Origin of the sequence: Alteromonas lipotrueae, assembly GCF_019249255.1 — a bacterium.
Taxonomy (GTDB): domain Bacteria; phylum Pseudomonadota; class Gammaproteobacteria; order Enterobacterales; family Alteromonadaceae; genus Alteromonas; species Alteromonas lipotrueae.
In genome coordinates this window covers 115,343-230,685 of record NZ_JAESDJ010000004.1, presented here as the reverse complement: position 1 = coordinate 230,685, position 115,343 = coordinate 115,343, and the positions used below count along the sequence as shown (strand labels likewise).

Sequence of the window (115,343 nt, the reverse complement as noted above, 5' to 3'; positions counted from 1 at the left end):
AAGCCAGGCCAATGGCGAAACCTTACTGAAAAAGAGCTTAATCAGCTAAATAACGCCGTACAACAATCGTCTAAAACAGCAGGGTAGGCGATGCTAATAGAGGGAGCCAGTATAGAAACACAATAGTTACTGGCACCTTCTTAGCTTTGTAATAGCAAATTTTCCGCCGTGTGAAGTGCCTAGTAATCCTTGGAAATACAAACTTCGACAGGCGATTACGTTTATCTTTAAAACAGCGAGTAGGTAAGGGGAAATCATATATAACAGGATGTTAGGTATTCCCTTTAATCAAATACAGAATGTCAATAATTGCTGACTTTAACAATAGACCTACACAAGACAACAAGCTCTTGAAGGCCATAATAACCAAAGCAATACCAACCAATGAATCTACAGGCATAAAAGTAAACATATAAATAGCTTGCCCAAGCATAATGCCTATAAAAATGCTTTCATAAGAAACATGCCTATCTAATAGCACTAAAAATCCTGCTAATAGTAGTGCGCCAGTGTAATAAAAAGTCTCTGTGTCCCAAGGTTCAATCTCACCGGTAATATAGGGTGAAAAAAACAAAATAGCAGCACCTAACAAGGTTGATATAGACAAACTAAAAAGAAACTGTCTCATTGGTTTTTTCCCTATTAGCCATTATTTGAGTAAATGGCTTTTACTATTTTTTCGTGAGATTAACTTCGATAACCAACAGCATTATTAAAGTAATAAAAGTATAATCCGAAAGGTAAATAGGCTAAATAGGCTAATGAAAAAAGCTATTAATACCCCATACACAGTACCAAACTTACCAAAGAAGAAGGTTGCCCTCCTAGAATTAGCGTTTACTAAAGCTAAGGACGATGGGATTAATAGAGTGGCAGAATACCCAAATAAAGGAACATTAATAAACACTAAGCCTACCGAACTTGCGGCAGGTTCAGTTGATGCGGGGGTTATGATAAACATCGGCCAATATGAAATAGCTAAAGCAAACAGTGCGCAAATCAAGCCTAAAATTATATCTTCCTGTAAAACTTCTTGCCTAGCATGGGGCCTAGTTAACACCCAAAACACTACTTTTAAAAAAGAGCAAAGTGTCTTGTAAATACGATTATGTATCGTTATTTCGCCTCGCACAAAAGGGTTCAGCTAAAAAGAACGAAACACCTTAAGACGATGAGTTTCTGTATGCACTTGGTGATTGTTGATAAGTGCGTAAAAAGTGTTTTCTAAAGTGCTGACTATTCGCATACCCCAAATCCTGAGCAATGGTTTCAACATTAGCTTGAGTCTCTTTTAGTTTGGTTGCGGCCAGCTCCATTCGATGTTGATGTAAGTAATTCATCGGCGTGTTATCTAGTATGTTGTTAAATCGTTTGGCGAACGCTGTCCGCGACAATCCTGCTTCTTTGGCCATCAATTCCACACTCCACTTTTTTTGTGGCGTTTTATGTAACGCAATTAATAGCGGTTGCAAATAGGGGTCTTTAATGGCGGCCAGTAATCCCGATGAATAGTGTGTTTGAGCGACATGGGCGCGTAACTGGCTGACTAAAAGCGCTTCACTGATATGGTTTCTAATCGCATATTCTCCCGGTTGCATATTGGTTTTTTCTTGAGCAATGGCGTAGAGGGCAGAACGAATCAAATGAAACTCTTGGCATTCATGTTTACGTAATACTAAAAAATGTGGCAAGGCATTGAATAAACTACTTCGGCTTTGTTCCTCGATTTCAAACACTAAACTCAGCAAGCGAGTTTTTTCACCACTGCCTCCCCAATGAGTTTCGTAATAGGCACCAGGTGGATGTTGCTCAAACCCAATAAAGCGTTCCTCATCTGAGTTCCAGACGTCAGCCACAGGATGAATCTCTACTTGGTGATCAGAACTGAGTGACATAGGCCCACCACGGGGAAAGATAAAAGAATCGCCTGCGTGAAGTTCAATTGGATCTTCTCCCTCTGGTGTTATCCAGCAACTGTTTTCAATCACATTAAAGCTGAAGCCGTAGTCAAAACCCTGTGAGCTAAACCCCCAAGGGGCGCTTAAGTGATAGGTTCCGATCAACATATTTTTTATTTTTAGGGAAAGTAACGTTTCGCTTAAGAGGTCCATAGTCCTTCCTTATGTACGATTTGATCTAAAAAAGGTGTATTTCGCACTTATTGGTGTTTTTCAGAAAGGATAGACTATAACCCAATCTATAAAAAAAAATAATAGGAGTGAGTGAGATGAGTCATTATGACGTTGTTGTAATGGGCGCCGGCCACAATGGTTTGGTTGCTGCTGCCTACATGGCGAAAGCCGGCAAAAAAGTAATTGTCTTGGAGCGGCAGCCTTTTTACGGTGGTGGTGTCACAACAAGAGAGTTGATGACCCCTGGTTATTTTAATGACGAGCATTCCGCAACGCACGTTATGATTTTAGCGAACCCTTTAATACAAAATGACGAACTGGGTTTGCAGTCTAAGTTTGGTTTGAGTTATGACTACATGGATCGCAGTGTCGTGAGTGTGTGGGATGATGGCACTGTTCTCGTTTCATGGAAAGATCTTGATCGGACCTGTGAAGAGTTTGCGAAAGTTTCTCCTCGTGATGCCGAAGTGTATCGACAGTTTGTTCAAGCGGGGCAGAAAGTTTTGCCCATGATGATGACAGGACTTGCTATTCCGCCAACGCCATTAGGTGCGTTTGTCGCCATGATGGATCAATCCGAACAGGGACGTTTTATGTTTGATATGATGCAGCGTAGCGCTCGCGACATAATCGAAGAAACATTTGAAAATGAGCTGGTTAAATTGCATTTGCTTCGTGCCGTCGCTGAAGCCTTGATTAATCCTGACGATTTAGGTACAGGCATTGCGGCTTTCATGTCTAACGCCATGCTTCATACCTATGGTGGTGGTGTCCCAAAAGGTGGATCTGGAAAACTTTCTGAATCCTTAGTTAAATGTATTGAGCATTATGGTGGGGAAGTGCGGTGTGATGCTGAAGTGGCACGCGTCATCGTCTCTTCTGGAAAAGCGACAGGACTTGAACTAACAAACGGAGAAACCTTTATGGCGAAAGACGGCGTGATTGGCGCAATCCATCCGCACGTTTTGGATAAGTTCGTTGAGGGGGTTCCAGAGCCTGTTGTTAAGCGTGCAAAGCGCGTTACGACCACTGAAATATCGGTCAATATGATTCACCTAAATTTGAAAAAGCAAGCGAGCCTGAAGGTCGGCAAAGAGTATCACTCACATGCGGTAGAACTGATGGACTTTTATACGGTTCGCGACATGTGCATGGAGTTTGATAAAATTCGACGCGGAGTACCGTCATCTCGTTTGATTGGTGGGTTTGATGTTACTCACACAGATCCATCCAGAGCGCCGGCGGGCAGCGGTGTGTTTTACGGTGTACATCTAGTGCCTGCCAAACTGCATGAAGGCGGATTAGAAGGGTGGGATGAGAGCAAAGAAGCCATTGCTGATGAAGCTTTAGCACAATATCGTAAGTTTTATGACGGCATTGACGATGACAATATTATAGCGCGTCATATTGGTTCGCCAATGGACCATCAACGTTATAGCCCGAACAGCTTTCTGAATGGCGATATTCATGGTGCGGCAAATCCCTTTTATCAAAGTATGGGCCATAGACCGACCCCTGACCTTGGCGATTTCCGAGTCCCTGAAGTAGAAAGCTTGTATCTAGTGGGCCCCGCTATGCACCCAGGTGGTGGCGTGACAGGCGGAGGCCGTGCAACTGCCATTCAAATGATGGACGACCTTGGTATTGACTACGATAAAGTATTCAATGAGGAAGTGCGATGAGCCGTTCCGACAAGAAAAAACAGATGATGGTATACGATGGTCAAGGTAAGGAGCTGATGACCATCCGAGCGCTGGAGCAAGATGGTGACGATCTGGTCATAACGGGAAAGATATTTGGATCGATGCCAATGAAAGCGCGACTTAAGCCTGAAGAAGCCAGAGCTGCTCTTAAGTTGCTTAATTTCAAAACGATATTATTCGTACTGACCATTTTATTTCGTCGTTCGAAATCGTAACCAATTAAACGTCCTGTCGTGAGAGTAACGATGGTTTTATGTTGCTACTCTCAATGTTGGACGTTTCAATTTGGACGCTCGCCATCTATTCAATTTTCCTGAGAATCCGTTATTTTCAGGAATGTCACTGCAAATACTTATCCTGTTTAATAACAAAAAAGCCATTCCAACGGAATGGCTTTTTAGACTTTGATTATTCGCTAATTGTTAGCGGTTAAAGCCTTGTCTAATTCCGCCTCATAACAAGCATCAACCAAGATAAAGACAATTCGGCACATCTTGTTGGATTTATTCGCCCAAGCATGATTTGTCCCTCGTTGTATGACCACACTGCCAGGCTTTAGCTGTGCCTCTCCATCGTCCACAATGAGGGTCAGCTCTCCTTCTATGACGATGCCGTAATCGATGGATTCTGTCCTGTGCATTAGGGGGTGTGGTGAATTTTCTTTTACCGTTGAAAATTCACTACTACCAATGCTCGAAAAGACCCCCTCCATTTTGTCTTTACCCTGAGTTAAAAACTCTTCTGTATCTGGCGGGATATCGACAAAACGAATACGTGTCCCATTCTTTGGCGGCGATAAAACAACTGGCCCTAAAGTTGGGTCTTGCTCATCAAAATTAATGACGCTTGGTGTTTCCGTAGTGTTCCATATCTCATGAAATTTTGTCCCTGGAATGGCGTCGAAATCCATCGTAGTGGGTATTGGGCCATTTTCGACAATAATGGCATTACCCTCTTCATCATGACCCGTTATAACACGATGAGTTGTTGGAAGAGTCATACGGCTTCACTCCTATAGTACAGCAGGTTAAAAAAAGAAGGTTCATTAAATAGGTTGAGACAGAGCGATTAAAGATTCACGCATAATGGCGGAATGTTCTTCTTTATCACCACCATGAATCTCGATGTCACAGAGGCGAGCCGAGTTTTCAACAACCATTCTGCAGCGTTCCCAACGACGTTCGTGGAATCTTACAAACGCGCTGTCTAGATCCTCATTTCCGGCTAACTCATCTGCTAAAACGATGGCACTTTCAATGCCAATACCAGCGCCTGAGGCTAGGTGAGGAGTGGTGGCGGCGACGGTATCACCGATTAAAACAAGGTGACCACGGTTCCAAGGCATTTTGACTAAGATATTCATCAGAGGGCGGTAGTCAATACTGGCTCGTTCATCATAAGCACGAGGAATCAAGGCTTGAACAATGGGATCGGAAAATTCCGACATTAACTCGGCAAACAGTGTTGGCCAGGTAGATTTATCAATGTGTTCTTTGTTTGGACGATCTTCTGTGATGAACATATACATGAGCGAATCAGAAACAGGATTAACCCCCAGTTTTAGGTGTTGACCCAACCACATATGAACACGGTCAATTTCTTCTGGGCGAGGCATAATGGCACGCCATACACCTTGACCGACATATTCAGGATTTGGCACCTCTGGGAAAAATTCTTGGCGTAATTTTGAGTGAATACCGTCCGCACCGATGACGAGATCATATTGTCCTGTCGTACCATCAGTGAACGTCACTTCCGCCCCATTTTCTGCCTGAGTAATGCTGTTATAGGTACAACCCAAACGCACGTTAACGCCTGCTTCAAGTGTTGCATTGGACATAATGCGTGCCAAGGTCGGTCTAAAAATACCACCACAACCGCCTACGCTCGAACCGACTGGGCTTGGCGTTGGTAGATTGGTTAACAGCTGACCATTACTTAAATACATGCCGATGGTATCGGTTACACACCCTTGCTTAACGACTTCCTCATAAAGACCGAGGATCTCTAAAGCTCGCATGGAGACACCATTAATAGTAATACCAGCACCCAGTTCACACCAATCTGGGTCAATCTCGACCAAGTCGACATCGATTCCGTTGTAAGATAGCCTGATTGCCGCGGCCATTCCCGAGAAACCACCACCGATCACCAAAACTTTATTTACCGCTGACATATCATGACTCCTTATTGTTTAGGTCTAAAAATGAAACAATGCCTTCAGAACTGACGAAGAGTTCAACTTTTTCTAATGTCTTAGCAAGACAGGGACCTTGAGTACAAAGCCCTGTGGTAGGGTCAAACAATGCACCGTGAGCAAAGCAGGTAAGGTGCGTTTTCTGAGTATTCAGATACTGATCCTTACGCCATGCCATCGGCGCTCCCTGCACATGCGGACACGCATTTTTCCAACCGTAAAGCTCACCGTTTTTTTTCACGATAAAAATGGCATCCTGCCCATTTTCGTTTTCTAGAAAACCTTTTGTGCTGTCATTCTCTAGGTCATCAACATGACATAGAGGAGAGAACTTATTCATAATGATGTTGATAGGGGCCGGTTGCTTATATCAGACAGCGTCTTTTCTGATGACGCGTCTGCTATCGATTCAGCTTTCGTTGTTTGAGGTGGCGTCACATCTTGATCACGAGCCTCACTTACCTCCTGCTGGTTTGCATTGGCATAACTGGGCTTTAATAAAAAGTGTGCTAACGCAGGCAGCAAAATAAGCGCTCCTAACATGTTCCATAAGAACATGAAGGCCAGCAATAACCCCATATCGGCTTGGAATTTAATGGGACTAAGTACCCAAGTAATAACACCAATCGATAAGGTTATGCCTGTGAGCATGACCACTTTTCCAGTGAAATTAAGTGCTCTTAAGTAAGCCTTTGATAGGCTTGAACCTCGACGTAACTCCACCAGAGTAATGGATAAAATATACAAGGAGTAATCGATGCCAATACCTACTCCAAGGGCGATAACTGGCAAGGTAGCGACTTTTACGCCCATCTCAAGTTGAACCATTAGCGCTTCAGCTAACACTGAGGTCAGCATTAACGGAAGCACCGCCACCACGACGGCGCGCCATGAGCGAAAGGTAATAAAGGAGAGAATGATGACCGCCCCATAAACAAGGAAGAGCATGTCATACCAAGCTTCTTTAACCGTTATGTTGGTTGCTGCCTGAATACCAGCACTGCCTGCCGCTAATAGAAATTGGACATCATCAGTATTATTCTGCGCAGCGAATTGTTCGACGTGGGACACAATCCGGCTTAAGGTGTCAGCCTTGTGATCTTCAAGATAGGTATAAATAGTCAGTAAATTACAACTGTTGTTGTACAGCCCTCGGGGCGCACCAGCAGTGATATAATTTAACATTCTTTGGTTTTTTAAAAATTCATACCATTTTGGGTTGCCTTCGTTTAATCCAGCTAACACTCTGCGGGACAATAAGGGGAGTGAATTGGTGGATTCTACGCCCAGTAATTGGCGTAACTGCCATTCTAGCGCATCAATTTTATTCAGTGTTTGATACTGAGAACATTGACCATCCGGGGTTTTGACCATAATGGCTAATACATCACTTGAAGCGCCATAATGCTTATTCATGAAGGCAACGTCTTGATTGTATCGACTGTCTTTACGTAACTCTGGTGCGCCTTGGTCCAAATCCCCAACCTTTAAATAAGTACTGTGATAATAGCCGCCTGCCGCTAATATAAATCCACAAGTTAAGGCCGCGGTGGCCCATTTTCGTTGAGTAAATTTATCCAAAAGACGCCAAAACATGGGCGCTTTTTTGCTTTCATCGGACGTTATATCGTTAACGACACTGCGTTGTGCCGCCGAAGTGCTGACACCCACATAGGAAAGCAGGATAGGAAGTAGAATTAAATTGGTGAAGATCAGTACCGCCACACCTATGGAAGCGGCGATGGCCAGTTCTTGGATGACTTTGATATCAATCACTAATAGCACTGCAAAACCTACCGCATCAGCAAGTAAGGCGGTAAGACCCGCTAGAAACAGTCGTCTAAAGGTAAATCGAGCAGCGACAAGTTTGTCAAAACCTCGCCCTACATCCTGCATAATGCCATTCATTTTCTGCGCCCCGTGGCTCATACCGATCGCAAAGACTAAAAAAGGCACTAGGATGGAATAGGGATTAAGGTCATAACCTAGCGTTGGCAATATGCCCAACTGCCATACCACAGCCAATAAAGAAGCAAACACCACTAAGCCAGTGGAGCGAACGCAGCGGGTGTACCAAAAGACCATTAATGTTGCGATGACCACAGCAACAACGAAAAACCAAATAACGGTTTGCACTCCCGCAATGAGGTCCCCCATCACTTTTGTGAAGCCCGTTATGTGAATGTCTAATCCTTTTTCTTGATACTTAGCACGTAGCTTCTCTAATTTTTCAGAGTAGCTTGCATAATCAAGAGGCTTGCCTGTTGCGTCTTGATTTAACAGCGGCATATAAATCACAGTCGATTCTTCGTCTGAGGCGATGAGTTGGCCTATTTGCCCAGAGCGAGCAACATTCGCTTTAAGCTGTTGTAGGCTTTCAGGAGAACCGTCGTACCCTTCTGGAATAACTGGGCCGCCTTCTAAGCCTTCTTCGGTGATACCGATCCAGCGAGTAGAAGGTGTCCAAAGGGATTTCATTTGGACACGATCCACGCCTGGCATAAGGAAGACTTCATCGCTTAGTTGACGCAAGAGTTGAAGATAGTGGGCATCATAAATACTGCCACCAGGGTTGGCGACGGCAATTCTAAGCGCGTTGCCTAGCCCGGTCAGTTCTGTCTCATAATTAAGGTAATTTTTGATATAGCTTTGTTCTGTCGGAAGTGTTTTTTCAAAGCTTGCATTAATGGTCAGTTTGCTCGATTGCCAAACAAGAATGACCGACAAAACGGTAAAAATCATCAACACAATCAATCTATGATTAAACAGTATTCTCTCAATCAGTTGCCCAGAGTTTGGGTCGAAAGGCGCTTTTTTAGTGTCGGAAACAGGGACTTCATACTTCATTTTGAGTTTCCTATGTGCACTGGAATGGAACCTTTGATACTAAGAGCAAGCAGATTACCTTTAGAGGTTTCTATTAGATGAGTTAGTGGCGGAAGTGGTTTGTGATTAATAGGAAGCAACTGGTCGTTTGCTAATGACAGTATCATGCCGGCTTGAGTTGACATAAACAGCTGTCCAGTTTTACTGATCAGCGAGGCGGTAATAGACGCAGGTAGCTGATCATTGATTTTTTCCCAAGAAGAACCCTTGTCATGAGAAACAAAAGCATTGCCTCGAAGGCCTGCAACAATCAAATCGTTATTTGGGAGTAACTCAGCAGTGAAAAAACTGCCTTCATATGGCGACTCTAGTGTCTTAAAGGTTTGTCCATTGTCCACGGATAATGCAATGAAGCCTTGTTCCCCCGCGATTAATACTTGATTGCCTTGTTTTCTGACGGCATAAAGGTGGTAACCGAAAAAGTTTTCGATGCGCCCCATCCAAGATTGCCACGTTTTTCCTGCGTCTTTTGTTTCAATGGCAAGGCCATAAGCACCGACGACCACCAAATGTTTTGGACCCAGTTGTAAAAGGTCCAAAAAGGGTTTGTCTGGGCCATCTGTCACGAAACGCTGCATCTCTTGAATCGTTTGCTTATCGCCGTCATCGATGGCTTCCGTGAGTAACTGCTTTGCTAAGGCTTGGCCATCTAACTTAACTTGCCAACTGTCACCACCATTGCTTGTTCCTAAGACAATGCCGCTGTGCCCAATCGCGTAACCGTTATTCTTATCGCTGAAGGCTATGCCAGTTAAGGTCACACTCACTGGAGAGGGGACCTGTTGCCAGCTTTCACCATTATCGTTAGAGCGGAGAATTAAGCCTCTTTCACCCACGGTAAAAAGAGAAGCGCCCGCGTAGGCGGCACCTAATAGAACAGAATGATCACCTAAATCGGATTGGGTCGCAGCGCGCTCCATTGCATCCTTTGTTGCCGCTTGGCTTTTGCTGATAGAGAAAATAAGTAAAAGCAGTAGTGCGATAGGATAGAAGCCTAATTTTCCACCTTGTCCCTTCATACTGTAGGCTCCGATTTAACCATTAGAGGAGCTTGGTGAAAAACACGCATAAAGCAAAACACAGAGAGACTGCCAAAACACAGTGCCGCAATACCGATACCATGATAGCCGGCAAGCTTGACAATGGTGCCGCCGAGAACCGGGCCGATTGCGGCGCCTATCATTAGTACTGCAGGTGTGGCGGCTAAAGCACGTCCAGAAGTATCCAATTTAGCTAACAAACCAAATACAAAGGTATGGGTAAACATGATGAGTGAGACAAAGACGATAGACGCGGCACCGAATAACACTAATGACGACGAATTCATAATAATATTGGCTAAGATCACCTGTATGACAGGGCCAAGGAAAAGTACTAAACGAGTCGAGATACGTTTTTCTGAGATACCAGCCATGACAGTAGCAAAAAGGTTAAATAGGGAAAGCGCCACTAGAATGAAGGTGATTTCTTGTGCGCTGAAGCCTCTCTCATTGGCAACACGTTCCATAAAGCTAAAGGTCATGGCCTGTGTCACCACCATTAAGCTAATGCCTATCATGCCGTACCAAACATTAGTGGGGATTTTTTTATGAGTTACGGTTTCGCTTTTCTCTAACTCTTGCTTGTCAAAATTGACTCTAGGGAAGGCTAGGGCACAGATTAAAGCGGCTAAGACCATTACTCCCGCAAAGATAATAAACAAGGAATGGCCACCTTTTAGCTGGATGATGTTTGGTGTAACGGCCATAAATGCCAAGCCTAACAAGCCGGATGCGAACCCAGTCATAGCGTATAATCTATGAGGGTTTTCTGCCCGTGCAACGGTGCCATGGGTCATGCTAAGCGCTGAACTTGCACAAGCACCGGCAATCAAGTGCAGTATGGCTAAATGCAAAAAGCCGGAAGTCTGTGAGGCAATAAAAAAACACACCCCCGCGGACAGATAACCAACCGTAGTCACCAGTTTGTGATTCATTTTTTTGAAACGCGGTGCAATTGATAGGCTTGCGCAAACAGCACCGATAAGAAAGAGAGTCACTAACGCGCCAGCTTGCTGAGCGTCATAATGATAAGCCGCTACTAACACGCCTATCCAGAGGGGTAACGCAACCAAATCAAGCATGCCTGCGCAGTTCGACGCCATGATAGCGACATTACCTTTTAAACCAAATCGCTGACTCATAACACGTCTCCTAAGTGGAAAATAATAGGTCGGCAAATTCTGGCTTTTACATTGCCAAAGCGTATCTGGTTTGTGATTCTTAGTATCAACATATTTTATCACCCACGTTATTTATTTTTATTCTGTGGTCGCGAAGGCTAAAGGCCGTTGTTATAGGCCGACCCCCTTGTTATTAAACAAGGGGGAATGGTGCTTCGTACCACGCTTTGTTAGGGAAGAACGACCCTTTTCTCTCGATCCTTTATTCATAATCACCGTTGTGGGGTGTGTCTGCCCCAGGCGCCCATTTCTCTCGATTTCGCATCAAAAAAGCCTGTGAAGCATCTGCTCCCATCGGTGAAACACGAGGCGTCCAATTTTTGTCGTGAAGATCCATGTCGGCGTCCATTTCAATATGGCAAGCAAACGGGCTGTTGAAATACCAGAACCAGTTTGAACCTAAAATATGACGACCTGGTCCCCAAAAGGCTTGATAACCTTTTTTGATAAAGCGCTCCCCATTTTGTATCAACTCAGTCGGGCCACTAAAATGGAAGGTAAAATGCTCAACACCTTGCATGAACGGCGGTGCACCAATTAAAAAATGAGTATGATGTTCTAAACTGCCGCTCGGTTGTAAAAACGGTCCTATGTCTTCAAAACGATCGGTACAGCGAAAGCCCAGTCGTTCAACATAAAAGGCTTCTGCTTTTTTAACATCTGGCACAAAATACACAATGTGAGACAGGCTTATCGGACGAATTTGTTCCGCATCGACGTCGACGCCCAGTTGGTTAACCGGTCTTTGAAATGGCGAGCCTGGAAGGTTTGAAATTTCGCCCACTAGGTTAATCTGCTTTTTCTTAGAGATTTGAAAGCCAATGGCGAAACCTGAGTCATCATGAGATTCGATAGACCCATCTGCTAAAGTTTCGACTGCACGGTCTTTACTGAGCTCAGCATACAGGTCGTCAAGACTTTGTTGGTCAGCGACGCCCATGACTGTTTTTCGCATCATACAGCCATTACCAACACTGGCTGGCAGACTCGGATCCTCTGTTTTAGCCAGAACAACGCCCGTGCCATCCAGCGCCTCAAAGCGCCCACCCTCATCAGTAACATCGACTGGAATGAGACCATAATCGGTTAAAAAGATGGCACAAGAAGGGATATCGTCTACCCCAAAAATAATGGTTTCTAAACCTACAACTTTCATATCTCTTTCCTCTAGTAAGTGGTTATGCTGTATGACCACCAAGCGTTTCTGCCACCCAGTCGACTAAGTAGGCACCTGCATTGGCTGAGTTATCAAAGCTAGAGTGCTGTACACCACCTTCTCGAACAGTGAAAATTTTAAGTTCACGTTTAGGGCTATTGACGAGCTGCTCATAGGTTCGGTGCGCCCATTTAAGAGGGATCTGAGAATCTTTTTCACCATGGGTGACGAGGAATGGCACCTTGATTTGATCGAGTACACCATCAAGGTGGACGTTTTCAGAGATTTGCATAAATTCGTCCATGTCTTTTGCACCCCACACCCAACGTACATGATCCCAATAGTGCGGAACGGGAAAGTCACCTTCTTTTTCTAAGCGACGTTTTTGTACATCACGCCAATCATGGTTAGCTCCCCATACAAGGCCACAGGCAAATCTAGGTTCAAAAGCAACGGCTCTTGGGCAGTAATAACCACCGAGGGAAACCCCTTGTAAACCAATTCTTTTGGCATCAATGTCGTCACGTGTTTCTAACCAGTCGACAATTCGACTGGCCCAATGTTCACTGTCATAGCGGGCAGTAAATCCTTGTAGGCGTATGGCTTCGCCTGTACCTGGTTGGTCAACAATGAGAGAGGAAATGCCACGTTTTGCTAATAATTGAGGCACGCCTACGCGATAGATCATCTCTTTAATAGAATCTAGGCCATTGACTTGAACGAGAATGGGCGCTTTGCCTTCGACGCCTTCGGCGCGAACATATAAGGCGGATATGTGTTTACCCTCATAAGGAATCTCAACGCGTTCACAGTTTTCTTTCGCTAAGGTCGTTCCCTTAGCGAAGACTTTTAAAAAGTGTTTGTAAAGGGTTAGTCGACTTTCGCTTCCAAGGCCTTGCAAGCGTTCAGCTGTGCCATAATAGGTTGCTGCTCGAGCATATTTGTCACCAGCAGATAACAATCGACCCTTGTCTTCGTCTTCTTTTGCCAAATCACACAGCTTATCCGCCATGCGTTCCCAGCTTTCTCTAAAGGCTATTGAACCCGCTTCGTCTTTAGCTTTAGCCGCTTCTTTTAGCGGTGCGCACATTTCTTCAATTTCCCCTATACGAGCCCCCATTTCTAGTGCCAGGTTGATCGAAAGGTCCCATGGATAATTGCTCGGAAAATAACGAAACATAAGTTCTCCAATTTTTTTATTTCAGCTTAATAGTACGTTTAAATTGTTTAAGGAAGGTGCGAAAAAGTCTTCTGATAGACACGAAGGGCGTAGGCTAAGCTCTCTTTATTGTTTGTTAAGTTTGTTGCCAATATACTTATATTGGACGGCGAAACTTGCCTCGACTAAAAGAGAGTTATTACCACGCTGAAGCCAGTGAACTTGTTCGTACTTTCCTTAATAACTTGATAGATAAAATGCAGTTTGCCCCAAGTCAATAAGGTAACCTAAAGGGGAGTAAGGCTACTCACTCCTCAAGGCAAACCGTTCAACTCAATTTACTTCTAGTTACCTCATACCTTGTCGCGCGATACCTTGACCTGTAAAGGTACTGGTAGGAAAACGCTTTCTTGGACGATAATGAAATGCTTTATCGTTCATCACGTTAGCCGCGTAACCTTCCCCTGACAGTAGGTTATAAAAGCCGAATGTCTGAGGGATGGTGCCTGGGAATTCCGGCATAATGTAATTGAAACCCCAAAGTGTTTTCCATAATTGTCCTTTTGAATCCCAGCGATCGCCCAACATGGCTTGCCAAGTATCTTCATCAAGATAATATCGGCTACGTGCGGCTTGATGGCGTTTACCTTTCGCTACAGTTGCTTCAACCACCCATACTCGGTGTAGCTCCCAGCGAACCGCATCTGGATTTAAATGATTTCCAGTAAAGATGTCTTTGTCTGGGTATTGCAAAAAATGATTCTGGTTATAAGGCAGGAAAATTTCTTTTTTACCTAATAACTTCCAATCAAAGGTTTCGGTACGTCCAGAAAATACACCGATTTCATCAAAGGACATCAAGCCAGCGGTAGCAGGCGTTGGTGTATCACAGCAAGGATTGGCGAGTTTTCTTACTCGGCGTTGGCCAGCTAAGTAAACGTACGACTTGGTTTTCGAGGAATTGAGATTGGTTTGTCCACCTATCAGTGCCCCAGCTCGAATTGGCGGACCATAATTTTCAAGCAAAATCTGCTCAAAGTAGCCATTGAAGTCTTCACTTGAGCCATCTTTAAAATAATAGGGGACTTGGCGTTTTATAAAGCCATCGGTAGTCAGTACCACCTTGCCACTTGACGTAATTTGATATTGGTTGAATGCGGCTTCCCAGCTAACGCCACGCCAAGATAATCTGTGATTATTAATGGCTTCTAGACCATTTTTAGCGAGAGGGAATGGGGTGCCACCATAAGCATCAATCAGTTTATGCCCCTCAGACTTTGCTTTGAGTGCATTTTGCATCGTAAAGTCATAGACCCACTGTGGTGCTATCGCCGTTCTGTGCGTAGGATAGACATCTAAACGATAGGTATCCGGGTACTTAGTAAGCATCGCCTTGACGCCATCTGTTAGATGTTCACTGTATTGCGCCATATTTTGTGCAGTGACGGAATACAGAGGCATTTCATCTTTAAATGGATCTAATCGCTTTCCTCCTAGAATTTCCCCAGGGATAGGTTTGTTAAATCCTCCTGTCCAAGCGGGAATCGTGCCTGCACTGTTGCCTGCTTTTTCACCGCCGAGAGGGGTTAAATCCTGGCCTAAACGTGCCGCTTCTTCTGGGCTGACCGCGGCCAAGCTTAGTGAAGCAAAACCGCCCAACAGTACTAAGGCGAAAAGAACGTTCAAACGATGTTTTATGTTTTTATACATTTCGTTCTCCAAAACTTAAAAGGTGGTGTTAATAGAAGCTGCAAGGAAGTCTCGATCTTTCAACGTTTGCTTATATTGCGCATAATTGTTGTCATCGAGGAAGTTGCCTTCTTCACCTAAGAATTTGGTGTAGCTTAGGGACATATTCCACCGATCTAGATAGACAGCTTTAATGCCGACATTGACATCACCGCCCCCATCAACCCCAAAGGCGCCTACTGCAGATGATTTCCCCAAAGTGTGGCCAAAGCCAACGGATGGAGATATATCAAGGCCATCAAAAGCTTGACGGTAAGTTGGGCTATACACCATTCTCAAACCGACCGCAGAGCGTTCAGCATTGGGGTTTAGCATACTTTCGTTTTTGGTGGTTTTAACTCGAGTATTCCAAGCAATTTCGCCCATAAAACTGGCTTCTTTAGAGATAAAACTTGGCCCTAGACTTGCCATCCAAGAGAACTGAGCATGGGCTGTTTCACCGACCGCATAACCTGGATTATCATTGTTGTCGTATTGCACGCCCGTTGCTGTGATTATTTGCCCCTTACTTTGTAGAGGGGCATTACGGCGATAAGATACTTCCATTGCCAGACCCCAAACGCCAACGCTTTTCGCCATACTGGCACCGTAAGCTTCGATGCCTTCGGCGTAGGCAAATTTGAATTGCTCAGGAAAACCACTAGGTGCAACCATATACTGGTTACTGGCGCTATAAGCATTGTAGCGAATGGCATACAAGCCAAAATCTGCATCTAGATCATTAACGGTCCAACGCAATTGCAGACCATATTGCCCGGAACCACTGGCTTCCTCATCTTCGGTTTTTTCAATGGTGCTTGTGCCAGCCAATAAGACATCTGAACCAACGGCGTCACCACTGGACAAGTAGGAACCTACAGGTGGAATACGTGACGCTTCCCATTCATAGCCGATATAGGCGCCAATGGTTGCTTCATCACTGATTGGTATGTCGACCGACAGTTTGCCCGTTGGTCGAACGGTTTCTTTGAATGTGGAGTTGGGAACAGATAGCAGTTTAACCACGTCATTAGGCGCTTGTCCGCCTGCAATACCATTAGATCCGAAGAATAAACTCTCACCCCATAAGAGGGAGTGACGACCTAAACGAACGGTTCCTTCCATCCCATTCATAACGGGAAAATAAGCATAGACAAAGGCATCCAGTATTTCAGCATTATAACCCATGATTTTTTGGGTTTTATCAGAAAATTCGCTGGCAGGTGTGTTATTAGCGGTACTGCTGGTGTTGTCGGTAGAACCGTTATAGACGTCGTCGTACCAAGCGGCAGCACTCACTCGAAAGCCAATGTTTTTATAGGCGCCATCCAGTTCACTGAACAAATCAAGCCGGTTGGAAACCAGCCCCTTATCAAAGTTATTGTTACCGTCGTTTTGGTTTGCGCTGTTTGTCAGGGCAGGTGATGCGTCTTCTAAGCGAAGCGCTGTACTGTATTTAACCGTATTGTCTAGGCTGAGCCTAAAATCAGAGCTGCCGGTATCGATTTTGAAGCCATAGGCGGTTGACGTACTGGAAATAATGGCGACAGCCACAGACGTAAGCCGAAATGACGCGGAGTTAAATCTACTCATTTGTTCTTCCTCTTGTTGAAGGCATTATTTTTATCGTTAAGAACAAGTTCACTATAAGCCAGCTCTATCATTCACAAGAGCCCTTTAAATTGAATTGATGATTCGATACTATCGAATGATTAAGATGATAAAGAAGGGTAGATCCCCATGCGTTTTAAAAAGCTTGATTTGAATTTGCTGGTGGCATTAGACACCTTGCTGACGGAGCAAAGCATTACCAAAGGGGCAGAGAAACTGAATATGAGTCCCTCGGCACTGAGCAATTCTTTATCTAGGTTGAGAGAGTATTTTAATGATGACTTGCTGGCACAAGTGGGTCGAAAAATGCTGATTACACCGTTTGGTGAGAACTTAAAAGTGCATGTACGCAATGCCTTGAACAACATAGAAAGCACGATTCTGATTCAGCCTACGTTTGAGCCACAGAACACAGATAGAATTTTTAGCATCTTTTGTTCCGACTATACGCAAACCGTTTTTATTCCCTACTTACTTGAGGTGGTAGGGCAGCACAAATGCACAGCACGTTTTGAGTTTTTAGCGCAAATCGACTCCCCTCATGAGCAATTAGAACGCGGTGAAGCAGACTTATTAATCATTCCTTCCGATTTTGTTTCGAAGGAGCATCCCAACGATGTTTTGTATGAAGAAGAGTTTGCCTGTGTTGTATGGCAGCATAGTGAGCTGGCAAAAGGCGAATTGACTAAGCAAAAATATGCTGAGGCAGGTCATGTAGTGATGCGCCTAGGTGGTATGAAAAAAGGCTTTTTTGAACTGTCTTTTGCGAACCAACACAATATAGAGCGTCGTATTGCGGCGACTACCTTCAGTTTTGCCTCCTTGCCCGCTTTAGTCATTGGCACTGACAATATTGCTACGATCCACGCTAGGTTAGCGCATAAGATGGCCCAAGCATGGCCGATAAAAATTCACCCTCTGCCATTTGATATTCCAGTCTTAAAACAATGTGCCCAGTGGCACCAGTATCGCCACAAAGACGAAGGGCTTATTTGGCTACGAAATATCTTTCAAGAGGCGGCACAAAACATGGGATCCTAAAGGATGCTATGTCAGTCTTATAAGCATCGTTATTGCTGAGAAAGGGCGTGAGCTACTTTAGACGCATTGTTCCGGCCAAGAGCAGAGCTGATAAATTGACCCGCTTCGATCAGTTTTCCTAGATTCACCTTATGCTCAATACCTAAACCATTGAGTAGATAGAGAAGGTCTTCTGTCGCCACGTTCCCAGACGCACCTTTGGCGTAGGGACAGCCGCCTAATCCAGCCACGGACGCATCGACCACGGAGATACCACGCAATAGGGCGGCATAGATATTGGCCAACGCTTGCCCATAAGTATCGTGCATATGCATCGCCAGCTTGTCTGTTGGGGTATTGATTAAAACTTCATCCAACAAGCGTTCAACGGCAGCTGGAGTGCCCACGCCTATGGTGTCGCCAAGGGAGACTTCGTAGCAGCCCATTGCGAGTAATTGTTCTGTCACGTCTGCGACCTTACTGGGGGCAATATCGCCTTCATAGGGGCAGCCTAAAACACAGGACACATAACCGCGCACCGCTACTTTTTGCTCGTTGGCGGCGGCGATCAGTGGTTCAAACCGCTGTAAACTTTCGGCTATCGAGCAATTAATGTTTTTTTTAGAAAAAGCTTCTGAAGCAGCGGCAAAAATAGCCACCTCAGAAGCCTTTACGTCCATTGCCCTTTGGAAGCCTTTTAGATTGGGCGTTAAGGCCGCATAGGTAATGTCGGGCAGCCGTTCTATGCCGCTAAATACCTGTTCGCTGTCGGCCATCTGGGGTACCCACGTAGGGTTAACAAAGCTGCCTGTTTCAATATAGCCTAAACCACTCTCAGCTAGCTTTTTAACCAGTGCAATCTTGGTTTCAGCTGAGATGATCTGCGACTCATTTTGCAAACCATCTCTTGGGCCGACTTCAACGATTTTTACCCTTTTAGGTAAGCTCATAGGGCGGTCTCAGCCTCCGTATTAAAGGACATAAGTTGCGTACCACCGTCGACTAAATCACCTGCGGTGAAATAGAATTCTTCTACATAACCGTCGGCTGGCGCACGAATACTGTGCTCCATTTTCATTGCTTCCATGACGAGTAATAGGCTGTCTTTACTAACCTTCTCACCGGCTTTGACAGCCAGTTCAACCACTGTGCCATTCATGGGTGCCGCTAGCGCGCCTTGTGACTGGCTGGCACCCTCCATGCCTAAATCGACTTCCGGCAAGGTGAATTCAAGCCTTCCTTGCTGAGTAAATAGCATCCCTTTGTTATCTTGGAGCGACACGGTTGCTGTTTGCCGGTGTCCTTCAATGTGAGCGATAAGCTCGTGTTCAAACCGTTCCCCAGCGACAAAATAGTCTTGTCCGTCATATTGAATCCTGTAGCCATCAAGTGTATCTCGCGTGGTGGCTTGGACTTTGAGATGATGAGGCTCGCCATCGATCAATAGCGTGATGTGTTGGCAATGAACTAAATTCATGCGCCAGTCATGTGTTTCCAACCACGGTGAACGGTTATCGTCAGATGAATGAGCGTCGCCAGTATGGTACTGACTTTCTTTCAGGAGCATAAATAATGTGGCGAGTAGTAAATGCTTTGTCTTGTCATGTTCATCGGGCTTGAAGATCTCCTGCTCATGGCGCTCGATGAATCGCGTGTCCAGATCAGCTTGGGCAAACGCATCGACACTGGCCAACTTGTAAAGAAAAGGTAGGTTGGTTTTCATGCCTGCAATTTGGTAGTCACATAGGGACTGGCGTAAGCGTTGTAACGCTGTTTCTCTGTCTTCATCCCAAACGATTAGTTTGGCAATCATAGGGTCGTAGTAAACGCTGACCTCATCGCCTTGTCGAACGCCTGTATCCACTCGAACATTATCGTTACTGGCTGGGGGACGTAGCAAAAGCAGTTGACCGGTAACGGGTAAGAAATCCTTATCGGGGTCTTCAGCGTATACCCGAGCTTCAAATGCATGCCCATGAATCGTTAATTGCTCTTGTCGGCAGGGTAATGTTTGTCCCGCGGCGACACGCAGTTGCCATTCTACTAAATCTTTCCCCGTAATCATTTCGGTAACAGGATGCTCCACTTGTAAGCGAGTATTCATTTCCATAAAGTAAAAGCGGCCATCATGATCAAGCAAGAATTCCACTGTACCAGCGCCTTGATAATCAATCGCTTGGGCTGCTCTGACTGCGGCTTCACCCATTTGTTGGCGTAAAGAATCTGACATGCCGGGAGCAGGAGCTTCTTCAATAACTTTCTGGTGACGGCGCTGTAATGAGCAATCGCGCTCAAATAAATAAACGGCATTGTGGTGTTGATCACAAAAAACTTGAATTTCCACATGACGAGGCTCGGTCAAGTATTTCTCCACCAACATGGTGTCGTCACCAAAACCATTCATCGCCTCGCGTTTAGCGGCCGATAAAGCTTCATCAAAATCCTCGGCTTGCCAGACTTGGCGCATGCCTTTACCACCACCACCGGCAGCGGCTTTTAGCAGTACGGGGTAGCCCATTTGTTCCGAACTTGCTCTGAGTAACTCTGGGTCTTGATCCGCGCCATGATAACCCGGTACTAATGGCACATCGGCTTTTCCCATGATGTCTTTGGCAGCCGATTTTGACCCCATGGCTTCGATCGCATCAACCGGCGGACCGATAAAGATTAGGTTGTTGTCTTGGCAAGCTCGACAAAAATCGGCATTTTCACTTAAGAAACCATAACCCGGATGAATGGCTTGAGCCCCGGTTTGTTTTGCCGCTGCAATGACTTTTTCTATGACGAGGTACGATTCGCGAGAAGGGGCATGACCTATGTGTACGGCTTCATCCGCCATCTCAACATGGAGGGCGTGACGGTCAGCATCAGAATACACAGCAACAGTACGAATGCCCATTTTTCGAGCGGTTTTTATCACTCGGCAGGCGATTTCGCCTCGATTAGCAATGAGTATTTTGTCAAACATCTTGGTTATTCTCCTATCCACGCGGCAGGGCGCTGGTCGAAAAAGGCGCGTAATCCTTCTTGACCTTCATCCGACACACGTATGGCAGCAATGCGCTCAGATGTGTCTTGTATTAAAGCGTCATCAATGTTTTTGTCGGCCACATCAAAAACCAACTGCTTGGCCTGTTTGAGTGCTTGAGGGCTGTTGTTAAGTAGCTGATTAACTAACTGATCTAGGGTTGAATTCAGTTCTTCGTGACTTGCTATTTTTGTTACAAGTCCTAAATGTTCAGCTTCCTTGGCCGAAAAGCGCTCGCCAGTCAGAAAGTAACGGCGTGCGGCTCGTTGACCGATGGCGGCAATGACATAAGGGCTGATGGTGGCGGGAATTAAACCGAGTTTTACTTCACTGAGGCTAAAAGAAGCCTGTTCAGTGGCAATCGCAAAATCACAGCAGGATACCAAACCCACCGCGCCACCAAAGGCAGCGCCTTGAACACGGGCAATGGTGGGTTTTTCAAGAAAGTTGAGCGTTTTCAACATACTTGCTAAGCCTTGAGCATCACGAAGGTTGTCTTGATAATCATAATGCGCCATGCGCTTCATCCAATTCAGGTCAGCGCCAGCGGAAAAGCTTTTTCCTTCTGCGGCCAATATGACCAACTTCACCTTGGGGTCGTCAGCAGCACGTTGGAACGCCATTTCCAAATCGGCAATGACCTTGTCATCAAAGGCGTTATGCTTTTCCGCTCGGTTTAAATACACCGTTGCGACACCCGACTTATTCAGGCTATAAAGGACAATTGAGTCAGACATAAGTGTTCTCTTTAATGGTTTTGCTCACTTATTCAACGGATTACGAAATAGACCTCGCAAGGTATAACAAGTGAATCCGCAATAATTAGCATTCGTTACATTCTGAAGACACCAAATCGCGTTTCTTCAATAGGCTTATTCAATGCAGCAGAAAGGCTTAAACCGAGTACTTTTCGGGTGTCTGCCGGGTCAATAACGCCATCATCCCAAAGTCTTGCTGAGGCATAATATGGGTGCCCTTGATGCTCATACATGTCTAAGATGGGTTGTTTAAAGTCCGCTTCTTCGGTGTCTGTCCAACGCTTGCCCTCACGTTCATATTGCGCTTGTTTAACTTGCGCCAGTACGCCAGCGGCTTGTTCTCCGCCCATGACTGAGATGCGCGCATTTGGCCACATAAACAGGAAACGTGGATCGTAACTGCGGCCACACATACCATAATTACCTGCACCGTATGAGCTGCCGATTAACACCGTCAGTTTGGGCACTTTTGCGCACGCCACGGCATTGACCATTTTTGCGCCATGCTTGGCGATACCGCCCGCTTCATATTGTTTACCCACCATGAAACCGGTGACATTTTGTAAGAAAATGAGCGGAATTTTTCGCTGAGTACAGAGCTCGATAAAGTGCGCACCTTTTTCAGCGGACTCGCCAAACATAATGCCATTGTTGGCCACTATGCCGATGGGGTAACCATAAAGCCGAGCAAAACCACAGACTAGGGTGGTGCCATAAAGTGCTTTGAACTCATCAAATTCCGAAGCATCGACGATACGAGCAATAATCTCGCGAACATCAAATGGCTGTCGTTTATCTTTCGGTACGATGCCGTAAATCTCTTGGCTGTCATACAAAGGTTCACGGGAGGCTTGTGTATCAAGTTGGCTAGGCTTAACTCGATTAAGTCGAGATACAGATTGACGGATCAGTGAAATCGCGTGCTGGTCATTTTGAGCATAATGATCGGCGACACCGGACGTGCGACAGTGGGTATCAGCGCCTCCGAGTTCTTCAGCACTGACCACTTCCCCCGTCGCGGCTTTGACCAAGGGTGGTCCCGCCAAAAAAATGGTGCCTTGTTGTTTGACGATAATGGATTCATCCGCCATTGCTGGTACATAAGCTCCACCAGCAGTACAAGACCCCATCACAGCGGCAATTTGCGGGATCCCCTGAGCGGACATATTGGCTTGATTGAAAAAAATACGACCAAAGTGTTCTCGGTCGGGGAAGACGTTGTCTTGATTGGGTAAATTTGCACCGCCGGAATCCACCATGTAAATGCAGGGTAGATTGTTTTCTTCAGCAATGGTTTGTGCGCGTATGTGCTTCTTAACGGTCAACGGGAAGTAGCTGCCGCCTTTTACGGTGGCGTCATTAGCGACAATCATGCATTCTTGGCCTGAAACCATACCAATGCCAGCTACCACCCCGGCACACGGTACGGGGCTATCATACACTTGATAGGCGGCTAACTGAGACAACTCTAAAAAAGGCGATCCTTTATCCAGCAACGCGTTAATTCGATCTCTGGCTAACAACTTGCCTTGTGAAACATGGCGTTGGCGATACTTATCCCCCCCACCTTGACTGACCTCCGCTATTTTACATTTAAGGTCATCCACTTGAGTGTGCATAGCGGCCTGATTTTCTGTGAATTCGGTACTACGCGTATTCACTTTGGTATTTAAAATTGCCATAAATATGCCTTATCGTCATTGATTAACGTGACTGAATGTCGGCTAATGTGTTGCTGATCAGCTGTTCTACGCTACCATCATGTACAAAACCGGCTTTTTCAGCATTTAAGGTTGTAAGGGGAGGGTAAGCGCCAAAAGCGGCTTCTAACTGAGGGTCAGAGTCGTAACGAATATTATCTACTGAGGTGCTTGTAGTCTTTGAAAGAGCATTAATAAGGTCGCCCATTACGACGTGAATAGCCGGTAGGGTTACGACTCTGTCTTCTGGCATGGTTTGATTGTCTAAACCGAGCGCGTGAACGAGATTGTTGACTGTTTGGGTGCGGGACATTAACCAAACTTGTGCCGTTTTAGAGACGGGCATCGTCATCGTTTTACCCGCGAGCATGACATGAAAAATATCGTTCATAAACGCTGATTTAAACCCTTCAGCGCCTTGTGGTCGAGCCACGATACCGGGTAAGCGAACACCGACACCATCAATTGTGCCACGACGGGTAAAGGTTCCCAGCGCGACCTCAGACATCATCTTATGCATGGCATAATGCAGTTTAGGTTGTAACGGCGTGTCATCGTTCACACCTTCAGGGGGAATTGCATCACCGTATACCGCAATGGCCGAGGCATAGACGAAACGGCACTTTTCGGTGCTTGCGCCGGCTAATTGAATAAGGTCAACGGTCGCTTCTACATTAATTTTGAAAGATAACTCGGGAGCACTTTCTGCACCACCGCCTGGAATGGTTGCAAGGTGAACCACTGATTCTATGGTTTGATTAAACAGTGACGCACGGAAACTGGCATCGGCTAGGTCACCTTGTTTAAGGGTTAAGGCTTGATGTTGTGTTAGTGCCGTTAATTCACGATCTGTCGCCACGACAGACTTGCCAGCCTTTAACAGTGCTTCTACAACGCCGGAGCCAATGAAGCCGCCTGCGCCTGTTACTAAAACTGTCATCTGTATTCTCCAGTGCTTTAAAACGTTTTTATAATATGAATACCGCATTCGTAAGTGATCGAACTCACAGGAATCGGTGTTTAAGCGAATGGCGCCATATAAACTCAGTTACATCAATGAAAGCCGTCCATATCCTCAGGTTTAAGGTCGTCCAGTGGTACGCCATTGACCAAATAGGGCTTGGCTTCAGTTAATACAAAGACAATACGGCACAGCTTGTCGCTGACGTTTCGCCATGCGTGTATGGTTCCGCGCTGCACAATAACGCCTCCGGTTGAGACTATGGTTTTGACGCCTTTATCGAGTTCAAGCTCGATTTCGCCTTCTAACACGATGCCGTAATCAATGGAGTTGGTACGGTGCATTGGGGATTCCGAGCCTGGAGGTGTATCAACCATACGTATCACAGAGCCTCCGGGGAGCGTGATGCCAGCGTTGCGGTCACGGCCATCCGTTTCATCGTTGTTATCCACGGGGAGCTCAGGGGCGGACCAAATTGTCGCAAAGCCAGCACCATCTGCACCGGGCATTTCTGTTGGAACAATATTCTCATTTGAACGGATAATGGCATGACCGCTTTTATCATGTCCGGTGACGACACGTTGAAAGGGTTTATAGACTGTCATCGTTAGCTCCCAGGCTGCGTCACTTTTTGCTCAATGGCACCAAATACAACTTGGTCGTCTGGTGTTCTTGCTTCCATGCGAACCGTGTCGCCATAATGCATAAAGCCGGTTTTTGCTTCGCCCTGATCAAGCAGTTCAATGCCACGACGTTCAGCAATGCAAGATGACCCCACTTCTCGGTACTCGTAATTGGAAACGGTTCCTGATCCAATGACGGTGCCAGCAACCAAATTGCGTGTTCTAGCGGCGTGGGCAACAAGCTCATCAAAGCCGTATTGCATGTGACCGCCGTGAGCGTGACCAAATTTTTTGCCATTCCACTCGATATTAAGACGAAGTTGTACTTGGCAATTTTCCCAGTGCTCGCCAAGTTCTTCAGGCGTCACGGCAAAGGGGGCTACTGAACAAGGTGGCTTAGCGTGAATCCAACCAAAGCCTGTGCTTATTTCAGGGCCGGAATACGCCCGTAATGACCAGTCGTTTATTTGCACGATTAATTTGATATGTTGACGTGCTTGTTCTGGGGTAACACCCATTGGAACGTCATCGACAATGATGCCAAATTCGCCTTCAAAATCGATGCCATCGGCTTCGCTGGCCATCGGCACATCCGCCGTCGCACTGAGAAAGGTATCGGACAATCCTTGGTACATTAATGGGCGGCCTTCGAGTGTTTTTACTTCCATCCCAGTCACGGCGCCCATCAGGTCGGCATGGCTTTTATATACTGAGCCATCCAGCCATTGCCATGCACGAGGGAGTGGGGCACAGAGTTTTGTGGTTTGAACGGTTTGCCCTGCAAGTGTGCCGTTATTCAGTGCGGTTGAAATGGCTTCTAATGATGCTTCAAAGCTCGCCCAATTTTCTAATGCAGCTTGCATACTAGTGCCTGCTGGCGCGAAACGTGTACCATCGTTGGAGATAACGACCAATTGACCGTCTGCAGTATTATTATTGAATGTCGCAAGTTTCATCTTGATAGGTTCTCATTTTAGATAGATAGGGTTAGGCAGAAAAAACAACTTAATAGTCGACTAGCTTGTCTAATTTGAAATCGATTTAATCGCAGATTGATCAAACCTATTGGTCGTCGCCTTGACAGAGATAACAGCTGAAAAAATTAAGCCGATCTTTAAGAGAAAAATAGGGATTTTTTTCACGTGTTCTTCCTACCGAGTAAGTTTTATTTTTATTGTTCAGAACAATGTCAATCAATATAGAGCACCCTTGGTTTTGCAGAAAAACCCTTTAAATCGAATTGATCATTCAGCTTTATCGAATGATCAATTCATCAACCAACCTTGCTTTGGGGGCAAGGTCAGTGTGTTAAATTGTAAAGGTTAGCTCATTAACGCATCACGATTTTCTGCAAGCCAAGTGCGGAGTGATTTGGGCTTACGGCCAATCATTCTTTCAACAAAATCACTCAGTACCCAACCTTCTTCATAAGTGGCTTCAAACTCAAAAAATCCCCAAATCATCGGCGCGGCTGGGCCAAAGATACGAGTGTATTCTTTAACAAACTCTTCTTTGTTTCCGACATAGTCGATGTTGGTGCCTAGAACGTCTGACATGATGTCAGCGACTTCGTGACCACGTAGGTTGTCTTGGCCATTGTTTAACGTGTGCAATTGACCAATGTGACCTTGGTTATCGGACAGCAATAGTTGTGCCGCTACTTCCGCGATCTCGTTGGCATCTATGTAAGGGACTTTTCTTGGTGGCCAAATCAACAGCTTGTCTTCTTTAATGGCTCTACCTGCACGAGTGGTAAAGTTATCCATAAAACTGGCACCAAAGTTCAAAAAGGTCGTCGGTAAATCATTTTCTTCGTAAATTCGTTTGGTGACCAAATCAGGGTATTCGTCGCCCATCATTTTCTTCATCGCTTCTGGCATTAGGCGGTAGTTGTAACCTGGTACCATGGCCACCTGACGGACAATGTGAATGGCTGTGCCGCTCTTTTTAACCGCTGCGACAAAGTTGTTTGTAACGGGTAAGAAAGGCAGGTGATTGGGGACTGACATATAAATCCCTTCCATGCCATCCACGGCAGCCTCCATGGAAGGCAAGTCGAGGTAGTTTGCTTGTACGATTTCAGCGTTAGGGAATTCTTGACGCAGTGGTTCAATGCCTTCTTCTCGGCTGGAAACCAAGCGCAGTTTAATTTGAGGCGCGTTCTTCTCAATAAATTTGGCCATCGGTTTGCCAATATGATTTCCCGCGCCAAAGATCAAAATGCTGTTGGGGATTTTTTTTTTGATATAACTCATAAATGTTTCCTAAAAATTATTTAATACTAAGTAATCAAATACTAAGTATGTGTTGTAAACCTTTAACGACCATAAGCTGGGTGAACAGGATCAAACAGTGCTCTTCATAAGTTATTTGATCCTCTTAAAAACCGTGTATTAAGCCTGTTTATTACGAGTAATGGTTTGCCAGTTAGTGTATTCCATCAAGCCATGCAGCGAGTTTTCACAGCCAAGACCGGATTGTTTATGGCCCCCGAAAGCTTGTACCGGAGAGTATTGATGCACTTCATTAATCCATACGGTTCCGGCTTCGATTTGCTCCGCGATGCGTTGGGTTGCGGCGGCGTCATTACCCCAAATACTGGCACCTAGGCCATAAATCGTGTCATTAGCACGGGCAATAACGTCTTCTTCATTGGACCAGCGAAGTAATGGCAGAATAGGACCGAACGGCTCTTCGGTGACAATACGAGAATCGTCTGATGGATTATCAACCAGTGTCACAGGCACAAACCAGCCGTCGGCGTTATCGTCAATGTCTCCGCCTACTGCAAATTTTTGGCCTTGATCTATGCAGTCTTGAAAGTACATTTTAACCTTTTCAAACTGCATGCTGTTTTGAATCGGACCGAGTGTGGTATCGGCCTTGGCACCATCGCCAACAATGACTTCATGGTTAATATAATCCACCAAGGCGTCTCGTACTTGGTCGTAGACAGCATCATGAATGTAGAGTCGTTTGGTGGCGTTACAAAATTGTGCATTATTTTGAAAAGCAGCCCAGAAAAGTTTTGGAGCAACTTCTTTCGGATCGACATCTGGCAGAACGATGGCCGGATCATTGCCACCCAGTTCTAATGTGACCCGTTTCACGGTTTCAGAGCAGGCACCCATTACCTTACGACCTGTAGCCGTTGAGCCGGTAAAAGCAATCTTAGCGATGTCTTGGTGCTCTGTTAGCCATTGACCTTGTTCATTGCCACCACTGACACAATTGAGCACACCTGGTGGCACAATGTCTTTTGCCATTTCGGCAAATTTAAGATTACACAATGGCGTATAGGGCGAGGGTTTGACGACTACCGTGCAGCCAGCCATTAATGCGGGCGCGATTTTCCATACCGATAGCAAAATAGGGAAGTTCCAAGGCACGATTGCGCCGACCACACCCAGTGGCGTGTAGCGAGTGATAACAGAGCGTTCGTCATTTTCATCAACGACTTCGTCTTCCAGTTTTTGTTCGGCAATGGCACGTAACCAAGCAACCGAGCCAAATACTTCCCATTCTGTACCGGAGCGAGGTTTACCTTGTTCACGAGTTAATAGAGCCATGAAGTCTTCGGCATTTTCTTCCAATGCGTCGGCAAGCTTAGTAAGTACAGCCTTACGCTGATCAAAACTGGTTTTTGACCAAGTTTTGAAGGCGATTTTAGCGCTGTATACCGCCGTATCAAGGCACTCTTTTGGACAGTCTGGCACCTGTGCAATGATTGCTTTGGTTGCTGGGTTATACACTGGTAAGCTTTTTTCTGTGGCAATGAGCTCGCCATTAATGACCATTTGATAGTGATTATGTGCATCGAACATGAGTATCGCTCCTAACTGAATGACAGTTTTTATTGTTATTTATCTAAGGTATGGAGTTTGCGGCGCATCACTTTACCGCTGGAGGTTTTGGGTAAATCATCGACAAATTGAATGTCACGAGGCACCTTATAGGCGGCCAAATGTTCACGACAATAAGCGATAATCTGGTCGATGTCGGGGGGGGTATTTTGTTTCGCAACAATATAGGCTTTTGCGAGTTCACCTTTGGCTTCATCTGCAATAGGCCCCACTGCCACCATGGCGACATCTGGGTGATTGGCGATCACCCGTTCTAATTCGGCGGGGTAGATGTTGAACCCTGCGGTAATAATTAAGTCTTTCTTTCTATCGACGACAAAAATGCAGTTGTCCTTGTCCATTTTGGCTAGATCACCGGTATGCAGCCAGCCATCGGCAGTGATGGCTTCTTGGGTCGCTTGAGGATTGCCATAATAGCCTTGCATAACCAAAGGACCGGAGATCATCAGTTCGCCGACGTCTCCACGTGCCACCTCCACTTCTGCGTTGTCGACATCGACAATTTTTGCTCCGGTATAGGGTAATGCCACGCCGATAGAGCCATGTTTGTATTCACCATCGTGAGCGAAGGTCGTGCCAAGCCCACCGATTTCAGTCATTCCCCAAAGTTCGATGAGTGGGCAGGCGATGGTTTCCTCAACGGCTTCCATCTTGCTGGTTGGCATGGTTTGTCCGCCTACCGTACAGATCCGCATATGAGAAAAATCCACACTGGATAAGCTGGGGTGATCCAGCATATATAGGTACATGGTCGGTACTCCTTCAAACATGGTGGCTTGATATTGGTTGATTGATGTAAATACCTCCTCCACATTAAACAGACTATGCATAACTAAGGTGCCACCTTTGTAAAAGGTACTGTTGAAGACAATGTTGCCGTAAACATGCGGACAGGGTAAGGCTGAAACAACCGTGTCTTTCTCTGAGCGACCGTGCATTTGTGCCGTCATCAAGAAGTTGCTGATCACCGAACGATGGGACAACATGGCGCCTTTCGGATTGCCAGTAGTGCCGGAGGTATAGCAAATTGTCGAAAGGCTATTGGTGTTAACTTCAAAGCTGGTAAAGTCATCACGACCTTGTTCTAAAAAGTGATCATAAGATTCCGCGCCTTCAGGGATATCCTCACCATACAAAATAAGGGATTCAACCCCCGTTTTTTGCTGAATTCCTACAAGAGGCGTGCCTTTAGATTGAGAGGCAATGATGACTTTTGCATCACAATCTTGGACGACAAATTCGACTTCATTAGGGGTTAACATGACGTTAACAGGGTTGACCACAGCCCCGGTTTTCAAAATGCCATAATAGCTGACCAGCCATTGCCATGAGTTTTCACCGTAAAGGGTGACTTTATCGCCAGGGCCAATGCTTTTTTTCTTAAGTGCACTGGCTAATCGGTTGGCCAGACGATTTATTTCACGGTAAGTGAAAGACTGCTGGTTGTAGATTAAGGCTGTTTTATCACCGAATTTTTCTGCCGACAGGGTGATGACGTCGCTTAAATTTTTTATCATTGTAATCACCTCTAAATTTCTTTTTATTGGTTATATTTTGAGATCAGCAACGCAGTAGCTTTTTACTTGGGAGCGTCTTTACCAAACTCTTTGGTCAGGATCTTCCGAAAGATAGGCTTGCCCCAAGGGTGGAAAAATATCTTTTTAGCAATTGGCCAAGCTTTTGACTCTTTTGCCGCTTCGGGTTGAATAAAGTGCTTTGAATCTGAGAGATTGTTTGGATCCCAAGTATTTTTTACCTTGCGCATCCATTTATTGGGGTGGCCAAGTTTGGGGCCAAATAAATCACTCGCTTCACCATGAACAAAGAGCGCGGCACCCAGTGGTTTTTTCTCATTGCTAATAAAGCTACTGAGGATAAAGTCCACACAAGCGACAATGTTTTTCACAAAACTACGGGTACTGGCAGGGTTATTTTCTGTCCAGAAGTGTCGGCCTTCTGATAACCACATCCAGTTTTGTTCGGTGTCGACTTCCATCATCTTGCCACCGGCTTTGGTTTCTTTATCACCAATATCGTCGTTGGTTCGTTTGACAACTTCTGGAATTAGATTGATGGAATCGAGAACGCCCATACTGACTCCCGCGCAGTCACCCATACGGTTGAAACGGGCGACGTAATGAGAGGTCAGTACGGCTGCCGTGAGGATATCTCGCTCGCGCTCGGAAATGTCCATTTTACGGCCATTGGTTTCGGCGAGGATTTTATTCAGTACCGCTTCGTTCCAGTCAAACTGCGCCTTAGTCCATGCCATGGTGGTGACAGACCAGCCGATCGCATTGGCTTTCGTGGCAATGTCCGGTAATTTGCCGGTGCGTTGTAAATCATAATACTCACGATTGGTCGCCGTGAGACAGTGTCCTACGGCAGCGGGTGGCATGCGATTGATGAAGGCTACCGCCTTGCTGTTTTTCATCATCTGGGTGGCTTTCGTTGCGTCTTCCCAGTTATCCCAATCCAGCTGGTAGGTGGCGAAATTTTCTGGCGGTGGTGTGCCTCTGTATGGATGTGGACCACTCCATTCAAGGGTTTTAGGACCTGCCCAAGGATAAAGTTTGATGCCTATTTTGGTAAACACACCTAAGCCACCTGCGGCCCCATAAAGACCACGTATCATGCCGCGGAATCCAGGCCCAGGGCCTTCTCCGGTAAACCAGCCTGCGTCCGAACCGCTACTACCAATACGTACGATTTCACCTTCTGGTGTGACCCATTCTAAGGACAACATGTTGCGTGAGTTGATACTGGTATGATTACCTGCGACCCCAACCCCTACAAATGAGGTGGCAGAGGCGAGCGGGGAATGGATTGGGCCAGCACCAATGATGTGGCACATTAATTGATGCTTATGGGCTTCAGAGACCAATTCACCTGCCGTGGTATAGGGTTGGATGATCGCCATACGACTTTCTGGGTCAATTTCTAGGCCTTTCATACGGCATAAATCGATGGAAATGGAGCCCTTAGTGCCGACACCAGAATAGTTACCGTATCCTGTACTGTGCGCTTTAAACTTCAATTTATATTGATTACATACCTTGACGACCCCCGCCACTTCTTCAGTTGATCCCGGCATCACCACTGCGGCCGGTGCTTTACCTAATAAAGTACGGGTAGAAGGGTCTGCGCCTAAGCCCATCCAGTCGTGACAGTTAACAACAAAATCTTCGTCAGACACATTGTCTGCACCAACGACGGCTTCAAAGGCTTTTAATATGTGTGGAGGTAAATTACTCATTACGCGCCCTCCTGAATTGAGTCAGCTAGCAAGTCAAAAAGATAGGCGACCTTGACGGAGGAGTTGCTGCGTTTTGCCGCTGCCGCCATGTTTGCTTGACAGCACGAAGAACCACTGACTAATACCTCAGCCCCCACGGATTCAGCTTCGCGTAAAAGTTCTTGAGCTGCGCCGTCGGCCATCTCTGGGTAGGTTTCTTTGACACCTGTGCAGCCACCGCAGCAAAAAGAATATTGTCGAGTGCGTTCTAGCTCGACCATGTCTAATCCGTCGACTCTTGATAGCAACTGGCGAGGCGCGTCATAGTTACCATCGTTACCGTAATTGACTTTACGAGGCGTGTCGGTCACCGCCATGGTGTTCAGAACTCGAATGTATTCGCCGTTCCAAGGTGTGTACTCTTCACTGCGTCGTCCAAGACGACAAGAATCATGGTAGGCAACCTTGCCGGTGTTTTTCATGCCCAGTGATAACTTCCCCTGTTGAAGCAATTCTTCGAAATACTCGGTAGTATGCAGAACCCGTACTGAGGAGAGTGTTTTGTTTAAACGAGGGTAGACATTCTTAAATGCGGAATAGGCTTCAGCACTGATGGCAAGCAGGGTTTTTGCCTGACTTTTTTGAACTAAATCCGCCCATTCTTGAGCCAGTTTGTCGGCAACAGAGCGGTAGCCAATTTCGTACGCTAAACCCCCACTGTCACTTTCTGAATCATATGCAATACCAAAGTCGACTTTTGCGCTTTTTAACAATTTGACGATAAAACGAAGGTTATCCCATTGTTTTTCGCTATAAGCTTGGCCACTGCCGATATGCAGGAGTACGTCGACGGTTTCTTTACGGGCATCTTTGATGTCTAACCCTTCCGCCCAGCGACTACGCTCATCACGTTTGCCATGAGGTGCGCCTTCTTGTTCTAGGTGTTTGACCATGTTGCTCAAGGTTTCGGGAACCTTGCCATCTTCAGCCAACTGCGCACGGAATTCTAAAATGGTATCAAAGGGTTCAACATTGTCACCCATATGGCTTTTACACATGGTTTCACAGGCACCACACATGCTGCATGCAAAAACGCTGTCGATCATCTTTGGTGATGCTTCAATCAGTTTGTGGTGATAGCCATAGGCTGAAATAACTTGCCCTCCCGCCGAGGAGGCATGAAAGCGGCTCTGATATTTGCTGGGACAAATACTCGAAAATTCCTGACTTTTAGGCATGTGCACAAATTTGCACTGAGAGCAGCGGTTACACTGCTCAATATTATGAATTCGATCTTCTAAGGACATAATTTTTCTACCAGGTTATTGTTATTAGATAGGTCTCGAAAAACTCAGTAACACAGTTTCCCAGGGCTTAAAATTCCAGCAGGGTCAAAAATGTCTTTTACCCTGCGAAGGTGAGGCACAATGGTTTCATTGCGAGCAAACGCATCCTCGGACCAATTGCCATAAGGTCGGCTGAAGAAACCTCCGTTATCTGCTAATACTTTTACCAATTGCATTTCGATGTCAGCCAGTTGTGTTGTTTGCTCATCTGTATGGAATAGGGAAATGTCGAGGTGACAATTCGTGCCTTGAATCATCGGCTGTAAATAGAAGCCCACTTGGACATCCGATAGGTCCGCCAGTAGGTTTTGAGCAAGGTATACAAGGTTGGCGACCTTGCTCATTTGGGTAATGCAGAACACCTCGGTATGGGTGCCAAAAGGCACGTCTTTATAAAATTCTTTAGAGGGTGTACTTAGGCGAGCTTCCAGCTCAGCAAGGTAGTTGGGATACTGTTGCGATATGGTGGTTACCGGCAAGGTATCGACTAAGGAAGAGAGGTCTGCTAACTGCCACTGCATGCTTTCTTCGGGTAACACGTCACGTGAAGCAATGTTGACATAGAGGTACCAAGCGGGCATCGCATCTTTGCCAAAGAGTTGGTGTAACTCCGCAAAATGGGCGCTGCCCTTGGCTAATGCTGCGACGAGCTGAACTTGGCTAAGCATAAAATACTGAGCGCCAAGCTGATGCAGCGCCAGATGACGTACAATGGAGATAAGCGTGGTGACGTCTTCGGCACCGTAAAGGAACCCCTGTTCAATGCTGGGGATTCGCTGACAATAAATGGAGGCCCAAGAAGTAACGCCTAATGTGCCTTGAGAACCTAACATAACACGGGTGTAATCTGTGCCGATTGGACCGGAAGCCATCATTTGACGAGCACCATTTTTTAAAGCTTCATCAAGGTCTTCGTACAGTGCGGCACCACCGGTTCGAAAACTTTCTCCACTGCCCATAGTGAGGCTTAGGCTTGCTAATGGATCGGTTGAATCCCAGTGCTCATTGGGTAAGGTTGTCGGTTCACGTTCTAGGTAACAGGCTAGTACTGACTTACTTGCTCTGGGGAGGAAAGGTTTGATCGATCGTAGGTTATGTTTTTGTATCTGAGCATCGAACTCAGGAAAGGTAACCCCAGGTTCGATAATGGCAATGGCATCTTCGCTATCAGCATGAATTACCCGAGACATTCTCGACATATCAAGCACGACAAAAGGCGCATCTTTTAAGCCGGCGAGTCCGTGTCGACGATTTCCTGATGGTGAACTCAAAGGGACAAGCGTCACTTCGTGTTCATTGGCCCACTGAACAAGTTGTTGGACTTGTTGTTCGTCTTCTGGCCTAGCAATACCTTGAACCTTGAGTGAATTCTCGGTAGAAACACCTAAAAATTCTTTCGCTATGGTGGCGTTTTCAAAGGTGACAAATTTTGGAAGCGGAAACGCGTCATTAATCATTAGCATCTTCTCATCATTTATTATTATTAGATTACGAGAGTTACTATAGGGATTGATTAGAGACTATACCGCCGAATAAATCTCTCATATGGTCTAAATCGTCCTGATTTTTGTGTCTCAATTAGAAAATAACGACTAATTTAACTAGATTAGCGATGACTTTTTTTTTAAACCTGACATAATTTGCCCATGAAACTTCCAACACGTGCGCCTTATATACCAATTGAAACCAACTCAGAGCGAGATTTTCTTGATGACGTTTTGTCCTCTTTGTTGGTTGCCGATTCTGCTGTGGTATTTTTTGAATTTACCTCGCCATGGGCCATCAAAATAGAGTATGAAGTTCCCATCAGCTGTACTGTGGTGGAAGGTGAACTGTGGTTGAGTGATCAAAACCGGATAACGCAATGTTTTCGAGCGGGGGATACCTTTATTTTACCGAAAGGCATGCGTGGTAAGCCTTACTATATCTCGTCTTCAGAAGAGTTTCCGCAAAGTTGGATCACCGCGAATGAGCTGTTTGATAAAGGCCAGCATATTCCATTTAACTTGGCCTATCCTCAACATATTAGTTGGGGCGGTGGCGGCAGTATGGTCCGCATTTTTTCGTTTGCCTTTCATTGGTTTGATCAATGTTATGGTCCTCTGATAGATACCTTGCCTGAGTTAATGAGGATTAATGCTGAAAACGCAGGTACCACCTTGCAAAACCTTATGGTGAGCTTTCTATTCAAAGAGGCGCACCCTGAGCAATCGGGTTTTGGTTCACTTGTTGCACAAACCGCACAATTATTTCTAATTCATGCCATTAGAACCTTTGCGGTGACTTATGGCAGTGATAGAGAAGGCTGGTTAAAGGGTTTTTCTGATCCCAGAATCGCCAAAGCCTTAACCTGTATTCACCGAGAACCGGGCTATAAATGGAGTGTTGAGACGCTGGGGCAGGCAACGGGAATGTCTCGATCGGTTTTTTCCAAACGCTTTACAGACGTCATGGGGGAGTCTCCGATGGATTATGTTTGTGCATGGCGTATGCATCTGGCCCGATTAGCATTGGAAACCACTGAGACAACCGTCACCACATTGGCTCAGCAATTAGGGTATCAGTCAGAATCAGCTTTTCGGACCGCCTTTCGGAAAATGACCGGACAAAGTCCAAAAGAGTACTCAAAAAGCAACGCTTCTAAATCATGATGAATGTTTAAAAATAAACCGTCAGTAACCTGTTCTAATCCACTTATTCAGCCAGGTTACCAATATCAACTGCCGCCGCACGTAATTCAGGGATAAAATGCAGCAACTTATCGAGGTTCTTACGAATAACGGGAACATTGCAGAATAGGCAAGCGAACAGCCGTCCATGACTGTCGACAACTGGCACAGAGACCACCGCCATGCCGTCGATAAACTCTTCATAATCGGTACCTACATTGGTTTTCTGGATATAGAGCAGTTCAATTTCTTAAACCGAGTTCAGGTTATATTACTTAAACACCCGAGAACATACAGGGATAGACTAAGAGCAGTTTTGTTCGAGCCGTTAAACTAGTGCCGATTTCGAGAGGATGGGCGCAAAACCCCAATTAGCGGCTGCACTTATTGCAGATATGAAGCTAACTCCAGATTCATGTTTTTTACCTAAAGCTAACGCTTCGCTTTTATTAAGTTTTGAAACGTCAGAGTATCGTTTAAATATTGTAAAATACTGACAAGACCTAAACCGATAAAGTACTCTCAACGGTCCAAAATCCCATCTGAAAAGGGATCATTGGATGCCTCTATTTCGGATTCTACGCTAATGAGTTTTGAATCCAGGAATTGTAAAACTTCCTGAAGCATCCCCAGTTCTAGATCGATGACTTCTTTATCACTTCCTAAAATGTACATAAAGCCTTCAAAGGCGCATAACAATTTACTAGACCCCAATGCGGCCTGTTTCCCCCCAAAAACTGGGGTTTATAATTTTATTCATATTGTCAGATTAACCGTAAACACCAGAAAATAAAACAACAAATCTTAGTGGTGTTTTTGCTCATGAATTAAAATTATCAAGGGGGATAAGGTGACTTTGCTCAAATGCTGCGCAAGCGATTTAATAAATATTGATGGGTTATCTACAATCAGAAAGTAAAAAGGAGCCCTTAGGCTCCTTTGCAATAATATAAATCTGGAACCCGAAAATTTTCCGGTTTCCACTATACCTAGTTAGTCTTATCGCTATTATCTAAATCATCAACACTGTTATCTACGTTAATGCCAGATTCAAATTCGGTATCGTCTTCAGGTTCAAGCTCTACTTTTCTTGGCTTGCGTTTCACTGGCGCCATACCAATTTCTGTACCTGCCATGGTGTCTACGCGGCGTACTTTCTTAGCAACAGCTGCTTCTGCACCATCTTGCTTACTGGCTTTATTTTTCTGCGTATCTTGTTTAGGCGTAGGGGCTTTAATCCCTTTAAATTTAGCAGGTAGTGCTTCGTGTGCCTCGCACTCCAGGTCATATTGTAAATGTGCCTTCAGCGCTATAAAGCTCTTCCAATCGCGAGGGCCAACAAATGAAGCAGCTTCACCTTTTTGTCCAGCACGTCCCGTCCTACCAATGCGGTGAATGTATTCATCGGCATTTTTTGGCAAATCAAAATTAATAACCAAACCAACTTTAGACAAATCTAAACCTCGTGATGCCACATCGGTAGTCACCAATACAGAGTGTTGTCCTCGGGCGAACTCACTCATAATAGCAGCACGTTGATTTTGTGGTAAGTCGCCTCGTAGGGCGATGGCTTCAAGCTTATCTTTGTTTAACATGGTGGTTAAACGGTCGGTATCTTCACGAGTTGCGGTAAATACAATAGCTTGATTATAGGTACGGTTTGAAATTTCATGATGAAGCAGGGTGTCTTTATGCTCGATATTATCGGCAAAGAAACACTGTTGTTGAATATCGCCATGGTGCGCCGTTGAATCACCTACCGATACACGCACCGCAGCTTTTGTTAAACGCGCAGTCATGTAATTAAGCTCAATGCTATCTAGCGTAGCTGAAAATAGCATCGTTTGGCGTTTACGGTGGTTCGCAAATTCATTAATCATGTTTAGCTGTTCTGAAAAGCCTAAATCAAGCATGCGATCGGCTTCATCAAAAATAAGCAGTTCTAGGCCATTTAAAAATATGCTTTTATCTTTCAAATGGTCGGCCACCCGGCCAGCAGTACCCACAATAATATGTGGGTTACGGCGTAAGGCTTTTACCTGGTCGTTGTAGTTTTCACCGCCCACAACCAAAGTGCAAGATAGGTTCAATCCCGTACACATGGTTTTGGCTTCTATGAAAACTTGCTTAGCTAATTCGCGAGTAGGTGCAAGAATAAGGGCGCGTGGGTCTTGTCGACTTAACGCCTTTTGCGACATCAAACGATTAATGGCTGGAATTAAAAATGCGAGTGTCTTACCCGATCCCGTTTTAGATGAGGCAATAATATCTTTACCCTGAATAGCAGGAAGCATGCTTTTTTCCTGAATTTCAGTGAGCTCGGTAAAGTTTCTACTTTCGAGTTTGGTAATGATTTTGTGATGAACGGGTAAGTCAGTAACTAGCAAGATTCGGCCTCATGAATAATATCATCGCGTATTATCCCTTAAAGGCCGATATTATGAAAGCTTGCTATGCGTTTACCTTGGCGAAAATGCGGTTATACCCGCATTTCGGTCACATTTTCCGATACAACTAACTTGCCGCCGGTTTTTGCTTGTATATCTTCAACCGTTACTCCAGGGGCACGTTCTTTAAGTAAAAAGGCACCATCAACCACTTCTAATACCGCAAGATCGGTAATAATTCGGGTTATGCAATTTACACCGGTTAGCGGCAGGGTACATTCACGGAGTAGTTTTGGGTTGCCATGTTTATCGGTATGAGTCATGGTCACAATAATATTTTTAGCACCTGCCACTAAGTCCATAGCGCCGCCCATACCTTTAACAAGCTTTCCAGGGATCATCCACGACGCAATGTTTCCGCTTACGTCTACTTCAAACGCGCCGAGTACAGTAAAATCAACGTGGCCGCCACGGATCATGGCAAAGCTTTCCGCAGAATTAAAAATTGAAGCACCTGTTATCGCAGTAACGGTTTCTTTTCCTGCGTTAATCATATCTGCGTCTAGCTCATCTTCATGAGGGTAGGGGCCCATACCTAATAAACCATTTTCAGATTGAAGCATCACGCTAATGCCCTCAGGCACAAAACTGGCGGCTAAGGTAGGAATACCTATTCCTAAATTGACATAATCACCATCTTTGAATTCTTGAGCCACACGCATTGCTATTTGATCTCGTGATAATGCCATTATTGTGACTCCTTTGCTGTGGTGTTATGTACAGTTTTAGAAACAACCTTACGCTCTATGCGTTTTTCAAATTCCCCTTTTATGACTCGATTAACATAAATGCCGGGAGTATGAATTTCACTAGGGTTTAATTCACCTGGTTCAACAATCTCTTCTGCTTCAACGACGGTAATTGTGCCAGCGCTGGCTGCCATAGGATTGAAGTTCTGTGCAGTATGACGATATATACAATTTCCATATCGGTCGGCTTTCCACGCTTTCACAATGGAAAATTCGCCAGTAATAGCTTCTTCTAAAATATAAGGTCGGCCATTAAACGTTTTCACTTCCTTACCTTCGCCTACAGGCGTGCCATAGCCAGTAGCCGTATAAAAAGCAGGAATGCCGGCACCACCTGCACGCATCTTCTCGGCGAGTGTGCCTTGCGGCGTAAGTTCAACTTCAAGCTCGCCATTTAGTAATTGTTTTTCAAACAATGCGTTTTCACCCACATAAGAAGACACCATTCTCTTAATCTGTTTGTCTTCCAGCAAGATCCCTAGCCCGAAACCATCTACGCCACAGTTATTAGAAACTACAGTGAGCTCTTTTATGCCCAAAGTTTTAATTTGTGCGATGAGTCCTTCTGGTATGCCGCATAAGCCAAAACCACCAGCAATAACCGTCATACCATCTGCTAGCCCATCCATGGCTTCTTGATAGGTGGCGACGACTTTGTCAAATCCAGACATGGTACTTCCCCTTAAATTAATCGCTTTGAATTTATGTTAATTAAAAGTATCAACAATGTTTTCAGTTATGTAAAATTGAATTAATCACTCAATTAATAAACTTTAGTTATTAATTGGTCGTGGCATGGGTAACTGAATTTATTGGCCTTCCTTGCCAGTATTTCAAATCAAGGGCGAGGTTATTATTTTAATGAATATTTCATACAGAAACTTGCAGGCTTTTATTCACGTAGCACGTTCAAGCACGTTTGCTGAGGCCGCTATTAAGCTTCATCTCACTCAGCCGGCACTTTCTTCTGCCATAAAGAAAATGGAAGAGCAGCTGGGAGGGAAGTTGTTTAGTCGTAGCACCAGGCATGTGGCGTTAACCAAAGAAGGCGAAGCCTTGTTACCTAACGCCATTAGAATATTACGGGACTGGGACGATACCTTTGGCGATATTCAGAACCTTTTCGCCATGGCCAAGGGGCGGTTAACCATTGCGGCTATGCCATCCTTTGCTGAGTCACATCTGCCTCATTTGCTTAAAAAGTATCATCAAATTGCGCCTAATATTAACCTGCGCATTTTAGATGTGGTCATGGAAAACGTGATTTACGAAGTATCAGAGGGAAGGGCTGAGATGGGCTTCACCTTCGAACCACAGCAAAATGAAGGGCTTATTTTTACGCCGCTTTTCGACGATTGTTTTGTGGTGGTGGTAAACCCCAAGCACGAATTAGCAAAAGCGAAAACGGTTAGCTGGGAAGCGTGTATCGAATACCCTATGGTAATGATGAATAGAGGGTCAGCAGTAAGAATGTGGACTCAGCAAAAGATAAGTACCGTGGGTGAAGCAGTGATTGTTGCCGAAACTGGGCAGTTGGGTACTCTTGGTCAGCTAATTAAGCAGGGGTTAGGCATCGCTATTATGCCATCGCTGTGTATTGACTCGATGGAAAGCATCGGGCTAACCGTGCTTAAAATGAAAGACGACCCCTTGGTAAAAAGGGTAGGCATGGTGAAAAATGCCAAACGAGATATGTCTGTGGCTGGCCAAGCGCTGTGGAGCGAAGTGTTAAACCACTACCATAGGTAACGTATCAAGTGCATGTGAACTAACGCGTTACCATTTCTTCTTAGGCGCAAATAACTCATCCAATTCATCACGCTCTTCTTCTTGTTTCTTCGCTCTATCTTGTGCGTTAACGCTTTTAAGGTTGTTTTGAATTTCTGACAACCATTCATGCAATGTGGCCAAACGAGACTGTGTGTATTCATCTTGATGATTTTGATTTTCTAGCGCGGTTTTTGCTTTTTCGTAATACTGACGAGCTGAACCTAACATATTCGACTGCTGTGCAGCTCTGCCGCGTTTAATAAGCGTTTCAACATTAACCTTAATTTGTAAGCGTTCTAACTGTTTGTCTTCGTCAAAAAACACTTTGCTTTCAACTTTGCCTTTACTGTGTTCTGAACGAAGTATAATGCGGAGCTTTTTAACAGCCTGAATGTACTGAATAATAAGTTTGTCATTATCGGGTAAAACGAATTCGTTAGCGCTGACCGAATCAGGCTTTATTGAAGCCGATTTTTGCTCTGCATTGGCAAGTTTTTGTTTTGTTTCTGGCGTACCACCAAGCTCGTTGACGGTTTTAAGCGCGCCTAACACACGATTATCCAAGATTTGTAACATGCGGCCTGAAATAGGCATGTTCGAACACGCTAGAATAACATTCTCTGTTTCATCAATAACAGCACGTTGTTTAGCCAGATCTGCTCGACGCTCCGAGTCAGCCTTAGCGCGATGTTGTTGCATAGCATTTATAAAGATTGCCGCTATAAGTAATACAACAATCAGAATTATTATTATCATGTACATGCGCGTATTTCCGTTTATTACTTAATTCGAATTATATGTTGGCTTTCACTGCCAAACTATTATGCGTTAATGTTACGGTATTTTTACCTTAAATACACTTCCGCCAAGAGAACCACCATTACTTAAAGAAATCTCACCTTGTAGTTGGCCTTGTGAGTGAGCTGATGCAATGAGTCTAGCAAAGAAAAGCCCTAATCCTGTTCTGCCTTGACTGAGCTGAAAATCGGCTAAGTCTTCGTGGCTCTTTTCAAGCATAGACGTCGGATAGCCAGTGCCATCATCTTCCACACAAATATGTAAGCATTCATCTTCAACCTGTGCTGAAATACAAATTTGAGAGGTGCCATACCGAAGGGCATTCACCAACACGTCGTTTATTAATAGGTATATGAGCTCTCTATCTAAATACCAACTTAAATCAAGGTCGACATTTGCATTAACCACAATTTCTTTTTGATCAATGTAAATATTATTAGAGCCAACTACATCGTCTATTAAGTCACTGACAAAACATTCATCTACTGTTATCGGCAGACTTTCTAATTCTGCACGATAAAGTGATAAAATTTGCACTAGGTTGGTATTGAGCCGCGATGCTTCATAATGCACATTAGCCACTTGCTCTCGTGCTTTACTGTTTTCAGGGGCTAAATCATTAGACAGATTTTCAATTGACTGAATAAGAAGAAACAGCGAATTTTTCATATCGTGCACTGCAGCTGCTAGCACCGACGAAAAGTCGATAGGTGAGGTAAGTTGCTTTTTTTCGCTCATATGAATAAAACCCGTTATTTTCCTTAAAATAGAAGGTGTTGAACCGATTAAAACATCTGTAAAGATAAAGGAAAACAATTATTCAGTAGATGGCCCATTTTCAGTATTACTTATTTAGCGCAAAATTACCTACTATTTTCTAGGTTAATCTGTCACTTTTGTAATAGCTTATCGTAATTATTAGTAGTTTTGGTTATAACGATAAGGTTATAGTACACAACTGGTTACAAGGAGCGATGTTTTACATGAAATTACAACAGCTACGTTACATAGTAGAAGTACTTAACAATAATCTGAATGTATCTGCCACGGCAGAAAGTTTATATACCTCTCAGCCGGGCATTAGTAAGCAGGTGAGAATGCTAGAGGATGAGTTGGGTGTACAGATTTTTGGGCGTAGCGGTAAGCATCTTACCCATGTTACAGATGCCGGAAACGATGTCATTAATATATCCCGCGAAATTCTGGCGAAAGTAGAAAGTATTAAAGCGGTGGCTAGAGAGCATACGTTACCAGACCAAGGTAAGCTAAATATTGCTACTACGCATACCCAAGCACGTTACGCGCTACCGGATGTAATCCAAGGTTTTATGAGCAAGTATCCGAAGGTGTCTTTACACATGCACCAAGGTACGCCATCGCAAATCAGTGATTTGGCCGCTAAGGGCGAAGCCGACTTTGCTATCGCTACTGAAGCTCTGCATTTATACAATGATTTAGTGATGTTGCCTTGTTATCACTGGAATCGAAGTGTGATTGTAAATAAAGACCACCCTTTGTCGAAGAAGGGCTCTATTGATATTAGCGATATCGCCAAATACCCCTTAGTAACCTATGTATTTGGTTTTACCGGCCGTTCAGAACTCGATCAAGCGTTTGAGCGTGCGGGTCTTACGCCTAAAATTGTCTTTACCGCCACCGACGCCGATGTTATTAAAACTTATGTTCGATTAGGTGTGGGTATTGGGGTTATTGCTTCCATGGCCGTTAGTGATGAACTCGATTCCGATTTAGTGAAAATTGATGCAAGTCATTTGTTCGATTACAGCACGACCAAAATTGGCTTTAGAAAAGGGTCTTTTTTACGAAGCTATATGTACGACTTTATCGAGCGCTTTGCTCCGCACTTAACGAAAGATAAAGTTGAAAAAGCCATGATGCTAAAAAATAATGACGAAGTAGAAAAGATGTTTAAAGGGGTTACCTTACCCGTTAAATAAGCTAACGAGTCAAGCTCATCTAAACAGGTTAGCTTAGTGCTTAATTCACAATCGGGTCATTTGAATTGCCTGTTTGAGTACGCACTTAAGTAACGGCATAAAAAAGGCGATTTGCGGGGTTCTTACTAAACCGCCAATCGCCTTTTTTGTCTCTACAGGTTTATCACGTCTAGTGATTTAATTTAACGGCTAGCATTCGATAATATTAACCGCCAGACCGCCACGGGCTGTTTCTTTGTACTTGGTTTTCATATCGTTACCGGTATCACGCATGGTTTTAATGACTTTATCTAATGATACCTTGTGCTCGCCGCTTCCTCTCAGTGCTAACCGAGAAGCGTTTATCGCTTTAATTGCACCCATTGCATTACGTTCAATACAAGGTACCTGTACTAAGCCGCCTACAGGGTCGCAAGTTAACCCTAAGTTATGTTCCATACCAATTTCAGCGGCATTTTCTACTGCCGGTACAGTACCGCCCATAATCTCTGCCAGCGCACCTGCAGCCATAGAACATGCCACACCCACTTCACCCTGACAGCCCACTTCAGCACCTGAAATTGAGGCATTTTCTTTGTACAAGATACCAATCGCTCCTGCGGTCAGTAAGAAGCGGCTTGCCACCTCTTCATCCACTGGACGAATAAATTTGTCTACATAATGTAAAACCGCTGGAATAATACCCGCCGCGCCATTGGTAGGTGCAGTAACCACTCTTCCCCCTGCGGCATTTTCTTCATTTACGGCTAAGGCAAATAAGTTCACCCAGTCCATGGTTTGCATGGGGTCGGTGGTATGCTCCGTTTGCAGGCGACGATAAAGCGCAGGTGCACGGCGCACCACTTTGAGACCACCTGGCAATATGCCTTCACTGTCGATGCCACGTTGAACACAGGCTTTCATCACTAACCATATTTCAAACAGCTTTTGTTTTACGGCGTGAGCAGGTTGAAACGTGGTTTCATTTTTAAGCATAAGGGCGCTAATACTTAACCCGTTATTCTTGCATTGTTCTAACAACGCGGCGCCAGACTTAAAAGGGAAAGGCACAGTCGCTTGAACGGCTCCAGCGTGTGCCTTAGTGGCATCGAAATCTTCTTCTTTTACTATGAAGCCGCCACCAATGCTGTAGTACGTTTGTTCGCAAAGTAAAGTGTCGTTTTCGTATACGTAAAAGGTAAGTGCATTTGCATGCTTAGGAAGCGTTTTGCGGCGGTGAAAGACAATCGCGTTTTTATTTGGAAATAAAATGGGCTTCTCACCATTTAGATACAAAGACTCTTGGCTTCGCACATCTTCTAGTAGAGGCTCTATTTTATTCACGTCAATGCTTTCAGGCATTTCCCCAGATAACCCAAGGATCACAGCTTTACCTGTTCCGTGGCCAATACCGGTTTGACCCAAAGAACCGAATAGTTCCACTCTAACCGTGGTGATTTTTGAAAATAACGCGGTGTCTGTTGCAAGTGTTTTAGCAAATTCAGCACCCGCCCGCATGGGGCCAACGGTATGCGAGCTTGAAGGGCCAATACCCACGCTAAACATATCAAAAACACTAATCATAAAATCTACACCGTTCTAATTTTCGAATAAACAGATCATGCATGTAGACGGGCTTAACTACAATACAGAAAAGCTAATCAATTGATTAGAATTGCTAATGTGGTGTAAAGAAATATTTAACGGCAAGCAAGTGGCAGCTCGCAAAGGCAGGCCAGCTTAAGTGTAAGCAAGCTTATGGGTGAATATGGTGAGACAGGTTTCGCAAAATGGCAGCCGTAGCGCCCCAAATCATGTGTTCGTTCCACGGAATAAAGTAGATAGGCGATGAACGCTTACCTTTGCGAGCGGTATGGATAAGATGATTTTTGCGGTTCAGTACATGGGCTAACGGAACTTCAAAAGCACTTTCTACTTCGTTAGGGTCGATAACAGGCGTAAAACTAGGCTCCACAAAACCCACAACCGGGGCTATCTGATAACCGCTTACTGTCCTGTAATTGGGCAAGACACCTATAATCTCAACGTTTTCAGAAGGCATGCCTATTTCTTCGTGGGCTTCACGAAGGGCGGCATCGAAAACGCTATTATCGACTTCATCCACCGCGCCACCAGGGAAACTAATTTGCCCTGGATGATGGCGTAAATGATGTGCACGCTCTGTAAGTAACACCGTTAGTTCATGTCCATAGTCCATAAGCGGAATTAATACCGCCGCTGGTCTGCCTCTAGACTTTAGTGGAAAATCAGGCTCTCTGTGCGTTTGGCGCAAATGATGAAATTGGCGGAGAAAATCAGCTCTGTTCACGGCCCACTCCAAAGTGAGAGGTTAGCACGGGCAGAATTTTAGACACTTTATCCAAGGTTTCTTTGTACTCGTCATTAGCCACTGAATCTAAAACAATACCACCACCAGCCCAGCAATGCAGCTGGTTATTCTCGGCAAGCAGCGTTCGAATACAAATACTTGAATCCATATCTTCACGAAAGCCCATATAAAAAATGCTGCCACAATAGATATTGCGTCTATGCACTTCCAGTTCGTCGATAATCTCCATCGCCCTTATTTTAGGTGCGCCTGTAATAGAACCACCAGGAAATGAGGAGGCGAGCAAATCTAATGGGGTAGCGTCGTCGCTAAGTTCACCAACAACGGTACTTACCAAATGATGCACGGCTTCATAGCTCTCTAGTGCAAATAACTCAGGCACTTTCACTGAATGAGGCTTACAGTGTTTTGAAAGATCATTTCGCAGTAAATCAACAATCATAAGGTTTTCCGCACGATCTTTCGATGCAGTTAGCAAAGACTGGGCACTTTGTGCATCTTTAGCTTTATCACTAAACCGTGGCCGAGTACCTTTAATGGGTTTAGTTTCCACCACGCCTTGCTTTACACTTATAAAGCGTTCGGGAGATATACTCAAAATAGTGCTGTTTTTTAATTGAATGAATGCAGAAAAGGGCGCTTGGTTACTTTCACGTAAGGCGCGATAGGCTTGCCAGCAATCGCCAGTGTATGTGGCTGAGAACCGCTGAGCCATGTTCACTTGATAACAATCGCCCGCTTTTAAATAGTCATGAATTCGTTCAATACAGCCAATATAGGCTTCTTTTGTTAGGTTAGATCCCCAATCACTGGTTAATGAAAACGGCATTTTGGCGATATCATCACCTTGCGTTTTCTCATCATTGTTGGAGGCTAAAGAGACACGGCCTTTATGCTCGTTTTCATCGCATAAATAGACAGCATCAGCACTCTCTTTAACATCAGCAGCAAAATTAGGTTGAAAGACAAAGTCAGGTGGTGTGACCTCACCTTTCGCCGAACAAAAGTATAAGGTGCCTGTTACCGTATCCTCAATCAATGAAGATAGATAAAGTCCTACGGAAAAATCGGGGGTGGTATAGGTTTGCGCTGCATTTGCTGGAAGTTTCTCGTAATAACGCCCTGTATCGTATCCTGCAAAACCTGCTACGCCTACAATAAAAGGAAGTTGTTTGGCTAACGATTCGCTAGCCACATCTACCTCAAGGTTAGCCACCGAACCATGAAGATAGTGCGTAACGGCTTCAAAAGGCAGAAGGTCGGTTGTGAATGCGTCATCGCCCGCTAACTGCACGAGCGCTGTTTCGCCATGCTTGGCCGTTACGGTAGCACTGGGTTCCCACACCATAACATTGTAGCGTCCATTACTTTTAGTGGAGCCACAGGTATCAAGCAAAATGGCACCGGCCTTATGAGCAACCTGCTCAAAAATATCGATAAGGGAAGGGGATATACTGATTGGCGTAATGGTAACTAGCGATGTTACGGGCATGAAAAACTAACTCTATACATCAGGTTAAGAAGAATATTGTTGGCAATAAAGCAGCGTTAAATTGGCTTTGAATGGTTAATTTAACAGTATTAGCACGACATCAAACAGATAACGTTGGTCAAGAGTGTTAAATTTAACAGTACAAGTTTGTTTTATCGCAAAGCCTCACCCATATTTTACATGGTACGGTGCTAACAGATGCGCTAGTATACGCTTTTTTAGCAGGCTAAGACCACGAAAGCAAAATAAAAAAAGAGGATGTCATGACCGTTATCCGCCAACAGGACTTCATTGATAGCATTGAAGATTCCCTACAGTTTATCTCTTACTATCACCCGCTCGACTACGTTAAAGCCGTAGAAGCAGCGTATAACAGAGAAGAAAGCCAAGCAGCTAAAGATGCGATGGCACAAATCCTTATCAACTCTAGAATGTCAGCTGAAGGCAAGCGTCCTTTATGTCAAGACACCGGTATTGTTACCTGCTTTGTTAAAGTAGGTATGGGTGTGACATGGGATAAAACCGACATGACTGTTCAACAGATGGTTGATGAAGGTACACGCCGTGCTTATCTAAACCCAGATAATCCATTACGCGCTTCTATCGTTGCCGACCCCGCGGGCGCACGAACCAACACCAAAGACAACACACCGTCAGTTGTTCACATTGATATGGTGCCAGGTGAAAAAGTTGAGGTGATGATTGCGGCAAAAGGTGGTGGCTCAGAAAACAAATCTAAAATGGTAATGTTAAACCCTAGCGATAATATTGCTGACTGGGTAGTGAAAACGTTGCCAACCATGGGCGCTGGCTGGTGTCCACCTGGAATGTTAGGCATAGGCATTGGTGGTACAGCAGAAAAAGCGGCTGTACTCGCTAAAGAAAGCTTAATGGATCCGGTTGATATTCAAGAGCTGATTGCTCGTGGGCCAGAAACCACAGATGAAAAGCTACGTGTTGAAATTTTCGAGCGCGTGAATCAATTGGGTATTGGTGCACAAGGCCTAGGTGGTTTAACGACCGTAGTAGACGTTAAAATAATGTCATTGCCTACCCATGCGGCATCTAAGCCTGTGGCAATGATCCCTAACTGTGCAGCAACCCGGCATGCACATTTTCATTTAGATGGCTCAGGTCCTGCTGAACTTACGCCGCCTAAATTAGAAGATTGGCCAGAGGTAACGTGGGAAGTGGGTGAAAACACCCGTCGCGTTAACCTTAATGATGTGACCAAAGAAGACATTCAAGACTGGAAAGTGGGTGAAACTGTACTACTTTCTGGAAAAATGTTGACTGGCCGTGATGCGGCGCACAAGCGTATTCAAACCATGCTAGATAACGGTGAAGGTTTGCCCGAAGGCGTAGATCTAACCAACCGCTTTATTTATTACGTAGGCCCTGTTGATGCGGTTGGCGATGAAGTAGTAGGCCCAGCCGGTCCAACTACTGCCACCCGTATGGATAAATTCACTGACATGATGTTAGAGAAAACAGGCCTTATCGGTATGATAGGTAAAGCAGAGCGTGGCCCTGCAACGGTGAAATCTATTGCGAAGCATCAGTCAGTTTATTTAATGGCTGTAGGTGGTGCGGCGTATTTGGTTTCTAAAGCTATCAAGAAGTCACGTGTAGTGGCGTTTGAAGATTTAGGGATGGAAGCCATTTACGAATTTGACGTTGAAGACATGCCAGTTACTGTAGCGGTAGACAGCACGGGTGCTAACGCCCACGAAACTGGACCGGCTATTTGGAAAGCAAAAATTGAAGATTTAGATAACGCATTATCTAAGTAATCATGCCTTTGTGATTAAAACAGGTGCCAATGGCACCTGTTTTTGTTTATAGTGCTGTATAAATTAACAGTGCGTGTATTTAATATGTATTCCTTATCTGATTTGCCCCCCCAATATTTGAATGCTGGCCTTTTACTATTGGCGTTAATTTTTCTTATCTTGCTATTAGCGACCCGCAGGACGTTGAGTCAGGCTCGCTTACAAGTGGCAGAGAAAAGTGATGCGTTACTCGCGCAGCAGCAGAGCTACAATGAAACCCAAGAACGTATGGGCATGCTGGTTGAAAAGTCACGTCAGTATGAACAGGTTTTAGCTGAGAAACACCAACTTAGTGAAGCATCAGGCGTGCTGCAAAAAGAGTACAGTAAGTTGCAGGCGCAACACGAGGCGCAAAAGGCTAGGCTTGATGCGCTTATGCAGAATCATGAAGAAAAGCTTGCGTTAATGCATTCGTCGGAACAACGCTTACAAATCCAGTTTGAAAACTTAGCAAACAAAATCTTTGATGAGAAAAGTGCAACCTATCAAAGTCAAAGTAAGCATAATATTGAAGCGGTATTGGCTCCGTTCAAATCACAATTAGATGGGTTTAAGCAACAAATTTCCGAGCAACATATTCGTGAGGGGCAAGAACGCGCGTCGCTAAAAACGGAAATTTTAAGTCTAAAAGCGTTAAACCAGCGCATAACCGAAGAGGCATCAGCGTTAACCAATGCCCTTAAAGGCGATAACAAAAAACAAGGCAATTGGGGCGAAGTTATTCTAGAGCGCATACTCAAAGAATCTGGGCTTCGAGAAGGGCATGAATTTGAAACCCAAGTGTCGGCACAATCTGAACAGGGTAGGCGATTGCAACCTGATGTAGTCGTGCACCTACCTAACGACAAAGACGTGATTATCGATTCTAAAGTAAGTTTAGCGGCCTATGAGCAATACTTTAACTGTGATGATGATACTAGCCGCAAACAGTATCTAAGTGCACACGTCGCCTCGATAAAAGGGCATATTAAAGGGTTAGGTGCCAAAGAATATCAGTCCCTTAAAGGGCTTCGCACGCTGGATTATGTGTTACTGTTCATTCCTATCGAACCTGCGTTCTTGTTAGCCATCGAAGAAGAGCCTGATCTTGTTTCACTCGCGCTTAATCATAATATTATGTTAGTTAGCCCCACAAATTTGCTTGTGGCACTTAGAACCATTAATAACATTTGGCAATACGAGTACCAGAATCAAAACGCACAGCTCATTGCAGAGCAAGCAGGAAAGCTTTACGACAAATTTGTAGGCTTTGTTTCTGATATTGAAAAGATTGGTAAAGCACTAGACACCGCGCATGGCAGCTATGAAGCGGCAATGAATAAGCTTTCAAGTGGGCGTGGAAATTTAGTGCGACAAGTCGAGAAATTTAGAGAGATGGGGGTTCAACCCAACAAACGTCTAGACAATACATTATCGAGATTATCGGATGATGAATAATGAAAGGGTGTAGTTGGTATAGATGTAACGTTAACTACCAATAATTATTAAAGTTTCAGGTATAAAAAAGGCCGCTTAACAGCGGCCTTTTGCGTTTAAGTAATATCTAGGTGATATCGCTTATTTCATTTTACGTCTACGTAAATACATAACTGGAACAAGTAGCAATGTTAACCAACCCATTGAACCACCGCTCTTATCAGTAACACTGACGGTTACTGTTTCTGTTGTTGTATTTAAACCATCAAATGCAACCACTTCAAACTGAACAGTAGTAGTGCTATTCGTTTTAGGCGCTGTAGTCGTTAGACTTGAGCCTGGGATGTCATTGATGGTGAATGTAACGTCATCACCTTCTGGATCTGTTGCTGTAGCAGAAACAGTGATTGACTCACCTTCTTCAACAGTAAACGGAGCAGAGATGTTGATAACAGGTGGTAAGTTATCTTTCACCGTTACATTAGCTGTTGCCATTGAAGTGTTACCGTTACTATCAGTAGCAGTAAGCTCAAGTACAATTAGCGTATCTTCAGTTACTTCTGGAGCAACTAGGATAGCTTCTTGTATACCTGCACCTGCAATAATAGCCGCTGGCCCTTCAACTTGCTTCCAAGTAATGTCAACAGCATCGCCGTTAGGCTCTTCTACTAGACCTGGTAAGTTCAACTCCATTAATTCAACAATTTCCAGTGTGGCCACTGTCATGCCGTCGATAGTTACAGCTGGAGGACCTTCAACTTGTAAACCTTCATAAGTTTCAGATACTGCAGATGCTGCACCAGGGATGTTAGTCACTTCTGACATCGCCATCATTTGAATCGCACCACCTTCGTCATCAGCATTTACCATAACGGTGTAAGCTAACTGAGTAGGGCTGCTATCAACGTCATCAAGATACATACAGATTTGCGTACCAGATACAATTTCAGCATCAAAATTCGCGTCAAAGAAGTCTTGACTGTAAGGCGTGTAGTAAGGTGCTTGACCCGTAGCGCCATCAATATCTTCGTAACCAATGGTCACAGGCAAGATACTACCAAGGTCATGTGTCACGTTATCGTATGAGAATACGATGTTTGGCTGACCTTCAGTTGGCTCATTGAAGAAAACAATTTGGTAATCTGCAATATCAGCAAAATCTTCGCTAAGACCCCAGAATCTCATGTTATCCCATTCAATGATGGTATACGCAGCGCCTGCAGAAGCGACAGAAACACCTGTGCCATTAGCAACGTCAAATTCTTGATCGCGCCATAGCGGAGCAATGACACCATTTGGATCTGCAACATCTGGAAGGTCTTGGTTAACCCAAGGCGACGAGATAGCAGTACCTAATGTTACAAAACCATCATCAGTTACCGTCACGGCGCTGTACATGGAACCAAGGAAGTAAGCAGGAAGTGAATAAGTTCCGTCTACTGTGTCCCCATCCAATGTATCATCCATACCAACACCAAAAGCGGCTAGGTCGATATATCCACCGCCTTGGCCAAAGTCAGGGTTAGCACAGAATGCGTCAGTGGCATTAGTGGTAATTTCATAAGATGGAGTAGCACCAAGCAGCGATTCTTGGGTAATAGACCAAGAAAGCGTATTTTCAGTAGCGACACCATCATGAGACAATGAACCTTCAACTAACGTAACGTTATCAGGCAGCGTTAGTGAAATTTCATAGTCGCGGTCTTCCGTTGTAAAGTTTGGAAGTACGTTTACATAGAAAGTTGCTTCTTCACCCGGTAGAACGCGCTCTTCAGATTCCGCAGTGACATAAACATCATCTTCAGCACGAACAATATCAACAGGAATAACGCCAAGGTTATCAACGTTATCAGCATCAGTACCCATTGAAACAGCACCAACGTAGATATCGCCTTCAACCGCGTCGGTTAAATCCCATGTAAAGCGTACGTCGAACTCGGTTAGCTGAGGAATAGCTGAAGGAGCGTCAATAGTTAACCCTTCACCTGCCTGGTTATCAACCATGGCATGTGCTAATACAAAGCTATCTTCAAAACCTTCTTCATCAGACGATGCGGCCCAGTTTTGTACAATAACCCAGTAGCTACCCGCTGCAGGCATTTCAACGCTTACGTACTCTTCAGATGAAGCCGTTGCGCTAATACCTACTTCTTCATCTTCTTGAGGTATACCGTCGGCATTTGCATCAAACACAACGCGTAAATCTAGATCTGGCGACGTCGTATCCATAGTTGCAGCTACTAAACGAAGGGTACCTTCAGGTACTTCGATTTGTGTAATATGCAAGCCATCTTCTAAGTCATCTAGGTAGTCGCTGTTGTCTGAGTCTTGTGCAACCATACCTTCAACTTTCGTTGCTTTGGTTAGGCCGTAAGACGTCACTTGAAGGTCAGTAATCTCAACTGCCATTACATCTTCAAGCAAGTACGAGTCTTGATTACGATGTGCTTCAAAGTCGATTTCATCAGGTAAGTTACCGTTAGATGCAACAATTGAAACAGGAAGGTGTAAATCTGGCGACGAGCCAGAAACTAAGTTGATTTGACCAAATGACCAAACATCACTTTCTGCGCGGAATGCGTCAATCTCAATCGTTAACTCTTGAGATTGTCCAGCAGTTAAGTCAAAGGTAGCAGGTGTAACAGTAATTTCTATACCATCAGAAATTCCGACACCGTCTACAGACCAAGAGCCGTCTTTAGTTGCCGTTACGGTACGAGTCCATGTGCAAGAACCTACACAGTTGTCGTCGGTAACAGAAGGTAAGTTAAGTGTACGAGGCTCACCACCTAGTGCAGGGTCAGCAGAAGCGTAATTTGCGTCTGTTTCATCCATAACTAAGCCAGATTGAACCGCTAGGTCTACTTCAATACGACCTGCACCCATATCAAACCAATCTGCTGCGGTTTCGCCGTCTTCTTTAAGAACATCGGTGGTAGCCGTCATCATAAGAGCAGAACGTACTTGATCTGGTGTCCACGATGGTTTCTCATGACGTACTAGTGCAGCAGCGCCAGCAACATGAGGGCCTGACATAGAAGTACCTTGAAGGTAGGCATAATCAGCTGGTGCAGAACCTGTAGAATCCTGACCGTATTGTTCATCAGAATAAGCAGCGTAAATGCTAACGCCCGGCGCAGTTACCGACGGTGTTAGTGTGCTGATTGATGTATTAGGACCACGTGAAGAGAAGTCAGCCATAACATCAGCCGCGTCGTCGTCCACTGTTAATATGCCTTCAGATGCAGTGATTGACGCAGTATGGCCTTCACCTTCTGCCAACCATGAACGCAGCATATCACCGTTTGAGGCATCAACATGGATACCCGGGATAACATACGCATCGTTATTAACTGATGTTGCGCCATCTGCAAGGTTTGCTAGAACAAAACCCGCAGCGCCACCACTTGCAACGTTAGATGCTTTAGCTACACGAGCAATAGCACCACGGTCACAAACAACAATTTCACCCGCGAACGTATCTTCAGGGAAAGGCTCTAAACACTGAGCTGGATCGCCATCAGGATCGTTTGCATTGGTGTAATCACCTGCATAAACAATTGTACCCGATATCGCGCCAGAGTTACTCTTACCAGCGATAGCACCTAACTCAGTTGCACCACCAGTGAAAGAGATTTCTTTATCATACTCTACACTTCGACCGTGCGTAGAAGCACCAACAACGGTAATCCACGGAGCGTGTTTCTCAGTTGTTTCTGGATCAGGACCGCTATTGCCCGCAGATTGAGCAATAAAAATGCCCGCGTTGCGTGCATTCAACCATGCTGCGTTAAGCGAACCACTCCAAGGGTAGCCACCACCTGAAATTGAGAAGTTGATTACATCAACAATACCTGATTCAACCGCATCGTCTACCGCTGCAGCCATAGCCGCACCAGTACAACCTGCATAGGTATCACCAGTGTTACCAGGTTGACATACTTGATAAGAAATAATGTTTGAGTGAGGGGCTACACCTGAAATTTGACCAAAGGTGAAACCAGTCGCAATACCATCACTGGCATTCACATCAAATTCAGCGGTAACTTCACCGACATCCACAAGAACGTTACCGGCGGCAGTACTCGCAGTATGTGAACCGTGACCGTTGTAATCTTCACCAAAACGCATAGTGCCGTCTTGAGGGAAGATAGTGTCATCTGCGTATACGTCAGAGATAGACGGGTAGCTATAAATACCAATTAGCTTATCGTTACAACGAACTTCAGCTTCAACTGCACATTCACCTAAGTAAACATCGGCGCCAAGGGGGTTTGTGTGATCGTAACCATCACCACCTACGTCAGCGAAAGAAGGGTGGTCACTGTTGATACCTGTATCAAGTACCGCAACAACAACGCCTTCACCCTGTCGACCTACACCACTTTCGTTAGCCGTGCCGTCCCATACTGCAGGTGCGCCAATTAAGATAGGGCCCGTGTCAGTATCAAGTTGATACACTTCATCACGTTCAACATTCTTAACGCCAGGCAAGCGAGCGATGGCTTCTGCCTCAGCGGGTGATACTTTTATCGCAATTGCATTCAGTGCATATTTATATTCTGCTATTGTCTCTAAAGAACCTACAGTAGACTCAGCTTTAGCAATAACTTCTGCTTGTTTCTTCTCTAGGTAAGAAGCATATGCCTTTACTTCTGGAAGCGAGGCGTCTAAGCGTTTGCTAGCAGACGATTTAGATCGTGTTACAGAAACTTGTTTCTTAAGTTGGGGGTTAGTAGCTTCTAAACCTTCAACACCACCATCGTAGCTCGCAACTGCATCGTCAGAAAGATGTACAAAGTAAATGTAATCTTTATTTTCGAGTCCTTTCTCAGCGGTGTAGAGTGTTTTTGGTGTGGAAACTGATTTAGTGTTCTTGTACTTATTTATCGATGTCGCTTTAACTGCTTTGAGTTGATCAGCAGTTACAGAAAACGATTCGTTTGCAGATGATAGCTCTGCAGCTGAATGCATTGACATCGACATTAGTGCAGCAGATACAGCTAACGTCACTTTATTATTCACAGGTAACCTCCGTCGGCCTGTTTTTGGGATTTTCCCTGGATGGATGAAATTTTTTATTTTTATTGGCTTTGTTGATCCAATTTTCTTTGTCATAGCAATGACAATAATATTTCTAGCACAATTTTTTTCACTTTGTAATGAATATTAAACATTAATGTGAATTACACATGTTGTTACATTTGGTCATACTTTTTAATTTGATATTAGTTAAAAAAAAGGGGAGGAAATCGGCTATACAGCAGCCAATTCAGTAATAAAACCCTGTCTTCTATCTAAGACCTTTACACCATAATTTACAAACGAATACCTTCTTTTTATCCTTTTATTAGCATTGATTTAACATGCATGGCGATTATTAGGATATTAGTACTAGTAAAATTAGATATTGAGAATTTTCATCATATTTAGTCGATAAAGCGCTACTGAAATAGCACAACGCCACCAACATTCTTCTACTAGCATAGTGAACATAGCAATCTCGCTTTCGAATCCTTCAAATTGCAGGGAGATTATTGTGGAAGATAGAAATCATCTCGGAAAAATTAAAACAACAAACAGGGTTGAAGTTATCGGTAATGGGTTAATTGATATTCCCATGCTGCAATTGCTAAAACCAGATGGAAGTGAGCATGAAAGTGCACAACTTCCAGAGCTTGATAAAACACTGGCGTTAAAAATTCACGACACCATGGAATACATCAGAATACTTGATGAGAGAATGGTGGCGGCGCAGCGCCAAGGTAGAATTAGTTTTTATTTAGCAAGTACTGGGGAAGAAGCCGCAGCCGTTGCTAGCGCTGCAGCATTATCACCCAACGACATGATCATGAGTCAATACCGTGAACAGGGGGCGCTTGCCTTTAGAGGCTATACAACTGATCAATTCATGAATCAAATGTTCAGCAACAAAGCCGACCCTAATAAAGGTAGGCAGATGCCTATCCATTATGGTGATAAAGCGCTTAATTTTATGACCATATCTTCTCCCTTAGGTACCCAAATACCACAAGCATCAGGTTATGCCTATGGGCAGAAAATGGCAGGCAACGAAGCCATCACTATTTGTTACTTTGGCGAAGGCGCAGCCTCGGAAGGGGATTTCCATGCGGGCGTAAATATGGCCGCAGTACTCAATTGCCCGGTTATCTTTTTCTGTCGTAACAATGGGTATGCCATTTCAACGCCTTCAGAGGAACAGTTTGCTGGTGATGGCATTGCATCACGAGGAATTGGCTATGGGGTAAAAACGATTCGTGTAGATGGTAATGACCCCTTAGCGGTATTCGCTGCGACGCAGGAAGCACGCCGTATAGCGTTAGCTGAAATGTGCCCAGTATTAATTGAAGCCATGACCTACCGACTTGCCGCTCACTCCACTTCTGATGATCCTACGGGCTATCGTTCTAGAGATGAAGAAGATAAATGGCGTGCAAAAGATCCAATCGCCCGAATGGCAAATTGGCTTACTCATAAAGGTTGGTTTGATGAAAAGCAAAACAAAGCCAAGGTAGATCAAGCGCGTCAAGACGTACTTGCGGCATTGAAAGTCAGTGAAACCATACCTATTTGCGGCATAGAGGAAATAGTTGAAGATGTTTATGACAGTGTGCCTTGGCATTTACAAGATCAGCTTACTTCGCTAAAAGCTCATATTAAACAGTACCCTAAAAAATATCCTAAAACGTCTGGGAGTGTTCGCTAATGGCTAAAATGAACTTACTACAGGCAATTAATAACGCGCTGATTACTGCCATGACAGCCGAAGAAAAAGTAATGGTGTTTGGTGAAGACGTGGGCCATTTTGGTGGTGTCTTTAGAGCTACCAGTCATCTGCAAGAGAAATTTGGCAAAGGCAGGTGTTTTAATACGCCGCTTACCGAACAGGGCATTATTGGATTCGCAAACGGCCTTGCATCACAAGGCGCTTACCCAGTTGCTGAAATTCAGTTCGGAGATTACATCTTTCCCGCCTTTGATCAAATTGTAAACGAAACAGCTAAGTGGCGTTACCGTTCAGGCGGGCAATTTGATGTGGGTGGACTTACCATTCGCACGCCTTATGGTGGTGGAATATCGGGTGGTCATTATCACAGCCAATCGCCAGAGGCATTTTTCGCCCACTGCGCAGGTTTAAAAGTGATTATTCCACGAGATCCATATCAGGCTAAAGGTCTGCTTCTAGCGTCTATTCGTGATAAAAACCCGGTGCTGTTTCTTGAGCCAAAACGTTTATATCGCGCGTCTATTGCCGATGTACCTGAAGAAGATTATGAACTGCCTCTCGGTAAAGCCGATTTAGTACAAGAGGGCACAGATATCACCCTATTAGGGTGGGGGGCACAAATTGAGATTTTGCAGAAAGCAGCTGAAATGGCGCTAGATGATGGCGTGTCGTGTGAAATTATCGATTTGCGCTCAATCTTACCGTGGGATGCCGAAGCGGTAATCAATTCTGTGATGAAAACCGGTCGACTTCTTATAAATCATGAAGCGCCGCTCACTGGCGGCTTCGCGAGCGAAATTGCCGCCACTATCCAAGAAAAATGCTTTTTGTATCTAGAAGCGCCTATTACTCGTGTTTGTGGTTTAGATACACCTTATCCACTTGCCCATGAAACTGAATATATGCCTGATGAAACTAAAACCTACGAAGCGATCAAGCGCTCGTTACATTATTAAAAGGGAGCCAATAATATGAATATAGATTTTATTTTACCTGATATTGGCGAAGGTATTGTTGAGTGTGAAATCGTCAAGTGGAACGTTAAAGAAGGGGATGTTATTGCTGAAGACCAAAGTGTGGTTGAAGTGATGACAGATAAGGCTGTGGTAGAAATTCCTGCTAAGCATTCAGGCACGGTACATAAGCTTTATTATAAACAAGGTGATATTGCAGAAGTGCATAGCCCACTATTTGCACTTGATACTGATGAAAACGCTAGTGAAGGCCATCAAAACAGCGCCGATGACGCAACGGATGATGCTACAGATGAACAAGAAGGAAATGCAGAAAAGGTAAACGATAATTCACACCATACCGCAACGCCTTTAAAAAGTAGTGCAAATGGGCAACCGAACGCAGCCATTAATGAAAAATGGAAAGATGGGGATTTTGAGCCTCCTATTTCTATCCCTGGAAAGGTTCTGGCAAGCCCTGCAGTACGTCGCATTGCCAGAGAGCACGAGATTGATTTACTTGCCGTTGCTGGCACAGGTAAAAAAGGACGTATTTTAAAACATGATGTCAGCAACGTTAGCGCGACCAGCCTAAGCACAAATAGTATTGAAAGTTCCACAACATCTAATGCCATAGGTAAGGCAAATAATGTGTTGCGCTCTGAAATGAATAACGCAGCGAGCGAATCAAGCTATACCGAAAAAGTGCGAGGCATTCGTGCGGCTATGGCAAAACAAATGGTAGCATCGGTAAATACCATTCCTCATTTTACGGTGAGCGATGAAGTTAGAATGGACAAGCTAATTGCCTTGCGACAGTCTCTGAAGCCCATGTTTGAAGCAAAAGGCGTGAAGCTCAGCTTTATGCCATTTTTTGTAAAAGCATTGTCGTTGGCGTTAAATGAGTTTCCAATCATTAACAGCCAATTAAACGAAGACGGCACTGAGCTTACTTATTTTAATCATCATAATATCGGTTTTGCCGTTGACGCTAAAATTGGCCTTTTGGTGCCCAACATTAAAGGCGTAGAACATCTGTCATTGTTCGACATAGCCCAGCAAATGCATACCACTATCGAGCAAGCTCGCGAAGGTAAATTAAGCGGGGATGCACTTAAAGGTGGCACTATCAGCATTTCAAATATTGGCGCTATTGGTGGTATTACGGCTACACCGGTTATTAATAAGCCTGAAGCTGCTATTGTCGCGCTAGGTAAGACACAAAAGCTTCCTCGCTTCGCCGCTGACGGAAGTGTTGAAGCACATAACATTATGATGGTGAATTGGTCTGGCGACCACCGCATTATTGATGGGGCCACTATGGTTCGCTTCAATAATCTGTGGTCTGGCTTCATTGAAGCGCCAGAAACCATGCTAATGCATTTGAAATAGTGATAGGTTTTTATGTGGGCCGCAGGCCCACAGCCTGATGAAAGGCAGTACGTAAATATAAGTACGGTAAAATATGTTCATAAATAGAAATTTTGCTAATTACCGTGTTTTATTCACTGGGCACTTTTAATAGTTCTTATTCACGGAGAGCTTATTTATAGGGCATTTATTTAACAGGGAACGGGCTGTCGGGCTTGTGTGGATGTTAACCCAAGCGTTATTATTAGCTACTAAACTACATTTTCCTGCGCAGTATGCGCGTCAACTTATGGTATATCGTGCTTAGCTATCAACATGCATTTCATGCCGGCAACCACGCCGACGTTATTAAACACCTTTGTTGGATGGGCGTAATAAGCCATCTAAAGAAAAAAAATAAGCCTTTCACCCTTTATGATACGCATAGTGGGGCTGGGCTTTATCAACTCGATGATGCCTTAGCATCTAAAAATAAAGAGTATGAGTCTGGTGTAGACAAACTGGCAAACATATCGGCAAATTCGCCTTTGTTGCAATCCTATTTGTCGCTATGTAACGCGTTTTTAAGTGATAGATGTTACCCAGGTTCACCGGCTATTAGCGCCAAACTTAAACGTGATATCGATGTGCTGCACCTTATGGAGTTACATCCTGCTGAACACGAAAAACTAGATGATGCCATGTGGCAAATTGGCGATAGCCAAAGCCATGTCCATCACAGGGATGGGTATGAAGGCTTAATTGCACTCACGCCACCATCTCCTAATCGTGGCGCGGTATTAATCGATCCGCCTTACGAGAAGGTTTCTGAATATCAAGATGTCATTAGCGCTGTGAAAAAAGTATTAGCACGTTGGCAGCAAGCACAAATGGTAGTGTGGTATCCGTTACTATCAGCGCGAGCAGGGGCTAAAAGTGGGGCTAGCCAGCAGATGTGCCAGTCGTTATCGGCACTGGGTAAGCCTTGTTTCACTATTGAACTTACCGTTGAAGAAAATACCGCCGATGCGGGCATGTATGGTTCTGGCTTATGTGTCATCAATCCACCTTGGCAACTTGATGTCAATATGCGTGAAGCCCTTGATGAGATTACGCCGCTGTTAGGAAGCAATGCCGCCTATACGTTGACATGGTTAACTACCGAAGATTAATACCTTTAGCTAGAAGATATAAACAAAAAGCTAAAAAGTGTTTCTAAGCACATAAGTGTAAACAAGAAGAGAGGTAAGCAATTGGCATGTCTCAGGTAAAAGGGTTAACGCATTTTTATATACCCGATGAGCAGTCTATTTATCTGCTCTCACATGCTGATGCAAAAAAACTCAAGGATTGGGTAGCACTGTGCATCGACCAATTGGCTAGTTTAGGTTATCGCAATATCTCCCTATTGGGAAAAGGGGCGTTTGGGTTTGCATTTGCAGGTACCGCGCCTAATCTAAATCAAAACCCAAATCCTGATTCGGGTTCAACTCAAAACTCGAAGGCTCAGGAACATGTCTTTAAGTTTTCTAGAATAAATCTTCCTCAACATGTACAAGAACGGCTTGAAGAAGAAGCCTTCATGTTATCTCAAGTCTCACATCCGTATGTGCCTGCATTGATTGAATATCAACAAATAGGTAAACAATCTATATTGGTGATGGGGCGTGCTCCTGGCGACGATCTTGAAAAAGTTAGCTTAGCTCGCGGGCCACTTCCCCCAAGGATCATAGTTAAAATAGCCGTACAACTGGGTGATTTGCTGCGCTACTTTCGAAAGCATACACAAAATGGCAACGCCAAACCCATCGTGCATGGCGACATTAAACCTTCTAACTTGGTATGGAATGAATCTAAAGAGTGTATTGGGCTTATTGATTGGGGCTCATCTGTGTTTGCGCAAGTGGATGAAAATGGTCAGTACACCAGTAATAATGTGATGGATTTGATGTCTAGTGAGCTTCACCAAACCAACTCCCGACTAGGTGATGTTTATTTTATTGGAGAAGACCAACTAAACGGGGCGCTATCGTCACCACGTTTTGATGAACAAGGTATGGCGAGCACGCTGTACGCTTTAGCATCGGGTCAATCTTGTCGGTATGGTCATCAGGTTATTCGCCCTTCGTCGTTAGGGCTGCCAAAAATGTTAGCGAGCATATTAGAATATATGCTCAGTGATGATCCAAAGAAAAGGCACCAAGGGGGAGATTACTTCTTCAATAACTTGCACGTGCTAAAACATATGGTGTTTTCTGAAGACACAGTACCAGAGTATGTACCCAGCATTCCCACGTGGATCACTCCCTCGAAAGATGACATTGAAACCGTTGTATACAGCTCTCGGAAATCCTATTTGCGTCAGCAATCTGCATTAGATGATGCTTCACTACGATATATCGATGATGCCCAGTTCGACCGTTATTACAAAAATTTTTTGCAAGGCATGGGCGATACCGAAAAAGCCTTTGTTTCGGCAATTAGTCGCCTTGGCCGATATCCCGTTGTAGGAGGTATGGCGATTCGCTGGGAGCCTAACGGCGTTTATGTAGACTCCAGTTTAAATTTGCACGATGCAGCATTAAAAACCGCCTTCGAATTGGCGGTTAATAACGTGATTAACCTTGCTCGCGCTATTCATAAGCCAGGGGTGTTTAAATGCTGCATGTTCAACGCTAAAAATACGCTGCATATTGAACGAGAAAGTGAAAACGACGCGTTTGTACCAACATCTGAATGCGTAATACCGTTTGAACTTTCCCGTGCGTCGGTGGCACAAGATGAATCTAGAACCCATTCTTATTTTGAGGACGGTGACGACCCAGATGAGCTTTTGAAATTGCCAGACCCCATCATTACTATCATCAAAGAGCTTAATACGATTCATCACACTGGCTGTATTATATTTGAATCATTAAGTACGCATTTAAAAATTCACAGCTATTACACATTGCTCAATCATCAAGAGCAAGATAGGTTTTCGGAATTATTAGCCAAGTTAGTGGAACATGTGCCGTCAATAAAAGGGCTAGGCATTTCAGGCTTTATGAAGTTACCCTATAAAGACACGCGATTTTTTGAGCATAGGGCGTATTTACCCGAAAAATACTACCCAAGAAACCCGAACGCTGAGCAACAAGAGAAAGAAAAGCATGCCTGAGGTTAAATTATCTTCGTTATTTGAATTAGAGACTGTTGAAGCGGGTTTGTATCGCGGACAAAGTTGGGATTTAGGCTTTCGCGCCTTATTTGGCGGGCAAGTTCTGGGGCAAGCGTTGGCTGCCGCCTATGAAACGGTAGACAAAGACCGCGTAGCGCATTCGTTTCATACTTACTTTTTGCTTCCCGGCGATGCAAAAAAACCGGTAGTCTACGATGTGGAAGTGGTTCGAGATGGTCGGAGCTTTTCTGCAAGAAGAGTAAAAGCAATACAAGATGGCCGAAACATCTTTTACATGACGGCATCGTTTCAAGTACCCGAAAAAGGAATGCATCACCAACAAGCTGATATGCCTGATGTGCCGCCGCCGGAAGAAGTGCAATCTGATATCGAGTTTTATGAAAAGAACTTCGACAAAATTGCACGCCCTATGCGAGAAGCTTTAAGTTATCACCGCCCGGTAGATATCCGCACTATTGGCGCGGCGAATTCCTATCAATCAACCCGCCACCCAGCAAAACGTTATATTTGGATGAAGGCGAGGGATGAACTTGCGCCTGAAATTACTCTGCAACAAGCGGCGCTAGCGTATGCTTCTGATTACCACTTTTTAAGCACATCATTACAACCACACGGTATTTCAGTCACCGACAAATCGCTACGTATTGCGACTATCGATCATGCCATGTGGTTTCACCGCCCCGTCAATTTAAATGAATGGTTACTGTATGTAATGGAAAGTCCGTTTAGTGGCGGAGCAAGAGGGTTGGTTAGAGGCCAAATTTTCACTCAACAAGGTGAGTTGGTGGCCTCGGCAACCCAAGAAGGTTTGATGCGGCAGGTAGATGTCGACTAATACCATTTTGTTTTAAGCCCACTTTTTTAAATCATGAACAAGGAACGATTATGCGATATTCCCTTGATACGTTGACACCTGAGTGTGATAGCACCAGTTATATAGCTCCCGGCGCGCATGTTATCGGTAACGTAATATTAAAACCACATAGTAGTGTTTGGTTCAATGTCGTTATTCGCGGAGATATGGATGCAATTACAGTAGGAGAGCTTACTAATGTACAAGACGGTAGTGTTCTTCATACTGATTCCGGTATTCCGCTCACTTTAGGTAAAGGTGTAACCGTGGGCCATAAAGTCATGTTGCACGGGTGTACCGTAGGTGACTACTCGTTAATTGGTATTAATGCTGTGGTATTAAATGGTGCGAAAATAGGGAAGTACTGCATTATCGGCGCTAATGCGCTAATTACCGAAAATATGGAGGTTCCAGACTACAGCTTAGTGGTGGGATCACCAGGAAAAGTGGTAAAGCAGCTCGATAGCAGCGTAGAGGAAAAGCTTCAAGCATCTTCTGCGCACTATGCGCATAATGCAAAGCATTACAATAAGCATCTTTGTGAAGTCTAATTCGCACGATTTCTATGGCAATGATTGTCAACCAGTATTCTACTCATCAGCATAGGACGTTAAGCGCTTCTCATAAAAAATGCCCAGAACATAGGTTCTGGGCATAGGGGAATGGCTCATTGCTGAGCCGTGCGCTAACTATTGCAAGGGAGAAGTACATGCAAATTCTTTCAAACGGACAATAACTATAGTTCATATTTGTTCATTTTATAAACTAAACATTGTGAAATTTATTTTACAGAACCTTTGAACCAATAAAAACAGTAATAACTTTCGAATAATCATAGGTTTCTCACTGGTCGGAGTTTTTGGATATTTTTGTAACGCCCTTATCCTCATGATACACACCGCTTATCCACATCTTGCTCAATGCTTGTCTTGTTATGAAGCATGGTTTTTCCATTCATATCAGTTATGTTCACAACAAGCTGTTGTACCTAGCTGCTAAGATTGTAAGAATGAAGGTACGCTATTATTACTAATATTGTTAAGGACTGATATGCAAACGCACTCTACTTTTCTTCCGCCTGAGCGCACATTAATGGGGCCTGGTCCTTCAGATGTAAACCCTCGTATTCTTAATGCGATTGCTAGACCTACTGTTGGTCACCTAGATCCGCTATTTATCGAGCTTATGGATGCCACCAAACAGCTGCTTCAATACGCATTTAAAACGGAAAACGCATTAACAATGCCTATTTCTGCCCCGGGTTCCGCCGGAATGGAAGCCTGCTTTGTTAACCTGGTTGAGCCCGGTGATAAAGTACTGGTGTGTATTAACGGCGTGTTCGGCAATCGTATGGTAGAAAATGTTGAGCGATGTGGCGGTCAGGCCATCGTGATCAAAAACGATTGGGGCAAGCAAACCGATTTGAACGCGGTAGAAGATGCACTTAAAAAAGATGCCGATATTAAAGTGCTGGCTTTCGTACATGCAGAAACCTCAACCGGCGTCAGAAACGATGCAAAACGTTTATGTGAACTTGCTAAGCGATACGACTGTTTATCCATAGTAGATGCGGTGACTTCTTTAGGTGGTATCGAGCTAGACATAGATGGGTGGGGCATAGATGCCATTTATTCTGGCTCTCAAAAATGCTTAAGCTGCGTACCAGGTATTTCACCAGTATCGTTCAGTGACCGCGCAGTGCATGTCATTCAACACAGAAAAACCAAAGTACAGAGCTGGTTTTTAGACATGAACTTAATTGTGGGTTATTGGGGGAAAGGGGCTAAGCGTGCTTATCACCATACCGCGCCTGTAAACAGTATGTATGCGTTTTACGAAGCCTTATTAATATTGAAAGAAGAAGGTTTAGAAAACGCATGGCAACGTCATCAAACCGGGCATAAAGAGCTGGTAGCTGGACTAGAGGGCTTAGGTCTTTCGCTTGCCGTAGATGCCGAATATCGCCTACCACAACTTAATGTGGTCAACATTCCAGATGGCGTTAATGACGCTGAAGTTCGCTCAAGATTGCTTAACGATTTCAATTTAGAAATTGGTGCTGGTTTGGGTGAGTTTGCAGGTAAAGTATGGCGCATTGGATTAATGGGCTATGCGTGTAAACCTCGCAATATTGATCACTGCCTCACTTCCTTACAAAAAGTACTGAAATAAAAGGATGCAAATTTCAGCTAAGTATTCTTAACATTAAATGTGGGCCAGCGAGCCCACTTTTTTATATCTGCCACTGATTTACCCCAACAAATAAAAAGTTTAACGCCTTTTGTCAAAACTGACGTATTAGTTAATTCGCCTGTTTTATGAATGATTTAGTTGCGGTTCATAATACGTTCACTTACCGTTACTTATGATTTACCTGATTTAATTTTAATAAACACGGAGTTTTGAATGAGTGCAATTAATAAACTAGCGGCGCCTCTAAAACGTATTACCGCGCGCAAACGCTTATCACCGATGGTATTATTAACGGGTATTGTCGCCGCAATGCTAAGTACATCAACAATGGCTCAACAACAGCAACAGCTTATTCACGTTCAAGGCACAGGCGCAATGTCAGTCACGCCTAATGCATACTCAGTAACGTTTGTTATTGAAGAACAAGGCGAAACCGTTGGTAAGCTTAACACTACACTTGCTTCCGATTTACGCGCTGTTGTGAGCTTTTTGCTAGAGCAGGGCATTGAACGCAGTAACATTCAATCTATGCAGGTTCGTTTAACGCCTCGTTATGTAAATAGCCCGAACGGCCGAGTGCAGGAAGGATTTACATTAAGTCGTGAAATATCAGTGACTGATTCCAATATCGAAAACTATGATAAAGTGTTAGATGGCGTACTAGGACGTGGTGTTGATCGCATTCAACAATTTTCGTTTGTAAGCACAACGCAAACCAACGCATACCAAACTGCATTAGTCGCAGCGGTGAAAGATGCCAAGGCACGAGCGGCACTTTTAGCGAAGGAATTAGGCGTTGAAGTGGGCGAAGTAGTTGCAATCTCTGAATCTGGTGGCAATATGCCCGTTCCAGTTATGCGTGCAGATGCTTTTGCCAAAGAAATGTCTGTTTCTTTACCAGGGCAAGAAACTGTAGAAGCGCGTATAAACGTTAGTTTCACTATTATTCAATAGCAGGGTAACCGTTTGAAAGAAGAACAATATGCCCAGTTAATAAGCCAGGCGAAAAGCCTGGTTGCTGGTGAGCACGATGTCATTGCCAACATGGCGAACATCAGTGCACTACTTTTTAACCATCTCGATAAGGTAAATTGGGCTGGTTTTTATTTTTATAAAGAAGCGCAGTTAGTGTTAGGTCCTTTTCAAGGGCAACCCGCTTGCATTCGTATTCCTATGGGGAAAGGTGTGTGTGGAACTGCCGCTGAAACCCGAACAGTACAGCGTATTGCAGATGTTCACGCCTTTTCTGGCCACATTGCCTGCGATGCCGCTTCAAACGCCGAAATCGTCATTCCTCTTGTGGTAAATGGTGAACTAATTGGTGTTTTAGATATCGATAGCCCAGAATTTTCTCGTTTCGACGAGCAAGATGAGCTTGGGTTGTGTAAAATAGCCGATATACTTATTGAATCTCAGCAATCGTTATGAAATACAACGTTGACATCCATGTAGTACTATCTACTTATGAAGATATGGAAGACAATCACGATGACCCTGATGAAGCGTCAGAACGATTGAATTTCATACTTCACGCAATTTATGATAGAGCCGATGAAGATATTGAAACCCATCGACTTGAACAATTATTGCAACACGGTTGGGAGTCTTGGCAACAAGATAAACATTTATTAGAAATTGATGATGACGAATTACTCGATTGGGTTGACCACGCGCTGGCAACTTGGGATGATGAGAGTAATGAAGAAATCTCTTGAATAATTTAGAAAGTTTAATGGAATCACCAGAAAAGTTTACTAGCAGTAAGGAAGTTATCGCTTTCCTTTCCGAGACCTTCCCTAAATGCTTTAGTATTGAAGGCGAAGCCCTACCACTTAAAATCGGCATCTTTCAAGATTTAGCCCAGCGTTTAGAAAGCGAAGAACGAGTGAGTAAAACATTACTCCGCTCAACACTTCGCCATTATACGAACAGCTGGCGCTACCTTTACAGCATCAAAGAAGGCGCTAACCGTGTCGACTTAGATGGTGTTGAAGGGGAAACCATTGAGAAAGAGCATGCCGATCATGCACAGAAGCAGCTAGAAGAAAGCAAAGCGAAAGCCGCCGAAAAGCGCAAAGCTAAGCAAGCTCAGCAGCCTCAAAAGAAAGAAAAACGTCAATTTGCACGTCCGAAGTCTTCCGGTTCGACGCCTGCAGGCAGCAACAAAGATGGCCAGCAGGGAACTAAACCGAAAATTCAGAGACCAACTAAGACACCACCGGCAAAATTGACTGATGCCGATATGCAACAAGGTACAAACGTAACGGTTAAATTAGGTAAAACCCCTATGCCAGCTGTTATTACCGAAATTGCTAAAGACGGTATTCATGTTCAGTTAGACTCAGGTATGGTGGTAAAAGTAAATGCAGATGCTTTACGTTTGGCACGCTCCAAGAGGTCGTAAATATGAAAGATATCCTTCGAATTTCCATTGCTAGTGCATTTCTTACCGTTGGGGTAGGCGCTGGTGCAGTCACCACAACCCCCGATGTTGAAGAACTCCCCGTTCTTCAACAAGAGACACAGCATAGTGTTGCTGCAAAACGCGTTAGTGCGTTATTTACCCGCGCTCACTATAAAGAAATTTCGTTGGATGATGTGTTATCGGCACGTATCTATCAGCGTTTCATCGAATCGTTAGATCACAACAAGCAAGTGCTTTTATTGTCTGATGTGGTGGGTTTCGAAAAATATCGAAATGCATTCGATGATGCGTTGAGCAAGGGCAACCTTTCTGTTGCGTACGACATGTACAATGTAAGTGCGCAGCGTCGTATCGAGCGCTACGAGTTTGCGTTAGCAACATTAGAGAAAGGGCCTTTTGATTTTGAAAAAGCCGACGACAAATTTTATTACGATCGCGAAGAAGCCGAATGGCCTACCAGTGAAGATGAATTAAATGAGATTTGGCGCCAACGTGTTAAATATGATGCGTTGAATCTTATTCTCGCGGATAAAACGTGGGAAGAAGCGAAAGAGCTTCTAGAAAAGCGTTACTCACGTTCTATCAAGCGAACCAAACAGACTAAAAGCGAAGATGTATTTCAAATTGCTATGAATGCCTTTGCGCGTACCATTGAAGCGCATACTAGTTACTTGTCACCACGAAATGCTGACCGATTCCAAATGGAGATGAATTTGGAATTTGAAGGTATAGGTGCGGTACTTCAAAGCGAAGAAGATTACACCGTTATCAAAAGCGTAGTGCCAGGTGGCCCTGCCGATGAATCTGGGGCGTTAAAGCCGGAAGATAAAATTGTTGGTGTAGCTCAAGAAGATGAAGAGTTCGTTGATGTAGTTGGCTGGCGTTTAGATGAAGTTGTCGAGCTAATCAAAGGGCCGAAGGGCAGCGCGGTACGCTTACAAGTTCAAAAAGGCGCAACAGATGCAAAAACCATGTCTGTTGTTAGTCTTACTCGTGACAAAATTAAGCTTGAAGACCGAGCGGCGCAGTCTGAGATTTACACGCCTGAAACTGGACCACATGCCAATCAGCCTTTGGGTGTTATTACCATTCCTAGTTTCTACAACAACTTGCATGCGGACGTTGAAAAGGAATTAAACAGCCTTAAAGCGCAAAACGTTAAAGGTATTATTGTAGATTTGCGCGGAAATGGTGGTGGCTCTTTAACAGAAGCGACTTTACTTACCGGTCTTTTCATTGAAAAAGGGCCAGTGGTACAAATTCGGTACGGTCAAACTAAAGTCAGTGTTAATCGCGATACCGATGGAAAAGTATCTTACGATGGCCCATTAACGGTTTTAGTAGACCGCTATAGTGCATCAGCGTCAGAGATCTTCGCCGCGGCTATGCAAGATTATAATCGCGCGTTAATTATTGGTGAACAAACCTTCGGTAAAGGTACTGTTCAACAACACCGTGGTTTAGGTAAAATTTATGACTTGTACGACAACCCACTGGGTAGCGTGCAATTCACCATCGCTAAGTTTTATCGTATTGACGGTGGAAGTACGCAGCATAAAGGGGTAGTGCCAGATATTCTTTATCCTTCAGCAATAGAACCTGCTGATTGGGGCGAGAGCCAGCAGGATAACGCATTACCTTGGGACAGCATTAACCGCGCGAACTACACAACGTTTGCTGACGGCCAAGCAGCACTTGACGTACTAACCGCGAAACATAATAAACGGATTATGCAAGACCCTGAGTTTTCTTATATTCACGACGATATTGTTGAGTACAAAGAAAACAAAGATAAGAACTTTATTTCATTGGTAAAATCTGAACGTGAGTCAGATAAAAAAGAAGCTGAAGAAAAAGCGCTTGAAAGAGCCAATGAACGTTTACAGCGTATGGGTAAAGAATTAGTCAAAACACTTGATGACCTACCTGAAGATATGGAAGAGTTAGACCCGTTCTTAGATGAAGCTGCCAATATTACTTTTGATATGATTGAAACAGGCAGATACGCAATAACACACTAAAGGTTGATGACAGAGGGCTGGTCAGTGGCCAGCCCTTTTTTTGTGTCTGATATACCTATACAACAATAATAAATAAAGGGAAATCACATGGCTATCAGAGGCGAGTTTTCTTCTCGAATCGGGTTCGTGCTCGCAGCAGCGGGTTCAGCAGTTGGACTCGGTAATATTTGGGGGTTCCCCACCAAAGTAGCAACGAATGGCGGTGCTGCTTTTGTTCTCGTTTATTTACTTCTCGCGTTCGTTCTTGCATACCCCGTCCTCATGGCCGAACTCATCATCGGACGAAGCTCTCGTTCTAACATGGTAGATGCGCTGGGTAATATTTCCGGCAACTTCATCGGTCGTGCAACGGGAATTTGGGGTTGTATAACCGTCTCACTTATCCTGGCGTTTTACGCCATTGTGGGCGGTTGGATGTTGGTTTATTTTGCTGATTCTGCCGTCAATATGGTGGGATTACAGTCTGCAAGTGATTGGCTTTTAACGTCATCGGTTACGCGTAACATTATTTTTTGCTTTATATTCATGGCGTTAACAGCTTTCATCGTTGTCGGTGGTGTAAAGTCAGGTATTGAGAAATGGTCGGTAAGATTGATGCCTACACTGGTACTGCTAATCCTAGCCCTTATCGTTTATGTAAGTTTACAGCCTGGTGCCTCCGATGGCTGGAGCGCTTATTTGGTGCCAGATTTTACACGTATTCTCGACCCCGACTTATTAATTGATGCCATGGGCCAAGCCTTTTTCTCCATGTCATTGGGTGTGGGTACCATGCTGGTTTACGGTTCATACCTAAGCAAAAAGGAGAACTTGCCCACCATTGGTGCTTCTGTTGCTCTAGTAGACATTGGTGTAGCCGTTATTGCCGGTATGCTTATTATTCCTGCCATGTATGTAGCACTACATAATGGTGTAGAAATCTTTACGCCAGAGGGGGCATTAATTCAAGGTGATTCGCTTATTTTCAAAGTATTGCCTGCCTTGTTTGATACGATTGGCGCGGTAGGTGTGTTTGTTGCATTTAGTTTCTTTGCGTTAATGGCGATTGCAGCCGTTACCTCTTCAATATCCATGCTTGAAGTACCCGTGGCTTATATGGTGGAAAGTAGAGGCTTGGTGCGTAAAAAAGCGGTAGTGTTGATGGCGGCCATTATCTTTGTACTTAGCTGCATTATTATCCTTAATTTTAATGCACTGTTTGGGTTCGTTATTGCCCTTACCACTGAGTACAGTCAACCACTACTTGGGTTAGTGTTATGTATATTTGCCGGATGGGTGTGGCGTAGAGATGCCATACTTGATGAACTTAAAGAAGGCGATGCAAACGCGGAACACGGTTTGTTTTGGAAAATTTGGCCTTGGTATGTACGCTTCGTTTGCCCCGTTATTATTGCGCTAATGTTTTACCGCTCAGTTTTTTGATTTAAGGCTTAAGAATAATAAAAATGACAACTACTAAAGAATTAAAAGAACCCTCATTACTTGACGCGATGATCCCCATTGTAGCCCTAGTGCTGATGATGGGGAGTGCGGTTTATTTATTTGCCGATAATTCATCGTATGGGCCCAACCAAATTGCGTTATTACTGGCGATGGGCCTTGCCGCCATTATAGGTATGAAAAACGGTTACAGTTGGAAAACTATCGAAAAAGGCATTGTCGATGGTATCTCTATGTCTCTCGGTGCGTGCTTAATTCTATTGGCCGTAGGTTCGCTTATTGGTACTTGGATGTTAGCCGGTACCGTACCTACACTTATTTATTTCGGTTTAGAATTATTAAACCCTTCATTCTTCTATGCCGCTGCGTGCTTAATTTGCGCCGTGGTTGCGATGAGTATTGGTAGTTCTTGGACTACCGCGGCTACTGTAGGTGTGGCACTTATGGGCGTTGCTGCGGGTATGGATATGTCTGCGGCCATTACTGCCGGTGCGGTTGTATCTGGGGCTTACTTTGGCGATAAAATTTCTCCGCTTTCTGAAACAACCAATTTAGCCCCCGCAGTGGCTGGTACCGACTTATTTGAACACATTCGTTACATGCTATGGACTACTGTTCCTAGTTTTATTCTAGCGCTTATCCTATTTGTGGTATTGGGCTTTAGTGAAACCGGTGATGCAAAAGCTGATCGCATCGAGCAAATGCAGTTGCTGTTGGACGAGTCTTTTGATTTAAGCTGGTACTTATTGGTCCCTCTCGTAGTATTGTTAACGCTTGCCGTTAAAAAAGTGCCAGCGTTTCCTGCAGTGTCTATTGGTGCTTTATTAGGAGCATTGTGGGCTGTATTATTTCAAAGTGATGTGGTGGCCAGTATGGCTAGCAGCGATGATAGTGCCAGTGTCGGGGCTTTAAAAGTAGTTTGGACGGCCTTGTTTGATGGCGTGAGTTTTTCAACGCCTGATGAAAACTTGAATAGCTTGCTTTCACGAGGCGGTATGTCGTCTATGCTCAATACGATATGGTTGATTATTTGTGCCATGTCTTTTGGAGCGGTGCTTGAAAGAGTAGGGTTACTAAAACGTGCAGTTTCCGCTATTTTATTAGGGGCTAAGTCGGCCGGTGATATGGTAAGCAGAACCATTCTTACATGCTTTGCGACTAACTTGGTTACGGCCGATCAGTATATTTCTATTGTGATGCCAGGCCGCATGTACAAAGAAGAGTACGAAAAGCGTGGTCTGCATCAGTTAAATTTATCTCGTAGTCTTGAAGATGGCGGAACCTTAACGTCTCCACTAATTCCTTGGAACACGTGTGGTGCCTACATGCACAGTGTGCTGTTGGTAAACCCATTCGACTATGTTTTCTACGCGTTCTTTAACGTAATAAATCCAATTCTTGCTATTATCTACGCATACTTAGGAATTAAAATTCTTCGCCTAACACCTCCAGATTATGCAAAGCAACCTGGCGAAGCAAACCAATAACAGTTGCGTAGACTTTCTGTTTTAGGAGACTCTATGTCAGTTACAGCTAAACGTCGGGCGGATTATCTTCCGCCCGCTTTTTCTATCCCGTTAGTCGACCTGACTATTTCTTTACACCCCACAAAAACCGTGGTTAAAAGTATCCTTAGCGTTAAGCGTACGCTTGCCAACAACACGGCTAAAAACACCGTTAAAAGCGCTGATGAAAATAGCGGCCACGAAAGGCAGCCACTTGTATTAGACGGGCAAAAATTAACGTTAGTCTCTATAAAAGTTAACGGTAAATCTTTCACTGACTTCACACAGAATGACGAAACGCTTTCGTTAAATGTCGATGCAGACGATTTTGAGTTAGAAATTGAAAATCACATTGACCCAGAAAACAATAAAGCACTAGAAGGCTTGTACCTTTCAGGCGGCGCTTACTGTACGCAGTGTGAAGCAGAAGGTTTCAGGCGCATAACCTATTTTCCAGACAGACCTGATGTCTTGTCAGTTTATACAGTGAAAGTCATAGGGGATAAATCGTTCCCCATGTTGTTATCAAACGGCAACCCTGTAGCGCGTGGTGAAAACCCTGATGGTACGCACTTCGTTACGTGGCACGACCCTCACCCAAAACCTTGTTATTTATTCGCGTTAGTGGCAGGTGATTTTGATTTATTAACCGACACCTATACCACCACAAGTGGTAAAGAGGTAGCGCTGGAGCTTTATGTCGATAAAGGTAAGAAATCTCAAGGTACCTTCGCTTTAGATTCATTGAAGCGTGCCATGAAATGGGATGAAGACGTGTTCGGGCTCGAATACGACCTCGACATCTACATGATTGTGGCCGTCGACTTCTTTAATATGGGCGCGATGGAAAACAAAGGCCTGAATGTATTCAACAGTAAATTTGTATTGGCCGACCAAGACTCAGCGACTGACGATGATTTCTTTAATGTAGAAGCTGTTATCGCCCACGAGTACTTCCATAACTGGACTGGTAACCGCGTAACGTGTAGAGACTGGTTTCAGCTTAGTTTAAAAGAGGGACTAACGGTATTTCGCGATCAGCAATTTAGTGCTGACATGACATCGCCGTTAAGCAACCGCATTAAACACGTGCGTGTGATGCGCGAGCACCAATTTGCAGAAGATGCCAGCGCAATGAGCCATCCTATTCGACCTGAAGAAGTTATTGAGATGAATAACTTTTATACGGTGACGGTGTACGATAAAGGCGCAGAAGTTATTCGCATGTTCCATACCCTTTTAGGGCCGGAAGGTTTTAGAAGAGGCATGGACGAATACTTCCGTCGTTATGATGGACAAGCAGTGACGTGCGATGATTTTGTTTCAGCCATGCAATCGGCTACCGAATTAGATCTTACTCAGTTTTCTCGCTGGTACAGTCAATCTGGTACACCGCAAGTGTCTCTTGCTCACAACGTTATCAAGAATGATACGGGGTATGTACATACCTTCACCGTAACCCAAAATACCCCCAGCACAGCAGATCAAAGCGAAAAGCTTCCTTTGTATATTCCTCTGGGCTTTGAAGTTATCGATGAAGATGGTAATCGATATCATGATGACAGTGGCGTTATTCAGAACGACCTTTTGATAGTAGATGCGCCTGAAATCACGATTAACATTACTTGTGATGCTAAGAAATTGACCCCAGTGTTATTGGGTAACTTTTCCGCCCCAGTGAAAGTACACAATGAACTCGACACCGCTTCACTACTCACTATATTTGCCCATTCGCAAGATGCGTTCAATCGTTGGGATGCTATGCAGACTTTGTATAACCGCTGTATCAGTGAGCTATATGAAGATGCCACTGCTACGATAGACAGTGGTATTTGGGCGGGTATTCGCTCTGCAATAGACAGCGAAGTTGATAATATTGAGCTTTTAAGTGAATGTTTAGTGATACCTTCATTTGAAACCTTGTGTCAGTCTCGATGCGATATTAATGTGCACCCACTCATACAGGCACGAAAGGCGTTTTGCCGACAGTTTTCTACCCAGCTAGAAGAAGTGTTACTTAATGCGTTTAATGGTATCGCCACAGAAACCTATAGTTACCAACAAGATGCAGTTAATGCTCGTCGCTGTAAAAATGTACTGTTATCTCATTTGGCACGCTTACCACAGCATCAAGACTTGGTGATATCGCAGTTCGATAAGACCGACAACATGACTGACACCCTAGGCGCACTAAAAGCCGCCCAGTCACTACCCTCTGAAGCATTTGAAAACTTGATGGCCAAGTTTGAAGAAAAATGGCGTCATGACCCCTTAGTGCTTGATAAATGGTTTGCCTTACATGCAACGCAACCCCGTGAAAACATACTGGCTACCATTACCATGTTAAGCGAGCATCCTCAATTTAGTATGGGTAATCCTAATCGCGTACGTTCACTAATAGGCAGTTTCGCATTCTATAACAGCGAACGTTTCCATAGCGTAGATGGGGAAGGGTATAAGTTTGTCACCGACTATCTTATTAAGCTAGATGCTATTAACCCGCAAGTGGCAGCACGGATAATAACCCCCTTGATACAATGGCAAGGTTTTGCAGAACCCCATCAAGTGTTGATGAAAGCACAGCTAGGTCGATTGTTAAATCACAAAGGCTTAAGCAAAGATGTGTTTGAGAAAGTGAGCAAAAGTTTGGCGTATGACAACCATTCAAGCCACTGATACCGTTTATTATTTTTCAGTCAATGTGCCTTACAATCAATGTGAGGCACTGTACTCTGGTGCTGTACCAACCGTCGTTATGATGGCGGAAAATGGCATCAGCGTACAAGTCCCCTCTACTAGAATAAAACAGTTCATCACCTCCCAAGGTGTTGTCGGTCGTTTTCGCATGATTGTTGATGCCAACAACAAAATTAAAGCCTTCGAGCGGTTACGCTAAAGCATAAAACCTTTACCTTTGGTTGCTTTTTGTGCGTATGTTTTAAGATAACGCCAATTACTTACACCTTTCGGATAAGTTGCTTTTATAGTCCCCACAAAGCAATAACTATTTGATACGATTAATGTTGTAAATTTTGTTAACTGGTACGATTACTTCTTGCGAAAGTGGCAAAATGATGTAATCATTTTGTTAATCGTTATGGTTGATCACGATGTCACGCAGCCTTGTGCGTCGACTAGGGAGTATAAAAATATGATAAATAGGCCTCGCGCTTTTAAGATGTCACCTGTTGCTGTAGGTGTGCTAACCCTCTTGGGTGCTGCCGCACTTCCTGCTAACGCCGCTAATTGGCAAGTAGGTGATGTTAGCATTTCTCTTGATTCTACATTCACAGTGGCTACCAGTATTCGTACTGAGTCTAGAGATTACAGTCTTATCGGAAATAGTAATCATGCACAGTTTGATTGGTCAGGTTACCACGCAGCATTCAATCCACTTTATCCTAGTAGCGACGTTTGGGCGTTAGCTGACGGCGGTTATTCAACCAATGGCGACTTAGGAAATTTATCTCATGATCCAGGTGATGCATTTGCAACACAAATTTCAGGAAACCATGAGCTAGATATAAACTTTGGCGATTTCGGTTTCTTCGCACGTGGTTTTTGGTTTTACGACTTTGAACAAATGGATGGTGACCGTCCTAATTCAAATGCCATTACTGGCGTTCAATACGATCACTGTCAAGATCCGGAAGCAGAAGATTTATTGTGTACCGATGTGCGCCTGTATGATGCCTTCTTCTATGGTGATTGGTGGATTGGTGACAAGCCTCTAACCCTTCGTGTAGGTCGCCAGGTTATCAGTTGGGGTGAAAGTACCTTTATCCAACATGGTATCAATACAACGAACCCTGTTGACGTAACCCGTGCACGTGCACCAGGTGCGGAACTTAAGGAAGTATTTATTCCAGTGGGTATGGTTTACGCCTCGTTAGGGCTAAGCGATACATTAAGCGTATCTGGTTACTATCAATATGAATGGGAACGCAGTTGGTTGCCTGTATCTGGTAGTTATTTCGCGGGTAACGACTTTGCGGGTGAGGGCGGTCAGCGTCAAAACGTCCAATTAGGTTTCAGTGGTAACCCTGATATTGATTTAGATCACTTGTTAACTGCACTTAATGGCTACGGTGACTTGTTACGTGCTGGCGGTAATTCTGCTGATATTGCCTCTGCCTACTTAGCATATCCTACTAAAGTGGCTATTCGTGGCTATTCTGACGAAGCGCATAAAGATGCCGACGATCAGGGTCAATACGGTTTACGTGTTACTTGGTTTGCTGAGGCATTGAACGAATCTGAAATCAGTTTCTACCACATTAACTACCATAGCCAACGTCCACTTATCTCTGGTGTAACGTCTGACTTTACCGCCGAAGGTATTGCGTCAGACTTAGCCTTCATAGCAACTAACGAAGTGACGCGCGATAACATTACTGAGCTGGGTGCATTCACCCAATCTGAGTTTTATTATCCAGAAGACATTAAGTTATACGGGGTGAGTTTTAACACCAACGTTGGCACTACCGCGTTAGCCGGTGAATTTGCTTACCGTGTTGATGAACCGCTGCAAATTGACGATGTTGAGCTACTCTATATGGGTATGCCAGAGCAGCTAGCTAATGCTGGACTGCGTCCAGACTTAGAAGGTATTTCTCAACTTAACAATATCGGCCGAGCGGTAGGTCCAGGTGAAACAGCTGAAGGATTCTTGTTCTCAGACACGTGGCAAATGCAGTTAACTGCATCACACGTTTATGGTCCTAAGTTTGGTGCTGATAACTTCGTGTTATTAGGTGAGTTGGGCTATGTCAATATTGTTGATATGCCAGATCCAAATGTTATTCGCTTAAATGCGCCTGGTACATCGCGTACACCGTCGCTAGAACCTACTGCAAGTGGCAATAACCGTGAAGGTCTGCACATAGGCCTTTCGGACGGTCCAGAAACTAACCCGTTCGCTACCGATGACGCGTGGGGTTACCGACTACTGGCCGTTGCTGATTGGAACGATATTATGGCGGGCGTTAACCTTCGAGCCCGTGCTACGTTCTCTCACGATGTAGAGGGTACTACACCAGACCCTCTCTATGTATTCACCGAAGATGTTAAATCTGCGGCACTGGCGTTAACGTTCGATTACTTAAGTAAGTGGTCAGCAACAGCTTCTTATAGTGCGTTCTGGGGCGGCATTGGAACGACTAATGCGCTTTCAGACAGAGATTTTGTTTCGTTTAACATCAAGTATTCAATTTAAAGAGTGATGTATATGATTAGAAAATTTGGAATTATTGCAGCAGCGCTTTCAATAGCGCTAACTGGTGCAAGTGTTCACGCTAAGGTTTCTGAAGAAGATGCCAAAAAGTTAGGCGGTGAATTAACGCCTATGGGTGCTATACAAGCTGCGAATGCTGATGGAAGCATTCCAGCATGGACAGGTGGTATTACATCAGCACCCGAAGGCTATTCGGTAGGCGACCACCATCCAAACCCTTTTCCAGAAGATAAGGTGTTATTTGAGATAACGGCGTCGAACTATAAAGAATATGCTGATTTCCTGTCCGAAGGTCAGAAAAAGTTGTTCGAAGCGTATCCTGATACTTACCGCATGCCGGTATATCAAACTCGTCGTTCAGCATCTAACCCGCAAGCTGTTTATGATGCAACAAAGGTTAACGCCACTAATGCAGAGTTGCTTGATGACGGAAACGGCATAAAAGGCGCAGTGTTGGGTGTTCCATTCCCAATGCCTAAAACCGGTATGGAAGCAATTTGGAACCACATTTTACGTTATCGCGGTGCTGCCGTAGAACGTAACGGTGGGCAAGCAGCGGTAACTACTTCAGGTGATTACAACGTTATCGGTTTTGATGAACAGTTATTGATTAAGTACGCTGAAGAAGGTGCTACACCTGAAAAGCTTACTGATGAAAACGTATTGTTCATGTTTAAGCAAAAAGTGACTAAACCAGCTCGTTTAGCTGGAACTGCACTGCTTGTTCATGAAACAGTAGATCAGGTTAAAGAGCCTCGTAAAGCGTGGACTTACAATACTGGCCAGCGTCGTGTACGTTTAGCACCTAACATTGCTTATGACACGCCAGGAACTGCAGCAGATGGTCTACGTACCACTGATGACTTCGATATGTTTAATGGTTCTCCTAATCGTTACAACTGGAAACTCGTTGGCAAGAAAGAGATGTTCGTAGCCTATAATAACTATGCACTGCATTCAGATAACGTAAGTTACGATGAAATTCTTCATGCTAACCACGTTAACCCTGATTTGACGCGCTGGGAAAAGCACCGTGTTTGGGTGGTTGAAGCTACGTTGAAAGAAGGTTTCCGTCACATTTATCAAAAACGTGTATTCTTCATTGATGAAGATAGCTGGCAAATTCAAGTAGCTGATATGTATGATAATCGTGGTGAGTTGTATCGTGTTGGTGTAGCTTATGGAGTGAACTACTATGAAGTACCTACACAGTGGTCAACCCTTGATACCTATTACGACTTAAACTCTCGCCGTTATTTGGCCATTGGTCTTGATAACGAAGAAAGTATGTATGATTTCTCGATACGTCCAAGAGATGTTGAGTTTACGCCTCAGGCGCTACGACGAGAAGGTAAACGCTAAGCGTTTTGTGTTAAGACGGTTGGCAATGCCAACCGTTTTTGTTTTCAGACAATTAAATTTTAGGGAGAATGGTTAATCATGAAAAAAACCATTGCAGCGTGCATAACTGCAGCACTCGCAGCAAATTACTCCGTAACTGCTTCAGCAGAAGATGCCTATATTGCACCCTTAGTTGAACAGTCAGTTTTGCTAGATATTGACGCTGATAAATTTGTCGTTGTTGTCGGAGAACGCGGGCATATTCTTATTTCAGAAGAAGGGACGGCGTTTAATCAAGTTGCCGTACCCACCCAAGCTACACTCACTGCAACTACCGTAGTAGGCGACAATATTTGGGCTGTAGGCCATGATGCCACCATCATTCATTCTTCAGACAAGGGACAGAGCTGGGAAATCCAGAATGTGCAGCCCGAACTACAACGTCCATTTTTAGATGTGCTATTTTTCGATGAAAGTCACGGTATTGCTGCTGGCGCGTACGGTCTTTTTTACCGGACTACAGATGGCGGAAAAAGCTGGGAAACTGAGCGTCATGCAAGTTTGTTAGACCCATACGATCGTGAATATTTAGAAAGTGTTAGAGAAGAAGACGAAGCCTTCTATCAACAAGAATTAGAATCTATTCTACCTCATTTAAATCGAGTCACTCGCGATGCCGAAAAACTATACCTTGCTGGAGAAGCGGGTTTATTAGCTAGCAGCGATGATATGGGGAAAAATTGGGAACGTTTCGAGGTTGATTACACAGGCTCATTTTTCGATATTAAAGCCCTTGACGATTCTACGTTGCTGGCTGTAGGTCTTCGCGGAAATATTTTTGTTTTACGCAACCAAGGTGAGTGGGAATATGTAAATTCTTGTTCAACCAGTACCTTAAATTCAATTTTACTGTCCGATAACGACACGGTTGTTGCAATGGGTAACAACGGTATGATGGTGTCAGCCACTCGTCCGCTACCTGTCAGCGATCACGATCCATACGCTAACCCTGCAAACTGTGAGCCTGCAAAGGGTATTTCAGTAACACAGGTTGAAGATAAAGCTGCCATGTTAAATGCCGTTAGCTTTAATGGCCACACCATAGCTGTTACCGCGAATGGTATAAAAACGCTAAATACAAAGTAGGGTGGTTTCGCTTTTATGACCCATTTCATTGAACATCTTGTTTTCTCTAACCGTAAATTGGTGGTAGCCCTTTTTGCTATCGCGACGGTTTTTTTAGGCTTTCAAGCATCGCAGATGCGACTTGACGCTGGTTTTGAAAAAAATATTCCGCTCAATCATGAGTACATGAAAACCTATATTGAACATCGCCAAGACTTCGGTGGTGCGAACAATATCTTAGTTTCTGTTTGTGATAAGAACGACAATATATTCAATCAGAACTTTTTCGATACGCTAAAGAACGTGCACGACCAGCTATTTTTCATAAATGGTGTGAACCGTTCTCTCGTTATTTCATTGTTTTCTCCCTCTACCCGTTTTACTGAAATTGTAGAAGGCGGCTTTGCTGGCGGGCCAGTTATTCCAGCCGACTTCAATTCAGCAAACCCCGCGGCCTTAGCGCTAGTGGCTGCCAATATTGAAAAAGCCAATATTGTTGGTCGTCAAGTAGCCAGCGACTACAGCTGTGCCATGGTGACAGCACAGCTATTGGATATCGACCCACAAACTGGTGAGCCGTTAAATACACTTGCCTTAGCGGCTGAGCTTGAAGAGCAACTTCGCGGTGAATATGAAAACGAAGATATTTCTATTCATATTATCGGGTTTGCCAAGATGATTGGTGATGTGGCTGATGGCGCTAAAGACGTACTCTTGTTTTTCGCTATTGCTATCGCGATAACGGCCATCATGGTGTACTTCTTCTCTCGCAGTATCATGCTGACTATATTGCCACTACTGTGCTCAGTGATTGCAGTTATCTGGCAGCTTGGTCTACTAACTTCGTTAGGCTTTGGTATGGATCCTATGTCCATCCTGGTGCCGTTCTTAGTTTTCGCTATTGGTGTAAGTCATGGCGTACAAATGATTAACGCGGTAGAAAAACGTGCGGTAACAGGAATAGGTGCAAAACGTGCGTCTATGGCAGCGTTTAGAAGCTTATTAGTGCCGGGGGGGATTGCCTTACTTTCTGACACAGTAGGTTTTATGACCTTACTGGTTATTGATATAGGTATTATTCGTGAACTGGCCATTACAGCAAGTATGGGTGTTGCCGTTATTATATTAACCAACCTTATGCTATTGCCGGTACTGATGAGCTTTTTAAAGCTTGATAAAAAGTACGTTGATAAATTTGCTGGCAAAGAAAATAGTAACACCCGTTTTTGGGCTATTGTTTCAGCGTGTTCACGTAAAAAGCCAGCAGCCTTTATTCTAATTGTAACCGCCATATTATTCGGCTTTGGGCACTACCAAGCACAAAACATGAAGATAGGTGATTTGCACGCGGGTGCACCAGCACTTCATGAGTCTTCACGTTATAACCAAGATACCTTCTTGATTACTGACAAGTATGAAGTCACGGTGGATTACATCTCTATTTTGGTAGAAACCACCCCTGAAGCTTGTACGTCTCACAGCGTAATGAAAGCGATGGATGATTTTCAGTGGAAAATGGAGAACGTTCCAGGTGTGCAGTCGGCCGTATCATTAGCATCAGTGGCTAAGATAGTTAACGCGGGTTATAACGAAGGTAATGTTAAATGGCAGGTTCTACCTCGTAACCAACAAACCTTAGTGCAAGCTATTTCAAGGGTGCCAACTTCATCTGGCTTATTAAATGGTGATTGTTCTGTCATGCCGATTATTCTGTTTATGGAAGATCACAAAGCAGAAACCATTTCTCGTGTGGTAGATGCTGTAAAAGATTTCCGTACTGAGTATGAGACCGACGATATGTCATTTAGTCTGGCATCAGGCCCAGTGGGAGTGATGGCGGCAACGAACGAAGCGGTCGAGGCTGCACAAGATCCAATGATGGTATATGTATTTGGCGCCGTTATCGCATTATGCTTAATTAGCTTCCGCTCTGTACGTGCAACCTTAGTGGTGGTAATTCCACTGTATGTTGTGTCTGTTTTAGCGCAAGCACTAATGACGTATCTGCAAATTGGTCTTACAGTATCAACCTTACCAGTTATTGCATTAGGTGTGGGTATCGGTGTTGATTATGGTATTTATATCTTATCGACAAAGAGCCTTATGCTTAAACAAGGTGCTACGGTTCAAGAAGCTTATTTAGCTGCCTTAAAAGAGCGAGGTAGTGCCGTACTGTTCACCGGTATTACTTTGGCAATAGGGGTAAGTACTTGGGTATTCTCTTCACTTAAATTCCAAATGGATATGGGTATTTTGTTGACCTTTATGTTCGTGGTTAATATGTTAGGAGCAATTATCGTACTTCCAGCACTGGCAAGATTCTTGTGGTGGAATAGAAATGACCCCGGTGCATAATATTTTTGCATAGCTAATCATAAAAAAGGGCCGTAAGGCCTTTTTTTATAGGTGTTTTTTGCATAGTTATCTATGCTGTTAATATAAGGTTAAAAAGGGGCTTTTAATACCTCTCAGTTTTAGCGAAAATAGCCGCGCAACTTAGCACTTACGACATTTATAAGGTTAACTAATGACAGTCACCTCACAGCGACACTCAGTACTGCTAGATAATGTATTTGCACTCATTGAAAAAAAGGTGGATGCCCAGCAGAAGTCACTCGTGCAGCAATTCGGACGCCTGTTGTATAAAAATATCTCTAGTGATGACTTAGAAGATCGTAACGACAGCGATTTATACGGTGCCACTTTAAGCTTATGGAACGGGCTTGCAAAATTCGATAATTCAGCACCTTACATTCGTGTCTTCAACCCAGAAATAGAAAAGCATGGCTGGCACTCAAGCCATACCATTGTTGAAATAATTGTTAGGGACATGCCGTTTCTTGTCGATTCGGTGCGTATGTCACTCAACCGATTAAACATTACTGCACATTTATTTTTGCATAGCCCAATTGGAATAAAACGAAATAGTAAAAACCAAGTGGCCGAGTTTGCCGAGCCTGGCAAGACAGTTGAAAACACCCGAAAAGAAACAGTGATATTTATCGAGGTTGATCATCAAAGTGCGAAAAAAGACATTGATGAATTAACGAAAGAATTACACTCAGTGGTAGACGAAGTGTCGTTGGCGGTTAAAGATTGGCAAGAAATGACCACTAAGTTAGAAACAGTGGTTAAAGACAGTACGAAACTAAACTGGCCTGTATCGACTGATGAAAAGAAACAAACCAAAGCTTATTTGCAATGGTTAAGCGACCATAACTTTACCATGATGGGCTATCGTTATTACGAAGTGAAGGCCATAGAGGGCGACCATCGCTGGATACCGTCTAACGATACTAGTTTAGGTTTATTAAAGAACTCTGTTAATGACAGAGAGCGCCTATTGTCGAAATTACCTTCCAGTGCAAGAGCAGAGGCACTAAGCCAAAGCCCGTTAATTTTAACGAAAACAAACTCTCGTGCTCGTGTTCATCGTCCTGCTTATATGGATTATGTTGGTGTAAAAGCGTTTAACAAAGATGGGCAAGTTATTGGTGAGCATCGCTTCCTTGGCCTCTATTCAGCGTCTTTCTATAACCAAAGTGTGACGCAACTTCCTATGCTGAGAGAAAAGATTCAGCGTATATGTGATTTATCTGGCTATGAGCCAGGCACCCATGCGTTTAAAGCCTTTGTGAATATTGTTGAAACTTATCCACGTGATGAGCTACTGCAAACACCCGCAGAAGAATTAGCCCAAATAGTGATGGGTATATTCCAAATGCAAGAGCGGGGTATTTCACGCTTATTTATTCGTAAAGATGTCTTTGGTCGCTTCTTCTCATGTATGGTATTTGTACCTCGTGAGCGTTACAACACGCAACTACGTGTAGACACCCAAGCGCTATTAAAAGCCTCGTTAGGTGCTAAAGAAGAAGTTGAATTTACTACGTTCTTTTCTGAATCTGTGTATGCACGCACGCATTACATTGCCAGGGTCAACGACAACAACGCGGAATTTGATGTGAAGGAAATAGAACGCAATATTATTGAACTAACTAAAACGTGGAGCGATCGATTAGCTTCATCTATTTCAGCAGCACACGGTGAAGCGCAGGGTAAAGCCCTTGAGCGCAAATATGGCAATGCGTTTTCACGTAGCTATATGGAACAGAACTTACCGGGTGATGCCCTTGTTGATATCGGCAAAATTGAACAGTTAGATGATGATCATACTCTCGACATGCTGTTTTATCGTCCTCAAGAAGAGCAGTCTGACAGCCAAATAGTGAAGCTCAAGTTGTTCCATCGTGCTGAGCCTATTCATCTTTCTGATGTATTGCCTATGCTTGAGAACTTTGGTTTGCGCGTCATTGATGAAAGCCCCTATAAAATCACCTGCCCAGATGGTTTTAGAAACTGGGTGATGGATTTCACTATGTTGCACAAAAGTGGCCAACATTTTGACATGGAGCGCGCACAGACTTTATTCCAAGAAGCTTTTGCGAAAGTGTGGAATAACGATTTAGAAGACGATGCATTCAACCGCTTAATTTTGGGTGCTAATTTAACGGGCCGTAAAGTCACTATTTTACGTGCGTACGCAAAATACATGCGTCAAACCGGTAGTTCATTCAGTCGTGATTACATTGCGAACACCTTGGCGAATTACCCTGATATTGCCCGCTTGCTAGTGGAGTTTTTCGACCAGCGCATTAATCCGAAGAAGAAACGTAATGCGAAGAAAGAAGAAGCGTTACTTGAGAATATTAAAACCCAATTAGACAGTGTTAGTAACTTAGATGACGACAGAATTATTCGTCGTTATTTAGATATGATGTCGGCAACCCTTCGAACTAACTTCTATCAGCCCGATGAAGCAGGCAATGAAAAATCTTATGTGTCATTTAAGATGCTGCCAGAAATGATCCCTGATATGCCATTGCCACTGCCTAAATTTGAAATATTTGTGTATAGCCCACGTTTAGAGGGTGTGCATTTACGCGGTGGCAAGGTTGCCCGTGGCGGACTTCGTTGGTCTGATCGCCAAGAAGATTTCCGGACTGAAATTTTAGGCTTAGTAAAAGCACAGCAAGTAAAAAATACGGTTATTGTACCTGTTGGCGCGAAAGGTGGGTTTGTTTGTAAAAAGCTGCCCGTTGGTGAGGGCAGAGAAGCCATACAGGCTGAAGGTCAAGCGTGCTATCGCACCTTTATTACCAGTTTGCTAGATATCACCGATAACATTGTAAACGGTGAAGTTGTACCACCAAAAGATGTAGTGCGACTAGACGAAGATGACCCGTATTTGGTTGTGGCGGCCGATAAAGGTACCGCTACCTTCTCTGATATTGCCAACGGTATTGCTGATGAATTCGGTTTTTGGTTAGGGGATGCCTTTGCATCAGGTGGTAGCGTCGGTTATGACCATAAGAAGATGGGTATTACTGCGCGTGGCGGATGGGAGTCTGTTAAACGTCACTTCCGTGAAATCGGTATCGATTGCCAAACCACAGAATTCACTGCGGTGGGCGTGGGGGATATGGCGGGAGATGTTTTTGGTAATGGTATGCTTTTATCTAAGCACACCAAATTAATTTCGGCGTTTAACCATTTACATATTTTCTTCGATCCAGACCCCGATGCAGCTGCAAGTTACAAAGAGCGCGCTAGATTGTTCGAAAACCCACGATTAAGTTGGGAAGATTACGATTCAACATTGATTTCAAAAGGTGGCGGTATCTTTAGTCGTTCCGCGAAGTCGATTAAACTTACCCCAGAAATGAAAAAGTGGTTAGGCACCCGTCAGATGTCGATGACGCCAAACGAACTTATCCATAACATTTTAAAAATGCCTGTGGACTTGCTTTGGAATGGTGGTATCGGGACTTACGTTAAGAGCTCAAAAGAGTCGCATGCGGAAGTGGGCGACAGAGCTAATGATGACTTACGTTTAAACGGCAAAGACGTGCAAGCCAAAATTGTAGGTGAGGGCGGTAACCTAGGGTTAACGCAGTTAGGTCGAATTGAATATGCTGCTTCCGGCGGACGCGTAAACACCGACTTCATCGATAATGTAGGGGGAGTTGATTGCTCCGATAACGAAGTTAATATCAAAATCTTGCTTAACAGCGTGGTTAACGACGGTGAACTTACAGTTAAACAGCGTAACAATTTGCTGCACGACATGACCGATGACGTATCGCGTATTGTGATTAAAGATTGTTATCGCCAAACTCAATCTATCTCGATTACTGAGATGTCGGGCGTAAGCTTATTGAAAGAACAGCTTCGCTTTATTCACGGTTTAGAGCGTGAAGGTCAACTTAACAGAGAGCTTGAGTTCATTCCGAGTGATGACGAAATTTCGGATAGAGTGGCGTCAGATCGTGGTCTTACGCGACCTGAACTTAGTGTTTTGATTGCCTACGGCAAAATGGTATTGAAAGATGCATTAAATATCCCTGAAATCACTGATAACCCTTATCACGGTAAATTGTTGCTTCAAGCTTTCCCTAAGGTGTTGCGTGAAAAATTCAGTACACATATGCAGCAGCATCCACTTAGAAGTGAAATTATTGCCACTAAATTGACCAATAATATGGTTAACGATATGGGGCTTAACTTTGTCTTTCGTATTCAGGAAGAAACCGGTGCCAGCGTTGATGATATTGCTAATGCCTACGCTATTGTGCACGGTATTTTTGATATGGAAACGCTCTGGAACCGTATTGAAGACTTAGATAACGTTATTTCAGCGAAGCTACAGCTTAAGATGCTAGATGAAGCTCGCCGTATTATGCGCCGCGCTGCACGCTGGTATATTAGACACGGCAATAAAGGCCTGTCTATTGAAGAGTCGATTGCAAGCTATCGTGAAACCTTCAATAACTTGTCTAAGAATCTGCAGAACTATTTAGTAGAAGCTGAATACTCACAGCTAGAAGAGAAAACAAGTACCTATGTGTCGCAAGACGTTCCGAAGGATATCGCGTATCAAGTAGCTAGCTTCTCCAATATGTTCTCTAGTTTCGACCTAGCACACATTGTTGCAGCTGAAAAACATAGTGTTGATGTTGTCGCACGGTTGTACTTCCAGCTTGGCTCTAAACTTGAATTGCATTGGTTCTTAGATCAAATTAACAATCAAGCAGTCAGCAACCATTGGCAAGCACTAGCACGCGCATCGTACCGTGAAGAACTGGATTGGCAGCAACGTTCAATTGCCGCTAATCTACTTCAAATAAACCCAGAGGCCAGCGATGCAGACAAAATTTTGGAAGATTGGATGCAGAGCAACCAAGTGTTGTTGAAACGCTGGTATCATATGATGTCAGAGTTTAAGACTAGCTCAACCCATGAATTTGCGAAATTTTCTGTCGCATTACGTGAATTGATGCTTTTAAGCGTGAAGTCTAGCCATTAGAATACACGCTATCAAAAATGACGAAGCCCTGTAAATCAGGGCTTTTTTATACCAAATACAAGCGAAAACAAACACCTATGCAATCATTAGTGCAAAAACTGTTGCTTCAATGCGAACCCGAAAAAAGCCATGACTTTACAATCAACTGGTTAAATAAAACGCAACACACGCCGTTGAAGTGGGCTTACAGCACCACGACAATCCAAAAGCCAGTGACGATTGCAGGTATAACCTTTGATAATCCTGTGGGGTTGGCGGCAGGCTTAGACAAAAATGGTGATTGTATAGATGCGTTTGCTGAAATGGGTTTTGGTTTTGTAGAAATTGGTACGGTTACACCTCGCCCACAAATGGGTAACCCTAAGCCTCGCTTATTTCGCATTCCTGAAAAACAGGCAATTATCAATCGAATGGGCTTTAATAATAAAGGGGTTGATCACTTAGTTTCTCAAGTGAAAAAAGCGCACTTTAAAGGCCCGATTGGTATCAATATAGGAAAAAATAAAGATACAGACGATGCGAAGGCCCTCGACGATTATCTTATTTGTCTGAATAAGGTTTACCCTTACGCCAGTTATGTAACTATCAATATTTCTTCACCCAATACTCCTGGGCTGAGAAACCTCCAGTATGGTGAAGCCCTTGATGCATTATTGGTAGGCCTAAAAGCGGCACAAGAAACCCTTACTCAAACTCACGGTAAATACGTACCTTTGTTTATCAAAATTGCGCCAGACTTATCAGATGGCGAAATACAAAGCATTGCGCAATCTTTGCTCGCCAGCAAAATGGATGGCGTTATTGCCACCAATACCACACTTTCTCGTGATGCTGTTCAGGGGTTAAAGCATGCTGATGAAATGGGTGGACTGAGCGGTTCTGTCCTTACCGACATGAGCTTGAACGTAACAAAAAAACTATCTAGTGCTCTTGATAGAGCTATTCCTATCATAGGCGTGGGCGGTATAGATTCTCCTGAAACCGCAAAAGCACGTTTAGATGCAGGAGCATCACTAGTTCAGGTATACTCTGCATTCATCTATCAGGGGCCCGACCTCGTTAAACGCATTGTAAAAGCGCTATAATTAGCGAAAGCGACACATTACAGTTTTATACACTCAAGCGTGTGGCAATAATCACACGCTCTATCAGGTAATTGAATGAATACTATTCTGGCAACAACCAGCCGCGGTCTTGACGAACTCCTTAAGCAAGAAATACTCAATTTGTGCCCAGGTGCAGAAATTAAACAGTCTCCGGGCATGTTGCAGTTTGAAGGAAGCAAAGAAGACGCTTATAAACTTTGTCTTTGGTCTCGTTTGGCCAACCGCGTTATTTGGATCTTAGGCACAGGAAAGGCAGGAAATGCTGAAGAGTTGTATAAGACAGCCATGGATATTGATTGGCAGATGCATATGGAATCTCGCCATACGTTATCAGTGCAATTTATTGGTACTAACTACGAAATTAAAAACACGCAGTTTGGCGCGGTAAGAATTAAAGATGCCATTGTCGACCAATTCGTAGAAGAGGGACAAGCTCGCCCATCGGTTGAGCGCAAAATGCCTGATTTCCCTGTTTACGCCAGACTTCAACGAGACAATGTGATTATTGGTCTTGATATGGCCGGCGCAAGTTTGCACCAACGTTCATATCGTCAAGAAACGGGTGATGCACCACTTAAAGAACATATTGCCTGCGCCATGTTAATGCGCAGTGGCTGGACCGAAAACATGGACAAGCCCCTTGCTGACATGATGTGTGGCTCGGGTACTATCGCCATAGAAGCGGCCTTCATGGCACGTAATATTGCCCCTGGCATAAAGCGTGAGTATTGGGGCTTTAGTCAGTGGTTAAGCCACGATGCCGCATACTGGGATTCGTTGGTAAATGATGCTATTTCGAATCAAACAGAAAGCAAAAGTGAAATTTTCGCTGCCGATTACAACCGCAGAATGATTGCCATTGCAAAAGACAATGCCGACTATGCGGGCGTGTTTAACGATATTAAATTCAGCAACCAAGACGCCACTAAGTCGTCACCGCCGGTTGCGACTCCAGGATATATGGTGTCTAACCCCCCTTATGGTGAACGTTTGGGCGAGCTAACAGCACTTATCCCGCTTTTCAGCGAATGGGGTAAGCGTTTTAAAGAAGCATGGAAAGGCTGGCACGTATCATTGCTTAGCAGCAACCGTGATTTATTGCGTGTATTAAAATTACGAGCAACCAAAGACTACGGCATGAATAACGGTAAGCTAGAGTGCCGTTTAGTGAACTATGTGTTAAGCGAAGAAAACACAGTTCAATTTACTGAAGATGCGTCGAATCACGAATTTGCCAATCGCCTAAAGAAAAACCTTAAGAAAATGAAGGCTTGGATCAACAAAGTTGATACTAACTGCTACCGTATCTACGATGCCGATTTGCCCGATTACAACGTGGCCATTGATAGGTACGGCGATTGGTTAGTAGTACAAGAATACGCACCGCCTAAAACTGTGTCGGAAGACAAAGCCCGTAAACGCTTGCAAGAAGTATTGCTTTATTTGCCTACTGTTACAGGCATATCGCCTAAGCAAATAGTGCTTAAAGTACGCAGCCAGCAAAAGGGTACTAAGCAGTACGAAAAAATTAACCAGTCTGGCACCATGATGGAAGTGTACGAAAACGGTGCGCGCTTATTGGTGAACTTGACTGACTATCTAGATACGGGCTTATTTCTAGATCATAGAAACACCCGTCAAAAAGTTATGCAGCTTGCGAAAGGTAAAGATGTACTTAACCTGTTTGCTTACACTGGCAGTGTGTCTGTGTTTGCAGCTAAAGGTGGCGCGAAATCAGTGACCACCGTTGATATGTCTAACACCTATCTAGACTGGGCGAAAAAGAATGTGGCGCTTAACAAGCTAAATGGGCCACATGCTTTTGTTCAAGCTGATTGCACGTCATGGTTAGGCGATCATAAAGGTAAATACGATTTAATTTTTATCGACCCACCTTCGTTTTCAAATTCTAAGCGTATGCAAAGCACGTGGGATGTACAGCGCGATCACGTTACTATGCTAACGAATGCGAGAAACTGTCTAAATGAGGGCGGTACGTTAATTTTCTCTAACAATAAACGTGGCTTCAAGTTAGATGAAGAGGCGTTAGAAGGATTAGGTTTCAGTATTGAAAATATTACTCAGGAAACCATACCTGAAGACTTTTCTCGGCGCGGAAACATTCATAAGTGCTGGATCCTTTCGTTATCAAAGGAAGCGTTACCAAAAGAACCGTTATCAAGAGAAGCTTTATGAAAATAGTGTTTTACACAGGGCCTCAGTGTAGTTTATGCGATTTGGCCGACATTGAGTTGGCTAATACACAGCAGTTTTCTTCGTTAACGGTGGAAAAAGTAAACATTCGTGATAGCACCGATTTGTATCATTTATACGGTGCTCGCATTCCTGTATTGAAACGGGAAGACAATGGCGCCGAAATCGGCTGGCCATTTGATACCAACGCATTGGAGACATTCTTACAGTGAGTATATTGCAGTTAAAGAACATCACTGTTATCTACGGTACCCCCCCTTTATTAGATGGCGTTGAACTGATTGTTCAACCCAAAGAACGCGTGTGTTTAGTAGGCCGAAATGGCAGTGGTAAATCCACACTAATGAAAGTGATATCAGGTGATGTAATAGCCGACGATGGCCAGCGCATTATAGAAAGCGACACGATAATTGCTCGATTAGAGCAAGATCCGCCGCAAACCACAGATGTGACCCTTTTCGATTACGTTGCTGAAGGCTTAGCAGATGTAGGCGACACCATTAAAGCCTATCATCACCAAACCAAATTGGTGGCTGAAGATCCTAGTGAAGCTAACTTAAATCGTCTGCAAACTTTGCAGGAAACCTTGGAAGCCCGTGATGCATGGCAATTTGAGCAGCAAATAGAACAAACGCTCACCATGCTTAAACTAGAGCCTGATATTTCATTATCGACATTATCAGGTGGATGGCGCCGTAAAGCGGCATTAGCACGCGCTTTGGTTCGTTCTCCCGATTTACTGTTGCTTGACGAACCTACCAACCATTTAGATATTGAAATGATTCGTTGGTTGGAAAGCAGTTTATCTAATTACAATGGCGCTATTGTATTTGTAAGTCACGATAGGGCCTTTATCCGAAATATGGCAACCCGTATTGTTGATTTAGACCGGGGTGGATTAACCAGTTACCCAGGTAACTACGAAACCTACCTAGAGAAAAAGCAGCAAGACCTTGAAGTAGAAGCTGCCCATAATGCCGAGTTTGATAAGAAGCTTGCGCAAGAAGAAGTGTGGATCCGTCAAGGCATAAAGGCTCGCCGTACTCGTAATGAAGGCCGTGTAAGGGCATTGAAGAAACTGCGTGATGAGCGTAAAGCAAGACGCGCGGTACAAGGGAACGCAGTAGTAAGCCAGCACCAGGGTACACGCTCGGGCAAGATGGTGTTTGAAGTAACCGATTTAGACTACGCCATTGGCGGTAATCAAATTGTGAAGGGATTAAACCTTAATGTACTACGTGGCGATAAACTTGCACTTGTTGGGCCGAACGGTAGTGGTAAAAGTACCCTCATTAAGTTGTTGCTCGGAGAACTAACACCCGATAACGGTAACTGTAAGCAAGGTACTAACCTTGAAGTGGCTTATTTTGACCAACATCGCCATGGCTTAGATTTGGAACAAACGGTTATTGATGCTGTAGGTGATGGTAAACGTGACCTTATGGTTAACGGGCACCCAAGACACGTCATTAGCTATTTACAAGATTATTTGTTTTCACCTGAGCGGGTTAATGCGCCGGTAAAGTCATTATCTGGTGGAGAGAAAAACAGGCTAATGCTGGCCAAGCTAATGCTTAAGCCCAGTAACTTATTAGTGCTTGATGAACCAACAAACGATCTTGATGTTGAAACACTAGAGATGTTAGAAACCCTGTTAAATGAATATGCGGGCACGGTATTGCTCGTAAGCCATGATAGGGAATTCGTCGATAATGTTGCTAATAGTTGTGTCGTATTTGAAGGCGAAGGCTTTTTACGGGAGTTTATTGGAGGCTTCACTGACGTAGAGAGCTGGTACAAAGATCAAAATGCAAAACGTCAGCAAGTTATTAAAGACGAAAAAGCCAAAGTAAAGAATGAAACTAATTTAAGTTCGAATAGTCCTAGTGCTAAGTCTTCTCCCCGTAAGACGAAAAAGTTATCATATAAAGATCAACGCGAACTTGAATCGCTGCCTGCAGATATTGAGCAGTATGAAAATGAATTAGCGGAAATGCAGTTGTTAGTTAACGACCCTGAATTCTTTAAAAAAGGGAACGACGAAACTGCACAAACCTTAGCTCTGTTAGCAGAGAAAGAACAAGCCTTATCCCATAAATATGCGCGCTGGGATGAATTAGAAAGTATGCTGGAAGATAATCAGCAGTAAATAGGATTTTAGATGAAACGAACTCAGCTTGCCGTCGCCGTTCTGTTGGCAACAGGTAGTGTTTCGGCAGTCGCCGAAACCTACACCGTGACACCACTTCCTTTGCAGGATGTTGGTCAAAATACCTTCGCTCGTTCAATTGATAATACCGGCAAAATGTTATCAATGGTGCAATTGGAATTTAACCCGCCTGTTGATGTAGAACAGCTAGAAGAAGATACCAGTTTCTTTACCACGTTTTCAGGGTCTCTTGAAAACGAAGATGATGCAGTACAAGGTGTATTTACTGATGCTGATTATACCTTAGTCGTTAACTTTCTTCTTTCAAACCAAGACAGTTCAACAGGTCAGAAGCTAGCGAGCTTCAGAACCTATTTAACCGATACCACTGATATAGACTTGGTGCCTGGTTTAGATGAAGTAACCGACAAATTTGATGATTACACCCAATCTGTTGAAGCAGGCGGAAGAGATAGCGTAAGCGGTAATTTTATTGTTGGTGATTCTCCAGGCGTAGTTGTTTTGGATGAATATGAAAACGAAGATGGTAATACCATCAATTACACCTACTCAGAATTACCGCAGCAAGCGTTTGTTCAAACTAGCAGTGGGTCATCAAAAGTTATTCCAGCCGTTGATGACACCTTAGGTGGCTTCTCGTCAGCACGTGCTGTGAATCAAAATCTACAAGTCGCTGGTTTCAGTACCGTTAGTTTTTTAGATACGGTTGATGAAGCAGTCGAAACTTGTGAAGACGACGAAACTCGTGGTGATTTACCGGAAGGCCGCTGTTATTTCAGTATTTACGGTGGTGAATTTAACGTACCACGTATATCTAGTTACTTCGTAACAAACTCCACTAGCTTTTTATCGGGTTTCATTCTTTCATCGGAAGTCAACGCGACTATTTGGCAATTAGATGTCAACGGCGATGTGATAAGCACTGACACATTCCCATTACTTTTCACGCCGGAAGAAGACGACACCTCACATTACTTTTCTTATGCCTATGACATTAATGAACAAGGTATTGCGGTGGGTGAAGCGTTAACGGGTGATGCGGTTACTATTACACGCCCTAACTCTTCAGGCTTAAATGAAAGCGAGCGTGTTGCCACCGTATATAGAGACGGTGAAACACAAGAGCTCCTTCCGAGAGAAGAAAACTTACTTAGCCAAGCGATGGCGATTAACGATAACAACTGGGTAGCAGGTGCAGTGTTGCGTGAATCGAGTGATATTGCACGTTCTCGTTTATTCGCATACAACTTAGATACCACTGAGCAATTATACCCCGACGGTTTCTTTGCCACTGCCGGTGTTCAAGCGAATGCCATCAATAATAATAATATTATTGTAGGTAAATCTGACTTTGATGCGACATCCGATACTGTTCGTGAGACACACGCGTTCATGTTCAATATTGATACTGAAGAGTTTCTGGATTTAAACGACTTAACGCCGTGTGACAGTGAATACACGTTGCTAGAAGCTATCGATATTAACGATAATGATGAAATTATCGCTAATGCGCGTATTCGATCCACCAGCAAATATGTGACGGGTGCTGATGTGATTAACTCAGCAGGTGAAACCATAGAGGTTGATGCTATTGTCGCGGTGAAACTATCACCTACTGGCGGCGCCATCGACGATTGTAGTATTGATGAAGACGGTGATGAAGTAGATGACAACTTTGAGCGCAGCGGTGCTTCTACGAGCTTCTTTGGGTTAATGGCGCTAAGTTTACTGGCCATTTTCCGTCGTAAATTGAAGAAATAATCAATTCGCTCTATTTTTAGTTATTTTTCAAAGGCCGCTCGTTTTTAGCGGCCTTTTTTATTGCTAAAGGATTTAAAAATTGAAATATATATGCCTAAAAAGTGTAATATAAAATTCATCTATATTTCATTGCATTACCAAATGTCAATGCTCTCTTTACAATAATTGTGTTGAACCATTTTGCACATTGCACTATCACAGTAGTGTGCACAATGACTTTTCCGCCACTATCAATTGAAAAACGATGTATTGGGCCCGAGAGAGAATTTGTAGCACATCCTACAAAGTTAAAGAGGCTAATCAATGAAAAGACAAAAAAGAGATAAACTGACACGCGCCCACTCAAAAGGGTATCAAGCTGGTATTAGCGGTCGTTCAAAGGATATTTGTCCTTTTCAACAGAATGACGCTCGGTCGGAATGGTTAGGAGGCTGGCGCGAGGCGGTAGAAGACAGGCACGTAGGTCTTAGTGTTAAATAACGTCTTCTCTCTTAAAAAGTGATTAAGCAATGAAAAAGCCCCAGTAATGGGGCTTTTATCGTTTTGACGCTTTACGTTTATTAGAAGTTAGATGTGTCTTGGAACAAACCTACTTTAAGATCTTTCGCGACGTAGATTTCTCTTCCATCTACTTCAACAGAACCATCCGCCATTCCCATGAATAGCTTACGTTTGATAACACGCTTCATGGTGATTTTGTAAGTAACTTTTTTGGCAGTAGGCAGTATTTGCCCTGTGAATTTCACTTCACCGACGCCAAGAGCACGACCTTTGCCTGGTCCATCACACCAACCTAAGAAAAATCCGACCAGCTGCCACATGGCATCTAATCCCAAGCAACCAGGCATTACAGGGTCACCTGGGAAGTGGCAATCGAAAAACCAAAGATCTGGCGTAATGTCTAACTCTGCAATTATTTCGCCTTTCCCATGTTCACCGCCATCTTCAGTAATAGAAACGACACGATCCATCATCAGCATGTTAGGGGCGGGGAGTTGGCTGTTACCAGGACCGAACATTTCACCGCGGCTGCATGCTAATAAATCTTCTTTGTTAAAACTATTTTTTCTGTCTGACATTCCCAACTCGTTGTTTTTTAAATTCGCGCTGCTAATTTAGCGAACACTTGTACGCTAAACAACTCCGAACAGTCATTTTTCTAAATAAAAACGCGTGTTAAACTCGAACTACTAACGAGCCAGTGATTACTATGACAGAAAATACGAACAACAGTACAGTAAAAGAAAAGGCAAAAGCGAATGCTGATAAGCAGCGTCGCTTCCGAGAACGTCAACGAGATGCAGGAAAAAAGCTGGTCAGAGGCTATGTTTCCCCTGAAGCTAAGCTCTGCTATGACGAAATTCGAGAGAAAACAGGGTGGAGCGATAGTGAAGCCGTTTCTAACTCAGTACGTTTAATGTATGCCGCTTATAAATGTGGCCAAATTAAATTACTTAATGAGTGGTTACGCAAAAATAACCGATAACCCGTTTTCCCTAGCCTTAGCAGGGTTACACGTAACCAAAATAGCTGGATTTACGTCTTGCAGGCTACGCATAACCTGAGAAAAGGCAGACTTATTACGTATTTTTATGGGAAAAGTAATGGCGTTAGTCTAACCATTTTGCACAGAACTCTCCTTTCGGGTCGTAGATTTCGGTTTGTTTCTGCAAATTAAACTGCCGGTTCTCTCTTGGGTCTGTACCTACGCCCGCTAGGTACAGCCAATTTCCCCAATTACTAGCCACATCATAATCTAATAATTGGCTCTCGAACCAAGCCGCACCATAGCGCCAATCTTGCCTTAATTCGTTCACAAAGCAACTTGCCACCAATTGTCGACCTCGATTAGACATATAACCCGTAGCGGCCAGTTGACGCATACACGCGTCAACAATGGGGTACCCTGTTTTCCCGTTACACCAGCCACCGAATATTTGAGCGTCGTGGGTAGTGTTTGGCATTTTTGATTTAATACCATCGAATTGAAACCACTTTGGTCCAAACTTTTGTTGAAGCCAGTAAAAATACTCACGCCAAAGCAACTCAAAATGAATCCAATAGGTTGAATCATTTTTAACCACATCTCGCTCGTACTTTTTTACTTCTTGGATTACGTACCGCGCCGAGAGCGCACCTGTGGCTAACCATGGCGATAGTTTTGTACTTTCTCGCCAACTATCTAACGCGTTTCGTGTTTCTTTATAACTTGCAGCCACTTTCCATTCGAATAGATAACTATTTAAGTGAGAGAGCGCCGCGTCTTCGCCTCCAACGAAGGCGCCTTCTGTCTGTTTACGGTGTGGGCAACTATTGAGCTTATATAGGCTTTTAGTGTCTATATCTGGCGTATAAGACCTAGGTAATGCAGTTAACGTCGCCACAGGTTCACACGGCTTTATCACAGACTCAATTTTGCGTTTAAACGGTGTAAAGACATCCGGCATAATTTCAAGATTGAAAGGGAGGTCTTCTTGATTAAACAGCGAGCTAGCTTCGCCTGTTACTATTTCAATATTGGGGAAAAAACGCGAAACCGCTTCAACTTCTCGGCGCTCGTTATAGCCGCCGTGTTCGGTCACCCCAAAGTGCGTATAGGCATTGGATGAGAGTAATGACACCAGTAGTTCAGGTGTTTGGCCTTTTAAAGTCAAAATAGAGTGACCCAAAGTGCTCGCTTTTTCGTTTAATGCTTCTATTGTATCTATAACAAAATTAAAACGATGTTCACCAACAGGTTGAATACCGTAAGCGTTTGGTACAAACCAGCTGTCATCAATTATGTAAAGCAGAGTCAATTCGTCGACCTGCTGACAAAGCGATGATAGCGCCACTTGGTCGTGAAAACGCAAGTCGTGGCGAAACCAAAACAGGCCTCTAGTGCGTTTTGTCGAATCACGCATCACATGATTATCCAGTATCATAGGGTTCCCTCCCTTATACCTTTTTTAGGGGTAGACGGATCCTGCTTTTAGCGATTATCGTATCATGTGCATGCTTAAGTGTTTATAAATTGTTCAAAAAAAGGGTTAACAGTGACAGTGCCAGTGTCGATAATGTGGTTCAGACAGGACCTTAGAGTAAAAGACAACCCCGCGTTAAACGCAGCCTGTGATGAAGGAAAAATAATCCCGATTTATATCTACGATGATGATGCACCCGATGGCAGAGTACTAGGAGGTGCTAGCAATTGGTGGTTACATCATTCGCTACATTCACTGAACGATAGATTAAATGGCCATTTAAGGGTGTTCAAAGGCGACCCTAAAACCCTGATCCCAGAGTTAATGGAAACCTATGATGCTAAGGGAATTTATTGGAATCGCTGTTATGAACCTTGGCAAATTAATCGTGATAAAGCGATTAAAAAGCAGCTCTTAGATAATGACTTTGAGGCGCACAGTACTAATGGGAGCTTACTGTGGGAACCGATGAAAGTGCTTAAGAAGGATGGTACGCCATATCGAGTATTTACCCCTTATTATAGAAAAGGCTGCTTGAACGTTGAGCCTCCACGCTACCCCCAAGCACCGCCAGCACGAATTACATACGCCGATGTTGAAGATAATACAAACGCTAAGGCTAACAGTCCGTGCGGTATAGACGCCCTTAACTTACTTCCGTCACTTGATTGGGACAGTGATTTTAAAAACCATTGGAAACCAGGAGAAGATGGCGCTGCTGACAATTTACAGGGTTTTATTGAGCACTCTGCGCGCCAATATAAAGATGCCCGTGATATTCCGTCAATGAATGGAACGTCTCATCTATCACCTCATCTGCACTTTGGCGAGGTTTCGCCCAATCAAGTGTGGTATGCCATAAAAGACAGGTTTGAAACCAGTGAAGATAAAAGTATAGACACATATTTAAGTGAGTTGGGCTGGCGTGAGTTCAGTTATTACTTGCTGTACCACTTTTCAACCATACCGAACAAAAACTTTAATGATAAATTTGATAAGTTCAATTGGCGCAGTGATGCAAAATCTCTTAAAGCCTGGCAAAAGGGGCAGACTGGTATCCCTATTGTTGACGCGGGTATGCGAGAGCTGTGGCAAACCGGGTATATGCACAACCGTGTACGTATGATTGTAGGGTCGTTCTTGGTTAAAAACCTTCTTATTAGCTGGCACGAAGGCGAACGCTGGTTTTGGGACTGCCTAGTAGATGCTGATTTAGCCAGCAATACTGCAAGTTGGCAGTGGGTAGCCGGTACCGGCGCCGACGCTGCACCGTATTTCAGAATTTTCAATCCGTTACTACAAGGTGAGAAGTTCGATAAACAAGGTAAGTATGTAAGAAAGTACTGCCCTGAACTTGCCAACCTTCCCGATAAATACATTCATAAACCCTGGGATGCGCCTCCGGTTATCGCTAAAGATGCGGGCGTACATTTAGGAGATACTTACCCTAAACCCATCGTAGATTTAAAAGCATCGAGGCAGCGGGCTCTAGATGCGTTTCAGGCTTTAAAAGAGTAGGGTAGCCATGTCTTCTTTAATACTTATTTTAGGTGACCAGCTTACTCACAATCTGCCTATTTTAGAAAATGCGACAAAAACGAAAGATACTGTACTTATGGCTGAAGTGCGTGAAGAAGCCACTTACGTTAAGCATCATAAAAAGAAAATTGTTTTTCTTTTTAGTGCCATGCGACATTTCGCAAAAGCGTTAAAGGAAGATAATTTTAACGTCAATTATATTGAGTATAACGATGAGGTAAACCAAGGCAGTTTGCTAGCACAGGTAAAGCATGCGCTAGCAAGCGGCGAGTTTGACAATGTTAAAGTAACTTCACCGGGTGAATATCGGTTGCTAAAAAGCATGCAGCAATGGGAGCAAACCCTAGGTGTGCCTGTCAGTATTATTAATGACGCTCGTTTTCTAGCCACTCCCCAAGAATTTAGTGATTGGGCCCATGACAGAAAGCAGTTACGTATGGAGTTTTTCTATCGAGAGATGCGGAGAAAACATGGCATCTTGATGGAAGATAAAAGCCCTATTGGCGGGAAATGGAATTACGACGCTCAAAACCGAGAGCCCATGCCGGCGGGTACAACTGTGCCTTCGCACACGCAATTTAAAATAGATGCGATCACCCAAGGTGTAATTAATTTAGTTGAAAACGAGTTCAGCAATCATTTCGGTGACATTAGCCCCTTTCATTTTGCCGTTACCCGAGACGATGCGCTAACGGTTCTGAGCGACTTCATTGAAGAAAGGTTACCCCATTTTGGCCAGTACCAAGATGCCATGGTGGAAGGCAAACCTTGGTTATATCATTCCCATATCGCGTTTTATTTGAACTGTGGTTTGCTAAGCCCAAAAGAAGCTATTGATGCAGCGGAGTCAGCATACTACGCCGGCACTGCGCCGCTTAACTCAGTTGAAGGTTTTATACGACAAATACTGGGATGGCGAGAATTTGTTAGAGGGTTCTATTGGCACTTCATGCCAGGTCTTAAGAGTGACAATTATTTCAACCATAATCGCTCACTCCCCGATTTCTTTTGGGATGGTCAAACGAATATGAATTGCATGCGCCAATGCATAAAGGAAACACAAGCGAACGCGTATGCGCACCATATTCAGCGACTAATGGTATTGGGGAATTTTTGTCTTTTAACGGGGTTGTCACCCGAAGAGGTTCAGCAGTGGTATTTACTGGTTTATGCAGATGCGTACGAGTGGGTAGAACTGCCTAATGTAGCAGGCATGATTTTATACAGTGATGGTGGCCAACTCGCGAGCAAACCTTATGTCGCAAGTGGCAGTTATATTAATAAAATGTCGAACTACTGCAAAAACTGCGGTTATCAAGTTAGTAAAAAAACAGGTCCTAAAGCTTGCCCTTTCAATTACTTATACTGGCATTTTATTGATAAGCACAAAGAAAAGCTAAGCGGCAATCCCAGAATGGCAATGATGTATAAAACGTATGGCCGAATGAAAGATGAAAATATCGATGCAATGAAAGACAGCGCGACAATTTTTTTAACCAAATTATCTGAAAATGAAGAAGTCTGATTTACCAAGCAAAATGTGCCCAGTTTGCAACAGACCCTTTACTTGGCGGAAGAAATGGGAAAAGAATTGGGATAACGTAGTGTATTGTTCTAAACGATGTGCCGGAAACAAACGTATGAAATAAAACCTGCTAACTATAATCATAAAAACGAAGGACTCACGTTCATGGATGCGCCTATTACAGTAGATAGATTGCGGTTTTTGCTTTTTAGCTTTAAGGAGAAACTGTGGGTAAAGCCGCTATCACTATGCATATTATCAATAGCTGCTGTATTCGCCTCGAAACTGGCAGACGGTACCGCACTCGCTGAACACCTGCCTAAAGTCGAAAAATCGTCGGTAGAAACCCTGTTATCCATTATGGCATCAAGCATGTTGGTCATAGCGACTTTTTCGGCAGGCACTATGGTAAGTGCCTATGCATCTGCCAGCAGGTCATCGACGCCACGTTCGGTAAGTTTAATCATCTCAGACGATGCCTCACAAAATGCGCTGTCTACTTTTGTCGGTGCGTTCATCTTTAGCGTAGTCGCCATTACGGCATCAAGTAACAACTTCTTCAAAGACGCTGGAATATTTCTTCTTTTTTGTCTTACCTGTTTAGTATTTGCGATCGTCATTCTTACGTTTATCCGTTGGGTAGACAGTGTCGCTAGGCTAGGCCGTGTGGGCTCAACAGTACAAAAAGTTGAAGCTGCCGCAATGCGAGCCATTAATCATCGGCTATCGACGCCAAGGCTCGGCGGTAAGCAGCAGCCGAACTATGTGAAAGAGCAGGGCGGTGATCTCTCAAAATACCAAACCCTATCAACCGATAGTATTGGCTATGTTCAAATGGTTGATATGGCAAAAGTACAAGCGTGGGCTGAAGAACGAGACACTCAAGTACACATCGCTATGTTACCTGGGCAATTTTGCACACCCGATAAACCATTGTGTTATATAGAAAGCATTAAGCCGAAAGAGCCTGAGGATAACAGCAAAAATAAAAGCAGTAATAAAGCAGATGAAAAAAGCGATAAATCAGCGCTGCTTTCGGCATTTCAAATTGGCAGCGAACGTTCTTTCGAAGCCGACCCAAGATATGGGTTGGTTGTATTATCAGAAATAGCATCCCGCGCACTTTCGCCTTCGGTTAACGACCCAGGAACCGCTATTAGTATACTTGGCAGTTATACACGACTGTTCATTAGATGGGCACAAAAAGAAAAGAACACTACGTCAGATGATATAAAATACGATAAGGTGTCCGTACCTAACATAAGTACGGCTGATATGTTTGATGACGCATTCACCGGTTTAGCGCGAGATGGTGCATCCATGATTGAAGTTTCCATAAGAATGCAAAAGACCTTGGATGCCATTGCTAAAACAAGCAATGATGATATTTGTAAAGCTGCGACTAAACACGCTAAAGAAGCTTATAAACGAAGTATGAATGCGTTAATTCATGACGGCGATAAAGAAATGTTAAGTTCAGCAGTGAATAGCTTAAACAATAAAAAAAGCTAAGCCCTAGATTCTCGAATTTACGAATACAGTAATTTTCTATTAAAGCCATATAATAGATTTAAATGCGCGGATTATAAGTAGGTTGAGGTAACGTTTAGTGAGCACAATAGAAAGTAATGACATAAAACAACATGTAGAAAATGTTATAGCGTTTCCTACATGTTTAACAGAAGTAAGAAAAGTTATTGCTAGTTATATTACTAGTAAGCTAGTTGGCTGCTCGCAATCTTTAATAGATACCGCAATAGAAAACAGCGTTAATCATTACAAGCAATTTGTACACAACGCGAATATTACTGAAAGTGTTGAAGTATCTTTATCAGAAGAAGATGTGGCTTTATTAAATAAAAGCCTGACTAAGATACAAAGAGAAAACCGCAAGCAGTTGTTAAGCATGTTAGAACGCATAATTATATTAGAAATAGAAAATGCGGCTTTGAAAAACTGAGGCTATAAAGCTGTTAGCTTTAAATAATAACTTACACGTTAATTTTAAAAATCCTTCCTTAACTCGTTTCCAATTAAAATTGAAATTCTAATCATTCCATCTATAAACTCCTAAAGAAAATATTCATAGAGTTGCAGTAGATTACAATACGCGTGTACGCGAAAACTGCCTATGGATACCACGTAAAACGTCTCAGATTTTAATCTCACGCACGTTATAAAAACACACCTCAAAACCACGCAATAACGAAACACAGAAAAAGTGTGTAAGCCATCACGCACGGCAAAGCTACTGATAAGGCTGGCATCAACCACCCTAAACCCCACACACCTAATTGCGCATAATGTATATTATGTTAAATAAGGTATTGATGTAGCTATGGAGGTAGGCGCATTTATGTGTCGATGCATTTCTAACTCTGTATCTCGCTGTGGCCAGTCTTAAGGCTGTTCCCTGTCCTAGGGTTAGCCATGCTTTACCGCTGTATTTAAATTAATTAGGCTGAAATGGAAACTCATTTCTTAAGTACAACAATTAGAAGCTTTCTGTGGATTATGCACTCACTGTTAAATTTGTAGCTTGGCAATCATTATTAATAATTTAGTGGCAGCTTTAAAAATACGTTACGTATGTTTATTACTAACGAGACGTTATTAAGCTTGTTGAGTATTTATATGGAAACAAATTAGTTAGTTATTTATTTTATAAATGTGATTGTGTGTCTCAACGAGCCCTTATCGTTTTTATGCATAAATGATAATGTCAGGATTTATTATTAATAATTAGATTTGTTTAACAATACGATATTCATCGTTTGAGCAGCGTTTAATTTAACGCGGTGATTATCTACTACTTCTTATTTACTTTTATTGCCGAGGATAAGACGCCTAACCTTTTTTACAATTTTTATTTTATACTTTGTCTGTTGTAGGAATTTTCTAAGTGATGCTAGTTGAATAGACGCTTAACCTAGTGCTGAGTATGTTAATTGTTTGGAGAGTAAGTTTAGACCCAGTAAAGTTGAAACTTGGGTAATTTGAACGTGCTTCTACGTGAAATCTGAGAACATAACAGAGGTATATGCTGTTAAATTTTACGTAGCGCACGTTTAATATATAGCCGATTAGTAAGGAAAAATTGGATTATTACCAACGCAACTGTATATAAAAACAGTATATATGTGTAGAATTGGGTTAATACAAGGCTATTCTCGTATTTCACGCATGATAACTGTAATTATCATGCGTGAAATTCCTGTGTTAATTATAATAAAAGCAATGAGTTAGTTAGATGTCGTCTATATTCAAACCTGGTTCAAATACACAACTGTCTATTGTCGATGGTGACACTGCTAGTACAGAACGAGCTGAATATGTTGATGCGTATTTTCGTGACATATTCACAAAGCTACCTCGCAATACCCAACGCGCCTATATCAGTGACTTTAACGACTTTGCCATTTTCTGCCAGTCAGAACGTATCGACAGTTTTAATGATGATTTCTCTCATAATGAATACGCAATTAAACGCTATGTAGAAGAGCTGTGTAAGTCTCCCCTAGCCTACAGAACTATCAAACGCCGTCTGTCAGCGCTGAGTAAATTTTTAGGCATTGCAAAACTTCCTAACCCTATCATCCAATCGGTTTATCTGCGGGATTTCGTTCGTTTGTCACTTATTGAAAATCGTAAGTTCCAACTTAGTCATAACCAAGCCGTTCCGCTTTCTATCGACTTATTGGACGTAATAAACAATAAAATTATTCCAGACACATTATTAGAGATGCGTGATTTAACTATTATGAACTTAATGTTCGATGCACTGTTACGAGCTGATGAGTTAGTACGTGTATGTGCTGAGCATATTAGTAGACGTAATAATGCAATTTTAGTTGTAACATCAAAGTCTGATCAAAGCGGTAAAGGTTCACATCGTTTTATTTCTACTAGCACTATCAACATGGTTGATGAATATATATCAGAGGCTAATTTCGATGCTAAGACACAGAGCGAAAGACTTATCGATGATCCTCGCCGTATAAACAAAGGTATCCTTTTTCGCCGTGTGTCAAACCGTGGGCATGCGTTGCTGCCTTATAACGAACAGCCAAATACACATCATCATTCACCAGCACATGAATCTGCAATTCTCGATTATTCGAGTGTTTATCGAATATGGAAACGAGTTGCAGCCCGTGCAGGAATAAAAGAAAACATTACGCCTCATAGTGGCAGAGTTGGTGGCGCAGTTTCACTAGCAGAAAATGGTGCTACCTTGCCTGAACTCCAATTGGCCGGAGGCTGGCAGTCCCCTGAAATGCCTGGTCACTATACTCAACAAGCCAACGTAAAACGCGGTGGAATGGCCAAGCTGTCAGAAAAATTTAAGCGCTAAATTTGGGTTTTGTATTAGCCTTATTGTTCAAATAGGATTTCCCTCGTTATTTTTCCTATTATCACGATTTTTTCCTTTTTGATCCAATCTTTATCTTGTTGATATAAGAGCTTTATTTTTAACTCTTGGTTATGCGTAACTATGCAGGGCTGTATACGCCCTTTTTCGCTCCCGTTTTTCTCTCTTTTTTTTGTTTACTTTCAAATTTGAACCCATTTATCGAATGGGTTCGTACCAACTAGCATAGGTATTAAAAAAGGAAATGTTATGTCTAACGGTATTAATGCGTCACACGGTAAAACTATCGCTGAACTCGTCATCCCATCTAAGACCTGGTCTCTCCACCCTGAAAAAAAACCAGCATTCACTGCAATTGATGAAGCTATCGATTACTTTGCTGATAGCAATGAGCCACTTTATATTAAGGTGCCATTTGTAGATGAAGACGATGATGTATTGGTTCATGTTAATTCTAGTGGTGAAGATGTGGTGTTTACTATTTCCGATTTGAATCACGGTGGCGAAAGTCGCGTTGATGCATCACACCTTAAGAACTTAAGCAGTTCGGTGGTAGCGCTAATCGAGCAGAGTTACGACAAAAAGAAAAGCCCTGAAACTATGTAATAGGTTAGCCATCTTTTTGTAGATAAACGTATATCTTCGCAAATTTACGTTTTTAACATTATTACAATAAGATGATTCCCCACGTTACTAACGCCAAAATCAAGCTGATAAATACTGCGGCTGAACCAATGTCTTTGGCCTTCCCTATCAGTTCGTGCATATCAGTACTTACGTGGTCTGATAGTTTTTCCACGGCAGTGTTAAGTAGTTCTGTGATCAGCACGACAAACAGCGAAAAGAGTAACAATACTCTTTCGCTGTTTGTTACTTCTAATACAGACACAATGGGAATGAGTAGCGCCATCGCTACAACTTCTTGTCTCACTGCAGCTTCGCTGGAAAATGCCGCTTTTATTCCTCTAGCGGAATAGATAGTTGCAAAGTACAAACGAGTAAAACCTGATCGCTTTGGTGGCATAACATTACAGTGTTTTAGGTCATAATTCTTAAACACTAACTTATTTAAATGACAGATATGTTACGTATTTTTTTGCACTATCATTAAGCTCACTGACTTTTTTATTGTTTAGATTTTTACTGCCAAAACATCTCTTTTCACACCGTGCAGCACAGCATTCGCTGTAGAGCCTAGAAGAAGCCGAAGACCACTTTGTCCATGTGTCCCTATTACTATCAGATCGGCGTTTAACTTTTCAGCTAAGTGATGTATTTCATCCGCAGGTGAACCAATTTCTACGTTCACATTGCTGTCTGGAATATTGTTGATTGCCGCGATATCTTTCAACTTTGTCATTGCTTGTTCTTGCACGTCTTGTGAATAGTCACGCTCCAAAAACAGTCCGTATGGCTCAACGTTAGTTTGTGGAAATGCCACATAAAGTAAATGAACGTTTTTTGGGTCTGGCGCAACCCGCAACGCTCTCGATAAAATTTGCGAATAGTCTGAAAACACATCTACAGGTACTAAAACAGTATTGTAATCTTCCATTAGTTCATTCCATTAACGGGAGTGGATAATTACAATATAGTTAACTTCCCTTCACATTTCTTTGATTGAAATCAATTCGCCGTTCTAGATTTTCACCATAATAAAGTTTCAGAATAATAAAGTTGGAGTCGTGAACATGGCAAAACTTACTACCGCATTACCATTTTTCGCATTTTTATTGGCGGGATGCGATTTAGGTCCAGATTCCCCTCGGGGTTTTAGCTTACCTGAGGGAAATGCCGATGCTGGCAAAGTTGCATTTCAAAAGTACCAGTGTACAGACTGTCACCAAATAGAAGGCATAACAATGCCAGACGAGCATGCTTATTTAGTTCCCAAACCTATACCTCTAGGGGGAAGCAGCGGCAGGATCACTACATACGGAGAACTCGTCACCAGTGTGATAAATCCCTCTCATAAACTAACGCGTAGGCAGCCTGTTAGTATGACTTCTGTAGATGGAGAGTCTCGTATGCGTAATATGAATAATGTACTTACCGTTCAGGAACTAATTGATTTAGTTGCTTATTTACAACCTAAATATAAAGTAGTGCCCTATCGAACTTCCGAGTATCGTTTGTATCAATTACGCATGCCAGAACAAGATGGCAATTAAGACACTGATTTCGTTTCTTCTTCGATTTCAGCCAATAGGCTGCATGGCATAAAGCTATCAGAATTAGCTTCTTTGACGTGCAGCTTAAATCGCTCGGGAATATCATCACCTAATAATGTACCGGTTTTTACTAGCGGAAATATTTCGTCGTATCGCGCGATACTTGCTTGATCTACACGTCTAAATATATGCGTGCGGTTTAATTCTGTTGTACTTACATGGCCGGTTGAAGACAGCATATCCATTAATGCATGTAAGGTTTTTTTGTGAAAGCGATACACGCGTTCAGATTTATCCGTCACATCTAGCCCTTTAGCCAGTTTTGGATCTTGCGTAGCAACGCCAGTTGGACACTTATTAGTGTTACACGACAATGACTGCACACAACCAAGCGCCAGCATCATACCTCTTGCACTATTACAAATATCTGCACCCAAACTTAAGTTTTTAACCAACTGAAATGCTGAGATAATTTTACCTGAGGCAATAATTTTTATTTGTTTTCTTAAGTCGAAACCAATCAAACAATCATCTACAAATGCCAGTGCTTCTCTAAGTGGGAATCCAATTGAGTTTGTATATTCCAGTGGGGCGGCGCCGGTACCACCCTCACCTCCATCTACCGTGATAAAGTCGGGGGTAATACCAGTTTCTACCATGGCTTTACACATGGCAATAAATTCACTTTTTCTGCCTAACGCTAGTTTAATTCCAATGGGCTTGCCACCACTTAGGTCGCGAAGCTTTTGTATATAATCAATCATCTCTAATGGCGTAGAAAAGGCGCTATGACGTGGTGGTGAATCTACCTGAGTACCTGGCTCTACGCCTCTAATTTTCGCTATTTCAGGTGTATTTTTATAGGCTGGTAATATACCACCATGGCCGGGTTTTGCGCCTTGGCTTAACTTAATTTCAATCATTTTAACTTGCGGCAAACACGCTTTGTCTTTAAACAAATTGGCATCAAACTTCCCGTCTTTGGTCCGGCACCCAAAATAGCCTGTGCCAATTTGCCAAACAATGTCACCACCGTTTTCTTCGTGGTAAGGCGTTAAGCCGCCTTCGCCAGTGTTATGGAAAAAGTTACCCTTCTTTGCGCCCTTGTTAAGCGCCAGAATGGCATTTTTAGACAGGCTACCAAAGCTCATCGCACTAATATTTAGAATGCTCGCATGGTATGGTTGCTTGCAGTCTTTTCCACCTATCGTTACCCTTGGGTCGTGGTTCATTTCATCAATATCACGGGCCGATAATGAATGTCCTATCCATTCATAACCATCGTCGTACGTATTTAACTGGGTGCCAAAAGGAATGGTTTCTCTACTGTTTTTTGCTCGTTGGTATACAATAGAGCGAAACATACGGGATATAGGCGCGCCGCCAGTATCTGATTCTAAAACATACTGCTGTATAAAGGGGCGCAGTGACTCTATGGTCCAGCGAGTTCTGCCAATTAGCGGGAAGTTTTTCAAAATCGCATGTTTGTTCTGGACTGTGTCGACTATCGCTAAAACCAGTAACATCACGGTTAACAATAGAAACCACCACGCTGGATGCCAATAAAAACCTAGCAATAGGTTACAAATAAATAATGCCGTTAAGCTTCCTAAGATTTGATTTCGCATAGCTACTCCACATGTGATTACCAGTTGTTACTGCTCCAACACAATTTCGGGTTTTATTAGGCGGTATATTTACGTATTACTATATCTTTAATTGATAAAACCTACAGCGATATAAACGCAACATAATGGTATCTATCTTTTCCCATTCGCTCCGGTTTCATTACATGCTAATCTAAACACCTCTATATACATCAGCGTGTTGAGTATTTTGAGTGATCGCCGCGCTAACTAATGTAAGAATGTAAGGTACGGATGTTATGGCTTAAACGGACGACAGACATTCCTATTTGTACTAATCAATCGAAATGGTGAAAGGTAATTCATGGAGTATGCATTTCTTCTGTTCGCATTTGTTTGCGGCTTAACGGTTAAACTTATCGGGATCCCCCCGTTAGTAGGTTACTTAGTCGCTGGCTTCCTACTAAATTTTTCAGGTTATACACTCACTGATGATCTTACCAAGATAGCCAACTTGGGGATTACCATTATGTTGTTCACTATTGGTTTAAAATTAAACGTTCGCGACCTAAGTAAACGCGAAGTGTGGGCCGGTAGTATTTCGCACACTCTCATTTGGGTGGGCATTGTGACTTGTGGTGTGTATGGCATTGCTGCAGTAGCCAGCCAGTATATAGAAGGGCTAACGTGGCAAAGCGCTACGCTGATTGCTTTTGCGTTAAGCTTCAGCAGTACGGTTTGTGTTATTAAAGTGCTAGAAGAAAGCGGTGAAAGTAAAACCCGTCATGGCCGACTTGCCATTGGTATTTTGGTTATGCAGGATGTGTTTGCTGTTATATTTTTAGTGGCTGCCACAGGCAAACTCCCTTCGGTGTGGGCACTTGGGTTGTTGGCACTTATTCCCGCGATGCCGCTTATTAACCGTGTTATCAATAAGTCAGGTCACGGAGAGTTACTCCCTCTTACTGGGTTCATTCTTGCCTTAGGCGGCTATCACCTATTCGAGCTTGTGAATATAAAAGGCGATTTAGGTGCACTGATATTTGGCATTATGTTAGCGCAACATGAAAAGGCCAGTGAGCTTGCTAAATCGTTACTTAGCTTCAAAGACTTATTCCTGATAGGCTTTTTCCTTACCATCGGCTTAACCGCACTTCCAGATTTCAACATGATTATTATCGCGTTGGTATTCTGTTTGTTTATCCCTATAAAGGCTGCCCTATTCTTTGGCTTATTTACGTCACTTCGATTACGAGGCCGAACGTCTTATTTAAGTAGCCTTGTGCTGTCTAACTTCAGTGAATTTGGGCTTATTGTAGGCGCGCTTGCGGTATCGCTAGGTTTATTGGCCGAAAGCTGGTTAGTAGTGATTGCACTTTCATTGTCCGTCTCTTTCGTTATTACTAGTGTGCTGTATCGCACCTCGCATTCTCAATATCACAAATATAAAGACACGATTAAACGTTACGAAAAGAACCGCCGGCTTAAAGAAGACATTTATCCTACGTTGCACAAAGCAGAGTTTTTAGTGTTGGGAATGGGACGCGTTGGGCAAGGTGCATTTAATGCGCTTTCTAAACTTGCTGACGTGAGTGTATGGGGTATGGACGCCGATAGAGTGAAAGTAAAACAACTTGCCAGTGAAGGGTTAAACGTTATTTGCGGTGACGGTGAAGATGTAGACTTATGGGACAACCTAGAAATTAAAAACGTTCACTTAATTCTTTTGGCACTCCCTTCTATTCAAGATGCCATTAATATTACCCGTCAACTTAGAAATGCAGGTTATACCGGTAAAGTAGCGGCAATCGCGCGGTATGAGGATGAAGTGAATTACTTACTAGAACAAGGTGTTGATAAAGTATTTAACTTTTTCACTGAAGCGGGTTTAGGTTTTGCGGAAGAAAGTTTAGCCTATGCAAATACGCAACAGGAATAGCTCGCTATTCTTAATGCAAACAAAGGATGAAGTGATAACCATTTCTATTTGTATGCCGTTGTTTTTAAAGTAATTTTTTGACATCTTTACGTTTTCGGTCTACACTAGCGTCATATTGATAATTAAGGTTTTTACTATGCAAGGTGACAAACAAGTCGTCGCGAAGCTGAATGATGTACTCACCAGTGAGTTAACGTCTATAAATCAGTACTTTCTGCATGCACGTATGTTCAAAAATTGGGGCTTACAAGAGCTCAATGAAAAGAACTACAAAAAGTCGATTAAAGACATGAAGCAAGCAGATGAGTTAATTGAGCGCATTCTATTTTTAGAAGGTTTACCTAACCTTCAGGCGTTGGGCAAACTTTATATCGGTGAAGATACTGAGGAAATGCTGAGCTGCGATGCCAGATTCCAAAAAGAACAGTTACCATTATTACGCGAAGCCATCGCGCTGTGCGAAGAGAAGCAGGACTACGTTACACGCGACATCCTAGAATCAATTTTAGAGTACGAAGAAGATCATTTAGATTGGATTGAAACTCAAGAATATCAAATTGGCGCTATGGGTATTGAAAACTACCTTCAGGCGCAAGTAATGGGAGATGACTAATGAAAGGTAATCAGACCATCATTAAAGGTCTAAACGAGCTACTTTCTTATGAACTGGCCGCTATGGATCAATACTTCATTCATTCTCAAATGTATTTAGATTGGGGTCTTACCAAGCTATATGAGCGAATCGACCACGAATTTGACGATGAGCGTGGCCACGCCACTAAACTTATCGAGCGTATGCTGTTTTTAGAAGGCGTTCCAGACATGGTCACGCGGACTGGCTTTAAAGTAGGTTCAGATGTACCTGAAATGCTTGAAAGCGACCTTCGTGTTGAATATGAAGTAGATGCAAAACTTAAAGAAGTTATCGCGCTATGTGAGTCTGAAAAAGACTACGTAACACGTGATATCTTAGTCGTACTACTTGACGATACCGAGCGTGATCACGCGCATTGGTTAGAGCAACAACTTGGCCTAGTGAAACGCCTTGGCTTGGCTAATTACTTACAGTCTCAAATGTAAGAAATACTAAATTTTAGTTTCGAAGTTCAGGTAGCTTGGTGCTGCCTGCCCTTCTATATTTAGCCGCAATTGCCACTTCATAGTCGATTCACTACAACTTCCCAACATAAACCAGCCTGACCATTCCCCATTGTGTTTATTTTCTAGCAACACGGGCACTTTTCCCATGTACATATTTACGCCTTCAATCCACGCGCTTTCTATGTTTGTACCTACAGGTAAATCGAGTACTAAGGTGATAGAGGTTTCAGGTTCTACTTTCTCTGAAAATTCCGCATAGGCATGCCGGCCATGTATTAAAAATTCACAGTGCTCGTTGACAAATGTACAGCTCTCTCCTATTTCCTTTAAGGGGCCCGAAGAAGGCGTGGCGGACATTTGGTATTGATGCACGGTAAATACACATGCTGCAACGACAAAAATACAAAGTGGGGTAAGCCACTTTTGTGAATAAAATGATCTCTTTTTGTTACTGTTATTTAGCATTTCTTAAATTTTGTATATTTCTTCATTGATGGAGATCAAGCTCAGGTAGTTTATGGTATCTTTTTGTAATTAAAAACCTTATCATCCGCGTACCAACTGGCTTGGAGACTATAATTATTACTCTTTCCGAGCTCGGTGTGAAGCGTTATTCCGTTGCTTTCGCATGTCTAGACCGTACTTGAACGGCTGTTGGAGACCATAGTTCATTTGAAGTGGAAGATTCATTAAAATGAGTGAAATAAGCCAAGCACAACCTGACTACAATTATAAAGTAGTTAGGCAATTTACCATTATGACCATAGTCTGGGGTATCATTGGTATGGGCCTAGGGGTATTTATTGCCGCGCAATTATTTGCACCTATGCTTAACTTTGACACACCATGGCTAACGTTTTCGCGTCTGCGTCCTTTGCACACCAATGCCGTTATTTTTGCCTTCGGCGGCTGTGCATTGTTCGCAACGTCATACTACATCGTTCAGCGTACCTCTCAGGTTAGACTGTTCAGTGATAAACTTGCTGCATTTACGTTTTGGGGCTGGCAAGCCGTTATCGTATTGGCGGTAGTTTCTCTACCTTTAGGTTTAACCAGCTCGAAAGAATACGCTGAACTAGAATGGCCAATCGATATACTGATTACGCTGGTCTGGCTCGCTTATATCATTAACTTCTTCGGAACCCTAGTTATCCGAAAAGTGTCGCATATTTATGTTGCGAACTGGTTCTTAGGGGCGTTCATGCTTACCGTTGCTGTATTGCATATTGGTAATAGCATGGCCATTCCGGTGTCTTTCACTAAGTCTTACTCATTGTATGCAGGCGCAGTAGACGCCATGATGCAGTGGTGGTACGGCCATAACGCAGTAGGTTTCTTCCTAACTGCTGGCTTCTTGGGCATGATGTATTACTTCGTTCCTAAGCAAGCAGGTCGCCCAGTTTACTCGTACAGATTATCTATTGTTCACTTTTGGGCATTGATTTCATTGTACATTTGGGCTGGTCCTCACCACTTACATTATACTGCCCTACCCGATTGGACACAGTCGCTAGGTATGGTTATGTCTATCATTCTATTCGTTCCTTCTTGGGGCGGAATGATTAACGGTATAATGACGCTATCTGGTGCATGGCATAAATTGCGTACTGACCCTGTATTACGTTTCTTAATTGTTTCATTGTCTTTCTATGGTATGTCTACCTTCGAAGGCCCAATGATGGCAATTAAAACAGTTAACGCATTGTCTCACTACACAGACTGGACTATCGGCCACGTACACTCTGGTGCACTAGGTTGGGTAGCCATGGTATCAATTGGTTCTATCTACCACTTAATACCTATCCTGTTTGGTCAGCCGTCGATGTACAGCACACGTCTTGTTAATGTTCATTTCTGGTTAGCAACCATTGGTGTAGTGCTTTATATCGTAGCAATGTGGATGTCAGGTGTTCTTCAAGGGCTAATGTGGCGTGCAGTAAATGCTGACGGTACATTAACGTATAGCTTTGTAGAATCGCTTGAAGCGTCTAAACCTTTCTATGTGGTTCGTTTCATTGGTGGTTGTTTCGTGGTTACTGGCATGCTTATCATGGCCTACAACACATGGAAAACCGTTCGTGCCCCTAAAGGTAGTATCGCTGCTGATGTTACAACTCAGCCAGCGTAATAAGGAGACGACCTAATGAAAAATCCACATGAGTTAATTGAAAAAAATGTCGGCCTGTTAACCGTGCTAATCCTTGTTGCGATTAGCTTCGGTGCCATGGTTCAAATTACGCCGCTGATGTTTCAGCAGCAAACAATGGAACCGGTAACAGGCTTACGTCCTTACACAGCATTAGAATTAGAAGGCCGTGACATCTATATCCGTGAAGGATGTGTTGGTTGTCACAGTCAAATGATTCGTCCGTTCC

The 115,343-nt window shown here is 43.6% G+C and carries 93 protein-coding genes (2 of these 93 running past the window's edge); 52 read left to right on the top strand and 41 right to left on the bottom strand.

What is annotated here, in order from left to right:
• A protein-coding gene (gene rluF, locus KYS23_RS07955; RefSeq protein ID WP_159530185.1) for a 23S rRNA pseudouridine(2604) synthase RluF crosses the window boundary here: on the top strand, positions 1 to 87 show its final stretch. 654 nt of this gene lie to the left of the window's left edge; the window shows 87 of its 741 coding nt (coding positions 655-741); its start codon lies off the left edge, out of view; it ends in the stop codon at positions 85 to 87.
• A 184-nt stretch (positions 88 to 271) separates the two neighbouring features.
• Here rluF and KYS23_RS07950 read toward each other — a convergent pair whose 3' ends face one another.
• Positions 272 to 628, bottom strand: a complete 357-nt coding sequence (locus KYS23_RS07950) for a hypothetical protein (protein ID WP_159530187.1) — start codon at positions 626 to 628, stop codon at positions 272 to 274.
• A gap of 133 nt (positions 629 to 761) precedes the next feature.
• Between KYS23_RS07950 and KYS23_RS07945 the strand changes: the two genes are divergently transcribed.
• Complete coding sequence (locus tag KYS23_RS07945; protein WP_159530189.1) at positions 762 to 1,100, top strand: hypothetical protein; 339 nt, start codon at positions 762 to 764, stop codon at positions 1,098 to 1,100.
• Between the two features lie 63 nt (positions 1,101 to 1,163).
• Here the strand turns inward: KYS23_RS07945 and KYS23_RS07940 are convergent, their stop codons facing one another.
• Positions 1,164 to 2,111 (bottom strand): AraC family transcriptional regulator, encoded by a 948-nt coding sequence (locus tag KYS23_RS07940; RefSeq protein ID WP_159530191.1) that lies wholly within the window; start codon positions 2,109 to 2,111, stop codon positions 1,164 to 1,166.
• A gap of 116 nt (positions 2,112 to 2,227) precedes the next feature.
• On the opposite strand from KYS23_RS07940, the gene KYS23_RS07935 reads away from it, so the two are divergent.
• Positions 2,228 to 3,814, top strand: a complete 1,587-nt coding sequence (locus KYS23_RS07935; protein ID WP_218418349.1) for a phytoene desaturase family protein — start codon at positions 2,228 to 2,230, stop codon at positions 3,812 to 3,814.
• Complete coding sequence (locus tag KYS23_RS07930; protein WP_013661371.1) at positions 3,811 to 4,050, top strand: hypothetical protein; 240 nt, start codon at positions 3,811 to 3,813, stop codon at positions 4,048 to 4,050. Before KYS23_RS07935 ends, KYS23_RS07930 begins: the two co-directional genes overlap by 4 nt.
• A gap of 200 nt (positions 4,051 to 4,250) precedes the next feature.
• Here KYS23_RS07930 and KYS23_RS07925 read toward each other — a convergent pair whose 3' ends face one another.
• The 10 genes from KYS23_RS07925 to KYS23_RS07880 all read right to left on the bottom strand — a co-directional run bounded on the left by KYS23_RS07925 (position 4,251) and on the right by KYS23_RS07880 (position 16,775).
• Positions 4,251 to 4,835, bottom strand: coding sequence for a cupin domain-containing protein (locus KYS23_RS07925; RefSeq protein WP_159530195.1), 585 nt, complete (start codon positions 4,833 to 4,835; stop codon positions 4,251 to 4,253).
• Between the two features lie 45 nt (positions 4,836 to 4,880).
• A complete protein-coding gene (locus KYS23_RS07920) occupies positions 4,881 to 6,011 on the bottom strand; it encodes an FAD-dependent oxidoreductase (RefSeq protein ID WP_159530197.1) in 1,131 nt (376 codons plus the stop codon).
• A 1-nt stretch (position 6,012) separates the two neighbouring features.
• On the bottom strand, positions 6,013 to 6,372 hold the full coding sequence (locus KYS23_RS07915; RefSeq protein ID WP_159530199.1) for a Rieske (2Fe-2S) protein: 360 nt from the start codon (positions 6,370 to 6,372) through the stop codon (positions 6,013 to 6,015).
• Positions 6,369 to 8,879, bottom strand: coding sequence for an efflux RND transporter permease subunit (locus KYS23_RS07910; protein ID WP_218418348.1), 2,511 nt, complete (start codon positions 8,877 to 8,879; stop codon positions 6,369 to 6,371). Before KYS23_RS07910 ends, KYS23_RS07915 begins: the two co-directional genes overlap by 4 nt.
• On the bottom strand, positions 8,876 to 9,937 hold the full coding sequence (locus KYS23_RS07905) for a WD40/YVTN/BNR-like repeat-containing protein (protein ID WP_159530203.1): 1,062 nt from the start codon (positions 9,935 to 9,937) through the stop codon (positions 8,876 to 8,878). Before KYS23_RS07905 ends, KYS23_RS07910 begins: the two co-directional genes overlap by 4 nt.
• Positions 9,934 to 11,100, bottom strand: coding sequence for an MFS transporter (locus KYS23_RS07900; protein WP_159530205.1), 1,167 nt, complete (start codon positions 11,098 to 11,100; stop codon positions 9,934 to 9,936). Before KYS23_RS07900 ends, KYS23_RS07905 begins: the two co-directional genes overlap by 4 nt.
• Before the next feature lie 241 nt (positions 11,101 to 11,341).
• Complete coding sequence (locus tag KYS23_RS07895; RefSeq protein ID WP_159530207.1) at positions 11,342 to 12,295, bottom strand: VOC family protein; 954 nt, start codon at positions 12,293 to 12,295, stop codon at positions 11,342 to 11,344.
• A gap of 22 nt (positions 12,296 to 12,317) precedes the next feature.
• Positions 12,318 to 13,475, bottom strand: coding sequence for an alpha/beta hydrolase family protein (locus tag KYS23_RS07890; protein ID WP_159530209.1), 1,158 nt, complete (start codon positions 13,473 to 13,475; stop codon positions 12,318 to 12,320).
• 327 nt (positions 13,476 to 13,802) lie between these two features.
• A complete protein-coding gene (locus tag KYS23_RS07885) occupies positions 13,803 to 15,164 on the bottom strand; it encodes a DUF1329 domain-containing protein (protein ID WP_159530210.1) in 1,362 nt (453 codons plus the stop codon).
• A 15-nt stretch (positions 15,165 to 15,179) separates the two neighbouring features.
• Positions 15,180 to 16,775 carry a DUF1302 domain-containing protein gene (locus KYS23_RS07880; RefSeq protein ID WP_218418347.1) on the bottom strand — a complete coding sequence of 532 codons (1,596 nt, stop codon included), beginning with the start codon at positions 16,773 to 16,775 and terminating at the stop codon, positions 15,180 to 15,182.
• Positions 16,776 to 16,922: 147 nt separating this feature from the next.
• On the opposite strand from KYS23_RS07880, the gene KYS23_RS07875 reads away from it, so the two are divergent.
• Positions 16,923 to 17,834 carry a LysR family transcriptional regulator gene (locus KYS23_RS07875; protein WP_159530212.1) on the top strand — a complete coding sequence of 304 codons (912 nt, stop codon included), beginning with the start codon at positions 16,923 to 16,925 and terminating at the stop codon, positions 17,832 to 17,834.
• A 29-nt stretch (positions 17,835 to 17,863) separates the two neighbouring features.
• Here the strand turns inward: KYS23_RS07875 and KYS23_RS07870 are convergent, their stop codons facing one another.
• The 13 genes from KYS23_RS07870 to KYS23_RS07810 form a co-directional block, all read right to left on the bottom strand.
• Entirely contained in the window at positions 17,864 to 18,763 is a 900-nt protein-coding gene (locus tag KYS23_RS07870) for a hydroxymethylglutaryl-CoA lyase (RefSeq protein WP_218418346.1), read from the bottom strand.
• Positions 18,760 to 20,781, bottom strand: coding sequence for an acetyl/propionyl/methylcrotonyl-CoA carboxylase subunit alpha (locus KYS23_RS07865; RefSeq protein WP_218418345.1), 2,022 nt, complete (start codon positions 20,779 to 20,781; stop codon positions 18,760 to 18,762). Before KYS23_RS07865 ends, KYS23_RS07870 begins: the two co-directional genes overlap by 4 nt.
• Before the next feature lie 5 nt (positions 20,782 to 20,786).
• Positions 20,787 to 21,578 carry an enoyl-CoA hydratase/isomerase family protein gene (locus KYS23_RS07860; protein ID WP_159530215.1) on the bottom strand — a complete coding sequence of 264 codons (792 nt, stop codon included), beginning with the start codon at positions 21,576 to 21,578 and terminating at the stop codon, positions 20,787 to 20,789.
• A 95-nt stretch (positions 21,579 to 21,673) separates the two neighbouring features.
• Positions 21,674 to 23,281: a carboxyl transferase domain-containing protein gene (locus tag KYS23_RS07855; protein WP_218418344.1), complete on the bottom strand. Its 1,608-nt coding sequence runs from the start codon at positions 23,279 to 23,281 to the stop codon at positions 21,674 to 21,676.
• A 22-nt stretch (positions 23,282 to 23,303) separates the two neighbouring features.
• Positions 23,304 to 24,239 carry an NAD-dependent epimerase/dehydratase family protein gene (locus tag KYS23_RS07850; RefSeq protein ID WP_218418343.1) on the bottom strand — a complete coding sequence of 312 codons (936 nt, stop codon included), beginning with the start codon at positions 24,237 to 24,239 and terminating at the stop codon, positions 23,304 to 23,306.
• Between the two features lie 113 nt (positions 24,240 to 24,352).
• Positions 24,353 to 24,865, bottom strand: coding sequence for a cupin domain-containing protein (locus KYS23_RS07845; protein WP_218418342.1), 513 nt, complete (start codon positions 24,863 to 24,865; stop codon positions 24,353 to 24,355).
• 2 nt (positions 24,866 to 24,867) lie between these two features.
• Positions 24,868 to 25,839 carry a fumarylacetoacetate hydrolase family protein gene (locus KYS23_RS07840; protein WP_218418341.1) on the bottom strand — a complete coding sequence of 324 codons (972 nt, stop codon included), beginning with the start codon at positions 25,837 to 25,839 and terminating at the stop codon, positions 24,868 to 24,870.
• Positions 25,840 to 26,205: 366 nt separating this feature from the next.
• Positions 26,206 to 27,138 carry an NmrA family NAD(P)-binding protein gene (locus tag KYS23_RS07835; RefSeq protein ID WP_159530220.1) on the bottom strand — a complete coding sequence of 311 codons (933 nt, stop codon included), beginning with the start codon at positions 27,136 to 27,138 and terminating at the stop codon, positions 26,206 to 26,208.
• Positions 27,139 to 27,276: 138 nt separating this feature from the next.
• Entirely contained in the window at positions 27,277 to 28,707 is a 1,431-nt protein-coding gene (locus KYS23_RS07830) for an aldehyde dehydrogenase family protein (protein ID WP_218418340.1), read from the bottom strand.
• A gap of 35 nt (positions 28,708 to 28,742) precedes the next feature.
• A complete protein-coding gene (locus KYS23_RS07825) occupies positions 28,743 to 30,263 on the bottom strand; it encodes a class I adenylate-forming enzyme family protein (protein WP_218418339.1) in 1,521 nt (506 codons plus the stop codon).
• A gap of 62 nt (positions 30,264 to 30,325) precedes the next feature.
• Positions 30,326 to 32,002, bottom strand: coding sequence for an FAD-binding oxidoreductase (locus tag KYS23_RS07820; RefSeq protein WP_159530223.1), 1,677 nt, complete (start codon positions 32,000 to 32,002; stop codon positions 30,326 to 30,328).
• Positions 32,002 to 33,288: a (Fe-S)-binding protein gene (locus KYS23_RS07815; protein ID WP_013796881.1), complete on the bottom strand. Its 1,287-nt coding sequence runs from the start codon at positions 33,286 to 33,288 to the stop codon at positions 32,002 to 32,004. The genes KYS23_RS07820 and KYS23_RS07815 overlap by 1 nt, the downstream gene beginning before the upstream one ends.
• 44 nt (positions 33,289 to 33,332) lie before the next feature.
• Positions 33,333 to 34,784 carry an FAD-binding oxidoreductase gene (locus tag KYS23_RS07810; RefSeq protein WP_159530224.1) on the bottom strand — a complete coding sequence of 484 codons (1,452 nt, stop codon included), beginning with the start codon at positions 34,782 to 34,784 and terminating at the stop codon, positions 33,333 to 33,335.
• Positions 34,785 to 34,973: 189 nt separating this feature from the next.
• Between KYS23_RS07810 and KYS23_RS07805 the strand changes: the two genes are divergently transcribed.
• Complete coding sequence (locus KYS23_RS07805; protein WP_159530225.1) at positions 34,974 to 35,978, top strand: AraC family transcriptional regulator; 1,005 nt, start codon at positions 34,974 to 34,976, stop codon at positions 35,976 to 35,978.
• 43 nt (positions 35,979 to 36,021) lie between these two features.
• Here the strand turns inward: KYS23_RS07805 and KYS23_RS07800 are convergent, their stop codons facing one another.
• From KYS23_RS07800 to KYS23_RS07785, 4 genes are all read right to left on the bottom strand, one after another.
• Positions 36,022 to 36,180, bottom strand: a complete 159-nt coding sequence (locus KYS23_RS07800; protein WP_246604327.1) for a hypothetical protein — start codon at positions 36,178 to 36,180, stop codon at positions 36,022 to 36,024.
• Positions 36,181 to 36,985: 805 nt separating this feature from the next.
• The gene (locus KYS23_RS07795) at positions 36,986 to 38,383 is read right to left on the bottom strand and encodes a DEAD/DEAH box helicase (protein WP_218396519.1); all 1,398 of its coding nucleotides are present in this window, start codon (positions 38,381 to 38,383) and stop codon (positions 36,986 to 36,988) included.
• Between the two features lie 92 nt (positions 38,384 to 38,475).
• On the bottom strand, positions 38,476 to 39,132 hold the full coding sequence (locus tag KYS23_RS07790; RefSeq protein WP_159530229.1) for a CoA transferase subunit B: 657 nt from the start codon (positions 39,130 to 39,132) through the stop codon (positions 38,476 to 38,478).
• Positions 39,132 to 39,863: a CoA transferase subunit A gene (locus tag KYS23_RS07785; protein ID WP_159530231.1), complete on the bottom strand. Its 732-nt coding sequence runs from the start codon at positions 39,861 to 39,863 to the stop codon at positions 39,132 to 39,134. The genes KYS23_RS07790 and KYS23_RS07785 overlap by 1 nt, the downstream gene beginning before the upstream one ends.
• A 190-nt stretch (positions 39,864 to 40,053) precedes the next feature.
• On the opposite strand from KYS23_RS07785, the gene KYS23_RS07780 reads away from it, so the two are divergent.
• Complete coding sequence (locus tag KYS23_RS07780; RefSeq protein WP_218418338.1) at positions 40,054 to 40,941, top strand: LysR family transcriptional regulator; 888 nt, start codon at positions 40,054 to 40,056, stop codon at positions 40,939 to 40,941.
• A gap of 27 nt (positions 40,942 to 40,968) precedes the next feature.
• Here KYS23_RS07780 and KYS23_RS07775 read toward each other — a convergent pair whose 3' ends face one another.
• Both KYS23_RS07775 and KYS23_RS07770 read right to left on the bottom strand, forming a co-directional pair.
• On the bottom strand, positions 40,969 to 41,724 hold the full coding sequence (locus KYS23_RS07775; RefSeq protein WP_218418337.1) for a hypothetical protein: 756 nt from the start codon (positions 41,722 to 41,724) through the stop codon (positions 40,969 to 40,971).
• Positions 41,725 to 41,796: 72 nt separating this feature from the next.
• A complete protein-coding gene (locus KYS23_RS07770) occupies positions 41,797 to 42,498 on the bottom strand; it encodes a sensor histidine kinase (RefSeq protein ID WP_159530237.1) in 702 nt (233 codons plus the stop codon).
• A gap of 245 nt (positions 42,499 to 42,743) precedes the next feature.
• Between KYS23_RS07770 and cysB the strand changes: the two genes are divergently transcribed.
• Complete coding sequence (cysB, locus tag KYS23_RS07765) at positions 42,744 to 43,718, top strand: HTH-type transcriptional regulator CysB (protein ID WP_013784052.1); 975 nt, start codon at positions 42,744 to 42,746, stop codon at positions 43,716 to 43,718.
• A 189-nt stretch (positions 43,719 to 43,907) separates the two neighbouring features.
• Here cysB and KYS23_RS07760 read toward each other — a convergent pair whose 3' ends face one another.
• The 3 genes from KYS23_RS07760 to pabB all read right to left on the bottom strand — a co-directional run bounded on the left by KYS23_RS07760 (position 43,908) and on the right by pabB (position 47,539).
• Positions 43,908 to 45,281: an L-serine ammonia-lyase gene (locus tag KYS23_RS07760; protein WP_159530239.1), complete on the bottom strand. Its 1,374-nt coding sequence runs from the start codon at positions 45,279 to 45,281 to the stop codon at positions 43,908 to 43,910.
• Positions 45,282 to 45,453: 172 nt separating this feature from the next.
• The gene (locus KYS23_RS07755; protein WP_159530241.1) at positions 45,454 to 46,026 is read right to left on the bottom strand and encodes a CoA pyrophosphatase; all 573 of its coding nucleotides are present in this window, start codon (positions 46,024 to 46,026) and stop codon (positions 45,454 to 45,456) included.
• Positions 46,013 to 47,539, bottom strand: coding sequence for an aminodeoxychorismate synthase component I (pabB, locus tag KYS23_RS07750; RefSeq protein WP_218396521.1), 1,527 nt, complete (start codon positions 47,537 to 47,539; stop codon positions 46,013 to 46,015). The genes KYS23_RS07755 and pabB overlap by 14 nt, the downstream gene beginning before the upstream one ends.
• Positions 47,540 to 47,802: 263 nt before the next feature.
• On the opposite strand from pabB, the gene KYS23_RS07745 reads away from it, so the two are divergent.
• Positions 47,803 to 49,332 carry a fumarate hydratase gene (locus tag KYS23_RS07745; RefSeq protein ID WP_159530245.1) on the top strand — a complete coding sequence of 510 codons (1,530 nt, stop codon included), beginning with the start codon at positions 47,803 to 47,805 and terminating at the stop codon, positions 49,330 to 49,332.
• 84 nt (positions 49,333 to 49,416) lie between these two features.
• Entirely contained in the window at positions 49,417 to 50,808 is a 1,392-nt protein-coding gene (gene rmuC, locus KYS23_RS07740) for a DNA recombination protein RmuC (protein WP_218418336.1), read from the top strand.
• 120 nt (positions 50,809 to 50,928) lie between these two features.
• Here the strand turns inward: rmuC and KYS23_RS20815 are convergent, their stop codons facing one another.
• Positions 50,929 to 55,812 carry a S8 family serine peptidase gene (locus KYS23_RS20815; protein WP_159530249.1) on the bottom strand — a complete coding sequence of 1,628 codons (4,884 nt, stop codon included), beginning with the start codon at positions 55,810 to 55,812 and terminating at the stop codon, positions 50,929 to 50,931.
• Between the two features lie 514 nt (positions 55,813 to 56,326).
• On the opposite strand from KYS23_RS20815, the gene KYS23_RS07730 reads away from it, so the two are divergent.
• The 28 genes from KYS23_RS07730 to rmf all read left to right on the top strand — a co-directional run bounded on the left by KYS23_RS07730 (position 56,327) and on the right by rmf (position 96,252).
• Positions 56,327 to 57,514, top strand: a complete 1,188-nt coding sequence (locus KYS23_RS07730; protein WP_159530251.1) for a thiamine pyrophosphate-dependent dehydrogenase E1 component subunit alpha — start codon at positions 56,327 to 56,329, stop codon at positions 57,512 to 57,514.
• Positions 57,514 to 58,491 (top strand): alpha-ketoacid dehydrogenase subunit beta, encoded by a 978-nt coding sequence (locus KYS23_RS07725; protein WP_218418335.1) that lies wholly within the window; start codon positions 57,514 to 57,516, stop codon positions 58,489 to 58,491. The genes KYS23_RS07730 and KYS23_RS07725 overlap by 1 nt, the downstream gene beginning before the upstream one ends.
• A 15-nt stretch (positions 58,492 to 58,506) precedes the next feature.
• A complete protein-coding gene (locus KYS23_RS07720; RefSeq protein ID WP_218418334.1) occupies positions 58,507 to 59,880 on the top strand; it encodes a 2-oxo acid dehydrogenase subunit E2 in 1,374 nt (457 codons plus the stop codon).
• Between the two features lie 278 nt (positions 59,881 to 60,158).
• Complete coding sequence (locus tag KYS23_RS07715) at positions 60,159 to 61,010, top strand: 23S rRNA (adenine(2030)-N(6))-methyltransferase RlmJ (protein ID WP_218396550.1); 852 nt, start codon at positions 60,159 to 60,161, stop codon at positions 61,008 to 61,010.
• 86 nt (positions 61,011 to 61,096) lie between these two features.
• Positions 61,097 to 62,998: a protein kinase domain-containing protein gene (locus tag KYS23_RS07710; RefSeq protein ID WP_159530257.1), complete on the top strand. Its 1,902-nt coding sequence runs from the start codon at positions 61,097 to 61,099 to the stop codon at positions 62,996 to 62,998.
• Positions 62,991 to 63,854 carry an acyl-CoA thioesterase II gene (gene tesB / locus KYS23_RS07705; protein WP_159530259.1) on the top strand — a complete coding sequence of 288 codons (864 nt, stop codon included), beginning with the start codon at positions 62,991 to 62,993 and terminating at the stop codon, positions 63,852 to 63,854. Before KYS23_RS07710 ends, tesB begins: the two co-directional genes overlap by 8 nt.
• A 50-nt stretch (positions 63,855 to 63,904) precedes the next feature.
• Complete coding sequence (locus KYS23_RS07700; protein WP_159530261.1) at positions 63,905 to 64,423, top strand: gamma carbonic anhydrase family protein; 519 nt, start codon at positions 63,905 to 63,907, stop codon at positions 64,421 to 64,423.
• Between the two features lie 499 nt (positions 64,424 to 64,922).
• Positions 64,923 to 66,044, top strand: a complete 1,122-nt coding sequence (locus KYS23_RS07695; protein WP_218418333.1) for a pyridoxal-phosphate-dependent aminotransferase family protein — start codon at positions 64,923 to 64,925, stop codon at positions 66,042 to 66,044.
• Between the two features lie 234 nt (positions 66,045 to 66,278).
• Entirely contained in the window at positions 66,279 to 67,019 is a 741-nt protein-coding gene (locus tag KYS23_RS07690) for an SIMPL domain-containing protein (RefSeq protein WP_159530263.1), read from the top strand.
• Between the two features lie 12 nt (positions 67,020 to 67,031).
• Entirely contained in the window at positions 67,032 to 67,493 is a 462-nt protein-coding gene (locus KYS23_RS07685; RefSeq protein WP_159530265.1) for a GAF domain-containing protein, read from the top strand.
• The gene (locus tag KYS23_RS07680; protein WP_159530267.1) at positions 67,490 to 67,780 is read left to right on the top strand and encodes a hypothetical protein; all 291 of its coding nucleotides are present in this window, start codon (positions 67,490 to 67,492) and stop codon (positions 67,778 to 67,780) included. Before KYS23_RS07685 ends, KYS23_RS07680 begins: the two co-directional genes overlap by 4 nt.
• Before the next feature lie 17 nt (positions 67,781 to 67,797).
• On the top strand, positions 67,798 to 68,469 hold the full coding sequence (gene proQ, locus KYS23_RS07675; protein WP_159530268.1) for an RNA chaperone ProQ: 672 nt from the start codon (positions 67,798 to 67,800) through the stop codon (positions 68,467 to 68,469).
• Between the two features lie 2 nt (positions 68,470 to 68,471).
• Positions 68,472 to 70,511 carry a carboxy terminal-processing peptidase gene (gene prc, locus KYS23_RS07670; protein WP_159530270.1) on the top strand — a complete coding sequence of 680 codons (2,040 nt, stop codon included), beginning with the start codon at positions 68,472 to 68,474 and terminating at the stop codon, positions 70,509 to 70,511.
• 87 nt (positions 70,512 to 70,598) lie between these two features.
• The gene (locus KYS23_RS07665) at positions 70,599 to 71,933 is read left to right on the top strand and encodes a sodium-dependent transporter (protein WP_218418332.1); all 1,335 of its coding nucleotides are present in this window, start codon (positions 70,599 to 70,601) and stop codon (positions 71,931 to 71,933) included.
• Positions 71,934 to 71,956: 23 nt separating this feature from the next.
• Positions 71,957 to 73,438, top strand: coding sequence for a Na+/H+ antiporter NhaC (nhaC, locus tag KYS23_RS07660; RefSeq protein ID WP_159530274.1), 1,482 nt, complete (start codon positions 71,957 to 71,959; stop codon positions 73,436 to 73,438).
• A 33-nt stretch (positions 73,439 to 73,471) separates the two neighbouring features.
• Positions 73,472 to 76,132 carry an aminopeptidase N gene (gene pepN, locus KYS23_RS07655; protein ID WP_159530276.1) on the top strand — a complete coding sequence of 887 codons (2,661 nt, stop codon included), beginning with the start codon at positions 73,472 to 73,474 and terminating at the stop codon, positions 76,130 to 76,132.
• The gene (locus KYS23_RS07650; RefSeq protein ID WP_159530278.1) at positions 76,110 to 76,352 is read left to right on the top strand and encodes a DUF2835 family protein; all 243 of its coding nucleotides are present in this window, start codon (positions 76,110 to 76,112) and stop codon (positions 76,350 to 76,352) included. The genes pepN and KYS23_RS07650 overlap by 23 nt, the downstream gene beginning before the upstream one ends.
• Positions 76,353 to 76,607: 255 nt before the next feature.
• Positions 76,608 to 78,671: a DUF1302 domain-containing protein gene (locus tag KYS23_RS07645; RefSeq protein WP_218418331.1), complete on the top strand. Its 2,064-nt coding sequence runs from the start codon at positions 76,608 to 76,610 to the stop codon at positions 78,669 to 78,671.
• 12 nt (positions 78,672 to 78,683) lie between these two features.
• Positions 78,684 to 80,051 carry a DUF1329 domain-containing protein gene (locus KYS23_RS07640; RefSeq protein WP_218418330.1) on the top strand — a complete coding sequence of 456 codons (1,368 nt, stop codon included), beginning with the start codon at positions 78,684 to 78,686 and terminating at the stop codon, positions 80,049 to 80,051.
• A gap of 78 nt (positions 80,052 to 80,129) precedes the next feature.
• Positions 80,130 to 81,176, top strand: coding sequence for a WD40/YVTN/BNR-like repeat-containing protein (locus tag KYS23_RS07635; protein WP_218418329.1), 1,047 nt, complete (start codon positions 80,130 to 80,132; stop codon positions 81,174 to 81,176).
• A gap of 15 nt (positions 81,177 to 81,191) precedes the next feature.
• Positions 81,192 to 83,510, top strand: coding sequence for an efflux RND transporter permease subunit (locus KYS23_RS07630; protein ID WP_159530301.1), 2,319 nt, complete (start codon positions 81,192 to 81,194; stop codon positions 83,508 to 83,510).
• A gap of 172 nt (positions 83,511 to 83,682) precedes the next feature.
• Positions 83,683 to 88,521, top strand: a complete 4,839-nt coding sequence (locus KYS23_RS07625; protein WP_218418328.1) for an NAD-glutamate dehydrogenase — start codon at positions 83,683 to 83,685, stop codon at positions 88,519 to 88,521.
• Positions 88,522 to 88,598: 77 nt separating this feature from the next.
• On the top strand, positions 88,599 to 89,606 hold the full coding sequence (gene pyrD, locus KYS23_RS07620) for a quinone-dependent dihydroorotate dehydrogenase (RefSeq protein ID WP_159530305.1): 1,008 nt from the start codon (positions 88,599 to 88,601) through the stop codon (positions 89,604 to 89,606).
• 75 nt (positions 89,607 to 89,681) lie between these two features.
• On the top strand, positions 89,682 to 91,823 hold the full coding sequence (gene rlmKL / locus KYS23_RS07615) for a bifunctional 23S rRNA (guanine(2069)-N(7))-methyltransferase RlmK/23S rRNA (guanine(2445)-N(2))-methyltransferase RlmL (protein ID WP_218398488.1): 2,142 nt from the start codon (positions 89,682 to 89,684) through the stop codon (positions 91,821 to 91,823).
• On the top strand, positions 91,820 to 92,053 hold the full coding sequence (locus KYS23_RS07610) for a glutaredoxin family protein (protein ID WP_159530309.1): 234 nt from the start codon (positions 91,820 to 91,822) through the stop codon (positions 92,051 to 92,053). Before rlmKL ends, KYS23_RS07610 begins: the two co-directional genes overlap by 4 nt.
• Positions 92,050 to 93,990, top strand: coding sequence for an ATP-binding cassette ATPase Uup (gene uup, locus KYS23_RS07605; protein ID WP_159530311.1), 1,941 nt, complete (start codon positions 92,050 to 92,052; stop codon positions 93,988 to 93,990). The genes KYS23_RS07610 and uup overlap by 4 nt, the downstream gene beginning before the upstream one ends.
• A 12-nt stretch (positions 93,991 to 94,002) precedes the next feature.
• Positions 94,003 to 95,772, top strand: coding sequence for a DUF3466 family protein (locus tag KYS23_RS07600; RefSeq protein WP_159530314.1), 1,770 nt, complete (start codon positions 94,003 to 94,005; stop codon positions 95,770 to 95,772).
• A gap of 303 nt (positions 95,773 to 96,075) precedes the next feature.
• The gene (gene rmf / locus KYS23_RS07595) at positions 96,076 to 96,252 is read left to right on the top strand and encodes a ribosome modulation factor (RefSeq protein WP_013784086.1); all 177 of its coding nucleotides are present in this window, start codon (positions 96,076 to 96,078) and stop codon (positions 96,250 to 96,252) included.
• 80 nt (positions 96,253 to 96,332) lie between these two features.
• On the opposite strand, the gene fabA is transcribed toward rmf, so the two are convergent.
• Entirely contained in the window at positions 96,333 to 96,851 is a 519-nt protein-coding gene (fabA, locus tag KYS23_RS07590) for a bifunctional 3-hydroxydecanoyl-ACP dehydratase/trans-2-decenoyl-ACP isomerase (RefSeq protein ID WP_057791803.1), read from the bottom strand.
• A gap of 131 nt (positions 96,852 to 96,982) precedes the next feature.
• On the opposite strand from fabA, the gene KYS23_RS07585 reads away from it, so the two are divergent.
• Positions 96,983 to 97,258: a hypothetical protein gene (locus KYS23_RS07585; protein ID WP_159530316.1), complete on the top strand. Its 276-nt coding sequence runs from the start codon at positions 96,983 to 96,985 to the stop codon at positions 97,256 to 97,258.
• Between the two features lie 124 nt (positions 97,259 to 97,382).
• Here the strand turns inward: KYS23_RS07585 and KYS23_RS07580 are convergent, their stop codons facing one another.
• Positions 97,383 to 98,696: a DASH family cryptochrome gene (locus KYS23_RS07580; protein WP_159530318.1), complete on the bottom strand. Its 1,314-nt coding sequence runs from the start codon at positions 98,694 to 98,696 to the stop codon at positions 97,383 to 97,385.
• Between the two features lie 111 nt (positions 98,697 to 98,807).
• Here KYS23_RS07580 and KYS23_RS07575 point away from each other — a divergent pair, with 111 nt between their 5' ends.
• The 7 genes from KYS23_RS07575 (at position 98,808) to KYS23_RS07545 (ending at position 106,777) form a co-directional block, all read left to right on the top strand.
• Positions 98,808 to 100,253: a cryptochrome/photolyase family protein gene (locus tag KYS23_RS07575; protein ID WP_218418327.1), complete on the top strand. Its 1,446-nt coding sequence runs from the start codon at positions 98,808 to 98,810 to the stop codon at positions 100,251 to 100,253.
• A 7-nt stretch (positions 100,254 to 100,260) separates the two neighbouring features.
• Positions 100,261 to 101,799, top strand: coding sequence for a cryptochrome/photolyase family protein (locus KYS23_RS07570; protein WP_218418326.1), 1,539 nt, complete (start codon positions 100,261 to 100,263; stop codon positions 101,797 to 101,799).
• Positions 101,786 to 101,923 (top strand): DUF2256 domain-containing protein, encoded by a 138-nt coding sequence (locus KYS23_RS07565; RefSeq protein ID WP_082604920.1) that lies wholly within the window; start codon positions 101,786 to 101,788, stop codon positions 101,921 to 101,923. Before KYS23_RS07570 ends, KYS23_RS07565 begins: the two co-directional genes overlap by 14 nt.
• 41 nt (positions 101,924 to 101,964) lie before the next feature.
• Entirely contained in the window at positions 101,965 to 103,311 is a 1,347-nt protein-coding gene (locus KYS23_RS07560; protein WP_218418325.1) for a DUF2254 domain-containing protein, read from the top strand.
• 97 nt (positions 103,312 to 103,408) lie between these two features.
• A complete protein-coding gene (locus tag KYS23_RS07555; RefSeq protein ID WP_218418324.1) occupies positions 103,409 to 103,759 on the top strand; it encodes a hypothetical protein in 351 nt (116 codons plus the stop codon).
• Between the two features lie 1,290 nt (positions 103,760 to 105,049).
• The gene (locus KYS23_RS07550) at positions 105,050 to 106,153 is read left to right on the top strand and encodes a tyrosine-type recombinase/integrase (protein ID WP_218418323.1); all 1,104 of its coding nucleotides are present in this window, start codon (positions 105,050 to 105,052) and stop codon (positions 106,151 to 106,153) included.
• A gap of 267 nt (positions 106,154 to 106,420) precedes the next feature.
• Positions 106,421 to 106,777 carry a hypothetical protein gene (locus tag KYS23_RS07545; protein ID WP_218418322.1) on the top strand — a complete coding sequence of 119 codons (357 nt, stop codon included), beginning with the start codon at positions 106,421 to 106,423 and terminating at the stop codon, positions 106,775 to 106,777.
• A 61-nt stretch (positions 106,778 to 106,838) separates the two neighbouring features.
• Here KYS23_RS07545 and KYS23_RS07540 read toward each other — a convergent pair whose 3' ends face one another.
• Both KYS23_RS07540 and KYS23_RS07535 read right to left on the bottom strand, forming a co-directional pair.
• A complete protein-coding gene (locus KYS23_RS07540) occupies positions 106,839 to 107,195 on the bottom strand; it encodes a diacylglycerol kinase (protein WP_218418321.1) in 357 nt (118 codons plus the stop codon).
• 108 nt (positions 107,196 to 107,303) lie between these two features.
• A complete protein-coding gene (locus KYS23_RS07535; protein ID WP_159530332.1) occupies positions 107,304 to 107,726 on the bottom strand; it encodes a universal stress protein in 423 nt (140 codons plus the stop codon).
• A gap of 136 nt (positions 107,727 to 107,862) precedes the next feature.
• Between KYS23_RS07535 and KYS23_RS07530 the strand changes: the two genes are divergently transcribed.
• Positions 107,863 to 108,342 carry a c-type cytochrome gene (locus KYS23_RS07530; RefSeq protein WP_218418320.1) on the top strand — a complete coding sequence of 160 codons (480 nt, stop codon included), beginning with the start codon at positions 107,863 to 107,865 and terminating at the stop codon, positions 108,340 to 108,342.
• Here the strand turns inward: KYS23_RS07530 and KYS23_RS07525 are convergent.
• Entirely contained in the window at positions 108,339 to 109,970 is a 1,632-nt protein-coding gene (locus tag KYS23_RS07525; protein ID WP_159530336.1) for an FMN-binding glutamate synthase family protein, read from the bottom strand. The two genes, KYS23_RS07530 and KYS23_RS07525, sit on opposite strands and share 4 nt — an antisense overlap.
• A gap of 322 nt (positions 109,971 to 110,292) precedes the next feature.
• Here KYS23_RS07525 and KYS23_RS07520 point away from each other — a divergent pair, with 322 nt between their 5' ends.
• From KYS23_RS07520 to bfr (KYS23_RS07510), 3 genes are all read left to right on the top strand, one after another.
• Entirely contained in the window at positions 110,293 to 111,867 is a 1,575-nt protein-coding gene (locus tag KYS23_RS07520; protein WP_062086274.1) for a cation:proton antiporter family protein, read from the top strand.
• Between the two features lie 136 nt (positions 111,868 to 112,003).
• Positions 112,004 to 112,480 (top strand): bacterioferritin, encoded by a 477-nt coding sequence (gene bfr / locus KYS23_RS07515; protein WP_057791831.1) that lies wholly within the window; start codon positions 112,004 to 112,006, stop codon positions 112,478 to 112,480.
• A complete protein-coding gene (bfr, locus tag KYS23_RS07510; protein ID WP_159530340.1) occupies positions 112,480 to 112,947 on the top strand; it encodes a bacterioferritin in 468 nt (155 codons plus the stop codon). Before bfr (KYS23_RS07515) ends, bfr (KYS23_RS07510) begins: the two co-directional genes overlap by 1 nt.
• A gap of 6 nt (positions 112,948 to 112,953) precedes the next feature.
• Here the strand turns inward: bfr (KYS23_RS07510) and KYS23_RS07505 are convergent, their stop codons facing one another.
• Complete coding sequence (locus tag KYS23_RS07505; protein WP_232370608.1) at positions 112,954 to 113,340, bottom strand: hypothetical protein; 387 nt, start codon at positions 113,338 to 113,340, stop codon at positions 112,954 to 112,956.
• Positions 113,341 to 113,662: 322 nt separating this feature from the next.
• Here KYS23_RS07505 and ccoN point away from each other — a divergent pair, with 322 nt between their 5' ends.
• Both ccoN and ccoO read left to right on the top strand, forming a co-directional pair.
• A complete protein-coding gene (gene ccoN / locus KYS23_RS07500; protein ID WP_159530344.1) occupies positions 113,663 to 115,096 on the top strand; it encodes a cytochrome-c oxidase, cbb3-type subunit I in 1,434 nt (477 codons plus the stop codon).
• Positions 115,097 to 115,111: 15 nt separating this feature from the next.
• Positions 115,112 to 115,343, top strand: partial view of a cytochrome-c oxidase, cbb3-type subunit II gene (gene ccoO / locus KYS23_RS07495; protein WP_013784113.1) — the 5' portion only. Its footprint extends 374 nt past the window's final position; only the first 232 of its 606 coding nucleotides appear in the window; the start codon lies at positions 115,112 to 115,114; its stop codon lies beyond the right edge, outside the window.

What these genes read in the sequence shown, in the direction of transcription:
- KYS23_RS07950 (WP_159530187.1), bottom strand. Translation starts at nt 628, where the DNA reads ATGAGACAGTTTCTTTTTAGTTTGTCTATATCAACCTTGTTAGGTGCT.
- KYS23_RS07945 (WP_159530189.1), top strand. Translation starts at nt 762, where the DNA reads ATGAAAAAAGCTATTAATACCCCATACACAGTACCAAACTTACCAAAG.
- KYS23_RS07940 (WP_159530191.1), bottom strand. Translation starts at nt 2,111, where the DNA reads ATGGACCTCTTAAGCGAAACGTTACTTTCCCTAAAAATAAAAAATATG.
- KYS23_RS07935 (WP_218418349.1), top strand. Translation starts at nt 2,228, where the DNA reads ATGAGTCATTATGACGTTGTTGTAATGGGCGCCGGCCACAATGGTTTG.
- KYS23_RS07930 (WP_013661371.1), top strand. Translation starts at nt 3,811, where the DNA reads ATGAGCCGTTCCGACAAGAAAAAACAGATGATGGTATACGATGGTCAA.
- KYS23_RS07925 (WP_159530195.1), bottom strand. Translation starts at nt 4,835, where the DNA reads ATGACTCTTCCAACAACTCATCGTGTTATAACGGGTCATGATGAAGAG.
- KYS23_RS07920 (WP_159530197.1), bottom strand. Translation starts at nt 6,011, where the DNA reads ATGTCAGCGGTAAATAAAGTTTTGGTGATCGGTGGTGGTTTCTCGGGA.
- KYS23_RS07915 (WP_159530199.1), bottom strand. Translation starts at nt 6,372, where the DNA reads ATGAATAAGTTCTCTCCTCTATGTCATGTTGATGACCTAGAGAATGAC.
- KYS23_RS07910 (WP_218418348.1), bottom strand. Translation starts at nt 8,879, where the DNA reads ATGAAGTATGAAGTCCCTGTTTCCGACACTAAAAAAGCGCCTTTCGAC.
- KYS23_RS07905 (WP_159530203.1), bottom strand. Translation starts at nt 9,937, where the DNA reads ATGAAGGGACAAGGTGGAAAATTAGGCTTCTATCCTATCGCACTACTG.
- KYS23_RS07900 (WP_159530205.1), bottom strand. Translation starts at nt 11,100, where the DNA reads ATGAGTCAGCGATTTGGTTTAAAAGGTAATGTCGCTATCATGGCGTCG.
- KYS23_RS07895 (WP_159530207.1), bottom strand. Translation starts at nt 12,295, where the DNA reads ATGAAAGTTGTAGGTTTAGAAACCATTATTTTTGGGGTAGACGATATC.
- KYS23_RS07890 (WP_159530209.1), bottom strand. Translation starts at nt 13,475, where the DNA reads ATGTTTCGTTATTTTCCGAGCAATTATCCATGGGACCTTTCGATCAAC.
- KYS23_RS07885 (WP_159530210.1), bottom strand. Translation starts at nt 15,164, where the DNA reads ATGTATAAAAACATAAAACATCGTTTGAACGTTCTTTTCGCCTTAGTA.
- KYS23_RS07880 (WP_218418347.1), bottom strand. Translation starts at nt 16,775, where the DNA reads ATGAGTAGATTTAACTCCGCGTCATTTCGGCTTACGTCTGTGGCTGTC.
- KYS23_RS07875 (WP_159530212.1), top strand. Translation starts at nt 16,923, where the DNA reads ATGCGTTTTAAAAAGCTTGATTTGAATTTGCTGGTGGCATTAGACACC.
- KYS23_RS07870 (WP_218418346.1), bottom strand. Translation starts at nt 18,763, where the DNA reads ATGAGCTTACCTAAAAGGGTAAAAATCGTTGAAGTCGGCCCAAGAGAT.
- KYS23_RS07865 (WP_218418345.1), bottom strand. Translation starts at nt 20,781, where the DNA reads ATGTTTGACAAAATACTCATTGCTAATCGAGGCGAAATCGCCTGCCGA.
- KYS23_RS07860 (WP_159530215.1), bottom strand. Translation starts at nt 21,578, where the DNA reads ATGTCTGACTCAATTGTCCTTTATAGCCTGAATAAGTCGGGTGTCGCA.
- KYS23_RS07855 (WP_218418344.1), bottom strand. Translation starts at nt 23,281, where the DNA reads ATGGCAATTTTAAATACCAAAGTGAATACGCGTAGTACCGAATTCACA.
- KYS23_RS07850 (WP_218418343.1), bottom strand. Translation starts at nt 24,239, where the DNA reads ATGACAGTTTTAGTAACAGGCGCAGGCGGCTTCATTGGCTCCGGCGTT.
- KYS23_RS07845 (WP_218418342.1), bottom strand. Translation starts at nt 24,865, where the DNA reads ATGACAGTCTATAAACCCTTTCAACGTGTCGTCACCGGACATGATAAA.
- KYS23_RS07840 (WP_218418341.1), bottom strand. Translation starts at nt 25,839, where the DNA reads ATGAAACTTGCGACATTCAATAATAATACTGCAGACGGTCAATTGGTC.
- KYS23_RS07835 (WP_159530220.1), bottom strand. Translation starts at nt 27,138, where the DNA reads ATGAGTTATATCAAAAAAAAAATCCCCAACAGCATTTTGATCTTTGGC.
- KYS23_RS07830 (WP_218418340.1), bottom strand. Translation starts at nt 28,707, where the DNA reads ATGTTCGATGCACATAATCACTATCAAATGGTCATTAATGGCGAGCTC.
- KYS23_RS07825 (WP_218418339.1), bottom strand. Translation starts at nt 30,263, where the DNA reads ATGATAAAAAATTTAAGCGACGTCATCACCCTGTCGGCAGAAAAATTC.
- KYS23_RS07820 (WP_159530223.1), bottom strand. Translation starts at nt 32,002, where the DNA reads ATGAGTAATTTACCTCCACACATATTAAAAGCCTTTGAAGCCGTCGTT.
- KYS23_RS07815 (WP_013796881.1), bottom strand. Translation starts at nt 33,288, where the DNA reads ATGTCCTTAGAAGATCGAATTCATAATATTGAGCAGTGTAACCGCTGC.
- KYS23_RS07810 (WP_159530224.1), bottom strand. Translation starts at nt 34,784, where the DNA reads ATGATTAATGACGCGTTTCCGCTTCCAAAATTTGTCACCTTTGAAAAC.
- KYS23_RS07805 (WP_159530225.1), top strand. Translation starts at nt 34,974, where the DNA reads ATGAAACTTCCAACACGTGCGCCTTATATACCAATTGAAACCAACTCA.
- KYS23_RS07800 (WP_246604327.1), bottom strand. Translation starts at nt 36,180, where the DNA reads ATGGCGGTGGTCTCTGTGCCAGTTGTCGACAGTCATGGACGGCTGTTC.
- KYS23_RS07790 (WP_159530229.1), bottom strand. Translation starts at nt 39,132, where the DNA reads ATGGCATTATCACGAGATCAAATAGCAATGCGTGTGGCTCAAGAATTC.
- KYS23_RS07785 (WP_159530231.1), bottom strand. Translation starts at nt 39,863, where the DNA reads ATGTCTGGATTTGACAAAGTCGTCGCCACCTATCAAGAAGCCATGGAT.
- KYS23_RS07780 (WP_218418338.1), top strand. Translation starts at nt 40,054, where the DNA reads ATGAATATTTCATACAGAAACTTGCAGGCTTTTATTCACGTAGCACGT.
- KYS23_RS07775 (WP_218418337.1), bottom strand. Translation starts at nt 41,724, where the DNA reads ATGTACATGATAATAATAATTCTGATTGTTGTATTACTTATAGCGGCA.
- KYS23_RS07770 (WP_159530237.1), bottom strand. Translation starts at nt 42,498, where the DNA reads ATGAGCGAAAAAAAGCAACTTACCTCACCTATCGACTTTTCGTCGGTG.
- cysB (WP_013784052.1), top strand. Translation starts at nt 42,744, where the DNA reads ATGAAATTACAACAGCTACGTTACATAGTAGAAGTACTTAACAATAAT.
- KYS23_RS07760 (WP_159530239.1), bottom strand. Translation starts at nt 45,281, where the DNA reads ATGATTAGTGTTTTTGATATGTTTAGCGTGGGTATTGGCCCTTCAAGC.
- pabB (WP_218396521.1), bottom strand. Translation starts at nt 47,539, where the DNA reads ATGCCCGTAACATCGCTAGTTACCATTACGCCAATCAGTATATCCCCT.
- KYS23_RS07745 (WP_159530245.1), top strand. Translation starts at nt 47,803, where the DNA reads ATGACCGTTATCCGCCAACAGGACTTCATTGATAGCATTGAAGATTCC.
- rmuC (WP_218418336.1), top strand. Translation starts at nt 49,417, where the DNA reads ATGTATTCCTTATCTGATTTGCCCCCCCAATATTTGAATGCTGGCCTT.
- KYS23_RS07725 (WP_218418335.1), top strand. Translation starts at nt 57,514, where the DNA reads ATGGCTAAAATGAACTTACTACAGGCAATTAATAACGCGCTGATTACT.
- KYS23_RS07720 (WP_218418334.1), top strand. Translation starts at nt 58,507, where the DNA reads ATGAATATAGATTTTATTTTACCTGATATTGGCGAAGGTATTGTTGAG.
- KYS23_RS07710 (WP_159530257.1), top strand. Translation starts at nt 61,097, where the DNA reads ATGTCTCAGGTAAAAGGGTTAACGCATTTTTATATACCCGATGAGCAG.
- tesB (WP_159530259.1), top strand. Translation starts at nt 62,991, where the DNA reads ATGCCTGAGGTTAAATTATCTTCGTTATTTGAATTAGAGACTGTTGAA.
- KYS23_RS07700 (WP_159530261.1), top strand. Translation starts at nt 63,905, where the DNA reads ATGCGATATTCCCTTGATACGTTGACACCTGAGTGTGATAGCACCAGT.
- KYS23_RS07695 (WP_218418333.1), top strand. Translation starts at nt 64,923, where the DNA reads ATGCAAACGCACTCTACTTTTCTTCCGCCTGAGCGCACATTAATGGGG.
- KYS23_RS07690 (WP_159530263.1), top strand. Translation starts at nt 66,279, where the DNA reads ATGAGTGCAATTAATAAACTAGCGGCGCCTCTAAAACGTATTACCGCG.
- KYS23_RS07680 (WP_159530267.1), top strand. Translation starts at nt 67,490, where the DNA reads ATGAAATACAACGTTGACATCCATGTAGTACTATCTACTTATGAAGAT.
- proQ (WP_159530268.1), top strand. Translation starts at nt 67,798, where the DNA reads ATGGAATCACCAGAAAAGTTTACTAGCAGTAAGGAAGTTATCGCTTTC.
- prc (WP_159530270.1), top strand. Translation starts at nt 68,472, where the DNA reads ATGAAAGATATCCTTCGAATTTCCATTGCTAGTGCATTTCTTACCGTT.
- KYS23_RS07665 (WP_218418332.1), top strand. Translation starts at nt 70,599, where the DNA reads ATGGCTATCAGAGGCGAGTTTTCTTCTCGAATCGGGTTCGTGCTCGCA.
- nhaC (WP_159530274.1), top strand. Translation starts at nt 71,957, where the DNA reads ATGACAACTACTAAAGAATTAAAAGAACCCTCATTACTTGACGCGATG.
- pepN (WP_159530276.1), top strand. Translation starts at nt 73,472, where the DNA reads ATGTCAGTTACAGCTAAACGTCGGGCGGATTATCTTCCGCCCGCTTTT.
- KYS23_RS07650 (WP_159530278.1), top strand. Translation starts at nt 76,110, where the DNA reads ATGACAACCATTCAAGCCACTGATACCGTTTATTATTTTTCAGTCAAT.
- KYS23_RS07645 (WP_218418331.1), top strand. Translation starts at nt 76,608, where the DNA reads ATGATAAATAGGCCTCGCGCTTTTAAGATGTCACCTGTTGCTGTAGGT.
- KYS23_RS07640 (WP_218418330.1), top strand. Translation starts at nt 78,684, where the DNA reads ATGATTAGAAAATTTGGAATTATTGCAGCAGCGCTTTCAATAGCGCTA.
- KYS23_RS07635 (WP_218418329.1), top strand. Translation starts at nt 80,130, where the DNA reads ATGAAAAAAACCATTGCAGCGTGCATAACTGCAGCACTCGCAGCAAAT.
- KYS23_RS07630 (WP_159530301.1), top strand. Translation starts at nt 81,192, where the DNA reads ATGACCCATTTCATTGAACATCTTGTTTTCTCTAACCGTAAATTGGTG.
- KYS23_RS07625 (WP_218418328.1), top strand. Translation starts at nt 83,683, where the DNA reads ATGACAGTCACCTCACAGCGACACTCAGTACTGCTAGATAATGTATTT.
- pyrD (WP_159530305.1), top strand. Translation starts at nt 88,599, where the DNA reads ATGCAATCATTAGTGCAAAAACTGTTGCTTCAATGCGAACCCGAAAAA.
- rlmKL (WP_218398488.1), top strand. Translation starts at nt 89,682, where the DNA reads ATGAATACTATTCTGGCAACAACCAGCCGCGGTCTTGACGAACTCCTT.
- KYS23_RS07610 (WP_159530309.1), top strand. Translation starts at nt 91,820, where the DNA reads ATGAAAATAGTGTTTTACACAGGGCCTCAGTGTAGTTTATGCGATTTG.
- KYS23_RS07600 (WP_159530314.1), top strand. Translation starts at nt 94,003, where the DNA reads ATGAAACGAACTCAGCTTGCCGTCGCCGTTCTGTTGGCAACAGGTAGT.
- rmf (WP_013784086.1), top strand. Translation starts at nt 96,076, where the DNA reads ATGAAAAGACAAAAAAGAGATAAACTGACACGCGCCCACTCAAAAGGG.
- fabA (WP_057791803.1), bottom strand. Translation starts at nt 96,851, where the DNA reads ATGTCAGACAGAAAAAATAGTTTTAACAAAGAAGATTTATTAGCATGC.
- KYS23_RS07585 (WP_159530316.1), top strand. Translation starts at nt 96,983, where the DNA reads ATGACAGAAAATACGAACAACAGTACAGTAAAAGAAAAGGCAAAAGCG.
- KYS23_RS07580 (WP_159530318.1), bottom strand. Translation starts at nt 98,696, where the DNA reads ATGATACTGGATAATCATGTGATGCGTGATTCGACAAAACGCACTAGA.
- KYS23_RS07570 (WP_218418326.1), top strand. Translation starts at nt 100,261, where the DNA reads ATGTCTTCTTTAATACTTATTTTAGGTGACCAGCTTACTCACAATCTG.
- KYS23_RS07565 (WP_082604920.1), top strand. Translation starts at nt 101,786, where the DNA reads ATGAAGAAGTCTGATTTACCAAGCAAAATGTGCCCAGTTTGCAACAGA.
- KYS23_RS07560 (WP_218418325.1), top strand. Translation starts at nt 101,965, where the DNA reads ATGGATGCGCCTATTACAGTAGATAGATTGCGGTTTTTGCTTTTTAGC.
- KYS23_RS07550 (WP_218418323.1), top strand. Translation starts at nt 105,050, where the DNA reads ATGTCGTCTATATTCAAACCTGGTTCAAATACACAACTGTCTATTGTC.
- KYS23_RS07545 (WP_218418322.1), top strand. Translation starts at nt 106,421, where the DNA reads ATGTCTAACGGTATTAATGCGTCACACGGTAAAACTATCGCTGAACTC.
- KYS23_RS07540 (WP_218418321.1), bottom strand. Translation starts at nt 107,195, where the DNA reads ATGCCACCAAAGCGATCAGGTTTTACTCGTTTGTACTTTGCAACTATC.
- KYS23_RS07535 (WP_159530332.1), bottom strand. Translation starts at nt 107,726, where the DNA reads ATGGAAGATTACAATACTGTTTTAGTACCTGTAGATGTGTTTTCAGAC.
- KYS23_RS07530 (WP_218418320.1), top strand. Translation starts at nt 107,863, where the DNA reads ATGGCAAAACTTACTACCGCATTACCATTTTTCGCATTTTTATTGGCG.
- KYS23_RS07525 (WP_159530336.1), bottom strand. Translation starts at nt 109,970, where the DNA reads ATGCGAAATCAAATCTTAGGAAGCTTAACGGCATTATTTATTTGTAAC.
- KYS23_RS07520 (WP_062086274.1), top strand. Translation starts at nt 110,293, where the DNA reads ATGGAGTATGCATTTCTTCTGTTCGCATTTGTTTGCGGCTTAACGGTT.
- bfr (WP_057791831.1), top strand. Translation starts at nt 112,004, where the DNA reads ATGCAAGGTGACAAACAAGTCGTCGCGAAGCTGAATGATGTACTCACC.
- bfr (WP_159530340.1), top strand. Translation starts at nt 112,480, where the DNA reads ATGAAAGGTAATCAGACCATCATTAAAGGTCTAAACGAGCTACTTTCT.
- ccoN (WP_159530344.1), top strand. Translation starts at nt 113,663, where the DNA reads ATGAGTGAAATAAGCCAAGCACAACCTGACTACAATTATAAAGTAGTT.